The sequence below is a fragment of the Pseudomonas violetae genome, assembly GCF_023072615.1.
Taxonomy (GTDB): Bacteria; Pseudomonadota; Gammaproteobacteria; order Pseudomonadales; family Pseudomonadaceae; genus Aquipseudomonas; species Aquipseudomonas violetae.
Genome location: NZ_JAKNRW010000001.1, coordinates 172375 through 287717, shown reverse-complemented (window position 1 = coordinate 287717; position 115343 = coordinate 172375). Strand labels below are relative to the sequence as shown.

Below are 115343 nucleotides of genomic sequence, written 5' to 3'. Positions count from 1 at the left end.
AAGAGTACCGCCATTTAGACTTGAGGGTTGCAGGCTACGGAAATGTTACGGGCCTACGAGCCGGCGATGACTCAGCCATTGCCTGTGTCCATCATTGTTACCCTGCGCCCCCTTGATGGTAATCCAAACGTGAGAGCCGACGGCATTCGCGCATTGACCCAGACCAACTGGGTTCATACGTCGCTTACGGTACGCGCTCCGGTCAGGGTGTAGGCTGGCTCTAAGGAGAATCAGTGAAATGGCCGACCTTACTGGCCAGGTTCGCCACTGAACTCAACCGGGCGCGACACCGATCCAGACGCTTTCGATGCTATGGGGCGGGCTCTGAGTTGGAGCCGTCGCAGAACATAGGCTCTACCGCCAGCCAAGTCCCTAATACCGGCGGCAACGGTCCGTGCTTTTCGTCTAGCCGAGCCAGCTCTGCCCTCCGATGTTCCTCTAGCTTGCCGGCGAGCCAAATGTAATTGGGCGCGGGGTAGTGGCGCAGGAGACCTTCGGCTCGAAGACGCATCCTCTCAGGCAGGGTGACGTCTCTGACTATATCTCGCAAAAAAGCTTCTGTTTGGACAACGCTGCGGGTACGTTCAGCTCGCCGAACGGCAGCAGTGATGCGACGATAGCCGTATCGGCCTTTGTGCTCGTCGAAAACTGAGCGAATTCTGGTCTTCAGCACCGCGTATTTATCAACGGCTTGCTGCACCTTTTGTTGATAGTAAAAGGTGCTACGGGCCAGGCCCGCCAATTTCAGAAGGCCTCCCGGAGGGTGCTCCTGCCTCAGTTCAATCACGATTTGCGCTTTTTCCGCTGCGCAGCTCGTTCCTTCGCTTGAACCAAGGCATCGAGCTTTTTTAAATAAGCAATTTCCATCCGCAGCTGGCTCAATTCGGCCAGCAAATCATCACGCGAACGAGCTTCGTCATCCGAAGAATCAAGCTGAATGGACGGGATGGGGGTTGTCATTTTTTTGTGAAGTCCGCTTCCTGGCTGCCGGGACAAGGCCTCCAAACCGCCTTCATCATACCTGCGCTCCCATTCGCCAATGATGTCGGATTTCCGGATATCAAACAGGGCAGCGACTTGGCGATAGGACAGCTCTTCCTCTTGCATGCGCTGCAATACTTTCAGCTTGAACTCAGGGCTGTAGTTCTTCTTTCTCTTACTTTTGAGGCCTGCGGCACCAAGCGCCTGATATGCCGCAATCCACTTTCGCAGCGATGAAGCATTGACCCCGTGACGATGCGCGACCTCTCTGTGACCTGCGCTGCCCGAGCAGTAATCTTCAACAACCGACAATTTCGCCTGCTCTGTGTACTTTTTCATGACACCCCTCAATGTTGATGTCCAACATTTCGGGGTCAGATCATATTTAGGTGGACACCATCGCCTCAAGCGACGGTGTCAGGAAGGTGTGTTGCCCGGACGGTTACTTATCGCCAGCGCAGGATTGACCCGGTTACCGAATTTTCATTGACCCAGGCTCCTAACTTGTGAATCAATACCAGTCTTGGATTATTGCCGATTGGTATTGGGTCAGCGTGGCATCGGCCACTGGGTCAATTCGGTGTCAGCGCCAACAGAGTTAGTTCTCCAGTGGTGGTCGTGCCTGAGTTCAGGCCATTTGAAAATTCGACTGTTTTCCCCAGAATCGGCCACAAGCGGACACTCAAGCTGAAGTCCTGACGGTTCTATCCTTTCGTAACAACGAGTGTCCTTCACTAGCCGCACGAGCGTCGTTGAGCAGCCTAAGGGCCCCTCCGCGCACCCACTCGATGACTGTCTGCCAATTTAGTTAAAACGGTTTAGCTATTTGACCAAATCGACGTAATGAGACTCGCTACCTCCAGCCGCACCGGACAGATGGGCCCCGGCAGACTCACCACCGATCGAGAACCACGAAGTACCAAACTCATCCTGCGCGTGCTCAATCAACCAGCGTGCCGTTGCCAAGCAGTCATCGATCGCAGGCGGAACACGTGCTCCGAGGCCAGCCGGTAATTCACGCTGACGCACAAACGCCTTTTATTAATGGCCGTCAGATATTCGTCGCGCAAGCGCCTTCACCAATTCAACGTTTTTTTAGCCCACCGCCAGGTCTTTGAAGTCCACTTCTCCTTTCTTCCAAAACCCGGCCGCCTGTAAATTTTCAGCGTTGAATCCCCGCTCCCTAAGCAGATGTTGTCGAATCTTTTTGACTGCGCCAGACTCGCCAGCCACCCAAGCCGCTCCGGGCTGGTTGGGTAGCGGTGAGCATCGGATTGCTTCGTACAGAGTCGAGTAAACCTCAGGGTGTTCCGAATCGCGCAATACCCATCGGATCTCGGCGTTGGGCAGCTCCGGAATTTCAATAATGTCTCTCTCTGTGCTTACTTCAATGAAAACATGGAGTTCTTTTTCAGGAATGGTTTGGGCCATGATCGCCTGGATGGCGGCGAGTGCGGACTCGTCGCCTGCAAGCAGCAGCCAGCTTCTGGGGTTGTTTTCGGCGAGACCTCCTCGCGGTCCGGATAGGGAAAGGCGATCACCGATGCGGGCATTGGCGGCCCATTGGGACATCGGGCCACCGCAATGTATTGCTATGTCAAAGGTCATGCGGCGTCTTTGAGCATCCCACTCAAGAATGCTATACGCTCTGCCAACAGGGACACCGCCATTGCCAGCTTCAAGGAATAGCTTGACCCACTGGCCAGGCCTTCCTTCAGGGAAGTCGAAGAGGCTGACACCCGTAACGACTATCCGTCGCAGTCGGGGTGTGACTTCGAGTACTTCCACAACTTTCGCCGGGCGTAAACGGGGGTGGTAATGCAGTGGGCCAGCCGGCACTTCCATGCCTGGAAGCGACGTAGATACAGGACTAGGCCGTGATCTCATGATTACTCCGCCGATACGCAGAGCCATCCCACAGGAGCCAAATAACGTAGCTATCGCGTCTGGCGGCGCCGGGGCTATCTTGCCCTGCTTCTGATTTTTTTTTCGCGAAAATGCCCCCAGCGCGCCCAGTAACTCCAGTTCATTTCGCGATACATAAGGTGAGGCTGGGCCGAGGAGTTCAAAGTTGGGATTCAAATCCCGAATCGATTTCATCAATCGGGCGAAAGTAAAATGATGCTCTGGGTTTACCCCAAGTTCTTCGAGCAAGAATCCAGCCTGATTGGGGCAGGCGCCGTTCCAACTCAAGGATCTGAGCGCTCTGAGCAGTCTGACTTCTACGGGTGAACAGTGACGCCTGGCTAGTAAAAGTCGCCGTCTTTGGTTCTCCATCGGATCACGCCTCAAATCTTGATCAAGGTTGGGCTGGAAGACGAATGCAAACATGCATAAAAGTCGCCTGCCTCTAGGGTTACAACGTCTTCAAGGTATTGATGTTCGGTTGAGATGAATGGTCTCTAAACAGACCGGAATGGCCAGCGAATACTCGCCATGAGCTGATCGTCATAAGTTCTGGCTGTTGAGTTTTGCGCAGTAGTCGCGGGCAAATTGCGACGCAATGCGCCCCGATCGCGATCCCCGTTGAGTGGCCCAGCGGTTCGCTTGAATATGTGCGTCTTCAAAGGCTTCTTCCGGGACCCCATAGGTCATCAGCCATTGATTGACGGCATTGAGATATTCGTCTGGGGAGAAGCTGTAGAAGGAAATCCAGAGCCCGAAGCGTTCAGATAAGGAAATCTTCTCCTCTACTTCTTCCCCAGGGTGGAGCGCGCCGTCCTCTCCGCGGGTTCTGGAAAGGTTATCCGATGCTTTTTCCGCAATCAGGTGGCGGCGGTTGGATGTCGCGTAGATCAATGTATTAGCGGACTGCCCTGTGATTGATCCGTCGAGTACGGTTTTCAAACGTTTGTAGCCGATCTCACCCTCCTCAAAGGACAGGTCGTCACAGAAGAGAATGAATTTTCCAGACTGGCTACTGACCAGGTCGATCACCTCGGGAAGGTCGCCGATGTTTTCCTTATCAATCTCGATAAGGCGCAAGCCCTGGCCATGGAATTCGTTCAGGCAGGCTTTGACCAATGAGGACTTACCCGTGCCACGGGAACCGGTCAGCAAGACGTTGTTCGCAGGCTTGCCGGAAATGAAATTTTGCGTGTTATCTCTTATGAGCTGAGTCTGACGATCCACGTTTTTCAACTGGCGGAAATCTATGAGGCCCGGATATTTGACGGGCAACAATACTGCGTGGCTAACGCCTCGGTGTGCTCGGTATTGCCATTGATACGCGATGATGTCGGGTTGCAGTGAGAATTCTGCGCGGACTGGGTAAGCACGTTCGAGCGAGTCGGCAATGCGCTTAAGCTGGACTAGTATTTCCAGCGAGATCTGGTTCTGAGAGTCGACGGAAGTGTTCACTATGATTAGCACGCAGGTAGACAATGTGGCCTTCCATCATGCTAAGTTGGTAATAATCCGTCTAACGCATAAGGGGCACGTACCGTCGAGTTATGGACATTTCCATCTCTGAGATCGCTCGGCAGCATCCGGACCAGAGCATCTATACGCTTGCTCTTGATCTCTCCGGTGGCAAGGGCATCAGCATCCACCAACATACTGAGGGGCAGCTCCTTTTTGCGCCTACTGGAGTCTTGGCTGTGACGACAAACGCCGGGTGCTGGGTGGTACCGAGTGGGCAAGGCCTTTGGATTCCTGCTAACGAACCCCATTGGACACGCACCATCGGCACTTCCAGAATAAGCGTCGTCTATCTCAGTGACGAGCGGTCAGCGGGCTTGCCCGTTGCCTGTACGCTGCTCGGGATATCAACCTTACTTCAGGCGCTTATTTCTGCCGTCCTGCGCGTGACAATGGACGGCGCGCAAAAGAGTCGTGACTATCATTTGATGGCGCTTTTGGTCGAGGAGCTTGAGGCCGCGCCCACGAGCTCCAAGCTGTTGCCGATTCCTGGTAGCAACAGGCTGAAGGACCTGTGCCGTGCAATTTCAGCTAACGCTACCTTGGACTGGGGCTTGGCGGAGTGCGCACAGTTTCTGGGTATCAATATGAAAACCGTACAGCGCTGGTTTCAGACGGACATGGGCATCAGCTTCGGCGAGTGGCGCAAGCAAGTCAGGTTGTTCGTTGCGCTTGAAAACCTCGCGCTAGGCAAGAGCGTATTAGAGGTGTCTCTCGACGCCGGCTATTTAAGCCCCAGCGCCTTTTCGGCGATGTTCCGACGCGAGTTCGGTATTTCGCCCAGTGCCTTTCAGAAAATCTGAAACACATGGTGTGCTGAGTGACGCGACGTCTCGCAGCTGTCGCTGCTAAGCAATAAAATGACTGAAGTGGCTCGGTGATGTCCGCTTTTGGCCGATTCTGTTGAAAAAGTCGGCCATGGATCCCACTACAGCAAAGTACACGCTTGAGATTGAAATCTATACATTGAGCAGTGGATTCCAGGTTCAGATTTTGCGTAGTGGCGCGCAAAAAAGGCGTTTTCAGCCGTCAGTATGTGGGCAGTCTGGAAGAACCGATTTTTTCAACTGAATCGGCCGGAAGCGGCCGGTCAGCCTCGTCGAGGTGTTCTCTGAGCATTCGAGTCAACCGTCCACGTTCACAATCAGTCGGCCGCGGACCTCACCTTTAAGAAGATCGCTCGACGCAGCAATGCTTTCTTGCAGACCGATTTCCCGAATGATGAGTGCCAGGTTGCTCAAGTCAAACTCTGCTGCAATTCGCTCCCAAGCCTCGACGCGCCTTGCGAATGCCTGGGTAACGCTATTGATGCCCAACAAGCTGACGCCGCGCAGAATGATGGGCGCAACGCTCTAGGGGAAGTCCATGCCTTGTGCCAGGCCGCAGGCAGCCACTAGCCCTTCGGCTTGGGTGGCTGCGCAGACATTTGCCAGTGTATGGCTACCGACCGAGTTGATGGCCGCCAGCGCTCCTTGGCCCATGGTTTGCCAGGTTCGGAGAGTTCGGCGCGATCGATAACGGTTTCTGCGCCTAGAGAGCGTAGGTAAATCGCCCAAAAATTACTGAAGCAAGCCTATTTGCATTGCTTCGGGCATGCCTGCTAAATTAACAATGTTACCGATAACATTCGGTTTGCAGGTTCTACCTTCCGTGCGGATTCATCAGATCAGCCTGTGAGACTGAAGGTCGCAAGCCAAAACAAAAATAATTGGCATGACTACATGCCTTGAGGTCAACAAATGGAATCAGTATCTCAACGTTCTCTCGTAGGAGAGCGCTCGGCGGAGCTTACCTTCGAGGATCGTACCTACCGCAAGGTCATCCTGCGTATTCTGCCAATCCTTCTGTTTTGCTATATGGCGGCCTACCTGGATCGGGTCAATATCGGTTTTGCCAAGCTTGATATGCTCAACGATCTGCAGTTTAGCAATACCGTCTATGCCCTTGGTGCGAGTATTTTCTTCTGGGGTTATTTCCTCTTCGAAGTGCCGAGCAACCTGTTCCTCCACCGCTTTGGGGCACGCCTCTGGATCGCTCGCATCATGATCACCTGGAGCATCGTGTCCATGGCCGTGGCGTTTACCGTGCCGCTCGCAAAGCTCTTTCACATAGAATCGGAGACCATGTTTTATGTGCTGCGCTTCCTATTGGGAATATGCGAAGCCGGTTTCTTTCCGGGCGTAATTCTCTACCTCAATTACTGGTTTCCGACTCACCGCCAGACCCGCGTTATGGCGGGCTTTCTGATGGCAATGCCGATCAGTCTGACGTTGGGCGGGATTCTGTCTGGTTGGTTGATGGGAGCGATGCAGGGTGTGAAGGGCATGGCTGGCTGGCAATGGATGTTGATCATTGAGGGTATTCCATCGCTGATCATGGCGGTGGTGGTGGCGACGTTGCTGGTCGATAACATCGACAAAGCCAAATGGCTGACCACCGCTGAAAAAAGCATGCTCAAGAACAACCTCAATCGAGATAACTCGAAAAAGGCGTCCAGCTTTCGGGATGTGATCTTTAATGGTCGCGTCTGGTTATTGGTGGCGATCTTACTGACTTTCAACACCGGTTTTTACGGTCTGGCGTTCTGGATGCCAACGATCATCAAGTCCACGGGTATTTCCAATACCCTGCACATCGGTTTGCTGACAGCGATTCCTTACGCCACCGCTATTGTGGCCATGACACTCAATGCCTGGCACTCCAACAAAACCGGCGAGCGTCGATTGCACGCAGCCATTCCTGCTTTTATTGGCGGTGTGGGGTTGATTGGCAGCGCCATCTTTGCCAATAACCTGCTGGTGTCGATTTTCTTCCTCTGCGTGTCTGCTTCAGGTTTGCTGAGCCTGATGCCGATTTTTTGGACGCTGCCGGGGACTGTGTTATCTGGGGTGGCAGCAGCAGCGGGCATTGGCATGATCAACGCAATCGGCAACCTATCGGGGTTCACTGGTGCCATGATTACAGCCACCGCGGAGACGCTGACGGGCGACATGAACAATGGCACCTATGTGCTGGGTGGCTGTTTGCTGGTCAGCTGTCTGCTGATTCTGCTGATCCCGAAGGCGATGCTCACCAAAGACATCGAACCGTAGGGTAAAGGCCAACGCTGGAGCGACATCAGGATCCCGATAGCGCTCATGGACGAGCGGTTTCGGGCATGCGACGGTCGTGGATGCTTGTAACTTCCGTAATCGCTTTGCGATCAACGAACGAAGAACTGGATTTCCATCTCGTGACAGTACGTTTCGCCTGGCTCAAGACGCGTCGTCGGAAAGTGGGCGAAGTTCGGTGAGTCGGGGAATTTCTGAGTTTCCAATGCGATGCCTGCGAAGACGCAATAAGGCGTGTTACCTTTGCCAAGGACTGCTGGGCTCAGGTGTCCGCCCGTGTAAATCTGTACGCCGGGTTCCGTGGATTTAAGCGTTAAGCCTCGCCCGCTGACCGTATCCCACAAACTGGCGACCGGGTGAAGGGCCGGGCTGGCCCCGCGTAGCACCCAGTTATGGTCGTAGCCCCCTTTGTACTCCGTTTCTTGCCCGATGCGTTTGGCCTCGCGGAAGTCGAAAGGCGTTCCGGCGACGGCCAGCACCTCACCGGTGGTCAGCAACTGCACGTCGACCGGGGTGTAGAAGTCCGCTTCCACACTTAGCATCTGCCCGACGACGCTGCCCGAGTCGTGACCCGCCATGTTCCAGTAGGAGTGGTGGACCATGTTTAAAACAGTGGTTTCGTCCGTGTTGCCCTGCAGGGTAATAAGCAGCCGATTGTCGTCGGTAAGGGTATATTTTGCTTCGAGCAACAACTCGCCAGGGAAGCCGGCATCGCCCTTTTTCGAGACGTGGCTAAAGGTGACGGAGTTATCACCTTCGTTGATTGTCGCGTTCCATACCTGTTTGTCCAGGCCCTGCTCCCCACCGTGGAGATGGTTCGGTGGTTCATTGCAGTCTACCTCGACGCGCTTGCCGTCCAGGAAAAACCGACCGTTCCTGATGCGGTTTCCGTAGCGGCCGCAGGTCGCGCCGAAATAGGTGTCGCTTGTCTCGTAGGACGTCAGGCTATCGAAGCCCAGCACGATATCGCGAATCTTGCCGTGTTTGTCCGGGACATGCATTTCCACCAGCCGGGCCCCGAAAGTGATGAGCCGGGCTTGGTAATGGTCACGGTTGGTCAGGGTATAGGCCGTGATTTCTTGTCCATCATGAAAACCAAAGGATGCTTGGGTAATTGCCACGTAAAGAGTTCCCGGTTATTGGCTTGAGCAATTTATGTTACCGCTAACGTCAGTGTTGTAAAGGCGCTTGTCCGGTCGTCGTAAGACACCGCGCACGTCTGGCAGGTAGACCTACTCATGCGTATGTATAATCCAGCGCTATTAGCGTACGCAGCGGGGGGGTGACCGGCTGTCTCGACCTTTATTTCAGGGAAAATAGGACGTCAATGAGTCTCGATGAATTAGACAAATTGCCATCGCCGCCTCGTATGGCTGACGTCGCCAAGCTGGCTGGCGTTTCCAAGATGACCGTGTCTCGCGTCCTGGCTGGGCGCGATGTTTCTGAACGCACTCAGGCGCTGGTCCACGCGGCGATCGATCGGCTCGGTTACTTGCCCGATGCTTCGGCCGGCACCCTGTCTACCGGGCGTTCGGAGTTTATCGTAGCGCTGGTACCGTCCTTGGCCAGTTCGAACTTTGCCGATACCGTGCGAGGTCTCAACGACATCGTTAGGGAGCATGGTTTGTGTTTGTTGCTGGGGGATACCGATTACCATCTGGACCAAGAGGCGGTGTTGGTGCGTACGTTGTTGCGCCATCGCCCCGTAGGGGTGATGTTGACCGGCAGTTCGCATTTGGACGACACCCGCAAGTTGTTGCGACAAGCCCAAGTCCCAGTAGTCGAGACCTGGGATATTCCTGAGGACCCGATTGAACAATCAGTCGGATTCAGCAACATTGCCGCCGCCGCGGCGCTGTTCGAGCATCTGTATGACCGTGGTTATCGCCGCATCGGTTACATCGGCGGTGCTTCGGGTCTCGACCACCGGGGTCAACAACGTCAGCAAGGTTATCTTCAGGCTATCGCGGCGTTGGGGAGCGGAGAGCCACGACTGGTGGAGTATGGCGAGTCGCCGATTACCATGAGTCATGGCGGTGAATCCGTGAAGCGGCTGCTGGAAAAATGGCCAGACACCGATGCGGTCTTGTGTGTCAGTGACCTTTCGGCGTTCGGCGCCATCATGGAGTGTCATCGGATGGGCCTGAGTGTGCCCGGCGATATTGCGGTGGCCGGTTTTGGTGACTTTGAGGTGTCGCGTTATTGCACGCCAACCATCACCACGGTCTCGGTTGATCCCTATGGAATTGGTCGACGTGCAGGTCAGTTGCTGCTGACCAGCGCGGCGGCTCAACGCCACGGATTACCTCGCCCGCGAGAACGCGATGTGGTGGAGTTCAAAGTACTGGCGCGTGAAAGCACCTGAAAACTCTTGAAACGGGCCTGATTCCGAGCGTCGATGGCGAAGCAAAAAAGAGCCCCGGGTTTAAGGAAACCCAGGGCTCTTCTTTGTGTCTGCCCTATGGCGGGTTGGTCAGGCCAGCGCCTCCTTACTGTTCTGACCGTCTACCAAGCGCCAGATGCCCAGTGGATTGGTGTTGCGCAGCGCCTCTGGAAGCAGTTCATCCGGGTAGTTCTGGTAGCAGACCGGCCGCAAGAAACGGTCGATGGCCAAGGTGCCAACCGATGTCCCGCGAGCATCCGAGGTGGCCGGATATGGACCGCCGTGGACCATCGCATCGCAGACTTCGACGCCGGTAGGGTAACCGTTGAGCAGCAGGCGCCCGGCGATCTGTTCCAGTTGCGCGACCAGGTCGCTGGCACCTTTCAAGTCCTCGGGGTCGGCGATCAGGGTGGCGGTGAGCTGGCCTTGCAGGGCTGATAACGCCTGTTGCAGGTGTTCGCGGCTGGCAACCTCGATAATGATACTGGTCGGGCCGAAGACTTCTTCTTGCAGCAATTCCTCCCCGTCCAGCAGCAACTGCGGGTCGGCCTGGAACAATTGCGCGAAGGCCTGTTTGCCCTGTTGCGGCTGTCCCGCCAGGTGGCGTATGCCAGAGTGTGCCAGTAAACGCTCGATGCCTGCAGCGTAGCTTTTTAGGGTGCCGCTGTTGAGCATGGTTTGCGCAGGTTGATCGGCGAGGATGCCCGCGAGTCGATCGCGGAAAGCGCTGAATTCAGGCGAACTGATGCCAATGATCAGCCCGGGGTTGGTGCAGAATTGCCCGCAGCCCTGGACTACCGAGGCGGCCAGATCAGTAGCAATCTGCGCACCTCGCTGTTTTAGCGCTTGAGGCAGCACCACCACCGGGTTGATGCTGGACATCTCCGCGAACACTGGGATGGGTTGCTTGCGCGCGGCGGCCATGTCGTATAGCGCGCGACCGCCTTTGAGCGAACCGGTGAAACCGACCGCCTGAATCGCCGCATGCTTCACCAACTGCTCACCGACGCGATTGCCATAGATCATGTTGAACACGCCGGTGGGCATGCCGGTCTTGACGGCCGCGCGAAGGATTGCGTCGGCGACCAGCTCGGCAGTGGCCATGTGGCCGCTGTGCGCTTTGACCACTACCGGGCAGCCGGCGGCTAGCGCGGCGGCGGTATCGCCACCCGCCGTCGAAAATGCCAAGGGGAAGTTGCTCGCACCGAACACGGCTACCGGACCAATGCCCATGCGGCACTGGCGCAGGTCGGCGCGTGGTAGCGGTTGGCGCAGCGGTAGGGCGCGGTCGATGCGGGCGCCGTGGAAGTCTCCGCGACGTAGCACTTGGGCGAATAGGCGCATCTGTCCGCTGATACGGGCACGTTCGCCCTGAATACGCCCGGTCGGAAGGGCGGTTTCACGGCAGACCGTGGCGATGAAATCGTCGCGCAAGGCATCCAGTTCGGTGGCGATGGCTTCGAGGAATTCGGCGCGGCGCGGCGCGGGCAGCACTCGGTATGCTGGATAAGCACTGGCGGCGGCCTGGGCCGCGGCGTCCACTTCGGCCTCGGTTGCTTGTAGAAAGATTGCAGGCAGTGGTTCGCCGCTCTCGGCGTCGATGCTTTGCAGATGGATATCGCCAGCGCCGCTGCGGGCACCGGCGATGTAATTGTGGCCAAGGATTGCAGTCATAAGTTCTCCGACAGCGAGTAGGGATTAGCGGGGTGTAATGGCGGCCTCTAACAGACCACGTTCATGGAGGTTTTCGATGAGAGAGCGATAGCCCATCTGCCATGCTGGTGCGCGGTCGCTGGTCGTCACCCGATTGACCAACGTGCCTAATTTGGCGCTGCTGATGGCAACGAGGTCACCCTCCTTATGGGTAAATCCTCCGCCCGGTTGGTCACGGTCTTGCTTGGGAGCGAACAGGGTGCCGAGAAACAGGACAAAGCCGTCCGGGTACTGATGATTCTCGTTAAGCGTTTGAGCGACCAGATCCAGCGGGTCGCGGCTGATCTGGTTCATCGAGCTGCTACCATCCATGATGAAACCGTCCTGACCGACGACCCGCAAAGCCACCTCGGCGGAACGTACATCGTCAATGTCGAAGCGTTCATCGAACAGCCGCAGGAATGGACCCAGCGAAGTCGACGCATTGTTGTCTTTGGCTTTCGACAGCAGCAGGGCGCTGCGGCCTTCGAAGTCGCGCAGGTTGACGTCATTGCCCAGGGTGGCGCCCTGCACTTTGCCGCGGCTGGAGACGATCAGCACCACTTCGGGTTCCGGATTGTTCCAGCTGGATTTCGGGTGAATGCCGATGTCCGCGCCGTAACCCACCGCCGACAGGGGCTGAGCCTTGGTGAATATTTCGGCGTCGGGGCCAATCCCGACTTCGAGGTACTGTGACCACATTCCCTGAGCGATCAGCACTTCCTTGAGGGCCATCGCCTGAGGGGAGCCGGGCACAATTTGTCCGAAGTCAGTTCCGATACTCTCTACCAGACTGGCGCGAATGCTATTCGCCTTGGCGGGATCGCCCTTGGCTTGTTCTTCGACGACTCGCTCCAGCATACTCGTGGCAAAAGTAACGCCGGCAGCCTTCACGGCTTGCAGGTCGATGGGCGCCAGCAGCCACGGTCGGGTTTCGTCGCGCACGGCGGCGTCGCTGTTGCGCAGAAGATCATCAACGCTGATCAGCGACTGATCCAAAGGTAAATTGCGCAAATAGCTGACGGGATCATCAAGCTCAAGCAGCGCTGAAACAGTCGCCACCCGAGTGCTGATGTCATAGACCAGGCTGTCGCGGACCAAAACGACGGCGGGGCCTGCAGCATGACCTGGGATCCAGACACGACTGATCCATGTGCCTTCGCATAGGTCCTGAGCCAGGACATTCAAATCCGCCAAAGTAGTTGCTGTGGATGTTTGGGACATTTACGAAACCCTCTTGCGACAGCGGCTGAGTTAATGGGAGTGACGCGGATCGCCGCTCCGGGCGATTACCCGCAAATGCAACGTGGCAGGCTCCAGGCAACCCCCCGTCGAGAGCTGGCCAACCAGTTGCCGGTAAAGCTCTTGCCATGGTGTTTGCGATGCAGGGAATGAAGGTTTCAGCTCGGACTGGCGACGCACCATTTCATTGTCATCGATCAGCAGATCGACGCGGCGGGTATTGAGGTCAACGCGAAGGCGATCATTGGTTTTCAGTAACCCCAACCCGCCGCCCACGGCGGCTTCCGGCGACATGTTGAGGATCGACGGACTGGCTGATGTGCCGCTTTGGCGTCCGTCTCCCAGGCACGGTAACGAATCAATACCCCGTTTTAGCAGTGCGGCCGGTGGTGCCATGTTGACCACTTCGGCGCTGCCTGGATAACCCACGGTGCCGCAGCCACGAATCACCAGGATGCAGCGCTCGTCGATGTCCAGGGATGGGTCATTGATCCGAGCGTGATAGTCCTCTGGGCCTTCAAAAACGATGGCCCTGGCTTCGAAGCTGTTTTCGGCGCCGGGTTCGGACAGGTAGGTCTTGCGGAAGGCTTCGCCCACCACCGACATTTTCATTATCGCGCTGTCGAAGAAGTTGCCGCTCAGGACGATGAACCCGGCTCGCTGAATCAACGGGTCTGCATAGGAATGGATCACGTCGGTGTTGCTGGCCGCCGCGTTGCCGACAATCTCGCCAATAGTCTTGCCTGAGACCGTGCCGCAATTTTCATGCAGTCGACCAGCTTTCTGCAGTTCGTGCATGACCGCGGGGACACCGCCCGCACGGTGGAAGCCTTCGCCGAGGTATTTGCCGGCCGGCATGCAGTTCACCAGCAATGGCACGTCCTCGCCGATGCGTTGCCAGTCTTCCAGCCCCAGATCGATGCCGGTGTGACGGGCGATGGCGATGAGGTGCGGTGGGCAATTGGTCGATGCACCCAGGGCCGACGCCACGGCAATCGCGTTCTCGAACGCTTCGCGGGTCATGATCTGTGACGGACGAATATCTTCTCGGACCATTTCGACGATGCGCTTACCGGTGGCATAGGCCATTTGTCCGCGCTCACGATAGGCCGCTGGAATACTTGCGCAACCGGGCAGGGACATGCCCAGCGCTTCGGCGAGGGCATTCATCGACAACGCCGTGCCCATGGTGTTGCAGTGACCAATCGACGGTGAGGCCGCCGTGGTCATTTCCATGAAGCCTTCATAGTCTATTTCGCCGCTGGCCAGCAGATTGCGCGCGTGCCAGAGCACGGTGCCGGAACCGATCAACTGGCCTTTGTGGTGACCGTCGAGCATCGGTCCGCCGGACAGCACGATGGCGGGCAGGTCCGTGGTGGCGGCGGCCATCAGGCAGGCGGGGGTGGTTTTGTCACAACCGGTGGTCAAGACCACGCCATCCAGTGGATAACCATGCAGGACTTCCACGAGCCCCAGATAGGCCAGGTTGCGATCCAGCGCGGCGGTGGGGCGCCGAGTCTGTTCGGCCATCGGGTGAACCGGGAATTCCATGGGGATGCCGCCGGCATCACGGATGCCGGCCTTGGTCCGTTGCGACAGTTCCAGGTGATGACGGTTGCAGGGTGCAAGGTCGCTGCCGGTCTGGGCGATGCCGATGATCGGTCGGCCCGACTGCAACTCGTTGCGCGTCATGCCGTAGTTCATGAAACGCTCAACGTAGAGGGCGGTCATGTCGGCATGATCGGGATCATCAAACCATTGTTGGCTGCGTAGCGGGCGTTTAACTGTGTTCATATGGTTTCTCTCGATCAGGCGCTGGCGCCGGATTAGGGGGATCTTCAAAGGATTGGGAGAAGACCTGGCCTGAAAAAAATAGAACTGGTACCGGTAACGTTTTTGACCGCCAAAGCGTTCTGCAAAAAATCTTTCAGTCGCTCAGTACAGGTTCGGCCAGCCCCGGTACGTCGACCTGGCAGGCGAACAGACTGCCCGCGTACGGCCAGTGGGCGATTTGCTCCGGTGACAGATGCTGGCGTGCCGTGGTGACATACAGCGTGCGTAAGTCAGTGCCGCCGAACGCCAGCATGGTCGGGTGGGGGCAGGGCAGGTCGATGCTGAACAGGTGGTGTCCCGAGGTGTCGAAGCAGGCGACTTGAGCACCGCCGTAGAGCGCACACCAATAGCGTCCCAGACTGTCCACCGCGGCCCCGTCGGGAACACCTGGGAGGCCAAGGGTATCGAGATCGATCCATGGCTCGCCCCGGCCCGGCCGGCCATTTTGCATTTCAAAGGGATAGCGCCAGACTTGCCGGCGCGGTGAGTCGGTGTGGTACAACCAGGCCCCGTCCGGACTGAACGCCAGCCCGTTGGAGATCGCCAGTCCGGAAAGGTGACAGTCAAGATTGTCACCTTTCCAGCAGTAGAGCGCCGCACTGGGCGCAGTCTCGTCGCGGTCGAGGGTGCCTACCCAAAAACGTCCCTGGGCATCGCAGCGGCCATCGTTAAAGCGATTGCCGGTGCCTTCGAGCCACTCCGGGTTGGCGGCCACCTGACGGTTATGGCCGTTGCGGTCGAGTCTCCAGAGGCCACTTGCGGTGGCGGCGAGCAGACCGTCGGCAGTGAGCGCCAGACTGCCGACGGGTTCGCCCACTTCGGTGAAGTGCGGTTCGGCGTTATCGCCAGGAGACCAGCTGTAGATCCGTCCGGCATGGATGTCGATCCAGTGCAGCCGATCATGACGGTGATCCCACAGCGGGCACTCCCCCAGGCTCATGGTCAGAGGAATGGCGATCTTCAGTTGGTCGCTCATGGTCAACCCCAGCCACCGTCCACCGGGAATTCATGGGCCGTCAGCTGGGCACTGTCGTCAGATGCCAGGAACATCACGATCGGAGCCACATGCTCGGGTAACAGGCGCAACTTGAGGCACTGGTGTTCCTGGATACGTGCCTCGTCGGCGGGGGTAATCCATTTCTCCAGTTGCCGCTCTGTCATGATGCATCCGGGTACTACGGTGTTCACGCGGATGCCTTCAGCACCCAGGTCGCGTGCCAGGCTGCGTGTCAGGCCATGCACCGCTGCCTTGGCGGAGACGTAACTGGACAGGCCGCCGAGCGCCAGTTGTACGCTGATGGAGCCGAAGTTAATAATGGAGCCGCCACCCGCGGTGATCATTTGCGGTGCTGCCGCCTGGATAGCGAAGAATAGCGGCCGCAGGTTGATCGCCATCCCATTGTCCCAATAGGTGGTATCAACCTCGCGCCAGTCGTGGCGATCGTCGCGGGCAGCATTGTTGACCAGCACGCGGATCGGTCCCAGCGCCTCGCCGGCTTCATGAATCGCAGCTTGAAGCGACGGCACGTTGCGGATATCGCAGAGGCGGAACCACGGGGTACGGCCGGTTTGCGCTTCGAGTTCGGCGACCAGTTGAAGGCTTGCCTCCTCGGCAATATCGATGAAAGCCACGCGAGCACCTTGCAGGTGAAACGCGCGGGTCAGTGCTGCACCTATGCCGCTGCCACCCCCGGTAATGAACACGGTGCGGTCGAAAAGGCTCGGGTATTGGGCATTTGCCTGGATCATTGCATAAGTCCTCAAAAACAAAAAGTGCAACCCCGCAGCGCAGGGCCTAAGTTCAGACGACGTGGGCGCTCAGCTTGGCGTCAACGACGTACCCGGTTTTCCAGGTGGCGCTCATTTCTTCCAGCGTTTTGTTTTTGGTTTCCGGAACCCAGCGCCAGACGAAACCGGCTGCCAGTAGACCCATGACGCCATACATCCAGTAAACGAAGCCATGGTTGAACAACTCGTTCAGCCAGGCGTTGTCGTTCATGATCGGGAAGCTCCAGGAGACCAGCAAGTTGGCCAGCCATTGTACGGCGACGGCGATGGACAGGGCGCCACGGATGCTGTTCGGGAAAATTTCCGAGAGCAGGACCCAGACCACCGGTCCCCAGGACATCGCGAAGGCCGCGACATAGGTCAGCATCAAGAGCATCGCGGTCATCCCCAGGTTTTGCATGTAGAACGAGGTCCCCAGTCCCAGCATGCTGATGCCCATCACAAGCGCACCGATGATCATCAGCGGTTTACGCCCGACGCGGTCGACCAGCACGATGGCCGCAATGGTGAAGATCAGGTTAACCGCACCGACAATGATGGTCAGTTGCAGCGAGGCATCGCCCTGGCTGCCCATGTTCTTGAAGATTTCCGGCGCGTAATACAGCACCACGTTGATACCGACGAACTGCTGGAAAATCGACAGCAGCAGGGAAATGGCAATCAGCAGACCACCAAAGGACATCCACGGCGCGTCGGCCGCGCTCTCTGCAAACGAGGCCCGAATCTCCTGAAGGATGGCAGGCGCCTTGTCCTTGCCGTTGATCGCTTCCAGCACGCGCGAGGCCTGTTCGTGTTTACCGCGCATCACCAGATAACGAGGGGTTTCCGGAATACGGATCAGTAGCAGGAGGAAGACCAGGGCGGGCAGCACCTCGGAGCCGAGCATCCAGCGCCAGCCTTGCTGCACCAACCATTCCTGGGGCTCGCCGTGGGCGATGAAGTAGTTGATGAAATACACCACCAGCATGCCGAGGATGATGCAGAACTGGTTGCACGAGACCAGGCGGCCACGGATCTGGCTGGGGGCGATTTCCGCCAGGTACATCGGCGACAACATCGATGCGATGCCAACACCGATGCCGCCGATAATGCGGTACAGGTTGAAAACGGTGATGTCCTGCAAGGGCAGCGGATTGCAGATTTCCGGGAGGGCCGAGCCGATGCTGGCGATGATGAAGAGTACTGCGGACATCATCAATCCGTTGCGCCGGCCGAGACGTTCACTGACCGAGCCGGCACAGAAGCCGCCGATCACGCAGCCCAACAGAGCCGAGGAAATCGTGAATCCGGTGAGCGAGCTCGCCAGGTTCGGGGTGATCTGATCAGGCAGTGACATGACTTGGTCGTACATCAGCCAGCTACCGAAAAAAGCCACCAGGCCTCCCGCGATCAGGCCGCGAGTAAGACCATAGAGTCGGATGAGATAGTACAGGCTGAGGCAGAAGATCAATGTAGCGCCGAGCAGCAATGAGGTCTTGAACTCGCCGACGACGTGACGGGCCAGTTCCGCATTCTGGAATAGTGGCTCGACGAAGAAGCTGCGTAGTGGTTGAACAGCACCTGAAATCACAGCGGTGTCGTAACCAAACAGAAGGCCACCGAATGCAGCCGCGATAGTGATGAAGACCAAGTATCCGGAGGTTGAGACTCTGCTCATGGATATCTCCCGCGACCATTTTTCTGGCCGGTTTGTAATTGTTGTAGTGGGGCGACACAGCTCAGAGGATGTAGTTCGCCGCGGCAATGTTACCGATAACATTTTCATTGTCAATTACTGATATTTGTTGCAGTCTGCTCGTGATGGGGGAGGGGGGGCCGGTTACACCCGCAAGCGCTTGGGCATTATTTGGTCGCGAGCCGCAGAGGGTACTTAACCCATCTCTCGCATCTTTTTGAGCCCCGGCGGGGGCGATCCTAATTGATGATCAAGGCCTCAGCGGCGTTAACCGAAAAGCCGCGAGTTCCCCATGGTTTTCAGATCGATACGCCGTATTGGAAAGCCTTGATCCGCTGAGTGAAATGGCAACGTGACAAAGATTAATAGCGGCCTCTGAGGCGGCTTAAAGCGCTGCGGGTTGGTCGGTCTTACATATTAGTTGATCAGCCGGCAACACGATGTAAAAGAAGACCACGTACTAGCACACATATAAAAATAAAATGAGGATGTAGGGATGAAGAAGAACAATAACGGTCAGCTTATCTGTCAGTTGTCAGCCATTGCGGCAATGATGCTGGCCAGTAGCGTGCACGCGGCTGATGCGTTCAGCGCCGATTCTGAATGGATGACCGGTGATTGGGGTGGCGAGCGGACCAAGCTGATCGAGCAGGGTATCGACATCAAGATGGACTACGTCGGTGAAGTGGGTGGCAACCTCCACGGCGGCTACAACAACGACAAGACTGCGCGTTACGCCGATCAGTTTGGTCTCGGCGTGGCACTGGACCTGCAAAAACTGTGGGGCTGGGATAACACCCAGGCCAAGGTCCAGCTCACCAACCGTAATGGTCAGAGCATTTCCAATGACCGTGTGGGTGACCCGCGTGCCGGCACCTTGAGTTCGTCCCAGGAAGTCTACGGCCGTGGCCATATGGTCCGCCTGACCCAGTTGTGGATCAAGCACCAGTTCCTCGACGGAAAACTGGACGTCAAAGCCGGTTACTTCGGCGAAGGCGAGGATTTCAACACCTTCCCTTGCGAGTTCCAGAACCTGGCGTTCTGTGGTTCTCAGGCGGGTAACTGGGCCACCAACATCTGGTACAACTGGCCGATCAGCCAGGCCGCCATCCGCGTGAAGTACAACATCTCGCCTGAGTGGTATGCACAGATCGGCGCGTACAACCAGAACCCGTCGCAACTGGAGCACGGTAACGGCTTTAAGCTCAGTGGCAGTGGTACGGCGGGCACCGTCTTGCCGGTCGAGTTGGTCTGGTTGCCTAAACCTAACAACCTGCCGGGCGAATACCGTGTCGGTTATTACAAAAGCACGGCCGATGCCAATGACGTGTCGAAAGATAACAACGGCAATGATGCGGCCACCAGCGGTAACGCCTATCGCAGCCACGATAGCAAGCACGGCTACTGGTTCGTGGCGCAGCAACAACTCACGAGCCACAACGGTGACGCGTCCCGCGGTCTGAACATTGCCGCCAACGCCACTTTCCACGACAAGGACACCAACGTCGTCGACAACTACCAGTCGCTGATGTTTGTTTACAAAGGCCCGTTCGATGCACGTCCAAAAGATGACCTGGGGATCGGTTTTGCCCGTATCCATGTCAATGATGACGTGAAGAAAAACGCTGAGCTGATCAACTCCTCCAATGGTGTCAGCGACTACGAAGATCCGCTGTTCGCGCCCCTGCGTAGCACCGAGTACAACTATGAGATCAACTACGGTTTCCACGTTACCAACTGGCTGACTGTGCGTCCTAACCTGCAATACATCACTCACCCAGGCGGTTTTGATGAAGTCGACAACGCGCTGGTCGCCGGCCTGAAAATTCAGTCGGTGTTCTAACACCGGTGCCATAAACTCCTTTCTATGTGCGCATTTGCGGACAGCCATGGCTGTCCGCTTTTTTTGGTGCGCCAGGCAGGGCGCTTTGCGCGAAGCACAACCAGTTTGGCTGTGGTGGCCTCGCTGGCTACCTCAAACTGAGTCAGAGCAAACGGCTACTTGATGAACTGGACGGCTGGGTACGTCACAAGTTTCGTTGTGTCATCTGGCGTCAATGGAAGCGAGCCTCTACGAGGGCGTGCGACTTGATACGTTTGGGGCTCGATGAGGCGCGGACATGGAAATCGGCGGTCAATGACCGAGGCCCATGGTGGCGTTCGGGAGCTTCGCATATGAATCAGGCGCTGCCGAAAAAGCTGTGGGCTCGGCTCGGGATGATATCGATACGGGACACGATAAACCGGCTTAGCCGCATGACCTGAACCGCCGTATACGGAACCGTAGGTACGGTGAGAGGGCGGCGGATGTAAGCCCGCCTCCTACTCGATGTACGCCAGGGATGGCGAATCGCGTGCAAGCGCAACCAGCTTGGCTGTGCTGGCCACTCAGGTGACTGGGAGGCGACTAGGCTTTCCAGTATCGCGAGTGCCATTGGCGTTCGCACTCTGTGAGGTCATTCCGTTCGGCTGAAGTGACGACGGCCTGCTGATCGACGGCCTATTTCGACGCATTCAGATTTCCTGCATGAAGCTGTGCGTACCCCAGCCAAGGCCATGAGCTGTTGTTCGATGCTCATGCCCTGTGGTTTGGAGCGCTGGGTGTGATGCCGCGGTAGCTACGACAAAATGAAGACGCCGACCGGCAAGGCCAATAAGGCGAAGTTACGGACGGTCAATGCCCGGTTTGCAGAGATGCCCGCGCACTACTTGTTTGATCCTGACTGCTTCAACGTGACTTCCGTCTGGGAAAAAGCATAGATGAAAACAAAGCCCATGACAGCCGACCGGTGATCCAGCGGTTGTGCACCTGCGTGAACAGTACTGCACAAATAGGGATGACCACAGAAGTGGGAGCCGTTAGCGCCGTCCTGCTCGCGTACTGACATCCACCCAAACCGCTAGCACCAAAATGCTGCCCTTGACGATCATCTGCCAGTAGCTGTCGACATCCAGCATCGACATCCCGTTATCCAGGCTGCTAATCACCAGTGCTCCCATCAGCGCACCATATACGGTGCCCGAGCCACCGCGCATGGACGTCCCACCTATGAAGCATGCCGCGATGGCATCCAGTTCGCTCATGTTGCCAGCGGAGGGTGAGCCGGCGGCGAGGCGAGCGGTGTTGACCAGACCGGCGAGGGCGCACATAACACCCATAATGCCGAAGATCCACAGCTTGACCGCCTGCACATTGATGCCGGACAGGCGCGTGGCCTCCATGTTGCTACCCACCGAATAGATACGGCGGCCGAACACGGTCTGGTTAGTGACGTAACTGAACATTCCCAGCAGAACTAGCAAGAGTAGCACTGGCACCGGAATACCATCATAGCTGTTGAGGGTGTAGACGAACCCGGCCAACACTACGCCGATCAGTATCACACGCACGCTGTCACGCAGTAGCGAGTGCATGGACAAACCATGCAGGGCGCGGTTGAGGCGCTGACGCCAGGTAAGGAACAGGGTCAGGCCAAAAAGCAGGACGCCGAGCACTACCCCCGCCATTTGTGGCAGGTAACCCTGGCCTATGTAGACCAGATCAGGCGAAACCGGGGCAATGGTAGTGCCGCCGGTAATGCCCAGCAGCACCCCGCGAAACGCCAGCATACCGCCCAGGCCGACGATGAAGGAGGGGACGCGCAGGTAGGCGGTCATGTAGCCGTTGCCCAGGCCGATCAACAAACCGCAGAGGGCGACGATTGCAAGGTTGAGCGGCAGCGGCACGTGATAAACCACATCGAGAATCGCCGCGATCCCGCCCAGCAGGCCGAGCATCGAACCCACCGACAGGTCGATTTCGCCACTGATGATCACCAGCACCATGCCGCAGGCGAGAATCCCGGTGATCGACATCTGCCGCAAGAGGTTCGACAGGTTGCGCGGGGTCAGGAAGCCACCTTCCGTTTGCCAACTGAAAAACAGCCAGATAATCATCACGGCAATCAGCAAGGCGAGCATTTTGTAGCGGGTGAACAGCTGTTTAACCTGATTCATTTACGCAGATTTCCGATCATTGATGTCATGCCCATTAAGCTGGCTGAGCGCCGCAGCGAGCACTTGCTCCTGGGTCAATTGGTGGTTGATAAAGTCACCGCGCAGATGGCCTTCACCAATCACCAGCACACGGTCGGAAACGCCCAGCACTTCGGCCAGTTCCGATGACACCATGATGATCGATACGCCTTCGGCCGCCAGCGCACCCATCAATTTGTAGATTTCATATTTGGCGCCGACATCGACGCCGCGAGTGGGCTCATCAAGAATCAACACCCGGGGCTTGGTCAGTAGCATCTTTGCCAGCACGGCCTTCTGCTGGTTCCCGCCGGAGAGGCTGGTGATCGGCAAAAAGGGTGTTGCGGTTTTCAGCTGCATCCGCGCGATTTCCTGCTGGATGCTGCCGAGCTCGGCTTCTGCATCGATGCGGCTCATACGTGAAAAACTATCGAGTACCGCAAGGGTTATGTTCTGTCCGACCCCAAGGTCCGGGATGATGCCCTGACGTTTGCGATCTTCCGGAACCATGCACAAACCGGCTCGGATAGATTTAAGTGGGGTGCGGGTGTCGATGAGTTTGCCGTCCAGCCAGACTTCGCCTTCATAACGACCGGGATAGGAGCCGAACAGCGCCGACACCAGCTCTGTGCGCCCTGCGCCCACCAGTCCTGCGATGCCGAGGATTTCGCCGCGCTTCAATACAAAAGAAATGTCGTCCACGCGCTTGCGGTTGGGGTTGTCGACGTCGTAGCAGGTGATGTGGCGCGCTTCGAACAGCACTTTGCCTATCTCGCGCGGTTCGCTGGGGTAAAGGTTGCTCATTTCGCGGCCAACCATCTGAGTGATGATCTGCGCGATGTCCATATCGGCCATGGCGGTGGTAGCGATGTGTTTGCCGTCGCGGATTACCGAGATGGTGTCGCAGACCGCCGCCACTTCGTCGAGCTTGTGCGAGATGTAGACGCAGGCAACACCCTTGGTCTTTAGGTTGCGAATGATGTCCAGCAACACCTCAATTTCCGAGCGGGTCAACGCCGAGGAGGGCTCGTCGAGGATCAGCAGTCGCGTCTTTTTGTTCAGTGCCTTGGCGATTTCCACCAACTGCTGATAACCGCCACCGTACTGCGACACGGGAAGGGAGACGTTCATGTCCGGAACCTTCAGCTCACGCATCAGTGCTTCGGCACGATGGATCATCGCCGGGTAGTTCATGCGTCCACCTGGCAGTGTCAATTCGTGACCCATGAAGATGTTTTCGGCGACAGAAAGATCCGGGACGAGGGTCAGCTCCTGATGAATGATGACGATACCGGCGGCTTCGGTTTCTCTGATCGAATAGGCCTTGAGTGGCTGGCCTTGCCAAAGAATTTCGCCCTCCCAGGTGTCGCAGGGATAGACCGCGGACAATACCTTCATCAGGGTCGATTTTCCGGCGCCGTTCTCTCCGCACAAACCCACACACTCGCCCGATTTGACCTTGATGTCGATGCCATTCAGCGCACGAACCCCACCGAAGGCTTTGACGATTCCTTTCATTTCCAGCAAATAATCAGACATTGAAAACTCTCGAACGAAAGCAAAGATTGAAAATCCCCTCGACTGACGCTTGCCAGCGACGACTGACTGTCAGTCACCCAATATTTGCCAGGCAAGCATCGAAAACCAGGCGACTACTGCCCGGCAATCTGTGCTTTCGTATAGAACCCGTCTTCCTCCAGCACGTTGATGTTGTCTTTGGTCAACGGCGTTGGTTTGAGAAGGATGCTGTCGACCTTTTTTGCGCCGTTGTCGTATTTCGAGTTGTATGCAGGCGTCTCGTCGCGCGCCAACTGTACAGACAGTTTGGCGGCCTCCGAGGCCAACAGTTTCAGTGGTTTGTAGACGGTCATGGTCTGGGTGCCAGCGACCACCCGTTTGATCGCCGCAAGGTCGGCATCCTGACCGGAGATCGGTACCTTGCCGTCCAGTTTCTGGGCAGAGAGAGCCTGGATCGCACCCCCTGCGGTGGCGTCGTTGGACGCGACGATACCGTCAATTTTGTTGTCATTGGCGGTCAAGGCGTTCTCGACAATGCTCAGCGCCTCGGTCGGATTCCACTCTTTCACCCACTGCTGACCCACCACCTTGATGTCGCCTTTGTCGATCAAGGGTTGAAGCACCTCCATCTGGCCTTCGCGCAAGATCTTGGCGTTGTTGTCGGTCGGCGCACCGCCCAGCAAGAAGTAATTGCCCTTGGGTTGCACCTTAACCACGCCTTCAGCCTGCATTTCGCCGACCTTCTTGTTATCAAAGGAAATATAGGCGTCGATGTCGGCATTGAGGATCAGACGGTCATAGGACACTACCTTGACCCCGGCTTTCTTGGCTTCGGCGACCGCGTTGTTCAGCACTGTGGCGTTCAACGGCACGATGACAATCACGTCGACGCCGCGCGAGATCAGGTTTTCGATCTGAGAAATCTGCCGCTGCTCGTTGGCGTCGGCTGACTGCACGTAAACCTTGGCGCCCAATTGCTCGGCTGCGGCGGTGAAGTAGTCCCGGTCGCGTGACCAGCGTTCAAGGCGCAGATCGTCGATCGAGAAGCCGATTTTCGGGTGTTTCGCGTCAGCAATAGCCGAGTTACCGATCATGACCAGGACGCTGGCGAGCAGGGCGGTTTTCAGGTTCTTCATAATGCTGTGTCCTTTTATTGTTGTTTTGAGAGCGTCATCGATTGGTTTCGATACTAACGCCGCGCCGACACTGGCGGATTGCGAAAATCACCAAGTGCTGGTGCGATTTTGAGTATTGAGATTCCGCCACCTCACGCCTAGTCTGTGCCGACCGGTCCGGAGAAAAACAATGAAAACAGTCCCCCGCAGCCACCGCATAGCCCTGCTGTTCAATGGGAACAAGATCTACGACCGCGGCATCATCAGCGGGATCGGCAATTACCTGAGCAGCACCCGGGCGTCCTGGGACTTGTTTCTCGAGGAGGACTTTCTCTGCCGGCTGAAGGGCATCGAGCGCTGGCAGGGCGACGGCATCATTGCCGACTTCGACGACCCGGTCATTGGTCAGGCGCTGGCGGGGATCAAGCTGCCAGTGGTGGCGGTGGGTGGATCCTATGAGGATGAGCGCGCCTACCCGCGGAACATTCCTTATGTGTCCACCGATAATTTCGCTTTGATCCAGTTGGCCTACAAACACCTGATCGAAGCGGGATTGACCCGTTTTGCCTGCTTCAGCCTGCCAGAAGCACAGGCAAATCGCTGGGCCCAGGAGCGGGAAAGTGCTTTCCGCCGACTGCTGCAGCGAGATGGCTTACCGGCCGACATCTATCGTGGCCTGGAGACCAGCGCACCGCTCTGGGACAGCGCCGTCGCGCAGCTGATCGCCTGGTTGCACAGCCTGCCTAAACCCATTGGCATCATAGCGGTCAATGACGCGCGGGCCCGGCAACTGTTGCAAGCCTGCATGACGGCGGGGATCGCAGTACCGGAACAAGTGGCGTTGATTGGTATCGATAACGACCCGCTGACCCGCAGCCTGACCCGGGTGCCGCTCAGCTCGGTGATTCAGGGGGCCGACAGCATGGGGCGTACCGCCGCACGTTTGCTGCACCAGATGCTGCATGGAATGCCATCGATCGGCACGCAGATTCTGGTGCCGCCGGAAGGGATCAATGTGCAGGCTTCCAGCTTGCACCAACCCCTCGATGACCCCTATGTCATGCAGGCGCTGCACTTTATTCGGCAATACGCTTGTCAGGGCATCAAGACCGAGCAGGTGGCGAATTATGTGGGTGTATCGCGGTCATCTCTTGAGTCGCATTTTCGTCGAAAGTTGGGGCGCAGCGTTCATGATGAAGTGCTGCGTTTTAAACTGGCCGCAGCAGCTGCGGGGTTGGAAAACACCTCGGCCGGGATTGCCGAGATTGCTCATGACTGCGGCTTTAAGTCGGCGCAATACCTGCACACGGTGTTTAAGCGTGAGTTCGGCTGCACGCCACGTGAGTATCAGCAAGGTCGTGTCGCGGGTTAAATTCATGTAGATTTTGTGAGTGAGCACAGTGATGACAATTGCGTACTCTTAGCCTCTTTTAACATGTCTGAAAAGTTTCGGTGTACGAGCGCTTTGGTAATAACTATTGACGGATTGAATGATCGTGCGACGTTAACGAATGGTAGATTTGCTTTCGAAGAGCAGTGTGGCCTGTCAAGCTCCCAGCGCACTGGAACCCCTGATAGGTTCCATCTTCGACCCTTTGGTAAGGTCTCTTTGCCACCTGGACCCCAGCCAGGTGGCTTTTTTTTGTCTGCGATCAGGAAGTTCGTCGCGTTTACCCACTGAAGTACCAGATTACGCTTGTTGGTTGGCGTCAGTCAGAGGTCAACTCCTTTAACGTACGTCTGAGCCAGCGATGCGCCTCATCATGCTCTAGGCGAGGATGCCAAGCCTGAACAATCATCAGATCCAAAATTGGGATAGGCAAAGTGAAAGATCTTAACCTTAGTCCTAGGTGTTCTGTGCTTTTGAGCATGGCAACGGGCATCACTGGCAGCACCAGGTCCGAGTCGCTGATAGCGAACAATGCTGAATGAAAGGTAGGCGTGATGTAGGTTACCCGGCGCTTGAGGGACAGCTCGGTCAGTGCGGTATCAATCGGGCCTTCGGTACGACCTCGTCGCGATACGCTGATGTGGTCGTATGCAACGAAGCGCTCGGGAGTGATCTCGTCATTGAAAATCGGGTGGTCCACTCGTGCAATGCCCACAAAAGAGCAACTGAACAGGTTCTGAACTTTAATATCGGCACCAAACGTTCTTGATGAGCTAATCGCCAGATCGATGCTGCCAGCATTGAGTGGGTCGATATCCAGATCGCTCTCTGGAACAAATCGCAGCACCGAATTGGGAGAGTGGTCTTTGAGAATTGCGGCAAGCTTGACGCCATAAGCACCCACGAAGAGATCGTTGGCCCTGATGCTGAAAGTTCTGCTGGCCGTGCTCAGATCAAAACCTTGTGTCTGGACAAGGAAGCCTTGCGCCAACTCAACGATTCCGCGGACTTGCTCGCGGATGAGCAATGCCTTGGGTGTCGGTATCATTCCCCGTTGTGAACGTACCAGTATGGGGTCGTCCATCGCCAGCCGGACTCGTGCCAACGTCCGACTCATCGCCGGGGGACTCAGATGCATTCTGCGTGCGGCTCCAGCAACAGAGCCTTCTTCGATCAAAACATGCAGTGCTACAAGGAGGTTGAGATCAGGTGGTTTCATCGCCGCAGCATAGCTAATTCGACGTTAGTTTCAAGGCCTTCCGGTCATCTCTGCTAAGCTGCTGCGATATTATTACCGTCACTCAGGACCGCGTAATCTTATCGCGACGTTGATCGAGGAACTCACTCGGCGAGCCCCCCAGCGCACTGCGAAACATTGCACTGAATGCGCTGTGATTCGAGTATCCAGTTGCCAGTGCAACATCGAGAACGCTCTTACCTGTCGCCAGTTGCTCCAGTGCCAATAGAACTCTGACTTGACGGCGCCATTTGCCAAAGCTCATGCCCAGATAATCGACAAACCAGCGCCGTATTGTTTTGGGATTGACGCCAACCTCAGAGACGCACTCATTCAGGTCAAGATCCGGGGCATCGATCAGCCTTCGGCAGATTCTCGCCAGTCGCGGGTTGCTCGGCGTCGGCAAGTGCATGGATTGCAGGGGCTTTTGCGTTAATTCATCTAGCAGTAACCCCATCAGGCGACCATTTCGACTGTTTTGAGCAAACGGCTCTCGGATCCTGACTGCCGCAAGGATGAGCTCCTTCAACAGCGCAGAAACTTCGACCACGCAGCACTCATGCGGCATGTGCAGCGCCTGTCCCGGTTCCAGGTAAAGGCTGCGCATCTGCACGTCGCCTACCATGCGCGTCCAGTGCTCGGTATTTGGCGGTATCCATAAGGCACGATTGATTGGAAGCACCCACCGCCCAGAGGCCATCCCGATCACAAGGAAGCCCTGTACTGCATAAAGGAGTTGGGCGCTGTCGTGTTGGTGATTGGCTACCCAATGACCATCTTCAAACTCAACGGCAATGCTTTGAGGTGCAGGTTGGGGGCCTCTTGGAACCTGACATGGGGCAGTACTGGTAGATTTATCCATATTTTGGTAGTCGAAATCCATCTGTCGTCAAACGCTCAACCGAGTGAGATTTTATAGTAGTTCAGTCTTGAGTATGCCTGTGTATCCGGCGTTCATTGGGTCGCCCCATCAAATCATCGAACTGCTGGCGAACTGACCGGAGAACTTCATCATTGTGTGAGGTGACTTGTCGTTCGAGGAGGGGATGCTGGCCATAGGCGTCTGAAGATTACCTTGCACGGTACCATTGCAACGCAAAGTGCCAATGTGCTGATCTACGCCACTTCCAGTCGACGTCACCTGATGGCCGCGAAAGTCTCGGATAATTTACAGATGATGCGTGGCGATAACGGCTCGTTGAGCCCCGGCGAGGAGGTGGAAGAGAACGTCTCCCTTGCCAAGCACTTTGGTCTGTGGATTTCGTTCTATGCTTTCTCTTCGGATGAGTAGCGGGTGGTCGTCAATCAATGGTTGGCTGCCTACCATGTGCCGGAATCACGCGATGAAGTGGCCCACATTCGTGCAATTTGTTGGACGACCCAACGCGGCTCGACGTCGGGCCGTACTGCCGCGCACTTCGCCAAGAGCTTTACTAATAGCTCAGCGTCTAGACTGGAGGTGGCCGATGCCTGAAGTGATTTTTTACGCCGTAGCAGGGCGTTTCAGCGAGTAGAAGAAAAAGTTGCTCAAAGCGATTACCCAAGCTGTCAGCGATAGTTTTGAAATCGAGCCTGCGCATGTCGTTGTGCAGATTGTAGAGTCTGAACTGGACTGCAAATCCAAAGGTTGGGTGCCGTTTGATAAGCGCTAGTGTTCGGTGTCCATGAGGTAACTCAGCCGACTTCGATCAGGATAGGGCAGGGCGAACTCTCCAATACGCTATAGGCGACCGAGTTGCCAGTCACTCGTTCGAAGGTCGACAGATGGTGATGCCCCATCACGATCAAGTCACAGTCGAGATCGCGCGCATGGGCGGCGATTGCCTGCTCGGGAACGCCCTCAATCACTGTCGTGATGTTCTCGATGCTCTGTGTTGTGAGCAAATAGCGAGCGTTCGCGATGATGTCCTCAGCCCGCAGTTGTTCACTGCGGGCCGCTGGTGACGCATCCTGTGAAGCCACGTCCGGGGCACAGTACTCAGCGGAAATTACGCAGACTACATGAATTCGCGAGCCTGACTGAGCAACCTTCATCGCTAGTTGCAATACCTTGTCACACTGAGCGGTACCGTTTATCGCTACTAGAATTCTATTGAACATGTGAGTTGACTCGTCCTGCAGGCAATGGGAGGTAAAGGGTTGGGGTGGCTTTAATCGCTGTCTCGGCACTCGCCTCCTCCATGTGGCTGACGACTCTTTCTCGCAGCCACTGCTCGCCAGCATCGTTATCGTTGTTACTCAGCCATGAGAGTGAGAGAGAGCCACCAGGAATCATAAAGGGCGGTGGCTTATGTTTGAGCGCAAACACTTGGGTGATCGACTCTGCAGCAAAGTCAGGAATAGTGGCAATGAGATTGCTGTTTTCGATAATGGCGGGTAACGAGCTGTAACGTGGAACCGAGAGTACGACTTGTCGCTTACGGCCTTGCTCGGCAAGGAACTTGTCGAGGTAGCTCACGGTATTGGCCGATTGGGAAACCACCACGTGCGGTCGCGCGCAGTACTCGTCGAGATCCAGCGCTGTCGCGTCGTGTTGGTCGCACAGCACTCGATACTGAAAGTGCCGTAATGTCTTGCGCTTTGCGTTGGCTGGCAGCTCACGGGTTTGACAGACGCCAATCGAGATATCGCCGCTGATGAGCTGAGCCGGGAGTCGACGATAATCGGCATGCTGGATGATCAGGGTCACTTCCGGTGCCTCTGCACGTAGTTGTTTGATCAGCCTTGGCAACAAACTGAACTCCACATCGTCGGTTAACCCCAGACGGAAAACCCGGTCACTGGTCTGCGGTTGGAAAGCTTCCGCCAGCCGTAGGGCCTTAGACATTGCGTCCAGACCAGGCGTCAGAAATTTCGCGAGTTCATAAGCCCTGGCGGTAGGCTCCATGGCATGACCTACGCGAATGAAAAGAGGGTCATTGAAAATGGAGCGTAATCGGTTCAGGGAACTGCTGATGGTGGACTGACCAACGCAAAACTTTTTCGCCACCCGCGTTACGTTGCGGTCCAGCATCATCGATTCAAAACAAACAAGCAGGGCAAGATCGACCTTGCGTAACTCTCTTCGGTTCATTGGCTATTCCCTGGCGGTGGTCTGGTTGCCGACCATTTTTGTGAGTGAGTTTTCAAAGTCACTCAGTGCGCTGGCTTGTAGCGCTCGCTGGCTATCGAGCTGCGCGACGATTTCGGGTGTTCGCTGGGTGTGCGTCCACAGGGCTGGCATGTGCGCCGCGCGGTGACCCTCGGCGCAACCGAGATAACCGAAGTTCGGGCTGAAGAACTCGGCGCTAAAGGTCGCCTCTATATCCGAGCTGCGCGGCGTCACGAGCACGTGATGGGTATAAACGACGACGATAAAGTCCGGTTTAGCCTTAGTCATTGCGGCTGTGCTGCTATAGAAAGTGACGTTGGGCAGGACCGTATCCAAGGCCTGTTTTACCCTGTCGATGGCCACGTTTGGAGGCGAACTTTCTATATATGCTTGCCGTATGGGGCTTACTAGCCAGCGGCCCTCAAGACTATGCAGCGCATGGTCGTGATATCTATTTAGGTAGTCGAGATCCTTCAGGGTCTGGGGGCTGTAGACCACACCGAACGTGCTCGTGCGGTTGAACGTCAGCGTGGACGTAGCACCATGACGATTTACGGATCCGGGGGGGGGGCGCACTTCGGGCGCAGTAGGAAAACTGCATCCCGCCAGCAGTGCTAAGGTCAACGGAATCCAGATTTTCACGGTGTACATGGCAGACCTCCGAGAGAGGGGGGTGTCCACCGAAGGCCGTTGCCGACCTCGGTGGACTGTAAGTTGTTATGGATTGTTAGAAACTGCTGCCAGAGTGGGGGGGCTTTCCCAGCCACCACCCAGGGCCTGGTAAAGGCTTACCAGTGTCAAGGAGACATCGGCGGTGCTTTGCACCAGCGCCGCCTGGTTAGCGAGTAAGGCGTTTTGCACCGTCAATACATTAAGGAAGTTGACCGAGCCTGCTACGTATTGCTGCTGTGCGCTGACCAGAGCTTTTTGGCTGGCAGTAACGGCGCGTTCCAGGCTTTCATGGCGACGCTGGTTCGCGTGGTAGCCACTGAGCGCGTTGTCCACTTCATGCCAGGCGGCCAGTACCGTTCGCTGGTAGGTAATGCCCGCTTCCTTCTGTCGACTTTCTCGCAGTTCAAGCACACCTTGCGGTCGACCGCCCTCAAAGAGCGGCAAGCTCAACGCTGGGCCAAAAGCGAAATTGTGTGTGGCCCAGCTACCCAGATGCGACAGTTGGGTAGCTTGAAAGCCGACGGTGCCCGACAAGGTAATGCGTGGATAGAAGTCCGCTTTAGCGACTCCGATTGCGGCTGTTGCGGCATGGAGGTCAGCCTCTGCGCGACGGATGTCAGGTCGACGTTGAGCCAGTTCGCTGGGCAGGCCGACAGGTACATCTGCCGGCCCCGCCGGAATGTCTTTCACTGTACTTAGCTCGATCGTCAGCGCGCCGGGTTCACGGCCCACCAGAAAACTCAAGGCATTGATCAGAATGCTTTGCTGCTGTTCAAGCGGAGGGATGCGCGCGTCGATCGAGGCCACCAGTGCAGTGGCCTCGGACACCTCAAGATCCGTTGCCACGCCCTGGTTCAGGCGCATCTGCGTGAGGCTCAGGCTGTGCTGGGCAATCTCCTGGTTTTGTCGCGTCACCTTCAGAATGTTCTGTGTGCTGCGCAGCTGGATATAGTCATGTGCGGTCTGGCCCATGATCGATATCAGCGCGTTGCGTTGGTCTTCCTCGGTCACTTGAATATTGGCGTCCGCCATTTCTACTGAACGGCGAACGCGGCCCCACAAATCGGCTTCCCAGTTCAGGTTAAATCCGGTGTCCCAAAGGTTGTAATTGCGCTTGCCATTCAAACCGGAAATGTCGGCAAGCCCACGCGAGGAGCTTCGTGCGCGGCTGTAATCTGCATGGGCCCCAACGCTCGGCAGCTTGTCGGCTGCGACAGTCTTTCTGGCGGCCATGCTCTGTTCGACGTGTTGAGCCGCAATGCCCAAGTCCAGATTGTTCGCCTGCGCTCGGCGGAGCAGAGACGACATCAGCGGGTCACCGAAGGTGTTCCACCACTGAGTTTCCACTGCGCCGGCGTTGGTCTGGCTGTAGGGTGTTGTCGTCGGTGCGGCGATCGTAGGTTGCGCCCAATGTGCCGAAAGCGGATTGGCAGGGACCTTGAAATCAGGTCCCAAGGTGCATCCCGTCAGGCCGAAGGTGCTACACGCACCAACCAACGCTGCGATGAGTGAGCGTTTCATCGAGTGCCCACCTTCGCGTTAGGGGCCTCGGTGTTCACGCTGGCTTCTACCGACATGCCGACACGAAGTTGCTCTGTCGTGCTCTGGTTGGCATCGAGGACAATCTTCACAGGAATACGTTGCACGACTTTTGTGAAGTTGCCAGTGGCATTGTCCGGAGCAACCGCGGCGAAGGTGACGCCTGTGGCCGGGGCGATACTTTGCACGGTGCCTTTCAGTTGCTCGCCGGGGAAGGTATCTACGGTTACGGTTGCAGACTGGCCGGGGACGATATGAGTCAACTGGCTTTCCTGGAAATTGGCAATGATGTAAGCCTGGCTGACCGGGACCACGGCCATCAACAGATCTCCCGGTTTGACATAGGCGCCTACGCGCAAGCTGCGCCGTCCGATAACGCCGTCAAAAGGCGCCAACAGCGTTGTGTTGGAAAGATTCAGCGTGGCGCGCTGCTGCATGGCTTCAGCACGCATTACATCCGCCCGCGTCGCGTTGTGTTGAGCGTCGAGCACGTCGATTTGTTTGGTCACTGCATTAATGGCAGCCCGGTGCTCGGCTTCTTGGGCCTTGGCCGTTTGCAGGCGGTTCTTGGCTTGCTGGAAGTTCTGTAAGGTCCCTGCGCCTTGGCGGGCCAGGTTCTGATAACGCTCCAATTCGTGCTGGGCGAACTCGACCTGGGACACGTCACCGTCAACTACAGCTTTAGCTTGGGCGATCAACGCCTGCTGCCTTACGAGTGCAGCACTGGCATTTTCTTCGTTGGCATGGGCGGTCGCAATAGCGGCATTGGCAGCAGCCAGGTCGGCTTGATAATCCTTGGGGTCGATTCGTGCGAGGACTTCGCCAGCCTTGACCTGTTGGTTATCTTCCACAAGTACCTGGTCAATAAAACCGGATACTTTGGGCGCTACCAAGGTGAAGTCTGCACTGACGAAGGCATCGTTGGTCGATTGCAGCGGGCTTTCGACCAATACGAATCGCCAGAAGATCACCCCTAGGGCGAGGACCAAAAGCACGATTGCTACGCCCCAGAACGGTTTTTTTGAAACTTCTGTTTGACTCATTTTCTTTACTTTCCAAGTTGATCAGGAGACGGCACGCGGCGGGAAGATACGTGTCGGCATAATGGGAATCAGTACGATGAGCAGCAGCGCTAGCCCAGCCATATAGAGGTAGAGGTCCGAGGAGGTCAGTACGATGGCCTGCTCGTGAAGCCTGTGCGCCATTTCAGTAGTGGATGCGCCACCGGTCACAGGCGGGTTGTTGCCATAGCGATCAACCAGCATCGTTGAGTGAAAGTGCATCCGATGCATGCTGAGTGTTTCCAGCGTGCTACTGGCTGCGACCGCTGCGAACCCTTTGATGGTATTGAACCAGGCAGAGGCAAACGGTCCATCAGTAGGCTGAAGCCCGCCCGTGGCCAGCATCAGCAATGGAATGACCGCCATGGGTTGCGCGATGATCTGAATCATCTGCATCAGGTAAAATTCTTCCCGATGCCACGCCTGTGTGAGGTGAGATCCGATCCCACAGGCAACGGCCAGGAGTGCTAGACCAATCGCCAATACCCACCGGCAGTCGACGATGCGGTTGTTAAGCAGTGCAACAACGAGCGGTAGCGCGATCAACTGGGGAACCGCTACCCATAGCAGCACCGGAGCAGTTTGCAGAGGACGATAACCCTGAACGTCCGCCAGAAAGTTTGAGGGAATGATAATCACGCCTAGCAGTACGAACAGTACGCCGCCCAAAGTAATCAACGCATGGGAAAGGTTGCGTATTCGCAGCATTTGAATCTTGAAAAATGGTAGGGGCTGAGACCACTCATTGATGAAGAACAGGATCAACAGTGACAGACCTCCGCCGATGAGTAACCGGATCAGTTGACTATTGAACCAGTCCAGACGATGGCCTTGTTCAAGCCCCAACACGATCATGACGAGCGCCGGAGCTCCCAGCAGTAAACCGCGCCAGTTAAATTGCTTGATGCGCTCGAGCTTCATCGGATCTTGCGGCAAACCCCAGGCAACGAAACCCATTGCCAGCAGACACATCGGAATGATCTGCCAGAATGCGTACTGCCATCCCAGGTACTCAACGCTCCATGCTGCAAGGGGCAAACCGAAGCTGGGGCCGAAGGTCGCCGTCAGCGCATAGCTGCCAAGACCGTACAGTTTTACGCCCGGGGGCAGGAAGCGCAGGGCCACCGACATCAGCATTGGTGGCAACGCACCCCCGGCCAAACCTTGCAGAATCCTCAGGATCAGCATTGATTCGTAGTTTGGGGCGAACGGGCTCAGCACACCCAAGAGCATGAAGCTACCGATCGCTGCGAGGGTAAATCGACGTAGGGTAAACGTAGCGGAACACCATGGCGCAAAAGCCATGGCGGTCACGGAAAACGCGGCATAGACAGACAACAGCCAAGTGCCTTGGTCATAGCTGTACCCCAGCGCACCGCGAATGTCGGGCATCGCGAACTTGGTGACGTTTTCGTTGAAACCAGAAACCAGCACGGCCAATAGGACACCCACCAAACCTGTCGCGATGCGTACACCGAAGGCCGCGGGAGCGGCAACAGGAGGTCTGGTTGGGGTCTCGATACTCGTGTGGGCGGAAGGCAGCGGAAAGGCGCCGGACAAGGCGCCGGACAAGGCGTTCACAGCGGCCTCCTGCACGAGCAGGTTCTTACGGCAAGGAGCAATAGCATTGTCCGAGCACTCCATATCTTTAAAAGAGGCGCGCAGATTAGGGGGGGGGACAGCTGTTAAAAAGTGATAATTAGGTATGTCTGAGTTGCGATTTATGCAATCCGGGATCGCGTCAGGGCTTTAGTTGCGCACTCCACGCACGTACTCGCCTACTGACGGCGTCATCGGTTGAAGAGTTGATCAAAAAGCTACCGGTCCTGAGACAGTTGAAAAACTGGCTGGAGAAAACGCAGTCTCAGGTGACGCCGCAGGAGGCAGCTAGAGCGTTACGTGGAGGCTGTTTTTTTACCGATCGACAACAACATCCCGTATTCAGGACTGGCTAATAGGCATGCTTGCCAGAGAAGGCAAACACTGTTCTGTTATCGCCAGCGCAGGATTGACCCGGTTACCGAATTTTCACTGACCCAGGCTCCTATCTTGTGAGTCAATACCGGTTCTGGATTATTGCCGATTGGTGTTGGGTCAGCGTGGCATCGGCCACTGGGTCAATTCGGCGTCAGCGCCAACACCCCAAACGCCTTGTGACAATCTTTATTGTTTGCAATGGAGCCGTTTTTTTGGAGATTTTGAGGTTTGTGACAAACTTTATTTTTATGGAGCTAGCGTTGTAATGACCTACAGGCCCCGGAATACGCGGGGCACTGTGACAATCTTTATTGTTTCATTACAGCTCTAGAACGCCGCTTTGCGCGGTGCCTTAACCCACCCCATAGGCTTTGGCCAAATTCAATCAATACTGAAAATTTTTCCAAAAATACTGAAACACTACGTACCCACCATCCTGTCCAACCGCTGTTCCTTTCGGTTTTTCTTTTCTTTTCTCCCCATCTTTTCCTAGGCGGCGTGCACCTCCATCCCGGCGGGGTAGGGCTGCTTTTTTAAAGGAGGTTTGAACAGTGGAGATGTGTCGGGAGGAAAATTTTAGGGTGTCAGTAGCCCTTGTAGTTATGTTGTTATGAGTGGAAGGGGTGGTTTTGGGTGGCGGTGCGTTTAGGGGGAGGGCGAAAGCTCGGGGGCTCTTTTGAAAGGGCTTCGCGGTGGGTCAGGAAGGTCACCAAAAGACGGTTTTCGCGGGCCAGGCTATGTTGTTATGAGGCGGAGGACATGGGCCGGGGTATGTGTTCCGGGGTCCTATGGCCACAAACAATAAAGTCCGTCTCAGTAGAACAAAGTCTGTCCCGCTGCTGAATCTAGATTAGGCCTTGCAGGCCGAGCAGTTAGCGCTGCCGGCGAAACGCGGCAACCTCTTTGCGCCAGCTGAGAAGGCCGGGATCGGATCATCGGTAGCTGTCGGTTCCGAACAAATGAGATGAGTAAGTACACAGGGTTGGCTTGCATCGGAAATGTCTAATGTGGGAGGCTTCTTGGCGCTATCGGGCAACTCGAATCGCCAGAGCACAGACAGCGGGCACGATATGAAAATGAGCAAACAGCAAGTGCGTATGGAAATGAGATTGTCAGCCAAAGCTGCGTTCGGCGCCGTGAGGCTGTATTTCAGTGGCACGGGAGCAAAGGGTCGTACAGCCACATTCTTGAAAAGAGTCGGTGCCTCCTTTGTCTATCTAGTCGCTGGATTCATTGCAATAACTTCCTGGGCCGTCGTTGGCGGGTTACTCATTGGCCCTGGGCATGAGGATGTTCTACGCAGTTTTCACGCTTGGATGATCGGCACGCCTGTTGACCAAGTTGTCGCAAGAGGGAATGCGTTAGTGAGTGAAAATGCGGCACAGTTCCTTGCGTCGGCGCTGCTGATCGCGGTCATGTGGAGACTGGGTGATGTGACGCGACCGGCAATAGCAGAGGCGAAGCTACGCTACCGGGCAAAAGTAGCTGAGCAAAGTGGGGATGCCCCCCCAGGAGCTTCGGGCTCGGTGAAACGCCGCTCCGCTACGTAAGTATCCTGCCCTCGTGCGCAGGCGGTAAATCCGCGAGAGGTTGTGTGGGAGCTGCTCTAGGTCTAATTACAAGCATGTCGTACGAGGTAGGCCCAAACGCCGGTCAATCCTTTCTTACTCCTCATCGTCCTCGTCCTCGTCCTCGTCCAATATGATTCGCTGCATCGCCCATCCAGTGTCCACGTTCAAGGCAGATACTAGATCGAGTTTACTTCCAATGAGCATGTCAGCTATCCCAACCCCCGAGAGGCACAAGGTAGCGAATTTTGAGAACTCTCCATCAACATCCTCTAAGGCGGGCGAGCCTAGTTGCAGATCTGTCACCTGTTCATTAAGTGCCAGCAACACACCTACGCTCGCACAGTCACGGCTGAATAAAAGATCGTGCCACGAGTTGAGTTCGCGGTCGTAGACCGAGCCGAGATGGCAGTACGAGCGCCCGTCACGTTTCAGAATCCAGGGCCAGCGAGACAGCAGTAGGGCTACCCGACTGGTGACCTTCCATTCAGTGATGAAATCTCCCACGCAAGCCTGGCGCTGGAGTATCTGAGCCCGATCCTCGGAATTTTGAGGATCGTTTCGTGGCTCGGGAGCTGTCGGCGTTAGGTATACAGGTATTTCTCCAAGATCAGCGTCGTGGATTACGAACGATGCCTCGCCGAGGTTGGTTTGATATTCGCTGAACGCTCTAAAGTCCCACCCAAGCTCGCTAAAGATGGCGATCCAAGGTTCCTCTTCAACGAACCCGCACAGTTGCAGCGCGACGCTTACCTTCTCAGGATCTGGAGGAACCCAAAATTCGGAGGCAATTTCCTCGTCTGTCTCCTCCCCTAAATCACTTTCTGCAACGTCATGCGCAAAATCCTCAAACGCTCTTAGTTGGTCGCTGTGTAGCGTGATGGCGTCTCCATGTTGGAATGCCTCGTAGCGGCGATTAGATGATGGGGGAAGTGCGCCTAACAGATACAGCGCTTCCCCTGGGTCCAGTCCACAACGCGATACCAGTATCTTCGCGTAGTTTCTGGTCCGTTCATTTGCTAGCTTCTCGTCGACGTCCTCATCGACCCGGGACGGTGGTAACGATTCCATCGCAAAAATCATCAGATCCCAGCTTCCGAACCCGCACAAGTTGGCCAACATTGAGGCTGCCTCGTCACGCGCGATCTCCATTCCCTTCGAGCACAGGTCAACCCACTGCTGAGCGCGCTGAACGGATTTGAGGATGAACGGTTCTATAGCCATAGAATGACCCTCGAAGGTGTAGCTCACGCTAGATACGAGCCAGGCAGGACACTCCTGCGGGTATGCCCTAGGGCATTGAGAATAGCCGCTGTTCACGTCATTTGCAGTGGCCAGAGTGTCCTCACTCCACCGGCCGGTCGTGTCAGCTGGTGGGACTTGGCGTAGTTTCTACTCTCATTCGATCGACAACCCTCTGAGGGAGTTGTGTTGTGCTTCGTAGCGATGCGGTTGGGATACCGGAACCACGTAGGCTTCGTTTACGACTGGAATCATCATCCAATCTCAATCGGTTCTTGTTCTTAACAAATAAGCCCCCCACTGCGCGCAGCCTGACCTGTTCGGCAGTGAGAGGGTGTATCCGGATCGTGGTCTCTAGGAAGGGTTCCGGGAGGCTCTGAACGGCAAGCTAACACGCGTGAATTCGGACGACCCGTTTTGGTTTGCCCTGCACAGTAGGTAGTGGAACTATGAGGGAGTTTTTCTACCATGGGCCGGATTCCTGTATGAGATACGAAATGCACATCAATGGCCGAGCACTGAATAGTCGGCGCACGCTCGTTTCGCGAATTAAAGATCTGCTCAACCTCGAGGAGATGTTCCGCGGCGAACCGAGCGATGGCCAACATGACGCCTCGGCCGCCGCGGACGCTGGAAAGATGCACAGCCTGGTCAGGCTGAAACGCTTTGTGGCACCGATCGTATCCCTTCTTGCGGCCCCGATCCTGTTGGCGTTCGTACCGACTGCGAACGCTGGCTGGCAGCCAATTCGGACGTCGTCGAACGCGTCCGGATGGCAAAAGGTGGTATGTGATAATGCAAACGCTGGTTGGCGTTCCTGTGAAATGGGGCTGACCGTTGTTTTGACCGCAGCTCCTGCAGCCCTCGCAGCTACAGGGGAAACCACTACGATCACCGCCACGGTAACCGACTATTACGGGGGCAACGTCGGCTCCGGCACCACTCTAAATTGGAGCACAACAGACGGAGCCCTGGGCGCTCCGCAATCCGCCACCGACGTCAATGGACAAGCGTTCGTAACGCTGACCTCATCGAGCACGATTGGCGGAGCCTCAGTGACGGGTGCCACTTCTGAGGGCTCTGGCTCCTTGTACGTCCCGTTCACTGATAAATGGCTGGCCATCGGGCCGACCTACACAGCATGGGCTAACACCGGCGCCCCCTATAGCTGCACTGGATGGTCGCCAGCTGCCTCAACGGTCGCCCAGGGGGCATTTTTTACACAGTACCAAAACTGTAATCAGAACCAAATCGCCTACCAGCAGAATCGGCAACAGAGCGCGGTCACTGGCCAGATTGTAAACGTCGGCGGTCCTATTCCCCTCTATCAGACGATTGTGATAACTCAAAGTCAGGGTGCCGTTGGTACGCTTCCTCCGCCTCAACCGCCTAAACCACCGGCTCCTGTCTGTATGGTCACTCAAGGATCGACGGTCAGCTCTCCTATCATTGGCTGGTCGCAGAACAATAACAACGGGAGTTGGTCGCTGTACGACCAAGGCGCCACAGGGATTGCCACACAAGGTAGTGCCGCCAAATACGAAAAGTGGGGCGGAAGTGTGCAGTACAACGGCTACACATACACGGTCGGCGAATTTGTGGTGTATGGAATGTCTGGTAAAAACCAAGAGAGGAGCGTCTGGCAGATTTGTAAAGCACCCTTATAGCCTTAGCTGAGGGTTCTAGCTCAACTGACGAAAGTGGCCGCCACATGCGGCCACTTTTTTTTGCTGCAGATTTACCAAGGGAAGCTCCCACCCTAGCGCGTTATAGTCGGTCACTTTTGGTAGCGCTATCGGAGGGTAAGTGGCTTATCTAATGCGGCATTTGCGCGGTGAGCGATGGCTGAAGTCACGCGTTTTCGCGTATGACTAATCCGTGTTGCCGTCAGTCAAACGAACAACCCGCCCAAGCAAAATGTCCGTTTGATTATTCTTTGAATCGCGCACCAATCCTGACTACGTGTGGGCGTCGTCGATCGTTGAACGTGTTTGGCGCGTCGGGCGCAGAGCTCGATACCTGGAGGTCGTTTTGTGATGCGATGTGGCGTCCAATCGAATGGCTACGGGAGGCCAGGCCAGGGCTTTTAACCGGCGATACGTTAGAGAGTTCCTTGCATCGTTGCCCACTGGGCCTCGTGCTAAAATTAGCTATAGTTTTAGCAGAGTTGCGCCAAATTCTGCAGCAGGGCCGCTGCGAAACCGAGGGTGGCATTTTGGAATCCTGCTCCCTCCGAGCGCCGACCTAAATCTCAAAAATCACTCCCACTGAAAATCCAAACTCTCGTTTTTTTGAGTTTTCACTGAATTTCAGACCGATAGCGTGTCTAAGTGCAGCTTCACACTATTATGCCATCACTTTCATTGTAAACTGGTGCAATAGCGTTCAGTGGACGTCTACTATGACCGATCCTTTTAGATAATCGCGACCAGGATGGCCGCATGACGAATCAGAACATGGATCGACCGTTTATACCTGAGTACGACCGCTCCACCAACGAGCAGGATAGGTTCCTGGACTACTGTCAGCGAAACGAATCACTCATCACCATCTACCTAGATTCTGGGCTCACGCTTCAGGGGAAAGTCCTGGAGCACGACCGGAAGGTATTGGTTTTGGGTCCGATGCGGATGGCCAAAGAACCTCGCCTGATCTATAAAAATTACATCGCGTTGGTGCGAGCCCAAGAGGTGCTGCCTCTCTTCCTTGAATACAAAGGAAGAGGGAACCACATCACCCGTAAGAAAGCTAAACAGGCCAAACGTAGATCCGACTTAGCAGCACGCAGTGAGGCTAAGCGATCGCCATCACACGTCCGTGAAAAACCATCTATGACCGCCAAAGCGCCAAGCAGGAGGAGCGAGAAGAGGGGTACCTCACATCGATCGATAGAGGTAGCGGTGAAGAAGGCGTCCCGCAGAGCTCCAGCAGTCCCAACGACGAAGCCGTCGCCACTATCCAAACGCAATGGAGACGACGGCCGTCCTTCAGAGGATTGCTAGTTGCTGGACCAGACCTCTAGATGTGGACCGGCGTATGCAATCACTACCTTGCCATCGATGATGTCAAAATGCACACGCATCCCTTCAAGGCCAGAACCGTTACCTACCTTTAAGTGGCGTTCGAAGTAGTGCGGACGGCCGAGGTAATGGAACTCGCGCAGCGCACGTAACTTACCGTTGGAGCTGGTGTTCTCAGACTCGTTCGCAGAGTAGCTCTTGCCCAGTAGGGCGCGCGCGGTCGCATCAGGATTACCACTCATGATGGAGTCGTAGTATCCAAAGACCATTGCGCTGATGACTTCAAGCATACGAGCCGAGCTTTGAAACGTCGCTGCTTCTTTCGCCGACTTCCACGCCGAGTCCAGGACAACTACGCGGCCCTCCGATGTTGCCTCAACGAACAGCAGAACGTCGGTCGGGGTAATGGCTTCACGGATAGCAATACGGCGCATCAAGTCCATGCTCACCGCGAGGCACTCAGGCCGGCGATTCGCTAAAGTAAGAGTCTCATTGACGCTGCGCAGGTTGAAGTTCTCAGTCCGCAGCTCCATAAGCGCCGTTGCGTTCTGCTCAATCGTCGCGTGAGCCGACTCCAATTCGGCCTGTATGTGTTGGACGTCCTGCGGTACAACAGCGGTCGCATGGCGCTGGACCGGTAGCTTCTCAACCACGGATAGAGACGCAGGCGATTTGGCCGCAACACCTGGTACCTTCCGGTGTAGTCGGTCCCACTCAGCGTAGAAACTCTGCCATGCCCGGACCACCGGGAGTAGGTTTTCTAGCTCATCTTTGAACCAGCCCCGATTCGCTTTAATTTCCGCACCACCCGCCTCGGCGAGCGCCCCGATCTTAGCCATTGCGGTAACAGTGAGGTTCGCACCCAGAGTGGCGATCTGAAGCTCAAGTTCGCGCACCTTGGCAAGCTGCTTGTCCGCGCGCTGTAGGAAAGCTGCAGGGTCCAACCTAGAGTAGGTGGCCGTGATCAGCGAGCGGAGCAGCTGAATGGCGTCTTCTGTTTGTCCTTTCGGCTGAACGATGGCGCGTCCTATCAAGTCGCGCTGAAAGGTTTTGTGATCAAATGGTAGCTCCATGGCACTCGCGTGTTGGACCATTGCATCAATTGCAATCGCCCATTGAGGCAGCGCGAATTCAGAGCAGAATTGGCTGTATACGATTCCAACTAGATTCTCTCCTGAGCGCAGCGCCAAGGCGTGAGATTCCGCCATATCCAGCAGACGGGGCACGCGTTTGGCCTGCGACACGGAATTGTGACCGAAGAGATGAACCTCCCGAATTATGTCGGCGAAGCTGTCCATGTCCATCTGCTCACTGAGCGGCTGGAGGGCGTCAAGATCACGACCCACCTTTGCTACTACCGCTGCCCTTTGCATCGCACGCTCTGGCAACATGTTCACCAGCTGTTCGCTGGTTCCGAGTAGAACTGAGCTGAACGGATCAGGCAGTTCCATAACCAATACGGTGATGGCCATCTCGATTCGAAGTCGGTCGGGCTGCGATAGCTTTACCGCGGTGTCGCTCAGCCGTTCCTGCAACGAGCCCATATACAGGAGAGGCAGCGCGAACTCACGATAGAACGCGCCGGCCTGGAACAGCGAAGTCAGGATCGGAAAATGCTGAACAATTGTTTTTACTAACTCAGCAGCGGGGGAGCCCAGGGCCATCGCTCGAAGCTTGTCACGGGCGTCGTTCCCGAGTACGTGACCCAGATTGAAGTCCAGCCGGCTGCCTATATCAACTCGCTGAAAATCGTCGCCCATCACTCGTTCTACAATTTCGCGATGTTCCAAGACACCGAGAAATGCGACAAGGACGTGAGCCGGAGGCGCGCTCGTACGCTTTGGTAAGCCGCACGAGGCCATGCCTCGCACTCCATTAAGTTCTGAGCTACGGAGCCGCATGAGTTTATCGGCGACGTCCGTAACAGCTTTGGTAGACCCATACCAGAGGGACCATGCGGCCTGGCAGTTCGTCGCGTTTCGGTAAGCCGGTGGAACGATGTAGTGAATTCGTCCCGGTTTTCCGCCTTTGGGTACCACGCCACTCCCAGCTGAGGGCTCCTCGAGCAACCGGTCTGGGATATCGCCTACGTTATTGTCTCTTACAACTCCAGCAGCTACATCCATGATGATTCCTCCGTTTTGGCATGGAGGAGCTCAACCTAACGGCACGCTCCCCAATTCCAAGGAAATTGCCAAACAATCAGAACGACGTGTATGAGGTGCCGTAGGCCGGCGCCTGACGTTCGAAATAGGGTTTGGTTACTGGAGGTTTAGTGAAGAGACGGGAATCGATATCGTCTGTGTCATCGTCATCAAGACTGGTGGCATCAAGAAGATAGGGCTGTTCGTCAAAACTATCTGCATCCAACTGCGAGGAAGTGGAGTCTTCGCCAAAAAACGGGATTCCCCAGTGCTTGACGTACGTGAGAAGGAAACGAGATGTGACGTTCAGAACCTTAGCTGCTTCGATGATCGGCTGTACCTCTGCGACCTCGACTGCACGGCGGTGGAACTCGTTCTGTACGTCAAGCGATGGTTCGCCAACAAACACAATCTGCTCGTTGTAGGCGAAGGTTTTAAGAAACCGGTGCGTAACCTTCAGGATTTTTGATGCTTCGACAAGGGTAAACACCTCGGCGAGTTCACACGCGCGCTCGTAGAACACGTTCTGACCTTGCCAGAGTGCCTTGCGGCCATCGGCTTCAAGCTTGGGGGTTATTTTTAAGTCGCCAGGCTGGACCGGACGGGCAGGGGCCTGCACCTGGCGCAACTCGTAATGGATCATGTAGTGATCCCAGAGCTTCTTGGCTTGGCGCGTTTCAAGCTGCGTACGCTTGGTACGGTCAAAGAAGGTCACGCCGTGCTTTTCAGCATGAATACGGAGCCCGCCAGTGCTGATGCGCAGGAGCCGCGCTGCCTCTTTTATGGAGAACGTCTTCGCTAGGTCGAGGACCTTGCCATGAAAGTCATTCAGAGCTGCGTCATCAGCGGCTTTCGCCCGCTCGGACAGCTTCGGATTAAGATCCAGTACCTGGTTGCTCATTGCTCACCCCCTACATATGTTAGCGAGGGGGTTGTCCTAAACCGGACTCTGGCCATGTAGCAGGCATGGTAGGGATGGGAGGCCGAATCCTCAAATCGGATTCGAACCCACCCCTAGCGCATAGCAAGGGGAATCCCCCGGCCGTCAGTGCCTTATCTACTGGCAGAGAGACCAAGTCTCCCCCTCTACACGTGTGTCTGACGGCGAGATAATTCCCAGCACGTCAAACTTTATGAGCCAATTTATTGGCTTCGGGTGAGATAGTACCGTGCCACTAGTGTCTGTGAACAGCGTCACGTATCCAATCTTTGGGAATGAACGCTAAAAAGTTCCTCGCTGTGCATGTTTACTGACGAACGGTAGTGTGGTAAATGGCTGCGGGCCTTTGTTTTATAACAAAAATCGATGTCCCCTACGTTTGCGAGAAAATTCGTTTTGGAAACACCATTTTGGCTGGTCGTTTCGATTTTGGTCGTTATGCTCTTTCTCGCCATCGGTACCTGAAGCCATGAGATATCCCATCAGGTCGCCGAATCCCCCAAAAATTGCAAGGATTCAAACTTGATGAAACACACCCTGAGCAAAACCATTCTGGCCGTTGCCGTAACAGCAGCCACCGCTAGCGCATTCGCTGTCCCGGCACTAAACCTGAGCCAGGACGTAAGTGGCCTCAACGAGGTTTCGTTCACTCGTCTACAAGTCGGGAACGTAACGCTGGTGGGAGATGCCAACCGGGCTCCGGGCCAGGACGGAACCGGATTTGAAGGTGTGTTCATCAGCGGCGACCTGACCAACAACGCGAATGTAACTGCTCAGGGTAATTTCGTTGATGGCCTGGATCTGGACTCCACCGAAGGTGGTGACCCACTCAAAACCACCGTTGGCGGTACCCTCACCAACAACGGTGCTTTTACCCTGAGCGGCATCGCTCCAGTCGGCATCATTACCGACGGCGCAAACATTGCCGGCAGCGTCGTGAACAACGGCAACATGACCATCAACGGCCTCGACAACACAATCGACGCTGACACTCCTCGTGCAATCGAACTGGGCAATACACAGCTGGGCGGTGACGTCGTCAACACCGGCAAGCTGTCCGTGACTGGCCGCGGCGCGAAGGGTATCTACGCATTTTCCTCCCCCGACGCAGCCATTCGCGGCAGCATCGCGAAGGACGTCATCAACAAGGGCGTAATCAGTGTGACCGGCGACGAATCCGCTGCGATCAGCCTGAATGGCATCGAGTTCAGCCGTGACGTGGTCAACCAAGGCCGACTAGAAGCAAGTGGCGCCAACGCATCCGGCGTGCTGATCAAAGACATGATGTACAACGCCGTCAATAACACCGGCACCATTGCGGTCACGGGCGAAGATTCTGTTGCTGTTCGCTTTCAGGACTCGACCAACCCGACTTCCCACGTAGCCACCAACGGCGTAGTAAACACTGGTGAAATCTCCGCCACCGGAACCGCTATCAAAGTCGAAAGCCTGACCCAAAATACGGCCAAAGGCGGTGACGACAACCCAAGTAACCTTTTCGTTATCCACCAGAACGGCGGCAGCATCATCGGTGGCGACAAGTCCATCGACGGTAACTTCCAAACCAAACTGGAATGGACCGCTGGCACCATCACTGGCGACATCGAGGGTCTAACCCTGATGCAGGTTGCTGGTAACGGCACCTTCAATGGCAACGAGATCGAAGCTCTCCTGGTTGATGTAAAAAGCGGGACCTTGTACACAGCCTCCTCGTCGACCAATTTGACGGGCGATCTGTCGGTCGCTGCGGCCGGTAGTTTGCAGGTCCGCGTTAGCGATTTGACCAGCACTACAACTCCGCTGGTGAACGTTGATGGCGTCGCGTCCTTCGAAAAAGGCAGCAAGATTGGCGTAACTGCGACTCCAGACGACTTCAAGGGTACTCGTGAAGGCAAAACCTACACGCTGGTGAAGGCTGGCTTCATCGATGACGGCGGTCTGACGGTAGTGAGCAACTCTGCGCTGCTCAACATCACTGGCTTCAAGGTCGATGAAGAAACCGTGACTGCCACCGTGACGGGCCAGGCGGGTCCAACCGTATCCGAGATTATTCGCGGCCTCGGTGCGACCGGCAACGCCGGCCGCGCGATTGTTCCTTTCGCGGACTCTGTCATTGGTCAGCTTGACGCCAATGACCCGGTCTTCATCGCTTTCGCAAACGCTGATGCAAAGGAATTGGCTCGATTGGCCGAACAGCTGTCCCCAGATGTAAGCGGCGGTGCAACTCAGGCTGCTCTGGGCGGCCAGACTTTGGTTTCCAAGGCACTGAATGAGCGCAACTCCGAAGTCCGAGGCAAATCGTCGGGCGACGTCCTGCAGGAGACCGGTGTTTGGGTCAAAGGCCTCTACTCCGATGCCGACCAGGGTACTCGTGATGGCATCTCTGGCTACAACGCGTACAGCAGCGGTATCGTGGTCGGTGCCGACGGCAAGCTGACAACTGACCTGACATTGGGTGTCGCGTACAGCTACATCAAGTCGGATGTGAACAGCCAGTTCAACCAGACCGAAGTTGATATGCACGCTCTGACCGCATACGGCAGCTGGACCAATGGCCCGGCTTTCGTCGACGCCAGCGTTACTGCAGGCAAGAACGACAACAGCAGTAAGCGTGACGTTGCCGGCACCCAAGCCAAGGGCGATTACGACAGCGACCTGTTCGGTGCCAATGTCCTGGCTGGCTACGGTTTCGGCTTCGAAAACGGCTTTGTTGTCGAGCCTCGCGCCGCTCTTCGTTACGCAAACGTGAAGATCGATGGCTACACCGAGAAGAACTCGAGCGCTGCTCTTAACGTTGGTGGCCAGCGCATTGAAGTCGGTGAATTCGGCGCCGGTGTTCGTGTGGCGAAGGACTTCGCCTTCATGAACGGCACCTTCAAGCCTGAAGCTACCGCAATGGCATACCACGACTTCATCGGTGACAAAGCGAACACCACGAGTACCTTCCTTCTGGGCGGCTCCCCGTTCGTCACCTCCGGTGCTTCCACTGCTCGTGACAGCTACGAGTTTGGCTTGGGCGCGAAGTACAGCATTGGTGCGGTTACCGTTGGTGCAAACTACAGCTATCTCACCAAGACCGACTTCAACTCCGATACATTCAGCGTTGCAGCAAGATATGACTTTTAATTGACTGACAGATCAATCGGTTAGACAAAACGGCCAGTCTTTCTGGCCGTTTTTCTGCTTGCGGTTGCATCTGCCGATAGGCGCCTTGAAGGCCCTTATCGAGAGCTGCACTGAGGAAGGGAAGGTAGTGCTCAAATTAATCGCTGTTGCCGGTTTTATTTCTAGTCTTTTGAGCGGATGTGCATCTGGCGTGCGGCTTGAAAACTACTCGGCCGGCCCGCTGCATCCACTGGTGCTACCGACTAATTCTTTTCCAATTCAGGCAATGGTTCCAGCGGCAGGGACTTACAAGCACCTTCGTGTCTACATCGAGGGTGATGGCCACGCATGGGCTACCTCATCTCAGCCCAGCACAGACCCGACTCCACACTCGTCTCTCATGCTTCGGCTCGCGGTAAAGGACGCCGGCCCGGCCGCCTACCTGGCAAGACCATGCCAGTTCGTTACCTCCAGCAGTTGCAACCCTGGTGTTTGGACAGCATCAAGGTTTTCCAAGACCGAAATAGACTCCATGAACTCAGCGCTATCAGGATTGAAAAGTCGGTTCATGGTCGAGTCAATCGAGCTAGTTGGGCACTCTGGGGGCGGTGAGATCGCGTTGGTTCTTGCCGCCATGCGTGATGATGTCGAACAAGTGCAGACACTCGCAGGTAACGTCGACCCAGTCTATTGGACGAACCTGCACAAGCTAACCCCGCTCCAGAGCCCGATAACGCCCCTGCAATTCAGGAACAAGCTTCGCAGCGTGCCGCAGCGCCACATCGTCGGACTGAACGATTTGATCGTCCCTCCGGCCGTAGTGCAGGCCTACAGCGCTCAGCTGGATGGTGCGTGCCTTGAGGTGGTCGAGGTGAATGCCACCCACACAGAAGGCTATGACGCCGTCTGGCAGCGTCTATCCAACACTCCCATGCTCTGTAAGGGGCGATAACACTCATTGGAATTAGTAGCATGGAATGCTTGTATGACTGAATCACCTAAAGGGCAGCCTCAAGACCATCTCACAGTGCAACGACAGGCCTTGCTGGAAACTCTGGCGTCTGAGCAGCACTATCACGAAACGCCCACTCTTGTTTACGGCCCTCACAACCCTTTGGAGGTCGCATTGGCGGCCTGCGACACGTGCTTTGCCGGCGGCAACCTCGAGCGGATATTTAAAGGAAAATCTGCTCCCCGATGGCAAGTGATATGCAAGGGGTGCGGAAGGAAGGGCAGTGACCTTGTACGCGATCGTCACACGGCGTCGCTGCTGTGGAATGGGGTAAACCTCCAAACCCAATGCTATGCAGATCTTCCTCTCTTTGGCTTGGCCGGGCTTACCCCCCGGGATGCTCACAACCGGATACGGCATATTCGCGCTAACCTGGTACTGCGTATCGCCTTGTGCGACATCGAAAGCCAAATGCACAACGCAGGCATTTCCGGGAAAAAGCCAGGGGCGGACTATCGCGTAAGGCTCGATGCTTACCTCAAGTGGTGCATGCTGGCCCACAGGCTTATCAAGGTGGCGAGGGGCAAGAGTTGTCCTAGCGTTAAGGCAGCCGAACTCTCAGCCACCGAATGATTCCGTGACATGGTTTTGGTTTGGCGTGCCCGACTACAGCCCCTAGGATAGGTTCGCAATGAACCTTCCTGTACAACCGCGAAACTGTTCGAGTGCGATCAACGATGCTGAAAGCCGGATTGGCCCTATTAACGACAGCTGCCTTTTGCATCGCAGTGTCGATGGTCGTTGAGCACAACAGGAGGGAAGCAAGGGCAGAGGGTTTCATTTCACGCATGAAGCCATTTTTAGAGCTCGCAGCTACAAATCCCCACAATCCCGAAACAATCGCTATGGCCAAATCACCTGGCAATACGGATGGTCCAGTCAGTCGACGGTGCCATGCACCTGATTTTCTATACCGAAGACTCCGAGGTCTGCATCACCGGCTTAGCCGCTCTGGGCCCGGGTTTTGAGCTTGTGATTGTTAACGGAGAGGTGGCCCGCACCAGGCAAAGCCTCACTACGGCGTGCCGCGCAGCCGTGAAGCCTCGGATTGTTGCTCGCATAAAGTCTCACTCCGCCCTGACAGCGAGCCCACAGGTTAGTGGGTTGCAGTAATTTCATTCCCCAGCCAAGGCTGGGAATACTGGAGAACACCATGCTCATCGCTTCGAAGTGCGGAACCATCTCCGCAGGCACACTTATCCGTGAAAGCGGCACGCATTGGGTCCTTTCGGTTGAAAAAAGCGAGGTACTGGTGAGTAAGACTAAAGGTGCCGATCGCGCATTCAATAACATGGTTGACGCATTAAAGTGGGCCGAAGCCGACCAGGAGCTGGTAGATCATTTCACTTCTCTAATGGCTGCCAGGGCGAGCGGGGGAAAATGAGCTCACGGTTGAGACCTGGTGAAATCCTGTTAAAAAATCCACCAGCCCGGTCTGCGCTTGGGGTGGCCGGCGTCTTCACCGCGCTGATCCTCGTTGCGCTGCCAGCAATATCGTGGGCCCCGGCAGGACTGATAGCCATTGGGCTGTGTGCTGCTGCTTCAGGTTTTTTGCTGCTGAGTGGTATAGGCGCAAGCCGAATTCAGAAGCCTCAGGCGGTGGCTGGGATCTTCATGGTTGTCTACGGGGTTAGCTGCCTCGGTGGCGGATTCAGCGGGCACTCCGACCCACTCATGCCACTACTGCACGAGCAGGCGCCCCAAGATGCCGGCGGCGAGCTCTGGACGAGGGCCACCTCGGCGGACCAGGCGCAGGCATTTCTAGGCGCGGCCGAAGCTGCAACGCAGAAGGCTTTGATCTTTTGGGGAGACGTTGAGTGCGAACTTTGTAACAGGGCAATGGCATTGGGTGTGCTGAGCCCCTCAATTAACCCCAAGCTGGCTGGATATCGGTTGATTCATGTGAAGGGTAGGGGGCCAGCCATTGAGGCCCTTAGAGCGCGCTACGGCGCCTCTGGCCAGCCTGCACTGACACTGCTACGGGGTGATGGCAATGTGCCGGACTACGGACGCATCAACAGTACGGCTGATGCGGTGGCAGTGATGCGGCTTCTGGAATTCGATGAGCAAGCAGAAGCCGCGATGAGATGAGCCTAAGACTCATCAATGTTCTCTGGGATGCCCATGAAAGTCTGACCAATTCCTAGGGCCTCAGCCTCACTGCGATGGATTCGGGTGCTCTGCCCTTTCTGAGCGAGACTAAGTGCGCCGAAGTCAAACTTCGCTCGCACATAGCCGGACGCGTTTTTATGGCTTTTCCAACCGACAAATTTCATCAGGGAGTCAAGATCCCACCCTTCGTCAACAGCCCAGTTCGCAAACCCATGCCGCATGGAATGGGTAGAAATACTGGCGGCCGAAAGCCCCGCATTGACGCACATTTCAGTCAGCAGTGGCCCGATACTCTTGGAGGCAATGCCGAGTTCGTCCAAATCACCCCAATGGTGGATCTTACGGAACACCGGTCCCTGGGTGATGCCGGCCGATTCGATCCAATCAACATACGCAGATACCGGGCACAACTCGCGCAACGCTTCCATTCTGTAGGTCTGACCACTAGCGCTTCGATCTGTTTTTGAGAACGGCAGATAGATTTCTATTTGTTCGCCCTTGATCGCGTGAGTATTTTCAACGGTTAGGCGCGACAGTTCATCGCTACGGAACGCTCGCCAGAAGCCCAGCAGCACCAATGCCTTGTCTCGAAGAGCCCTCAATAGCTGTTTGCGCAGCTTTTTGCGGCCGGCAAGATCGGATACGGGGCCACCCTGGGAGGAGGCAGACTGTTGCATCCCGTGCACAGCGCTGACAATTTGTGCATCGAGGCTCGCTACGATCTTGCGGACCAGATCAAGGGAGAGGGGACGCGCCTTCTTGGGGGGCTTCATGTGAAGCTTTCGGATGCCCTTCATCGTCAGCTTTACCTCATGGGCCTTCGTAGGGTCGGTAAACTCATGATGCTTGTGCCAAGCCGAGATTCCCGCGAGACGAACTTCCAGAGTTCTGACCGAAAGTTTTTTTGCATAGGCAGCGAGGTAATCGCATACCACGTCGCTTGTAGTCGGCAAAACCTTACCCCAGTCGTACTGAAAATGCCGTACAGCTGACGTGTAGGCGGCAGCTGTGTTCCCCGACACCGCCGCGGCCTGGTACGCAGCGGCGCTGTTAGCCGCAGCAATCAATGACTCACGGGTAGGCTCAGTAATCAGCGTTGTGCGCAGGATGCGATTCTCAGTCATTGGCGCGCTTCCAGTGGCATTCGTTTCCAGATGTCATGGGCAAAATGAACAATACCCCCCCGACTCGTCTTCAACGCGCCGCTGGATAGTCTCTTCATATCCACTTGAACCGTCGATCGAGTGCTCAAGAGGCGCAGGAACTCGGTGCCTGCAGCGCTATTTCGCAGGCCGTTATAGTTCTCAACCAGTCCGCGATTCGAGGCACAAGCCATTCGACACTCGTAGAAGGTAACTGCCATGGGGATTCCTCGACGGCTCAAAACATGAAGGCACAGGTGCGTTTGCACATTAGCAACCAGGAGGTGCAGTGTAACGCGCACATGTTCATCTAGCAGACGAACCCGATAGGCAGACCAAAGAAGGAAGTGACTGCAGTCGCGCCCCTGGGGCCCGTCTCGGGACGCTCTGAATGCTGGATTGGTGACCGCCCGCGTAGGGAAAAGGCTTTCTACAGGCCTCTAAACGAACACCGCATCCGAGGTGGTGACGCGCACAAAAAAGCCGGCTGATGGGCCGGCTGGTTTGATTATCCCGCAAGATCCTCGGGGCTGAACTTCACTCTGCGCTCCCGATAAAGTCGATTGTAGGCCTCATCAGACACCCGAGACATCTCTCTGATCGGCTTCACCGCTTTTATTGCGGTGGTTGCAGATCTATCAAAACCCTTATCACCGCTCGATGACACGACTTGAGCTGAGCGCACGGCCCCGTCTCTAGACATTTTGATAACGATTTCTACTGCCATGCCGCTACGCGCGCTCGGGGGGCGTTTCCAGTTCGCCACAATGTGCTGGACCAGAATTCCATCCACGTTTTCCAGAGGCTTGGATGAGGGCGACTCAACTAATGCTGGTTGTTTGATTTGCTCAAGGACCGGGTGAGACTTCAGCCCCGTGACGGGAGTTTGAAGTGCAGCGAGGATAGTGTCGCCCTGCGCTGCAATGTTGGCCTGCGGTGCGCCGCTCTCCGCCGCTTCTGGTACAGGGGCGACAAAACTGTTGCCACCAGCTGGGAACACCCTTACGCCAACAGGCACGGGCGCTGCAGGGCCCATTTGAAGGAGTGATTTTACCGGAGCAGTGCTTCCCAGGCTCCCACGGGGCATATCAGCCTGCGTGTTCGCCGCCACTGGTGGATGTTTCTCAGGTGTCGCCGCGGGTTCGGTTACAACAGGATCAAGTGTCGTGCCGGCGCCTTCCTGAGGGTTCACCGGGGGGGAGCCGTCGGCAATTTCCTCAGTAAGGGGGGTACCACTGAGCAAAGGCAGCATCGCCAGTTGATTCTCCTTCAACTGTGCAACTATCGCCTGGAGCTGCTTAACTTGTTGGTCTTGGGCCTGGATCAGTTCCGCCTGCTGGGTCGACGTCTTGGCATACGAACTCATATCCGTGCGGACGGATGCAACCATGATCAGGGATACCGCTGACATAGAAATGAGTACCAAGCCAACGGCGGACCCCAACAGCGCTAGATTCTTTTCACTCACACCACGTACCTCTCAGGTTGTGAGCATAGGGTAACGGCTTCTATCGAATCTCAAAGCCAAAACGGGGGTTCGAAATGTTCCCCGTGACAGCGCGGGATGTACGTTGCGGAAGCCGCTCCGATCGTTATATTTATCTGAACACTCACCGGACCAGGAAAACAGAATGGTCAAAATATATGTGGACGCGCGCGAGGCGCCGTCAGGAATTCCCGAAGCACTACGTGAGTTAGGTGCCGAGGTTGAGATGGCCAATCTGGAGGTCGGAGATTATGTACTCTCTGCAGATTTATGTCTGGAGAGGAAGACAGCGGTGGATTTGGTACAAAGCATAGTCGATGGAAGATTTATCAACCAAACCAACAAGATGGCGCTCAGCTTCAAGCGAAATATCTGGCTAATCGAGGGAGACATTTTCGCGGTTCGATCGAAAATCCATCCTGACGCGCTGGACGGCGCCTTAAGCTATCTCGCCGTCGTGATGGGGCAAACGGTGCTCTGGTACAAAACGCCGAAGCGAGCCGCTGGGATAATTTTTCGTATGTTGTCCCATGAAACAAAGGGCTTAGGCTATATACCACCCATGCGGAAAGGGAAGGTACCCGCCGGCACAGGTCAAGCTGTGTTCAGTGTCGAGGGTTTTGATGGGTGTGGCCCCGTCGCAGCGAGGAAATTGCTTGAGCATTTTCGCTCGGTCTACGCAGTGGTTAACGCCAGCGTCGAAGACTTGCTAGCCGTTAAGGGGATCGGCCCGAAGAAGGCGCAGGCTCTCTATGATGGATGGCACTATCAGATCCCGGAAGGCGAGCGGATCGCTGACCAATTAACATTGCTAGCCGACCCACCTGCTGCTCAGCCGCTCGTGTGACTGGTGCCCCTGAGCATTGCGCCAGGGGCCACCTTATCGTGATCTCTAGGTGACCAGCCCATAAGCCGAATCACATTAAAAATTTCACTTCACGCTGCTGAAGATACTTCATATAGATACCACGGTTGACCGTAGTCATTTCTGGAATCTTCGCGAGGTCAGCTGCTGCCTTAATCACGGAATCGTCAACCTCCTTCACTCCACTCGGTCTCGGGACCATGGCATTGGTAATCGTACCGTCTGGTGCGAAATGCACAACCAGGTCAACCGTACTTCCTGCTGCTGCACCTTCTGGGCGCACCCAACGCTCCTGCAGCCTGGCGAGCAAAAGGCGGTCGAAGTTCTCTACTCCTTTCTGTTCCGCGGCTACCATCAGCTTCTGAGCATCGGCCTTTTCGGCATCAGCTTTGGCCAGCACCGCGGCTCGGTCGGCATCCATAGCGTCTTTGGTAGACCGGTACGAAACCGACTGCTGAACAGTCTGCTGCAGCCAGGAAAGCCGGTTATTCGTTTCAACCAATTCTTTCTGAATGTTGGATTGGTTAACCTTCACATCGTTTGAGTCAGTGCTCGCCTGAACAGAGCGGGCCTCAATATCGAGAATCCGAACTCGCTGTGTTTGCCACGCATCGTCGATGGCACTCGCGGCACTAAGGGCCTTGAAGGAAGCGTAGAACGCTAGAACACACATGGATGCCATCACAACAACGACGATAAGGCCGACGGTGATGAGCGTCGTGCGCTTAACGTTTACCGTCGAATCGTCAGCTTCCGTACCCTGACTGAGGTTTTTTAAAAAGGCTCGCATCGCGCTCCATAACCTACTCAGATTCACGCCTTCCCGGCGACTAGGCAGGATGCCTAGCCTTGGCATTCTCCACCGGATTTCGTATCGACTCCATCCAAAATGGTGGTTCGGAATTTAAGCACCGCATAGCCGGCCGCAGGGGCGCTTCGCTAATCGGCGATGCGGATGCGGGTGCCGGCTAATAAACGAAAATCCCGGCACTGGGCCGGGACTCTAATCGCTATCGAACGCGACTTAGTGTTTCGCTGCAACATACAGGGGCATCACTTTCGACATAGCGGCTGCAAGCATCGTCATGCGGTCAGCATCACTAGGGTGAGTGCTCAGAAAGGATGGCCTCGACGGGCCCTTATTCACAGCGCTCATCTTCTTCCAGAGGGTCAATGCCGCGCGCGGGTCAAACCCTGCTCGAGCTGCCAATTCCAGCCCGATGAGGTCCGCTTCCTCTTCATCCGTTCTGCTGAACGGTAGACCCACCCCGGTATTGAGCGCCTTGGTGATCACTGATTTCCCGAGGGTGCCGGCACCCAACACGTTCGCGCCAACACCACCCGCAAGCTCGAATACCGCTCTGGACGATGCCTGTTCGCGGCCATGCTCCCGAAGTGCGTGTGCCACTTCGTGCGCTAGGACAATAGCCAACTCGTCGTCGGTAAGCTTGAGCTTATCTATGAGCCCGCTGTAGACCACAATCTTGCCTCCCGGTCCGCAGAACGCGTTAACCTCATCGGACTGTATGACGTTTACGAACCACGGCCACTGCTCAGCATCAGGTCGAAATACATGAGTCTGCATTACCAGTCTTACTGTGACGCTTTGGACGTGCCTGCCCAACGTTGTGTCCGTTATAAGCAATCCTGCGGCTTCAGCCCTCTTCACACCGTCACGGTAGGTGAGGGCGAATGAACGGTTAACGTCGTTCTGCGAATACCCGTTCCACATGTACTGGGTTCGGTCGACGCCCACGACGCCAGGGCTCGTTGTCTGAATGCCTGTGCAACCACTTAAAAGGCCTAAATGCGCGGCTAGGCCAACCATGAAAAATCTTTTCACACCACACTCCCTTGATGGACCGTGCTGATTCATTTTGACCCCGAACCAACAAGTTAGGCATTGAGCTCCTGAAACCCAGTCTCAGAACTCAGGCACGAGCGACGTCTCGTACAGTAGCAACTTAACTGGAGTATCCAATGCGACTACCTTCCGGCCTGGGAGCTATCTAGAGCACTGTTTTACATCGACCGACCCGATAGCCTCTGCGGTAACTCTGCGACGTTTCCAATCCCATGGCGCCATCAACCTCAGGCTCCTCTGCTAACGACGCGATTTACTTAGCAGGGCTAAATGGCCAGTATACGGAATCCTGCCACTCTCAGAGACTTACTAAATGGACAATCGCCACGTACCCAACCCAAGCGAGCCTCACTACAACGTGTGGTTCCTTGTGGAGGCAGCCCTGCGGATGAACGCTCGCCGCCTGCCTTTCGGCGAGGAAACCCATGTGCGCAAGCTGGTGGGCGAAGAGCTATGGGACCAACTAGGCGGCGAAGGTGGAAATGGCAATTTATTCGGCAAACACGTTGCGAAGAATCTTGAGTACTTTTCGCTTGAGTACGCAAGAAAGCAGGGAACACGCACGATGTACCGTCGCCGGGAAGAAGCTGAGATTTAGTACCGGCCCCAGGCCTTGCGCTTGAGTTTCGGGTCTCTACGGCTAGATCCCCTTCAAACGATCTATGGAAAGAGTATTCATATGTCTACCAGCCGTCTCGCCTTGGTCCTGATGTTATGTCTCGCAACACCCTCCTTTGTTTCTGCAGCCGCGAAGAAGGACACCAAGAGTTCGGCGCTACCAGACTGTGAAAACCTGCAACTCGACGGATCTAACCTGTCCGCGGAACAAAGCGAGTTCCTCTTCTCCATCCAGAAGGTCCTGATGACTGCCGAGACGCTTGGGTTCGCTCGTGGTCAGGACACGCTCCTCAAACGCTTCTACGCGCAGCGCAAGGGCAAAGAATTTAATAATGACGTGATGAAGCTCAAGGAGTATCGGAAGCAGCAAGCCATGAGCCGCCTGATGGATCATGACTTTGATGAAGCCGATGTTGCAGTGGGTGAGGCTCTTGAGGGACACAAGCTTGATAAGGATGGCTTCGACATCCTCATCTGTCGCGTAGGCGCCATTGGTAGCACGGCCACCAATGCCTACAATGTGTATGCAACAGACTACCTCAAAGGGCTTCAAGAAAAGCGGGAAAGCATGAGTGCCCAAGTTGGGTATTTCGATGTGACAATCAACGATTGCACCCTCAGCAAATCTATAAATACCGGGAACCAGTTCACAACGGTGAAGGCAGATCCTGACGCCCGTTTCCTGACGGTGAATGCGACTTTTAAGAATACTGACAACGAGGGCCGGCTACCACTCGCAGGAAGCCTTTTTATCTCGAAAAACGGAAAAGACTACACATTCGATACTACTGAAACCGTCATGAGTGAAGGCTATGGCATACGTTTACGGTCACTCAATCCTCTGATCAAGCTAACTACAAAAATTGTGTACAAGGTGCCAAACGAGCTTAGTGGTGAAGTCTATTGGAGGCCAGGTAGGAACCCCGAGGACAAAAAGCTTTGGTGCACCTATCTACCGGAAGCCTAGCCTTGATAGGTCTAAATGCTGAGTTACTCGGCAGAAGATGGCGAGGTTCGGCGTTTGTTAGGACAACCGAAATTGGAAAGGATCTCAGATGAAGTTAAGAGTGCTTGCCGTAGTCGTTTTTTCTTGTGCTGTGCTCAATGGCGCCTACGCGGCGGCGGACAAAAACAGAGTAATGAGTGAAGCCAGATGGTACACAGAGGCATATGTAAAAGAGTACCTCTCCAAAATTAAATCAAGTTTTTTGGGGCCGATTTTTCACAAGAACGTAGCCTATTCATTCTCTGGGGATGCGCATGGATATAAGCAAGCCAGTAGAAATCTGTTAGAGGAGCCCGTTTCGATTCGGAAGGGGGCATTTTTGCGGTGGCCCCCCAAGGAAAGTGGCAAGAACCTGGCTATGGAGTTGGATGACCAGTGCGTGCGTCTGATTGCCCAAGGACTCAGAGGCTTGGAACAACTGACAAGGCAAAGGTTATCTGGAGCGCCGTCAAAAGGAATTATTATTTCCGGGATTCAGACGGGAGAGTTGGCTTCTGCGCCGTTGGACCTGAACCAGAATAGAAGCAGAAAAATCTTGGTAACTCCTCCTTTGGGGGACGGGCAGATGCGCTGCAATGTTTACAAAACACTGAGAGGGGGCTATGTGACGTACGACGTTTCCGTGGTGTTTATTGCAACAGCTGCTTACTGGATGGGCCGCTAGATCAAATCACAAACGCCTCGGAAAACCGTAGTGTTTTCCATCGAGGCGTTCACCACAACTCTGGCGTCAGCCTTGCAATTCAAAAGCCGTCATGGTCCATACCGAAGTGAGGGCTGACCTCCTCAACTCCCATCGTCAGTCCATTTCCGATTAGACCCGAACCGGCGGCATCTTTGCCGCAACTGCGGGTTGAACTGACTCTCGCTGCTGCTCGTAGAAGAATGGAAGCTGCTCAGGTGACATGGGCTCCTTGGTGCCCACCAGATAGGCCCGAACTTCATAACCCTCACCATCCGGCCAGTCTAGAGTGATGATATTCAGCGAGGGCGCGTGGCCAAGGATGGGCCAGGCGGGCAGGGTGCGGGCGTAGTGAAGAATCATCATCTCCAAGGGTACTAAGTCCCTTAGATGGGCGCTTGGTGCTCGATCCATCGCCCGGAACGCGAATGCAAGGCGTAGCTTTGGGTCCTCCTGCTTCGTGAGTTGGGCAAGCTGATCGCTGTCCGCCTTGAATCGAGCTCCCCGCTCATCTACCTCGGAAATGGTCGTCATCGTGGTACCGGACGCACGCCGAACGCCGGCCAAGGGGCTGAATGCAAGAATAGAGATGGTCGAATAGTTAGGAACAGGCATGGGCGAGTCGTCCGGAGAGGTTCTTCATTATCAGGACAGGATAACAGCCGCGACTCTTGGCCATCGTCATCCTCCTACGTATGACTTCGAATACTCGACTTTGCAATTAAGGCAGATGCATCGCGATGGCTACCGTGAAGGGCAACCCCCGACGGGTTGACGCAGAGCTTGGTCACCGGCAGAAAACCTCCCCGCGTTCACTCACAGATTCCGAGACCCTGTTTTGGGTTGAGCTTTCGTCCGTCGGTTGAAATGATGGTGCGATCGAATGTCAATCTGACAGCCAGCAAGAGTCCGAACATGCGCCCAAATAGCCAATCAGGTTTTTCCCTTCTTGAGTTGGCCGTAGCCATTGCGATCATGGCTATGGTCACCGCGGCCACCGTTCCTTCCTATATGGAGGACATCAACGAGAAGAGGGCCAACCTGACAGCTCAGGACACCCAGTCCATCCTCGACGCGGCGCGGGTATTTAGAACCAGCACGGGCAACTGGCCGGGCAACCCTTCCTGTGCCAACGCGATCGCCATTTTGCAGGGTTCCACCCCGCCATACCTGGGCGGCATTGGGGCGATGAACAAATACAACTCGCCGGTTTCCACGTCTTGCACTGCTGCCACGTTCAGCGTTGATCAAAACATCATTCAAGATTGGGACGGGGTTGTAGCGAACAATCTCCCAGGGACGACCGTGATCAACGCCGCGTCGCACCTCATCCGAAGCACCATTGGTATTCCGGGTACCGAAGCCGGGCTGGATGACAAACTGTCGCGGAAATTGCAGGCCAACGCCCAGCTAAACCGAATGGAAACCACCCTATTGCTGGGTTACAACAACATTAATGAGGTCTGGAACCTCGACACGGTGTCGGTAACCGCCAGCGGCAACATCGCATCCGCCACCTTGAACACAACGGGGCGGGCGACTGTTGCAGATCTCGCTATCTCTGGCTCCAACGTTGAAACCGCGTCGTGTTCTCCGAACGGGTTGGTGAGCAAATCTGCGTCTGGATCCCCCCTGTATTGCACCAGCGGTCGCTGGGTTAAGCAGGTGTCCTATAACCCTGGCTCTGTCGCTTCGGGGCAGGTATGCGGCGATTTCGCCAAAGGTTCGATCGCATTCGACTCCTCAGGAAAGATGTACGTCTGTAAATGACGAGTTCTGTTGACCCTATTGCTTGATCAATTCCTCAGATCGGGGCCTAACCATGCTCAAGAAGATTATCTCCAAGTTTCGCGCAGAGCCGCTAGCAGAAGCGCCCTCCCTGCGATTAATCCCATCACATGTGCCGGCCTACAAGACCACGTCCGTGCGGTTGGGCAGCTCCATGGCTTCAGCCAGGGATTGCGAAGTGGTCTACGCAGAGGTTGGGCGGGAGAAGGTGCCCAGTACAAGCTGGATTGCATATGCCTATCCATTGCAGCAGATCACGGTATTCATCCAGGGCAACCCGGAGAGCAGTCGTGAGTCGATGCTAAATCAACTTCAGACTGTTTTGACTCGGCTAAAAGATGGAGACGACTGGGGATCGGTCATGGATGAACAGGTCCGCTATGCCTTCACGTACAAGCGCAAAGCACCTGGGCTCTCGCTGTTCCAAGAGTCTTCGGGCACTGGGGAGACTGCTGGAATGAATGCGGCCGGCGCCGTTCAGCGGCGGCCAGACGATGCGCCGCCGCTGCAGCAGCTAACCGTCCTACTGCAGGGCACGCGCCACAGTGAGCGCGACACAATTGTTGGCCAGCTAGAAGGAATACTTAAAATCCTAAGGGCCGGGGGCAACTCCCGCGAAGATCATGACGACGACTTTGGCTACTCGTTTACCTACACGTCGGCATTATCAGGTTAGATGCTTGACGAAGATCGCAACGGCGCCGACGACTTCTCTTTGTAGGGCTTTGGAAAACGGATCCCTGTTTTGAACGAGTGGGGTCCAATCCATGAAGCACCACTGGTGCACCTCCTAAGCGTACCCGCCCTAATGATCCGACGTTTTCTTCTGCCTCTGCTCACCTGCTTACTCGCTCTGCTCAGCACCCAGGCCGCAGCAGCTCCTCCTACCGAACAGCGATCTTTAGTTCACCCCCTGGATGGCGCCAATAGCTTTTTGCCGGTCCACGAGGCCTTCAAATTCACAGCCACCGAAACGCCCGACTCCGTGTTGGTCAGAATCGAGTCCGCGCCAGGCTATTACCTCTACAAATCCAAACTCAGCTTTGCAATGTCTGCTGGCGAGAACATCGTCGCTGGCGAACCTGTACTGCCAGCTGGCGAAGATAAGTCCGACCCTTACTTTGGAGACGTGGTGATCTACCACAGTACCGTCGACGTGAGGCTGCCAGTCCAGAACAGGGGAAATGAAAGCTTCACTGTGCACGTCGGATTCCAGGGCTGCGCTGAGAAGGGCTTGTGCTATCCGCCGGACGGACAAACGATGTTAATCGGCAGGGGGGCAGGGACAGCTGCAGCGGCGCCCTGGAGTCTGTTCCACCTGGTGCTCGCGTTTGCTGCAGGTCTCGCCCTGATTACTAGCCCGTATGTCATAGCTCTTGTGCCGATATTCTGCGCAGTTTGTAGGCTCAGCAGAACAGGTGGACGCCGCGGTGTGGGTATTGCGATCGCCTTCATTCTCCCAATGGCGGCAAGCTACGCACTTCTAGGAGCATCGATCGCCCAGTTCGGCTCCTCGCTCAACCTGCAGGGCAGCATTCAATCAACATGGGTACTGGTTCCGCTCACGCTGCTGTTTTTGTGTGTCGCTGTATTCACGGCAGGAGGAGTAGCCCCAAGGCTGACTACGGAGGTGCGCCGTCGAGTTTCCGAATCGTATCTGAAAAGCCCTGTTTGTCACGCCGTAGCGGCAGCTTGCTTGGGCTTGCTGACGACCATCGCGATTGCCCCAAGCATCTACGGCCCCGGGGCTAAGTTCCTAACGTACATCAGCGCCACTGGTGACATCGTGGGGGGAGGATTTAAGCTTTTTGCCCTGTGTCTCGGCATGTGCATGTCACCGCTGGTGCTATGCCTACTCGGGACAAAGTTCCTTTCCCAGAAAGGGGAATGGGCCAAGGCATTTAGCTTGCTGACGGCAGTAGCATTAGCCGGTGTAGCCATCTGGTTATTGGATCGCATAGTGCCTTCGCCGGTCACCCTCGGGCTGTGGGGGCTCCTCGCTGTCGGCGCCGGCGTTTCGCTGGTGGCTTACCGCGCCTCTAAACCGGGCAAAACCGTGTTTATGCGGGGCAGCGCGATACTCCTGCTGCTCTACGGGGTTATGGCTTGGTGTGGGATGCTCAAGGGCGAGGGAGATCCAACGCGTCCAGTTGGTCACGAACTTTTCTCAACCTCGGCGCCCCCATCAAGATGGCTGGTAGTGAACACTCCTGGACAGCTTGCGTACGCGCTGGCCGAGGCGAAGACCGCGGGCAGGCCTGCGCTGGTCGATTGGACAGCAAAATGGTGTGTGAGCTGCAAGAACACGGCCCTTGAATCCTTCGCAGCGCCAGACGTGAAGCGGCTTCTGCGTGACTTTCATCTGATCCGGGTCGACGTCACTGCCGGCAGTGCATCTGACCGTAAGCTACTCGAGTTGAATGGCCTGCTCGGCCCAGCAGCAATTCAAGTAATCCAAACGAACGGCACGGAGCTCGCAAGCCAGCGCCTGGTCGGTGACGTGGCTGAGCAAAGGCTACTTTCGGTTATACGTGGCGCCGGCTCTGTTCCCGCCCTTTAAAGTTCGAGGCCGCCCCATGAAAGAACGTGGATTATTGAGGCAAATGAAACATTACCGGTAAGCCAAACAAATTGCAGAATAGTTTCCCTAGTCGCAAAGATGACTGCCAGTAGGTAATTGCACAGACTTGCCCACCCATTTGCATTTGACCTGACCAATCATTTGCATCGGATTTGACCATCATGCTGCGTGGGCATGACCGGCAGATAGCGACCTATAGCAGCCCTTGGCCAAGGGCCGCTAACGACAATTGGAGGTCTAGATTACCAATAGCTACTTCCAGTGGTAGGAGCTATACACTTACGGTTTCTCTACAGATGCAAGAGTGATTTTATGACCTATTTCCAGCGCGGCCTTTTATCCGCTGTACTGATAGTCATTGGTTTTTTCTTCTGGCCGTTGCTCGGGGTAGGCTGCCTAATTGCCTGGTCGGTCTACAGCGACATTCGAGATGAGCCGGAACGCAAGAGGCAGGCGGCCAAGGTCGCCGCCCGCATCAATGAGTCGGTTACCGTTGAGGACATGCGCTTTACCTGCGATTCTCCCGCGGAAGAGGCCTTCTTCGACACCATGGTCTCCGCGTACAAGATGACGACGGGACCAGGTTGCATCGCGGGTGAAGGCATCAAGCTACGTACCCAGGTCGGGCTCGGCAGACTGCACATCGGGCGCAGCTATGCATGGAGCCAATTCCGGGGAGACTTTCTAATCGACGAGAAACTCGTGGTCGAAATCGACGGAGAGACGTGGCACGGCAGTCGCGATGCCAAGGCCAGAGACGCCGCGCGCGACGAGGTCATTAGCGCAGAGGGTTACACGGTCTTGCGCATTCCAGCGACCGTTGTCTTTAACTCGCCTACTGAGGCAGTGAGACGGGTCGAGGAGGCTCGGCGCCGACTGCACGCCGCGGCCTGATACGAGAAATGAATGCGCTTGAAATTAACAACACCGAAAATTCGTTGTCCACTTTTGGCCGTTCTCTGCCGATCATGGCCACAAAGCGTGCTGGTCAAATCCGATGCAGACTGGTCAGGTCGAATGCAAACGGGTGGTCAAGTGGACTGCAATTTCAAATGCCAGGGCTTAGCTTTCAAGACCGATGTCGGCTGCCGGTATGTCGTCACGGAGTCCTTTAAAAACGGGGTGGCGCACTTTGCCATTTGGTGTGATTTCGGCGTACTTCACTTCACATACGACCTGCGGCTTTACCCAGACTATGGTGGTTTTTGAAGATTTAGGAGGGTATGGCAGAGGGCAGGCAGGAACCACCAATAGGCTTAGCCGGGCGAGAAGGGTAGACAATGTCCGGTTATCGAATCCAGATCGAACGCGGCCTGCATACAGCAGGGCGCCGTCCTCGTCGTGCAGTGCGAGTAGTAAGGAGCCACTTCCAGCGAACCCTCGCGTGTATCCGATAATTATAAACTCGCGGGAGTTGTGGCATTTGACCTTTATCCAGTCACCGTTGCGATCGGAAATGTATGGGCTGCCGGCTTTTTTACAGACGATGCCTTCCATGCCCATCACGCAGATATTGTGAAGCAAATCACGAGGGTCCGCGTCCAGGATCTCGGAAACCCGAACATGCTCCAGATCAACTTCGCTCATCAAATCGCAAAGCTGCGAGCGTCGTTCCTTCAATGGCAGGCCGCGTAGGTCAACCCCATTGATGAAGAGCAAATCAAAAATCCAGATCCGTAGATCCGCGGTGTTGCCGCTGTTAAATGCCGACTGTAGACGGTGAAACACCGGGATGCCCTCAGCGTTTTGCACAACCACCTCCCCATCCAACCATGCTGTGCGCACCGGCAACGTTTGCAATTCCTTCGCAAGCGTCGGCATACGCTTTGTCCAGTCATAGCCGTTTTTTGTGAACAGGGTGACGCCCTGGTCTATACGCACCATTAGCCGAAATCCGTCCAGCTTTATTTCCGTCAGCCAATCGTCCCCTTTTGGCGGGATGCTGGCCGCCGTCAAAAGCTTGGGGCGGATAATTGATGGGCAAGGTAATGCTCGTGGGCGAGCCATCGTAACCCCTCCGGAAGGAAGCGTGGACCAATAGACTATTGATCCACAATCGTTCCAAAAGGTGCCGGTAGCGTTTCGAGGTATCCGTCGGCCGGAAGAAGCGGCCTTCTCATGCTCAAATCATCGATGACCTACAATGCTATTTAACTAGCTGCTTGTAAAAGTCTGCAGACTGGGGCGCCTATTTACGTACGCGGTTGGCTGGAGTCGGCAATTGCCAACAATTCAACGCTAGGGGCTGTTTTCTTGCTGCTTTTAGTCGCCGTCGGCTGTCCAGCCATCGCGCGGCGTATTACACCGATAGATGCAAGGATGATCGGTAACCAGATAAAAGGGCTCACGAGGAAAATCTGGGTCGTCCGAATCCCGAACCCACCAAACATGAGGCTAGTGGTACCGGTGAACACCCCGACCACGCTACCGCCAATCACCAACTTCCATAAACCAAGACCAAACCCAATACCGCCGCCGGCTACAACACCAATTCCGCCAAGCATCAAAAATACCAACCCACCCACCAAGGCGCCGGCCAGACCGCCCGCGAATAGCCCGGTCATCCCCGGCAGCACTATCTCGGTGGCGGTGCCCACCATGCAGGCAAGCACAATTCCAATCGAAAGCGTCGCAACGCCCAGGGCGAACTGGCAGTGTCTTTTCATCCGTTTCGATACGGCGGAGAGCAGGGCAATCAGCACCAATATGGTTACAGCTTTCAGAAGCAGGGGCATGGATGTTGACCGCTGGGGTTGGATGTCTGCCCATCATATGTGTGGCATCGGCAATTGAAAAATCCGCTGAATACGCAGTTGCAGCAGTTCATTGGGCGCTCGCGGTGAGTTAAGAATTCCAAACCTGACCGTCGAAAATACTGGCCGCGTATAAGTCCGCGACAGGCGCAGCGGAGTTCAGGATTGTACGCATTTCGAGGTCGGAACGGCCTCCGGTCAGTGCCGCCGCGCCTTCCATAGCCCAGCACTACTACAGCTCTGATTGCATGCTATGGAGGATTCTGGTGTGGGGATGGAAGTTTCAGGCGCAGGTCGTTCATGGATGCAGGTACCCGCTCCCGCCTCCAACTCCCTGATGTACTCTTGCCAATGTTCTGCAGAGTTGTTTTCGTGAGGCAGCTCGTGTCCATGAGGCTTGAGGCCCCGTTTTACCCGGTCCCGGCTGGCAGCATCTAACGCGTAAGTGGGAATGCTATAGCCCTCCCGCAGCTTGTCTTGAACCTGTTGCTCCAGCAGCTTGCTCAACTCTGCTTTGTCCATCCCCAGACTCCGTCGATCCGGCCAGAATCGCCTTTATGTAGACACCTCAGCATAGGACGCCGACGACTACAGCATCAGCGGTGGCGACAAACGGCATTGAGATAAAGGCAGACGATCAGTTTAAAGGCAGCAGCTAATTAAAGGGGAGTGTCGCGACCATGCGCCCGGCGGGCCCCGAGTCAGAAACCGTTATACCAATTGTGCCTGAAGCTGCTCGAGCAGCTGTGCCTGGAGCGATGCCTGGTGCTGTAGGGAAAGGTCCAACTCAGCGTTCATGTGCTCCATCAGCTTTGCGCGGTTAACGCCAAACATGTCTGCTTTGTCGACCATATACACCGCCATGGTGGAGATGAGGGCTGTTGCTGCACCAACGATCACTGCGGTGGCCAAGTCTGCGAACGGCAGAATTACTGGTATCGCCTTTAGCTGAAGGCTTATCGCCTCCTCAAGCACAACCCCGCCAACAATGATCGCCCCACCCATGAGCACCTTGGAGGCTTCGTGAAACCCTTCCGCGAGTGTCATCCCTTCAGGCCGGGCGATCACAGTTTTGCAGGCAGTAATCAAAGATGACGCACCTTCGCGGATCATTCGAGCTGTCCGCTTGGCTGTCGTGATAAAGGCATTTATCAGGACAGTGAGAAGGTTAGCCAGGAACCCAGAGATGAAGCCCCCGGCGCCAGCGCCGAGAACGCCTCTCCATTGCTTAGCGACTCGCAATCCTACGCGCTTGATTCGGCGACTGAGCTCGGTGGCAACGCTGTCTTCCGTGGCGCCATTCTCATACCAGTCCTGCACCTCGTCCCAGATACCAGCGAACGCTTCAACGAGGACCGCTCCCACAGCGGCTTTGAACGCCTCGCGACTGCCCGCTTTGACACTGGTTGCAACACAGTCAGCAGCGAACTTGGGGCTCCGGTAGTAACTGTTTATCTCTTTCTCGTAATCGGCCCTGGCCTTACGATCTGCCGCTAGTAGTGGTTCAGGGTTATTAGCTATTGCTTCCTGCTCAGTCAGCTTGGCGAGTTCCTGGGCATGATCCTTCCTCATCGGCTCGCCGGTCGCCTCCATAGCGCGCAATTCAGCCAACCTCGCGTCGCGCGCAGGTTTTGTATCCTCGAGCCAAGCAACGTAGTCCGTCGCCGACTTCTGCCCCATCGCCGAATTAGTAGTCTTGGTCGTGGGATTTAGGTTGCTTTCCTCATTGGCTAGAGTCGCGCCGTTGAGCCCTGCCAATATCCGACCCGGGTCATTATGGATTTCCTCGGCCGCGATAGTGTGATCAAGACTTTGGCTTTCATTTAAGCCGAGCACACTCCCGGTGTAGGCGTCCTGAAGGGTTCCTGCCAGCCGCTCTTCAGTCGCTTTAGCGTTCGTTTCTCTGTAGCGCCGGTCTTTCTGGTGATAATCGTATTTGTCGCACTTACCACGATCCTCATATGCCTGCTGGGCCTCGTCTGTCGCATAGACTCCAGCACGGGCATTGTGGATTGTGTCCACGCTCCCTCCGGTCCTGTCAGCTGCGCTCAATAACTTTCCTAGCCCAAAAGGCACAGCCACGGCCTGGACCATTGACCGGCGCGTCTCGGCGAACACCCTCGATATCGTTTGGGCGTGAAACGCTGCTTCCAAACCCAAAAGGCGGGCATCAATCGCGGCGCTATCGTCGAGAATCGGAGGGCTGATCAGTGGTGCCGTAAGCGCAAGCTCCTCGAGGTATAAATGATTAACTGGCGCCGAATTGAGTCTTTGGGCATCGGCCGAAGAGGGCATCAAGATTAGCTGCGGACTAGTACTACGCTGTGCGCGAATGGCCAGGCGGAGTGCATAACGTTCGACGCTACTACTCATTTTTTCGTCTCACGCCGTTTCCCGTAAATAGAACCATTCGGAGCGAAAGGTCATCAGTCCCGCATTTGCTCCGCCCTGGATATCGAACAAAAAGCCCACGAGTTCATCAAAGAACGCCCAGGTTTCCTTTTTCGCTATGCTGGCCGCGTGACTAAATGCTGTTTTAACGTCTGGTGGGGCTAGAGCCACCTGATCCATCTTCGTCCGTATGTGTTGCGGCATCGCGATCTTTGACACCCCAACGATGTATTCTTCGATGTGGGCCTTGTGCTCGTCCGTTACAGAACCACTGCTAGCCGCGCACGCAAACCCGACTGAATACAGAGCGAGGGTCATTTTGAACATCCGGCGTGTGGCTTCAGCCTCGGCGTTCAGCTTCTTGAGGGTTTCGTTCATAGCAGCCCGCTGCCGTTCCTGCCTCGCTTTCTCCCTCGCTTCACCCTCGCGCTTTCCGGTTGCTTTCGCGGTCTGGACACCGTGTCGGTTAAAATAATGCATGGTAGGGATAATTGCGCACGCGCTCATCGCAGCACCGGCGAGTACAAAAACGAGCTTCCCTGCGTTGGCGCCACTCATCAACCAAAACCCCATCTCATAATTCAGCGGGGGATGATCCCACCAAACAGTTATTGTTCATAGCCATCACTATAGTGGCTAAAGCAAATCTACCCGACCTCATATCAAAAAAGGGAGCGGCGGATTCACCGGCGCTCCCTTTTCTGAGAGATCTCGACGGGGTTAATCCTGACGACGCTTCGCCATTGCTGTCACTACCGACTGGTGGGGGAGCTTGTACCGTTTACCTGCAGCGGTCACAACTCCCCACGGGTACTTGGGACTGCGTGGGTAATACTCCACGAGCTTGTAGCTTCCCAGATCAATAGCGCTCAATGACGCATCAGGGTCGAATCCGTACGCGCGGCACATTTTTTCGAGTAGAACCCGCGTAGGATCTGCTGCCCCCGGGATCCGCATCTTGATCTGCACGGTAACTTCGTCATGGGAAAAGCTACCTTTCCCCGGTTCAATTTTGAAACCGATATCGATCCCGCCGAGAGCCGCTTTCAGCGCATCAATTGCAGCTTGCGCGGTAGGGCGGTCAAAAAATGTTGGCGCTGTGGTGGTGTGGGTATTCATGGTGTGGCTCCTCTGTAAGTGGAACCATTGAATCGCTGGACCGATCGTGCCGGAACCAACCCGGCACTCCATTTATCTGCTGACCTTTCCAGTGGCCACGTCTAAATACAGTCGGTTGCTTGTTTTCATTCCACCGCAGTACGTGAAATAGACACCAACGCCTTTATTTGGCGAGGCCATCCAACCACCCATTTCTTCGAAGTCGGCCGCTGTGCAGGTACCCTCATCAATCATCTGCCGTGCGGCTTTACTGAACTGAGAGCGATACCGGCCGTAGTCATCAGATTGGCTGACGAGAGCATCATCTCCTGAAGCTCCTTCCCCAGGGTCAGAGGGTCTCGCCTTACGGAGTGACGCTGTCGAGACCCACTCCGCGAATAGTCCGTTCTTAATACCGTTGGCATGGTCACAAGTATCCTTGCCGCTCTTCACATATTCGCTAATGCCGTTGGCGCAGGACGCCGAGTAGGGCTTTGTGATACGGACCCAGGAACCCTTGGCCTCAAAAACCTCAACACCCTCACGGAACATGAGATTACCAACAACTCCACACTTGTCTGACGGGCACGTGTGCCGCTCCACTCGATCAGCTGACACCCAAAGGCTGGGGCCAGCGATGGCCGAGGTCACTGCGACGCTTGAACCGATGGCAACTAAAAGAGGGATAAACAGTAGTTTTTTGCAGGCCATGATGAATCCTTTAGTTAGCAGCGCGAACGGCACCATGTGGGCACCCCGGTTTACATAGCGATCGTTACTGACAGGCATCAATTGGTAGGGCCATAGCCCCGACTTGGCGACTGCGCAGAGTCGGACCTAATCGTCCAAGACCGGCCTTGAGTAACGCGCTTTTCTGGGAAATTTGAAACTCCTGCGTCACTATTTCCGCAAATATGAAACTCCCACGGGCTGTTTCTGCAAATGTGAAACTCAACGCCTTAGGAACTGCGCCTGGACCGACTACCTAGCACCAGAGGCACTTCATCTGACTGGTGGGCACTGCGCCTGGCCCGCGGCGGTCCCATGCCGGCGCGCAAGAGAATGGCTCCCCGCGACGCGGCCGAACCTAGCTTCCCTGGAGTTTGCGTGGTGCCGGTGGCTAGCGGTCGATATTCAGGGCTCCAGCTCAGAGGGCATGCCTGCCTTTCGTCGCCAATATAGGTGTAACGGGCGCACCGGTACTACCCTAAATATAGCGGCTCACCGTAGCGCTCTAATCTCAATATTGTCAGCAACACACCTCTCAAGCCCCTTCGTACTCAAAGTGACCGCCGAATCGCTCAAATAGCGAAATTGGGCCCCTCACGCACCCCCAGACCTTACAGACGAATTAATATTCCCTTATTTCGTCTGTAAAACCACGCCCTCAATTCTATTAATTTCGAAATGATACGGTTGTTACGGTGCGGTATGCTACGCTACAAACAGAATTTTGGAATTTTTCCTTAAATTGACCTTTCTCCATTTGTCAAGCCCTTATTTTGAGGTGTCACCATGTCCCGCAGCGTAACTAGCAAAGAAGCCGTGCGAGCCGCCCGCCAGGAGCTGCTGGACCGCGGCGACCCAATAACGCTGCGCGCCGTGGTAAAGATCACCGGTGGGTCGAACACCACCGTCCTGAAGTTCATGAATGAGATTGAGCAGGAAGAGAAGGATCTGCTTGGCGACGACGTTCGTGTGCAATGCGCGCTGACCGACTTGGTGTTCAAGCTCCACCGTCAACTGCAGGAGTCAGCGGAAGCGAGGGTTGCGGAGGGACAGGAAGCCGCTCAGAAAGTCCTAGACGCGGGAAAGGCGGACCTCGATGAACTTCAGCGGGAGAACGAGGCGACGAACGCGCTGCTTTCTGAGACGACACGTCTGCTTGAGGAAAAGTCAGCCGCTCTAGAAGACATGGCGAAACAGAACGCCCAGGCAAACATCGATATGGCGCTGCAGGCGAAAAGCCTCAGAGATCTCCAAACAGCCAACGATGAGTTGCGAAGCCAGCTTACGGCGGTCACGGACGAGGCCGCTAAAGACAAGATGCACTACGACGCTTACATAAAGAGTGCCGCCGAAGATCGAAGGATGGATAAAGCGGCAAATAAGGATGCCCTCGACCAATTGCGAGGCGATCTGGAGAAGGTGCGGAACCAACTAACGGCTGAGAGCTCAGATAAAGCCAAAACGCTATCAGAGAATTTGACACTGAACCGCGACAACGAGAGGCTGCTGGGCGAAGTCACGCGCAGCGCTGCTCTGGTCCGAGAGTTGAACAGCAAACTTCGTGATCTGGAGCTGAAGCTCGACCAAGCTGGAAGCCGCGAGCACACCCTAGACCTTGCAAGAGCTGGCGTGGAAGCTCAAATTGACCTACTTACCCGACAGCTGGGCGATTCGACCTCTGCACGGAGCACGGCCGAAGCTAGAATTTATGCACTTGAGACCCAAAACCTCATCCTCGAAACGGAAAACCTGGCCTTAATTAGCCAAAGCAACTCGCCTGACAACGCCCACCCCGGAGATGGCAAAGCATGACACCAAAATGGTCTTCCACAGATTTGAAGATGTTGACTCAGTACGTTCCTCAGCAAGGAATTCAAAGTGCTGCGCTTCATTTGAGGCATACGCTGAGGGAGACCTACGAGAAGGCAGTGGCGATGGGGGCTTACATTCCACCAAATGGCACAGGTCCTTGGCCGCGCCGAAGCAACAAAGTCAGTACATGGCCTGCAAGTGATGAGCACATTTTGCGGCAGGAGTACCAGGGATCGAGATCTTCCTTGCTGATCGCAGAAATTCTTGAGAGAACGCCAGCTGATGTGGCGGCGATGAGCATTACGTTGGGACTGGCTGAGGCTCTAGCAGACAAGAAGCCTAAATCTGCCTCAGTGCACGATCTCAGCAGAGCAGTGAAGCACTTTAACGCCGAGGCAGCGACCCTTCAGTTACCCAAACTAGAAGCCAAAATGGGCGAGCCCACCCAGAGGAGCGGTCTCTGGACAAAAGAGATGGACGCCTATCTCAAGGACCGCTACCACAAGGATCTTGGAAAAAACATCGCGGCTAAACTAGGGGTGAGCTATTACCAGACAACTCGTCGAGCCCGGGAGTTAGGGATTTCAATCCCAACGGCAAGTTGGTCGCGGGAAGAAACGATCTTTCTCCTCGAGCATCTACAGACCGAGCCTCTAACATGGGTCGCTGAGCAGCTCGGACGTACGATGGCAGCAGTGAGCCTTAGGCCCAAACAGCTGGGCATCTTCCCAGGCTGGACTAGGCGCGACGACAAAATTCTACTGAAGGAAATCAAATTAGGCCGTGAGTTTGTCGGGAAGCTGATCAATCGCCCTGCGTACGCTGTAGAGAAACGCGAGCGATTCCTCACTAACCACACTGGTGAGTTTTCCAAAGCAGGGATAGAGCAACTGTTCGAGGCCAAGGGCAAGAAATGGATTGACGGGTTGATCTACCTACCAGTTCGGCCCACCGAAGTCGGCAAGGAGCGCTGGACCGACGACGATCTGGCGTTCCTAAGAAAAAACTACCCGATTCACGGTTCAACCTGGTGTGCCGAAAAGCTAAAGGTCACAGGGAAGCGCGTGCGTCACAAAGCGATAAGCCTCGGATTAACGCTAATCAAAGGTCCGACCCCTTGGTCGGCCGAGGACGACCAGTGGTTGTTTGACAACGTCCTTCAACTCAGTCGCGAGGAATGCGCTAAACATCTCAACCGGTCGTATGGCGCAGTATCGGTCCGGGCGTCGATCATTGGGGCGTTCAAAAAGCGTCCCTAACCAGCCGAGTGACACCCAGATACTCGTACACCATATTCTCCTCGTTGCGCACCGGCCAACCCTGTCCATAGGGTTGGCCAATTTCCTAACGTCGGATGCCGCCCCGGTTGCTCGATGCACGCTCCTCGTTAATTGAGTTGTAGTAAATGTCCTGGGTCGTGGCCAAACTCTCATGACCTAGATCCATTTGCATGTGCTTTGCGTCCCGATTTGGGGCGTCGAAGGTAGCGCCGGTGTGCCGAAGCCAATGAAGCGTAGCCTCCATCAATTCCTGGGCCTCTTCCTCGGTGTGCCCACCCTCAATCATCTTGGCCCTCGCACCATCGAAGACAGGCTGCACGATGTTACGAATTTGCCGAGCCTTTAGGCCCTCTCGTCCTCCCTTGGTCACCAGAAGCGGTTCCTCTTCGTCCTTGAATGGTAGGGGTGATAGGTTACGGCTTTGACGGTATCTCTTGAGGTATGGGAGGAAGGCGTCTTTAACCGAAATGTCCCGTTCTTTGTTACCTTTCCCGACGACTTCAAACCACCACGAGTCGCCGCGCTTAACAAAGGAACCCATGGTAGGGGACCAATCCTTATTCCCTGCTAGATCGCTAACGCGCAGGTACATCGCGAACAGCGCAACAACAATGAACAGGGTGCGCTCATGCTTAGGGTCCGCATTGGCCATTGCCTCAGCCTGGTCAATTAGGAAGTCCCATTGCATCTTCGTCAGAGATTTTCCCTGACGTTTAATTCTGGTCTGTGAAACGAACGCTGATTTCTGTTTGATTGATTTGATGGGATTCGCGATATCTATCCCTTCTTGGGCAAGGAAGTCGTAGAAGGAACTGCAAACGGAGAACATCAGTACCTTACTTGCCCTGGCAGGCTGGCACTTGGCGCCCGCTAGGCTGATGTCCTGCTCCGCCGCGTGCTTACGCATTGCCTTCGCTATTTTGATCCCATACGGCCGCCACATCTTGTTGAACACCAACTGACCTTTGTTTTTCATAAACCGGCGAACCACGGTGCCCCCAACCCAAGCCGCCGGCGGTGTGTTATTAAAGGCCATGAACTGTTCGGCATCGCTACGGATTAGATCGGTCACCGATTTCTTCTGGACAATCCAGCTCCAGAGGATCAGCCGTTCGATGTAACTTCGGTATCCCTTAAAGGTGGACGGCGAGCCGCTATAGGACAAGAGGAAGCGGCGTGCGAGCTCGAGATCTGACTCCACGTCAATGGTGGACGGGAACTGCGCTAGATATTCTGAAAGCTGCGGTCTCGCGGTGCGATATTCAATCAGCGGCCCCTGCAGCGACTCGACAGAATCAAAGAGCGGCCGAGGCTGAATACCTTGATTGGATTTAGTCAAAGAATTTTGCTCCGATTGCGACGCCGGTACTATGGCTGCACATAGCGTATATCTCATGCCCGTAGAACATGGCCAAAAACCCGGCAACGATGATAAAGGGACCAAAAGGGTAGGGCTCTCCGCCCCTACGCACGGTGATAAGACCGATAATAGCCCCTGAAACTGCTGAAAGTAGAACGATTATGGGAAGGGCCTGCCAGCCCAGCCACGCTCCGAACAACGCGAGCAACTTAAAGTCGCCAGCCCCCATTCCTGAACGGCCGGTGATCAAAGAAAACACGCAGGCGGGTATCGCGAACGCAAGGTACCCCACACAGGCCCCAATCAGCGCATTGTCCAACGAGGAGAAGATGCTGAAGTAGGCACTTACCATCCCCAGCCATATGCCTGGCAAAACTATGCAGTCCGGCAACAGCATCGTATCGATATCGATCATAAACAGAGCTATGCCGCCCCAGACCATGACCAACGCAAACAAACACTGCGGGCCATACCCAAAATGCCACGCTGTGATGAATGATAGGAGCCCCGTAGCTAGTTCGATCAGTGGGTAGCGCACCGAGATCTTGGCTTGACAACCAGAGCATCTACCACGCAGCGCCAACCAGCTGAGTACCGGAAGGTTCTCCCAGGGTCGAATAGCGCGGTCGCAGCACGGGCAGCGAGAGTTTGGAACTGCGAGATTGAACCGAGGTTGGATTTCCAGTTCCAAATCCAGAACATCGCGCGCATCGCGCCTTAGTTCACGCTGGACCATGACCGGCAGCCGGTAAATCACAACGTTTAAGAAGCTCCCAAACAAAAGCCCGACTATGCCCATCATTACGGCGAACGCACCGGGGTGGATCCTTAGCAGGTCGAGAGTCATCACTGAAATAATACCGCGCGCAGGGTGGTGATAGGGAGGCCAGGGCCAAATACATAACCCATATTTTAACCCACAGATGTCTGCAGCTTTCCAAAACGGGGTCTTCGTTTTCTCGCAGGATGCGCCCAGCAGACGATCTCAGACCGCGAAACCTCACCAGTGCACAATCCCGCGCCGGCAAGTTCTTTGAACTGCAGGCCACTAACAAAAGCCACCTGGCTGAACAGGCTCTGCGTACATCCAGGCGCTCCACGAAATAGAGCGCGAGGTTCGCGACCGAGAGCCGGATTTGCGCCGTCGAATACGGCAAGAAAGGTCCGTACCGGTGATGGATGCGTTGCATACCTGGTGGATGATGATTCAGCGCGAGCGCGTGCACGACTGCTTGGCTATCGCCAAGGCGCTTTCGATTACAGCCTGAACGCTAGACGGCATTGTCACGCTATCTCGATGACGGTGTCGTCCCTATCGATCCCAACCACGCCGAGCAACAGATCCGGTTGTCAGCTCTTGGATGCAAAAACTGGCTCGTCGCAGGGTCGCGACGCAGCGGCAAGCGGGGGTATGGACCGTATGCCTAATTGAACGACGTACTAACGCGGCTGCCGACGCACGTGAGCGAGATTGCAGAGCTGGTGCGACCTCTGATGGGCACATGTTCAGTTGCGGTGCGCGCTCATCGACTTTCTTTCGGATCTACTCCGGGAAGCCAGGCAAGCGGCCAGTGAGTCGTTATTTGCAGCGGCAACGAAAGAGCGTTGAATTGTGTCTCAATCCGCACGCGTTCCTGTGAGTCGGTGCGCTCCCCTAAAATCACCGGCAGCCTCCTGCAACGCTCGAGAGCATCAGCCACACTTATGTGCAGCAATTTAGCGATGACGCGCGCAGCATCTCGGATGCGATCACCCGGACATGTACCCATTTGAAGATCGTATTCGGGAAACAAATCGCGTGAAATGCCTGGCAACGGCTGTTGATCCACGCACCGACCACTGTAGAACTCGCCCCGATCTAGAAAAGCGTCTCGCTCGGCGTAGTGATCAAGTGCAGCGGCATAGTCCTCAAGTTGTGAGAGCGGCTGCTGACGCTTCTGCACGCTCAGCACATCTACAAAGTCGGCAGCTTCAAGGCAATACGAAAGGCCATGCGCTACGGCAAAGGCCGGCATTTCCTCACCGTTCTCGCCGGGTACGCTATTCGACTCTTCGTCGGGCGAAGAAAGGTAAAAGCGAGCTTCGATCAGCGGTGCCCCGTCCTTTACATAGACCCATGAATAGCGGTTCCAGACATCGTTATTGCTACCACAGGCCGCGAGGGCTTCAATAACGTCGCGAAGACTTAGAAGTAAAAGCATGTTAAAAAATTTCCTCCACCCAATGCGCCATGTTACAGAGCTAATTGAGGTGTGTCCCACAGCTCTCTGGAGGCTCATGCCTTGACGACGCCATCAGGATGGGACGGCCAGACGCACGCGCAGATAATGCCCTCAAGTTGCAGTGAACAATTGCGTAGGTCACAACGAAGTCGGCGCAGCTGCGCCAACTCCGCATCGACTCAAGAATGGGTACTGGTATGAAATCGCCCTAGGGCATTTCAAACTACGGAATCAGTTTGCTGACGGCTGCCGCAAGTGACTCCACGGAAATTGGTTTAACGATGTAATCCGATGCGCCGGCGTTCATGGCGTTTTGCTTGTCAGCGGGCATGCGCCGACTGGATACGACCACGATTGGGACGGCGCTACTCTGCCCATCGCCGTCGCGGATCTCCCCGATGATGGAAATGCCATTCCGCGGCTCGTCGAGATGCCAATCAAGCAGGACAACCGACGGCTCGAAATCGCGCAGCTCCTTGAATAGCCCCTCAGCGGTGCTGACCGCCCGCACTTCAGAAAACAGCGTCTCAGCACATTTCTTGGCTAAGTAGGTGTCGGTTGGGGAGTCATCAAGGATGAGAATTTTGCTCATCTGGTTCACCTGGTTGCATATGGCTATTGGGCGCTCGATGTATCGGGCGCTTTGGCTAGAGGCCGAGTATTGTTCGTTACCACCCTCGCCACTCGCACGGTCCTTGCGATGCGGGGCCGTGCACTCGCAGACGTGCATAGGTGGTATCCGGCCGGGGCACATGTCGGAGTATGTCCCGTACACCCCTGAAGGTGCCGAGGATAGCCTAAGGTGACAGCAAGTCGTTAACCAAAACGGTGATTCGCTTTTCTGAGCCGGTGAGCATGAGCGGTGGTGCGTCCAAGGCCACGTACACTGAATTTGCTCAGATATTGATGGGGCGATTGCCAGGTGCGCAACACTCCCTCTGCGCCTTTAAACAAGCCGGCGACCGATACACAATCGATCAAGGCGCCAATCTGGAGCAAGCATCTCATTAGCATCTGGCATTGCAGCGGCTCTCTTCTCCAAACCCTCGCATGTGTGGGTGGCTATTCAACTTGAATGCGACCAATTTCCTGGAGGCCTGTAATTTTTCCTCCTGAATCCGTAGGCGGAAAGGCTACACATTTGCTTAACAAGTAAAGAAGCACTAGCAAGCCTAAATAATCACCCGATCGGCGGAAATCAGGCAGAATTCAACAATCTTAAACGGAGTGCTCCAATGAAGTGGTTAAAGGGCGTGATTCTAGGTGCGACCATCCTCATCGTCGCCGGCAGCGCGGTGGGTCTTTATTACATCCTGCCTCAGTCCGATGTCGTGCTAATCACGGGCGTTGAAGTCAAACGGGTCGACGATGACGGCGTTATTAATGCCGAGAATCCAGCCGACGGCCCAACCCGAGATGTCTACTTCATAAACACTGAAAATCCCGACACCAAAAAGGTTATGGTCTATCGAAACGAAGATACTGGCTGGAGTTTCCCATGGTATTTTAAATTCGATTCAGCAGACATTCAGGCGAAGGCGCAAGGCTATTCACGCGATGCTCAGCAGCTTGCTTTGATCCGCCACTACGGCTGGCGCATTCAAATACTGTCTGTATTCCCTAATATTACGAGCATTGAGGCCACTAGCAGCCGCCAGGAACCGTATCCTTGGTTCAACACAATATTCTTCAGTGTGGTAGCTACGGCATTGCTGGCCTTGGGCATTGCTATAAAACGTCGTAAGCGCAATCACTTCAAGACGACGGCAGAATAGAGCCAGACTGATAGTGCCTACGCAGGCACAGAGCGCCATAGCGCCAGTACCCTTTACGGCGTTATCAGGACGGCTGAGGTAGTTCCAGCAGCCGAGGAGGTGGGCGCCGTCAGATCTGATGCGGAGCCTGCCTCTGGCCTTTGAGGGACAATAGCGCGCGTGTCGTTACCCTGTAATTGCCGGGACCAAGCGCCCCACGTAGATCAATGGGAACCCCCCGAACAACCCGCGCCACCGGCTGACGTGCGTAACCGGCCAGCAAACACACCTTTCTGACCCCACCGCCAAAGGCGATGGTGTCCACCTATTTAAGTGGACACCACTTCTAGCCTTTTAAGAGGGTCTTTCATGCAGCCACAACGCCGTTCCTATTCCAGCTCGTTCAAGGCCCAAGTCATTCAAGAGTGCGCCCAACCTGGGGCCTCGATTGCCAACGTTGCGCTGAGCCACAGCCTCAACGCGAACCTCGTCCACAAGTGGATTCGGCTGCAAACGCAGAAAGGCATGGCGCTGCACCCCGCTTTTGTTTCACTGCCCATGCCACTCGCCAGCACTGAGTCGCAATCGGCATCATCGACTATCAGCGTTGAGATCCAGCATCCGCGCGGCACCGTTAAAGTGAACTGGCCAACTGAAAGTGCTGCTGCCTGTGCAACCTTTCTTCGAGACCTGTTGCGATGATTCGCATCGACGCCATCTGGCTCGCCACTGAGCCCATGGACATGCGCGCCGGCACTGACACAGCGCTGGCGCGGGTGGTGGCCGTGTTCGGTGCGGCGCAGCCGCACTGTGCTTATCTGTTTGCCAACCGCCGCGCCAATCGCATGAAAGTGCTGGTGCACGATGGGTTGGGCATCTGGCTGGCGGCGCGCCGACTGCATCAAGGCAAATTTTTCTGGCCGGGATCTCGGCACGGCTCGCAGATGGAATTGGGTGCCGAACAACTGCATGCCCTGGTGCTGGGTTTACCTTGGCAAAGAGTTGGGCAAAACAGTGCGATTACCCTGATGTAATCACTGCCATGGCCAGCGTCGCCGTGCAATTGTCCGATGAGCCTATCGTCAGTGTTGGCCTGTTCTGACAAAATCGGCGGCATGACTTTGCTTCCTGATTTCGACCAATTAAACCCTGAACAACTGCGCGCTATCGCCGCGCAGCTGATGCAGCGTGTCGAGACTCTCGATCAAAAAGTCGAGTCCATGGACAAGCAGATCCATCACTACAAAACGGTCAACGACAAGCTGACCCACGAGATCGCACAGCTCAAGCGTTTCAAGTTTGCCAAGCGCAGCGAGCAGCTAAACCCGTATCAAACCAGCCTGCTCGATGACGTGCTCGATGCCGATATCGCGGCCATCGAAGCCGAGCTTGAGGCGTTGCAACCCGCTCCAGCCCCGACCGTGGCTCGGCAAAAACCTAAACGCACCGCCTTGCCGCCCGAGTTTCCACGCACGCCAATCCATCACGAACCGGACAACACTCACTGCCAATGCGGCTGCGCCCTCAAGCGTATCGGCGAGGATGTCAGCGAGAAACTCGACTACACGCCCGGCGTGTTCACGGTTGAACAACACATCCGTGGCAAGTGGGTCTGTGAGGACTGCGAGACCCTGATCCAGGCACCTGTTCCTGCGCAGGTCATCGATAAAGGCATCCCCACAGCAGGTTTGCTGGCTCAAGTGATGATCGCCAAATACGGTGATCATTTGCCACTGTACCGTCAGGAAAAGATCTTTGGCCGGGCCGGCCTCGCCATCCCGCGCTCGACCTTGGCGCAGTGGGTCGGCACTTGCGGTGTGCAACTGCAACCACTGGTTGATGCTCTGCGCGAAGTGGTGCTTGGACACAACGTGGTGCACGCCGATGAAACGCCGGTACAGGTGCTCATGCCTGGCTCGAAGAAAACCCATCGGGCCTACGTCTGGGCCTATGCAACCACCGCGTCTGCCGATATCCGCGCAGTGGTGTACGACTTCAGCCCCAGCCGCTCAGGCGAACATGCACGCAACTTCCTGCAAGACTGGAAAGGCAAGCTGGTCTGCGACGATTTTGGTGGTTGCAAAGCCAGTTTCGCACTCGGCGTGACCGAAATCGGCTGCATGGCCCATGCGCGGCGTAAGTTCTTCGACCTGCACGCCACGAACAAAAGCACGCTCGCCGAGCAAGCTCTGCGCTATATCCAGTTGCTGTACGAAATCGAAAGTGAAATCCGCGATTTGGAGCCCGATGTCCGACGCCGAATACGGCAAGAAAAAGCCGTCCCCGTGATGAACATGCTGCACACTTGGATGATCGCCCAGCGCGAGCTGGTACACGAGGGTGTGGCCATAGCCAAGGCCCTGGATTACAGCCTGAAACGCTGGACGGCGTTGTCACGTTATCTGGATGACGGCGCGGTGCCTATTGATAACAACCACATCGAGCAGCAAATCCGGCCATGGGCGCTCGGACGCAAGAACTGGCTCTTTGCAGGGTCGTTACGCAGCGGACAACGCGCGGCTGCGCTGATGAGTTTGATCCAATTGGCCAAGCTTAACGGGCATGATCCGCATGCTTATCTCAAGGATGTGCTGATGCGGCTGCCGACGCAGCGCGCCAGTGAGATCGCCGAGTTGTTGCCGCATAACTGGCTGCCGTTACGCAACCTGTAATGCCCGTTCGCTTACATTGAAAATCCGTATCGGCTGGCTCTCTTTTGACATTCAATAGCCGGAGAGAATGTTCACGACCACGCCAGTGGGGACGGCGACCAGTACGTAATCGCCGTTGACGCGCAACCAGCGATGGTTATTCGGTGGAGCAGGCAAGCGGCGCTGCCGCCAGTCCGTTACCCAGTAACGATCAACACGATAAACTTGCTCGACGACGTAGCCACGTCTCCACTGGGAATGAGGCACCGGCATGCCGGGCTTTGGACGAAAGCTAGGATCACGATAGGCCTGGTGCTGGTGGTGGGGCGCTCCGGGGTGAGCAAAGCTGGCCACGGGAGCGCTGAACATAAGCGCGGCGCAGATCATTGAAAGTGTCTTTTTCATCGATGGTGTTCCTGTTCCTGGGAGTGACCGGCAAAACCGTTGTCGATGCCGGGTGCGAATGGAGTTATGAAATCACAGTTTCAAAGGTGTAAACCGCAGGTAAAGGTAAAGGTCTCGTAAAGGTATCTACGAACGACCTTCACAATTTCAGTCTCTTCAACCCAGATTAGTCGCATAAATACTAGGGAAGCATCTAGCCCGCAGCTGCCAGCTGAGATGCCTCAATCTAGCAGAGCGCTCATCTCTTTCCGGGTATGCGTCCGGCCATCACGCCTTGCGTAACTAAAGTATGCGTCCGGGCATCACGCCTTGCGTGATTAGACCTGCTGCCACCTATGCGGCAGCAACTGATCAATTTCACTCGCCCGCTGCGTCGGCACCATCGTCCTTAATGCTGGAGTTCGGAAGGTGTGTTCGCCGGCCCCTTACTGACGTGCGAAATCGCTCTTTCCCAGACCACTGGTTAGATTCTCAGTCTGGTAGTCAGAGTCGCCAGCTACTTGCGCCCTTCGGTAAATTGAATGAGTAGATCTGTTTCTTGCAACTCGTAGTGCGCCATCAAGGCGTAATAGTTTGTCACCGCTCGACTAAGCAAATCTTCCGCCTCAGTCTTCGGATCAAAATCGACGACTGAGTCAGCGTCACCATCCATGTGTTTTGACGAATTCTTCGCATTGTTCATCAGAAAAGCGATGGCCTTCGCTTGAGCCGGTTCGCCATGTTCATTCAGGAATCTTGAAATGCGAACGGCACCGCTTTGCAAGCTGGTAAATGACGACTCGCCGCCTTTAGCCTCTAAATGTCTACCCAGTAATTCTTCCGCAGCCCCGGCGAGGCATATTGTTGCGAAATACTCTGGTGGCTCTTTGAAATAATGGCTCAATGCGGTATGGAACAATTCACATGCAACATCAATTTTTTGCGTAGGGGCCGGCATGTTGAGTCACCTAATGGGCGTAGAAGGTACAGACTAGTTCATACCCGCGATGAAGGCCTTGCCCTCACTCTGGTCCTTAAATTCTCATGGCCATGACCAGGCGCTTTATAGAATAGCGATATGGTCAGTGGGGCACCTTGGCCAAGCACAACCGCTGGGTGTCCCGGTCCTTGATGCTATAACACGTGGACCGCTGCCCCCTGGTCTCGGCCAGGCATAACCGCTCTTCGTCACGGTTCTTGATCGAGTAACACCGCGATGGCTCGCCTTTTATAGATGCAAGGCAATAGCGCTGTTTATCCTTGTCGGCGATCGCGTAGCAGTTGCTACTAGCGTCGGCGAGCGCCGCCCCAGCAAATAGGGTGAGGCTCAGGAGGGTCAAGCGCATAGCTTCTCTTCCTAGCATGGAATTACCGTTGATCAATTGTATGTACGTTTCCTTCACGGCTAGTGACCTAGGCTCTCCTCGTCTTCGCTTGTCGAAGCAAAGCGGGGAAGGACATAGAGCGCCGAACAGATTGATCCATTGAATGGAGCTAACGCACTCCACCTGTGATTTTTATGGAGCTTACAGACTCCATGCTTTTGTTTTTAGATCTTCCAATACGGAAGCAAGGACCTATAGTGGCACAACACTAGCCGGCATGTCGGAACCCCTATGACAGACCTCACCCGTAGTAATTTCGGATACTCCATTACGCAATTCGCAAAGGCCCAAAACCTTGCTGAAATCAAGGTCGCGAAGGTTATCGGATGCAGTGCCAAGACCATCGACCGATTGACCGGTGGCAGGTCGTTCCCCTCGGACGAAATGTTGAGACAGGGCGGTACCTTGATTTATTTGGGATTCGAAAAATACTCCAAACTCACTAAAGCCGACCGCGAGAAAATTTCAGAAAGTATCGGCGCCATTGGCGGGGGTGTCTTGGGCCTTGGTTCTGTAACAGCTGTGGTCAGTTCCCTGGGTTACGCAGGCCTTTCCGCTGCCGGTATCGCTAGTGGCCTAGCCGCTCTCGGCGCCGTGGTTGGCGGCGGTATGGTCGCTGGCCTGACCGTTGCTGCAGGTATTCCAATCGTAGCGGGCGCAGTTGGCTATGGCTTGATCAAAGTGTTTAAGGCGGCGACCGATAGTCACCAACTGGGCAAGGAGGAACTCGATCCCATCTGGGAGCTGCCATTGACCCATCGTTAAGGGGAATGCTGAAACGCGTTAGAAAGAAGGCGATCCCAAAGGGCGCCTTCATCGTTTAAATGCTGCTTCGCTAATCAAGATTTGCTTTTGGCCATACTGGCGTTGGTTACGACTGTGACATTTCTGCTGAAACGTTTTGGTTGGCTCGTCATTGAGCGTATTCGAATGCCACTGCTCGCCTGGCGAATTGAAAGGATTGAGATCCCTCTTTGATCACCGTGACCGTGACCGGGCCCCCGGCCCAAGCGGCAGTCAGTAACAGTGGGTAAGTGTGACAACGAGGCGGTCGAGAGTTCTCTTGACCATTCCTGGCATGAACCTACTCAGCACTTCATCTTGTCCCGGGACCCGAAGGCGAACGCCCGTCAGCGTTCGGCAACTCTTCAAGCTGTTGCCAGGTGGGGCGCGACCCTGGTAGAGCGTTTAAGTACGGCTCGTCCAGGCTGCGGAAATACCTTCTCGAATGCGGTCGCAGTGCATGCACGACGCCACCGCAATGAGGACATAGGTCCTTTCCGTGGCCGCTGACGAAGGCTGTCTGGCTATCCCGAAGGCACCTCCATCACAAACTACTGCAGAGTCAAAGCTCTCAGAAGCCGCCTAGTATTTGCCCTTGGGCGCTGTGGCAAGCACACGACCGCTGTAATATGTCTCGGGCTGTAATTGCATACAATATTATTCGTTCCTGTACGCAAATCGTTGTTATATTGTAAACATTAACAACGAACGCAGAGGCGTGTGTTCAGTGGGCGGCCTTTCCATGGCTGTTCACACCATGCGCCCATGGAGAGGGAGAGTTCTGATGAAAATAGTAATCGCGCCGGATTCGTTCAAAGACAGCCTTAGTGCCAAAGCGGTAGCCGATGCAATTGCTCTCGGTCTTGAAGAAGTATGGCCCGATGCCGAACTAATCAAATGTCCGATGGCTGACGGCGGTGAGGGTACCGTGGAGTCGATCCTCTCCGCGTGCGATGGCGTACTCCGCCGTACGGAAGTCAGGGGTCCACTTGGGGCGCCGGTCAACGCGGCGTGGGGCTGGTTGCCGCAGAGTGGTACCGCGATCATCGAGATGGCAGAAGCCAGTGGATTGCAGTTGGTGCCTGTGGACCAACGTGATGCATGCACTAGCAGCACATTCGGGACAGGTGAGTTGATTCGCGCGGCATTAGATGCAGGAGCGAAGCGGGTGATTCTGGCTATTGGTGGAAGCGCCACCAACGACGCGGGTGCCGGTGCTATGCAAGCCCTGGGTTTGAACCTGCTCGATGAAAAGGGCCAGATTCTGGCACCGGGAGGCTTGGCACTTGCGCAGCTAGCTCATGTCGATTTGAGTGGCATAGATCCTCGCCTTTCAGACGTGAGCTTCGACATCGCTGCAGACGTAAACAATCCGTTGTGTGGTCCGCACGGCGCCTCCTCTATTTTTGGCCCTCAGAAAGGCGCTTCGCCACTGCAGGTTGCACAACTGGATAGCGCCTTATCTCACTTTGCGGAGCTCTGCGGCAAGGCGCTTGGCAACGATGTTCGCGACGAGCCCGGCAGCGGCGCCGCAGGCGGGCTTGGTTTCGCGGCAAAAGCATTTTTGGGCGCGCGTTTCAAGGCGGGCGTCGAGGTAGTCGCCGAGTTGGTAGGGTTGGCCGATGCGGTCGAAGGCGCTGACCTGGTCATTACGGGGGAGGGCCGTTTCGATGCGCAAACCTTACGAGGCAAAACCCCTTTTGGTGTCGCAAAAATCGCTCGGCATCACGGGGTACCGGTGATCGTTCTGGCAGGCACCTTGGGTGATGGCTACCAAGAGTTGTATGAACATGGCATTGACGCGGCGTTTGCTCTCGTAAGCGGGCCAATGACCTTGGAACAGGCGTGTACCGAAGCACCCCGGTTACTGCGTGAGCGTGTGATCGATATCGGACGGGTGTGGCGCTTGCGTCCATGCGGCGGGAACGCCTGAGCAATCTGACGGCATATTGCTCCCGGCCGCGTGTTGAGATGGGCCCCGTTGGTACGGATACATTGATGGTGATCTCCATAGGCTCGCCCTGGCCCAAACAATCGGGTACAGGGCAAGTGCTGGGGTTAAGGGCGACGGATTTAACCAGCTGACATTGGCAACGTGGAACCGGTCGCCGCTGCACCGTGAGACTCATGTGTAACTGCACTCCAGCTGGCCACCCATTTGCATCGGATTTGACCAGCACACTGGGTGGCCCTGACTGGCAGAAGTCTTCTCGTAGCTGCTGATTAGCAAAGGCACAGTACGACCCAAAGCGGACCATCGCTAACGCCTAAAATAACCGGTGGCAAAAGTCTGAGCGAGGAACGAGCGACGCTTTTTCCTGCCTGAGTGAATATGAATGTCAAGGCTTGCATAACTTTTCTGTTTCCCACGTTGCTTGAAAAGATATAGTGCCTTCTCCACCTATAATAAAACCAACTGATGCAGCGAGACTCGCGGTAACTGCGATTTTCTTAGGTGTTATCTTTGATTTGCAAGCGAGTAAAATTGCCTGTTGAAGCATAGATTCTCTCAGGGATTCAATGAAATCATCTTTAGGTACTGGGATGTTACTTTCTGATGACTGCATTGTTTTTGAAGGCGCGCTAACTCTCGATGAGGACCAGTCGGTGGGTATAATGCTTCCAAGCGCAGATACCCCGCGACCTTCACCGGTAGGCAACCACGCGCCCCCTATTTCGCCTTTTGGGTTTGTAAATTTGTACACTTGGTTGAACGATTCTGGTAATGAGTCGTAAGGCACTAACTTCGCTGTATAGCCTTTGTTTATCGCCATTGTAACTGGCTCAGTTCTCTCGGATGACGCAGGCGATACGTAATATCCCGCCAACTCATTTTCGGCGCCGAAAATCTCAAAGACTTTTGGAGAGCTTTTATCTTTGCCTATTAGCTGGTTAAGTGTTGGTTTGCTTATGGCTGCGGTGGTGCCTTTATTTATTGTTCCAGGCGCAACCTTTAAGTAGTAACTGATGCTCCCGTCGGGATTAATTACTGCATGTATATCACCGCCAATGGTTTCTTGTGACCATATGAGGGGCGGGTATAGGAAGAGCAGAAATAATAGTGCTGGCGTACGCATGTTTTCTCCCTGTAGTCCTTCTGCTTGAGCTCGTCGGCGTGCAAAGGCGGCTCGCCAGTTTTGTACATCCGCGAGGAGAGATTAGCAGCCCCACCAGATTCGCCTTCCAAATGTGCGTACCCATGACATTGCTGCTTCTATCGCCCAATGCGTTTGTGCAAGGGATAGTTCGGCATTGGTTGAAAACCGAGACCGTAACCGACTGGATTACGAACCTTTCGAAATGAGATTAGCTCTGGGGACGCAGGGAAACAATCGAGGGTAGGTCAGCTTCTGGCCGCTTTTTGCCTGTCAAGGCCCACCTAGTCTGCTGGTCAAATCCGATGCAAGCGACTGGTCAAGTCGAATACAAATGGGTGGTCAAATCCATGGAATTACCCACCTCAATCGGCGTGCTAGGTAGAACTACTCTGATGCTGGAGCGGGCGGCCTGGTAATCAGCTTTGTGCGAGGGCTTAGAGGAGGGTAGCCAGGTCGATTGGGCGCTCGCTCTCGGAGACGCTACTGCGCACGTCGTTATTAGTGTGTTTCGCTAGGCAATCCTCACATTTCACTTCAGTCTGCAGCTCTCCTATGCGCAAACAAAAAAAGGAGTAGATCGTTTGAATTGAGTTGATCATCGTTAGAGTAATAATGAAGCGGACTATCATCCCTCTCGACACCTGACATGAGCTGGCCAGATTAGTCACCGCAGCGATTGTCCGAATCCATCACCATAGGAAGCAACATGCAGATCACTCAAGGCCAGCGTCTACCTTTGTCGAGCATTCTCCAGGGGACATCTCTCACCCTTGCTGTAGACATTCAGACTTCATTCGCCATGGACTTCGTGTGCTTCGGCGTTGACTCGCAGGGCACGCTATCTGATGACCGATACATGGTGTTCTTCAACCAGCCTAGTACCCCCTGCGGCAGCGTGAAGATGGCTGGCAGCGGTAAGTTCGAGATCAACCTGGACCTCCTTCCAGCCTCCATTGATCGAATGGTCTTCACCGCCTCGATCGACGGGGTAGGTGCCATGAACGGCATTCAGGCGAGCAGCTTTTCGATCAGCAACCCTCAAGGTGAGCTCCAAGCAACTGGCCACTTTTCAGGGGCCACTTTCACCAGCGAAAAAGCGATCATGGTTGTTGAGCTATACCGAAAGAGCGGTGAGTGGCGTTTCGCATCGAATCTACAAGGCTACGCAGAAGGCCTTGATGCCCTCGTGAAGCACTTTGGCGGAGAAGTTGTTGAAGAAGCACCTGTAAGAGTTTCACTCGAGAAGAAGATTGCAGCTGCCCCCGAACTTATCAGCTTAGCCAAGAAGGCTCAGGTCAGCCTGGAAAAAGCCAATCTTATCGATATGGTCGCCCGCGTTGTGCTCGTGCTCGATGCCTCAGGGTCCATGAATGGTCAGTACTCTCGTGGGCGAGTCCAAGAGATATTGATTCGGACCGTACCGCTCGCCGTTGCATTCGACTCCGACGCGTCACTTGAATGCTGGGCGTTTGCCGCAAAACCACTGCAGCTCTCTCAGGTCACCCTCACAAATTATAAAGATTTTATCAACACTGATAGCTTGGGATGGCGAAAATGGGAAGTCGGAAGTCGGATCAACGATGAGCCCCGGGCAATAGAGAAGATCATCGAATCGTTCCACAATTCGGGCGATCAAACTCCAATGTACGTGCTGTTCGTTAGCGACGGAGGAGTGTCTCAAGATCGGGCGATTACACGCCTCATGATTGATGCAGCGAAGCTACCTATATATTTTCAGTTCGTCGGCGTCGGTGGACGAAATTATGGGGTCTTGGAAAAATTGGACACCATGTCAGGCAGGGTTGTCGACAACTGCGGCTTCTTCGCTGTGGACGACTTACACGACCTAAGTGAAGAAGCGCTTTACGACAGATTGATGTCTGAATTCCCGGCCTGGATTAAGGAAGCCACGGCGAAAGGGATTATCCGTTAATACCTGCTCACCCGAAAGGTCGTGACTGCGTAGACCAGATGCTGGAGCAGCTATCGGTTTGTACGCTGGTTAGCCACTTTTATCGACAGGGGACAGGCCCAATTGGGATTAGGCCCCCTGTCGTTGGCATCAAACGCGCTGATTGAATAAAGCTGCAGAGCATGAGCTTCTCGCTGTGAGAGCATGGAATAGCCCCCACAGCACTCGCCTTAGTTCAACACGGACATGTCCATCGGAGTCACCTCAACAAATCGCGCCGAACGGTCGAGTTTCACCAGCGCGCCACACGAATTGAGCGTCGCGGCTGGATCAATTGCAGCTACGCGACTGAAGTCCAGCGCATCCCACTGCGAGCGTGTCACCAGGGCAGAGATTACGTACTGATCCTCGATCATCCCAGTCGCGGGGTTGTTCCGCTGGATGTAGCCCGACACCAGAACCTTCTGGATCCCGGGCAGCAGTGCAAGTACTTCGCCCACCACACGGAATAGTGAGCCATAACAGAGCGCAACAAAGTCCCGGCGGAGTTGTGCATCCGTTCGGTTTTTGAACGTCAGCTTTCCATTTCCTCTCGCCTCCGCTATCCGCCGCGGCACATCACCTTCGTCAGGGAGATCAACATCAAGCGCAACTCCCGTGACGTCCTGGGAGAACTCGTAATCGACCTGGGTTTCTTTGGGCCACGCAATGCCGCTAAGCACGTAATCGAGCGCTTTTTCCATTTGAGCACTAAAGCCTCGGGCGGCGAGCCGAAACGCTTTTTCGATCTCTGTCCGCTCGAGCTCGTAAGAATCCTTGGTCGCCTGCCAAACGCTCAAGTCCTCGCGATATTGCGCTTCTGCAGACTCAGCATCCCGCTCCATTTTGGCGCTGCGCAGTAGCATCCGATCCATCAGTCCCGGCGCCTGCTGATAAGGCAACTGGGGCGCAGCTACGGAGAATGCCGCCGGAATGACAGGCTGTGTTCCCGGGGCTGGCGTCGGGAGGTGCACACCAAGACAGTCCTCCAGATCCTGATTAATTTTCTCAGCAGCCTTTTCCAAAAGCTCCTGAATTGAGTCCGCTTTCTCGGACTTTACCCGTTTAACGATCGCCGGCGGCAGTTCGTTGTCCTCTAAGTCGGTAATCAGCAAGGTGCCGTCTTCAGCGACCTTCACCTTTACCTGGCCAGAGTACTCGAGCCCTCCAGGAGACGGCAGGGCGTTGGAAGCCCGGGACGGTCTATCGATCCGCTCTCGGTAGGACAACCCCGTTCCGGGTAGTCCGGCATTCAGAAACGTCCCATTTCGCCCCATTGTCATGCTGAGCCCTCTGGGCCCCACAGATGTGCTTAAACCCGACTTGCTGATATTGATACGAACACCAGGCATGATCGTAATGCGCTTACTAAAGCGAAATCCCATGAGATTCTCCTTGTCCCTGATCATGAAATGCCAGAGCTGCGCCCCGGCTCATGCTCGAATTAAGTTCTTCCTGCAATGTAGTCATCGATCGAACTGAACTGGCGATGCCGGCACATCCACCCAGACAGCAATACAAGTGTTGTCGTCGCAAGTACCGCCAAGCCCCGCTGACGTCGAGCTTCACGCTTATTGCGTGCGCCGCTCAATAGCAGCAGAGCCATGGTCAGGAGGTAGAAGGTTAGGAGTGCGAATTTGGCAAAAAGGGAAAGCAGGAAAAATACAGATAAGCCGTTGCTACGATAGGTCTGAATCAGCACTTGGACTGACATGATGCCAATAACCAACAACGCGCCAATGAACGAATAGTTCTTGGGTATTTCCAGCCAAGAATTACCTACCCAAAAGACCCCGATGCCGAGGATTGGAGTCAAACTCGTGAACAAAGCGTCTGTGTAGTCATGGTAAATGGTCATCGAGCCGCGGTGGTGCAACCAGACACAAATCAGCAAAAGCAGACCCGTTACAAGCGATACTATTTTCAGACTTAGAAAAGCCTGATGGCTGTCTTGAGGCGGCCTAATCGGCGTGGGTGCCTTCGATTCGGGATCGAGTCTGGAAGGCGTTTCTGCTACGGTTGGCCCCGGAACGGGAGATTGCGCGGCGCGTTTAGAGACTCCATCAGACGAGGAGCCTCCGGTCTGAGTAACCGCACCCGCCAGGACTGAGAGCCGCCCAGATAGCGATGTATTTAAGCATTTCGAAGTCCTGCAGTTATCCCGGAGACGTAGCCATTCGCGCTGCTCAAGTCGCACCTTGCCCTTATCCCGGGCACTATCGAGCGCTCGGATGTATTGCGAATTCAACGTCTCATCCAGGCTGCTGAGGGAGGCGTCTGCGCAAATGGTGTTTTCCGCGAAACTCACAGCCTTTGCACAATCAAAGCTGCTCGCCTGGGACCCAATCGAACAGAATGAGAGCAGCAAGATACAAATGCCAAGGCCACGTTTTTTGCGAGGCATGATCAATAATCCTTTTTTTGTATGGCTCCAGCGAACCTTCGGCGGCGGTACTGAACTGCACTCAGGCCCTACTACGTATAAACCACGGTGTAATTTCTCCAGACAAGAAAAAGCCCCCAGCAAATGGGGGCTTTTTCGAACCCTTACGGGTTAGCCAATGCTCACGCCGTGAGCTTCAGCCAGAGGCTTCAGGCCGCCAGCAAAACCCTGGCCGATCGCCTTGAACTTGAACTCTTCGCCAGCACGATACAGCTCACCGAAAATCATTGCAGTCTCGGTGGATGCATCTTCGCTCAGGTCGTAACGAGCCAACTCTTTACCGTCAGCTTTGTTCAGGACGCGGATGTAAGCGTTGGCAACCTGGCCAAAGCTCTGCTTGCGTGCGTCAGAGTCGTGGATGGTTACAGCGAACACCAGTTTTTTCACTGCTGGAGCCAGGCCGGTCAGCTTGACGGTAGCTTGTTCGTCGTCGCCTTCGCCTTCGCCAGATTGGTTGTCGCCCATATGCTCGACCGAACCGTCGGCGGATTTTTTGTTGTTGTAGAAAATGAAGCTGTTGTCATCGAGCACTTTGCCGTTTTCGCCCACGATGAAGATTGAAGCATCGAGGTCAAATTTAGCGCCGTCAGTTACTCGTGCATCCCAACCCAGACCAACCACCACTTCGGTGAGGCCAGGAGCTTCTTTAGACAGTGACACGTTGCCACCTTTTGCTAGCGAAACAGCCATAAATCCTTCCTTTTCAATTGGTTACGATGGGCCTAAAACTGCATGCCGAAATTATTTGCGAGAGCCTTCAGGCCCCCGGCATAGCCTTCACCGATGGCACGGAATTTCCATTCAGCACCGTGGCGATAGAGCTCGGCGAAAATCATTGCAGTCTGGGTTGACGCGTCTTCAGCCAAGTCGTAACGAACGACCTCGGCGCCACTCACTTCGTTGACCACACGGATAAACGAGCCGCCCACTTGGCCGAAGCTCTGCTTGCGAACTTCTGCATCATGGATGGTGACAATGAAAATTACTTTATCGACGTCAACAGGGACCCGACTGAGGTCGACCTTGATCACTTCATCGTCGCCATCACCTGCACCGGTACGGTTATCGCCAGTGTGCTCCACCGAACCGTCAACGCTTTTCAGCTGGTTGTAGAAAATGAAGTCAGCCTCGCCGCGCACTTTACCGTTGGCGCCCAGCAGGAGCGCGCTGGCATCCAGGTCAAACTCGGTACCGTCAGTAGCACGCGGGTCCCAGCCCAGACCTACCAAGATTTTGGTAAGGCTTGGGTCAGTTTTGGTCAGGGAAAGGTTGCCGCCTTTCTGTAGGGTCAAAGCCATGGGTATTTCTCCTTGTGGTTGATGCAGCTACTTAATTTTTTTCAGCTTCAGCTTCTTCCTTGCCGGGGAAGAGCAGGCTTGCAATTACGCCTATCACCAAGACAACCATAACGATCAGCAAGCTTGTGTTCGCGTCAATGGTATAGCCATGGTGGAACATGTGATCAGTCGCATTCAAACCAAGCTTAATCGCAATGAAGAAAAGAAGTGCGATTACCGACTTTTCCAAATGCACCAGGTAGCGCTTCAGCGCTTCAAGGACAAAGTACATAGTACGCAAGCCCAGAATCGCAAAAAGCATTGCCGAGTATACGATCAGGGGTTCACGGCTTACCGCGATCACCGCTGGCACGGAGTCAAATGCGAACAAAATATCGGACACCTCGGCGACTACGAGGCAGAGGAACAAAGGGGTGGCGAACAGTGTGCCCTTCGCCGCTAGGGTCATGCCTTTATTTTCAGGCTTCTGCAATTCACCCTGCAGCTCCTTGCGAGTAACAAAGAATCTGTTGCCGTGAAGCTTTGGCCATACCGGGAAAAGCTTTTGAGCGAAGCGGTATGCCATATGCTTGGAATAATCCTCTTCCTCCTCATCATCACCGCCGGCCCGTAGCATCATAATCGCAGTCCAAGCGACAATTACCGCAAACACCACTTCGACCCACGGTCCAAACGCCAGAAGCCCGGTTCCGATGGCAACGAACACGCCACGGAAAACGATAGCGCCGATGATGCCCCAGTACAGAACACGGTGGCGCAGGCCATCGGGCACTTTGAACCAGGCAAAAATCGCCATGAACACGAAAAGGTTGTCCACACTCAGGACTTTTTCCAGGGCGTAACCTGTCACGAACAAGCTTGCGACTTCAGGACCATGCTGCACATACAGGAAGCCGGCGAAGGCGAGCGATATTGCAATCCAGAATATCGACCAGATCGAGGCCTTTGTTAGTGAAACCGGTTTGTCGCCACGGTGGGTGACCATGTCGAGCAGAAGCGCGCCAACGGCAAGCGCAACAAAGACCGCCATGGTGAGCGGGGGGAATCCAATGTTAGTTTCCAAGGTACCGCTCCTTAAAGATCGAAATCAGCTGGGTTCAAGCCCAACTCAGCGCAAACTAGACGGCAAGCCGCTTTCTCTTCAGCATCGAAGTCTCCGTCCGACGCACCGATGGCACAACCGACACGAACGAGCAGCCGGCCGGCGCCAGGATCATTTTTGATTTTGCTCATCACCTTCAGCGCTTCTGCCTGACCGATCTGAAAGTCAAACTCAAATTTCTCGCAATGAGAGTTGAAGGACTTGATCACGTCCGTCATGTTAAAAACCTTCAACTCTGGCGATTGACTGATAAAGGCAGCCATTTTTTGCTTTTCTTCCGAAGAGACACCGCCAGACGCCGCTGCGATGAGAGCGCAGTTCGCCGTCATAGCATCCATGAATCGCTGGTTTTTGAATTTGGTCACTTCTGTTGTTAATTTGTCGCGGGCAGCAGCCACGTTATCTTTTAGCCATGAAAGCATTTCAGTTCCCCCAAAGGGCGGGGTCAATTGACCCCGCAAACAATTATTTCGATCCCGCGCTCCAGCGCATACCCCAGCCGTAGGCTTTATCCAGTTGCGAATGACCTCGGTGGAAATCGACTCGTCTGGATACCTTAACGGCGCCGTTCACGTTTTCAAGCATCGCAATGGCACACATGCCTTCACGACCTCCCTCTTCATTTAGACGGACTTCAATCTCAGGCTGACCTGGAACAAAGATCGTTACAACACCGTCGGTTTCTCTCCAGTTCGGTGCACCTTCGTAGATGAAAGCAAAGATTAGGATGCGTTTGACTTCGGACCATTTTTTACCGTTGATGTGCAGCCATTCCCCCCCATCAACCGAACCGGTCCGATCGTCACCCATCAATTGAACGAACGGTTCGCTGTCCAGGCTTCCGAAAGAATTACCCAAAGCTTGGACAACGCCTTTATACCCATCTTGAAGTTCAAACAGGCAGCCAACGTCTAGGTCGATGGACTTACCGGCCCCAAAGAAACCTTTCTTTCCTTTGTTCCAGTTCAAGTTCACCTTGATCTCACCAAACCCTGCCGCGGTTTTCTCAAGGCTGATCGAGGTGCGAGTCTTGTCGAGGGTAACTTTGCTCAAGCTGATCGTGGATTTGGCCGGAACGGGCGCTGCAGGAGCAGGAGCGGGAGCAGGAGCAGGCACAGGAGGCGCGACAAAAGGAGCAGGTGGAGGTGTTGGGGCGACGGTTGGAGCTGCAACATCGACTCCAAAGTGTTTTGCAAGCGGCTCAAGTCCGCCATTAAAACCTTGGCCAACACAACGAAATTTCCACTCCCCTTGACGGCGATAGAACTCACCGAGGATCAACGCAGTTTCTGTCATTCCGGCAGTCGGGATCTGAGCTTCAATGCCACCGATTATTACGACTGAGAGTTGCGAGACGCGCTCAAAGCTGGCTTTGTTCTCATAGATCGTCGCAGTCAAAGCGACCTTTTCAACGGCGGGGTCCAGACGGCTCAGATCAAGAGTAAAGACAGCGCATCCGGGGGACGCTACGGTCAGTTGCACCGCTCCACCAAGCACGCTGGTTTGTCCGTAGAAGCACATGTCCGTATCGCCACGGACTTTACCCGAGGCGCCAAGGATGAATGCCGAAACATCAATATCAGCCCCAGGAATTGGAGTGTAATTGACATCAACGCGAATTGGGCCGTTGGCGACCGGCGCATTTCCACCAGGGACAAGAGTCGGCATCAGCGGAGCGCCTGTATAGCCAGGGATACGAGATCATCGGCTGTACGACCGTTAGTGGTCATGCCGATTGCTTTGAAATCCCAACCCCCGTTTTGACGCGTCAAGCTTGCCATCACGATACCAGTGTGACGGCCGCGCTCGGATAAATTAAAGCGAGCCAATTCGGAGTTGTTACCGGCGTTGAGGATTCGGCAATAAGCGTTTTCTACCTTCTCAAAATTCTGACCGGTGAAACTATTGACCGTAAAAACCAAATGCTGGACAGATGAGGGCAGCCGTTGGAGGTCGACCCGGATCGACTCATCATCGCCATCGCCAGCACCAGTACGATTGTCGCCAGAATGCTTGATCGAACCATCGCGCGACTGCAACTGACGAAACCAGACCAGGTCGATTGGTTTCAGGTCTTTGTCTAAGAGAATGCAGGATGCGTCCAGATCAATTTCGGTGGTGGAACCCGTCAGTCTGCCCAGAAAACCAACTTTCGCTGCATCCCAACCCAGGCCCAGGCTTACACTAGTCAACGCGCTACCGGCCGTTTTTTCCAGAGAGATGGTTTGTTGTTTGCTCAGGGTAAGTGCCATCGTTACGCTCCTTGTTGATCGTCAGTATTCGCGTTGCGGTCAGAGTTGACCGCTACTTGCAGTGTGGTGTGAGCAACAGCGCTCACGCTCGGTTTACCGCCATTTGCTCCCCGCAGGCGTCCACGACGCCATGCGGGATGGAAATTTCGCCAGTTGGCCTCTTGCGCTGCCGCGAGCAATTCATGATCGCCCCGCGTGTCGCCCCATGCCTTTAGGCGGTATTGGCTTAATGGTCCATAGACCGCTTCAAGCCGTAGAACCTTGTTCTCGCATCTACAATTGTTGCCGGCGATTTGCCCGGTCAGTCGTCCGTCGACAACCTCCAGCTCAGTACCAATCAATTTGATGCCTAAGCGTTCTGCGAACGGTCGCAGCACCAATGCGGGGGAGGCTGAGCAGAGCGTCACTTCTGAGCCAGCCTCAATTTCATTCGCGACGGATGTTAACCCGGAAGGTCGCATAAGCTGGAGCCAAAACACCTCACAGAAAGTTTGGGCCTGCTCGCTGACCCAATCGGCATCGACTCCAGTTAGGAATGTGCTGACCAACCGCGCTTTGAGCTCGTCGCGAGTCAAACGCCGTGCAAGAAAACGTATGCTCGGAATGGCGAGCATCAAGACACGTCGATTGAACTCGCGCCGGCCAAAAGCAAACTTTAAGAATGGGACGAAGCTGTCATGCCTGGTGAGGGTGCCGTCGAAATCGAATACCGACAGCACCTGCTTACCGTGCATCTCAGGTTCGGGGATCTGTTTCATTGAGCAGCCTCAGCCAAGCGAATGGTTGTCTCCCCATTGGCGGCTTCGGGTACCCGTACGCCATGCCACTCTGCACGCTCAAGAATCTTGATCGCCCATTTGTAATGGGTTGCAGGTTCACACATCACGTCGTTGTGCTTAAACACAGCTGGAGCAACATCACTGACAATCAGCTTCGCGCTGTTGAGGTCCTCGAGACTCACCCGCAGCTTTTCCTGGATGAGGCTGATCTGGCTTGGATGAATTGCAGTCTTGCCGACCAGGCCGTGAGCGATATCGAGATCCAGCTCCTCACCCAGCAAATTGGGCGTTGCGAGCTGCTCGAATACCGGAGCGGTAAGGGCGAAGCCCTGCGACCCCATGACCCCAGCAAGCATCGGAATAACGTATCCCATCGGAGTGCTGTATAGCGTTGTCGCTGGGTTCCGACGAAGCCCCAAAGAGCCCATCAGATCGTTTCCCCCGATGCGCAGTGCAATGATACGGCTGGCCAGGTTGGCCCTGAGTGCCTGTCCCAATTCGACCATCGCAACAGGATTGAAGACGTCGGCGGTCTCAAGGGTAGGCATAAGAAACAGCTCAGGATTTGTTACCGCCTGCTCCCAGGAGCCGAGGTTCCGCATTGTGAGCTTGGGGACGACAAATCCATCAACGTGTTTTATTAATGGCCAGTCATTCAACACGGCCGCCATCACCGAATCTCGGGGACGGACGAACAACAACGGGCCGTCGCCTGAGCGGCCACCGCGGTCGTTGATCGCTGATAACAACACATGCAGATTACTAAGCGCCGTGTCGATATCGATATCCGCTACCGCGTCTTCCAGACATACCACCAGAGAGCGCAACTCCGGTAGCTTGGTCCGGAACACGACATCAAGCAGATCTGCTCGCGTGGCAGGCATGTACAGCGTGGCGCCGAGGGCATACGGAGAAAGGATTTTCATCAACTCACGCTCCGAATAATAGTCACAGCCCGGTATGGGCCCAATGCAGCGCCAACCTCTTCAACGGAAACACCAGCACCTTCGGTGAGGTGCAGCAACAACTGAACATCGCTGTCATGGCGATCGCGCACGAGAACATGGTCTGGTACACGGCGAAGGACGGCTCGAGTCGCTTCTGCGATGCCAGGCTTAACCCGGTTCAAATTCTTGATGCCAAACCGCTCGGCTAAAGACTTCACGACGTGTCCGGCTGCGTCCTGTAGCTCAACCCGCTGTGCGTCTGTCCACGGCGTAGCGCGATGCACCGAGCCCAAAGTCTTGCGCTGAGCATCGATGTGCTCAATAAAATCCTGAGTCACATCGTGCGCCTGTAAGTGGTCGTAAACGACGCAGCCATGAAGCCCACCGTCAACAGGCCAGATCGAACGCGATACCAGGCCCGACACGGTGGCCCCTAGGATTCCGGACGGGATGACCCAGTCCTCAGCCGAGGCGGAAAGCCATGAGTGACCACAAGGGTCTGCTAAAACGACCAGGCGGGGGTCCCGCGGGAAGCGCGAGTCACCATTGAGGCTTCGCTGGATCTCGCCAGAAATCGCTCCCTTTCCAGTCCAGCCGTCGACGAAGACGATATTCTCAGCGCCATGCGCCGTAATAATCGCTTCCAAAGCGACTGAATCAATTCCACGGTCGCGAACGATACTGATGCCGTAATGGTGTGATTCGCGACCCATGTCAATCAGCGCGCGCCGCAGCAAGACACCCAGAGGCAGCCCAGCCCGAACAAAAGAAACCAGGACAATTGAAGGGCCGGAGCATGCTTCATTCAAAGCCAGAGCCAGGGCTTGAACATCGGTGGCCATCCGGACACCATTCTGGCCGAGCGCTCGCTGATACAGTGCCTTGTGCACGTCAGTAGGGGCGCTCTCTAAGCTGATCATCTCGGAATAATGCTTCTGCTTCGATTGAATCAAGCGCTCTTTTTCCGCGACGTCCGTTACTTCCATTTGCACAGGCTGGAGCAGGAAGTGAACATCATTGGGGAGGTAGCTGCCGCTCCCTACTGTATTGAGATCCGAAACGGTGTTAGTCATTGAGCGTATCCCCCACTAGCTTGGCTAGCTGGCTTCGAGAAGGGGTCGCCCACATGTGGCACTCACTCATGAAGCCCAAGTCGGTAATGCTGTCGCCGAAGCCGAGCACCGGCCGAACACCATTGACTTCGCGATCACGTCGTAGGAGTTCCTGTACCGCCGCCTGCTTCGATAGGCCAACAGGTAGGAACGCCAGGTTGTTGCTATTGGCGTGGATGTGCATACCTTCCAGCAGGCCGCGGCGCTGGACCTCAGCAAGGACCGTTTTAAGCACCTCGTCGTTAGACTCGTTGTGCTTGGTCACCACGTAATTACGCAGCCCTTCTTCCTCAACCACCCACCCACGCAAAGAGATGCCAAGCTCTTTGCCGATGGCGAGGGTTTCTTCGCTCAAACCCGGTAGACGACTTTGGAAGTCAGCCAGAACGACGCGCATGTGCGACTGCCATGCTTCGTCAAGCTTACGATCCGGGCCGAGGATGACTCCGCCGTGTGAACAGACTGCGCCCTGGGTAAACGGTAGCTTTACCCGGCTGAATGCTTCCACGCTTCGGGCTGTGACCGGCACAACGTCGGTGGAAGAGAGCAACCACTCAAACAGTGATTTTTGAACGGCGCTCATGTATCCGTTGGGTTGGCCATCAACGTCGTAGGTTGCTGGATGCCGTAGAGTTCCCTCAGGCATTTTACGCGCGGTCTGAAACAGCGTGTCGTCGAGGTCGGCCAGGGCCATTGGGCGATTACTGAGCATCAACAATCACCTCGGCGTTCAAAGATTTAACAAGATCTGCAGGTATTGACTGCGCCGGCGTTTCCGAGCAAATCAACACGCGATCAAACTGCCCAGGGCGGACGTTGTAGAGGAAGTTCGGAATACCTAACCCGTAGTTGTCCGAGAATGAAAGCGCGTGACCGATCGCGTGACCTAACGCGATAGGCGAACGACTGGTCGAGCTGAAGTGCACATCAGCACCAGCGCGCTCCAACCGCTCTGCGAGCAGAAACGGACGCCAGACGAACTCACTGGTGCCGACAACAAGAACGCGCTCCCCAGCAACGACTTTCAGACCAAGTGCCAAGGTGTCCTCAACATCGCGAACGCCTAGACGCCCCCAATCTTTCTCTGGTGTGAGCGGCCAATCGCCGGCGGCCACAGAGCCAACCTGCGGCATTACAGGCAAAGGAGCGTCTACGTCCTCGTGAAAATCATATGTGCCTTGCAGAAGCGAAACTTGATGGGCGGATGAACCGATGGCCTTGCAAACCGCATTACGGGACCAATCGGTAAGAACGCAGGTCACTACATTCTCGACCTTGGTCAGGCCCGCATCAACCAATGCGCGGTGCAGATTAATGAAGGTCTTGCCGGTGGAGGCTTCGTCGTCGACAAGCACCAACGAACGCGCATTCAAAACCATTTCCCGGATGTCGGGCTCTACAGGCATGTGAATCAAATGAGCACTTGCGTGGCTGTGCTCCTCTTCAAAGCGAGTGAGAAGTTCCGTACCAGTCGGATGTCGCGTGCTGACCATATAGACGGTATCAGGGCGGGTCGCGCTAAATGCGCGATGCACACCAGCACCCAGACCAACCGCAGTCTCGGCCATGCCGATTACAAGCACTGGACCTGGAAGGTTTGCGGGTATTTCCTGGGCCAGGCTTTTGAAACTAGCTTCCATGACCGAAGGACGCACTGGAATATGGCGCCCCAGTACTTTTGAAACAAATAGAAACGCGCGCTTCGGATTATTACGCTCGGCAAAGCCGAACAGTGCGCCCGGGTCGATTAGTGAACCATCTACTTTGACATCGAGTCGCCCGCGCAACAATTGTGCGCTGAGCGCCTTGGAACCTGCGTTACTTTCCATTAACAACATCCTAGAAATGCGTAAGATCATTAACCTAACGGCTCTTGCGCATTTGACAAGTCAAAAGGGGGTCAGAAATTTTGGGCTTCAATTCGCCACAAAGAAGACTGGGCTTCACGGACCAACTCAGTCGTCGTGAATGTTTTGCTGACAGGCGATATCCTGGCCTCAACACGGCAAGCGTTAAGGAACGCAAGGAGTAATGAGGCCTTTACGGCAAAATTCATGTTCTGCGCAGATTCCACGGTTGATGTCACCAAACCGATAACTGCCCCTGAAGAGTCAAAAAGCGGACTACCGCTGGAACCAGGTTGTATTGGAGCAGTGAATTGGAGCAGGCCTGCATCATTGTGGAGACCGAATAAACCCGACACGCCTCCTTGGGTGACCTGTACACCTCCACCGGCAAAGCCGGATAGAGGGAAGCCTAAAGCGACAACGTGTTCACCGAGCTCGCATCCAAACCCTTCTTTAAAGACCACCGGATTTAAAGCTGGAGACTGCAAGACTCTAAGGAGCGCAATGTCATTACGTCGGTCGATTACAACGGGTTCGGCGCGGTAGCGGCCCTCAAAGGACGAAATGTGAATATCTTGCATACCCTCGATTACGTGAGCGCACGTTAGGACATGATTAGGCGATACCGCGAAGCAAGTACCAGTTGCACGTGAGGCACCAGTATCAGGCGGGCTAATGCGTCCCTTGGGGTGTGCGTCGTCAATCTCAATGCCTACGCGACGACCGAGCGCGGCCAATCCATACGCAGAGCCTTCTGCTAGTGCGCGAAACTTCCATTGCTGGTTTCGCGCGTAGAACTCGCCGATGATAATCGCCGATTCGCCGTTTTCGCGGAGGTCAAGGCAATGTTCAATCTGGCCGTCGACTTGTAGACGCAATGAATGAAGTTCGCTGACAGGGCCAGCTGCGGAGAAGGTGTAGACGATTAGCAGAACTCGATCACTACCAGCCGGAAGCGATTCCAAATTCAGTTTGCATGACGGTATGGCCTGGCTCCCACCCCATTCCATCCAATCACAGGACGTATGCAATAGCGCGAGCTCACCAGTAGGGCGCCGTTTGTCATCAACCGGCAACACGGCAACCCCTGCATAGTCTCCAAACGAGGAAGATTTAGGGGATTCCAGAGTCCACTCAGTCCGCGAGCTCAATATTGCCGTGTTTGCGCCTGGCGCCAGCACCATCATTCCTTGATTTCTCCATTCCGGCTGACCGCCAACTTGGCAGAACGCGTTCGCGTTAGGATATCAGTTTAATATCAGGCTGCAGCTTCAGCAGCAATAGTGACACCTTTGATACGGACATTGGGCCGCCAGACGGTCGCTGGCTCTGACAAACCCAGCCGGCGTGCGGCAAAAATACCAGGCAAGTTCACTCCTGCTAAACGGGTGTAGCCAATGCCCCCAGAGTAGCGAGGATTGATTTCCAGCAAGTGTGGCTTCCCAAAGGCATCGTCTTTGGTCTGCACATTGACCAGCCCATCACAACCGAAGTGTTTGGCGGCTTCTATTGCAAGTTCGACAGCAGGTCCTTCACGCTCAAAAGTCTGAAAAACACCGTCCTTCCGCCGGCCTACAAGCGCAACCGCGCGCCCGGCCTCGCAAACCATATCTACGGAACATTCGCTACCGGACATGTAAGGCATCATCAACATCGGCGCCGGCGTCTCACCCGCGCAGTAAGCGTCCATGTAAGTCTGAAAATTGGCTTCACGGGCATCGGGATTTGCAAAACAACGAAACGGATCAGCATCCGCCTTGAAGCGCCAGAAACCTTGGCCGTAGATCCCAACGGACGGTTTCACGCAAACCTCACCAAAAGACGAAAGGGTGCGGTAAGCAGCGAACATCTCTTCGGCGTTCGCGGCGGTAATCCCAGGCACACAGGCCAGGCCGACGCGTTCCGCCTCCGCGGTGAATCTGCTTTTGTTGTCCACCATGTCAAATGTAGACATAGAAGCGCCGCCGGTTACCAGGACAAGCCCTGCTTCTTCAAAACTGGATCGAGCGAGTTCGAAAATATGACCAACCCGGCCCGCAAGAATCACTTTTATTTGCTGCGCCTGAGCTGTAGCAATGACCCACTCTATGCGCTCGTCGTTTTCTTTCGGCTCGACGAAGGAGACGTCCGCAAGCGATGTGATCTCAGGACGCTCCTGACGATGGGAAGCGAAGATTTTCACGTCTGCTGGCAATGCTTCTCGGGCGCCGATAATCACGTCCCGCTGGCTAGATTGTCCTTCAAGAAACCAAATCATGACTTACCTCGCTGACTGTTGCGATCTGAGCGCTGCCGCAAACTTAAAAAGGGAGCTCTCAGGTTTTGAATGATGAAAATCAATTTAACGTCCCAGGGAGAATCAGCAAGGTAAGACACCATTGCATTCTACCTTGGACACCGTGCTCAGGGTGAGAACGGATCATGGCAGACACACCTCGAATTGATTCAACGGCCTAACCTTTCAATCGATAAGCTTCATTAGATTCAAAACACCTAACTCGAACCTGAAAAACCAAGCCGTGGCAGACCTAGATATTCCACAATACGGTGTTTGGCATTGGAGCCCTGTAACTGCCGCGCTGGAATGAAACTTAGAGTCTGTAAGCAACGGAACTGTCACCACAGCTATTGCTAAACCCGCAAGGGCGTAGGTCCTCACTTTTAGGAAATGGCCACCACCCAATCCTAATAGTTGTGAGACAAATATCATGGCGCTTAATAACAGACCTAACATTGTTGTCGCCAGCACAATGGGTTGAACGACTGCATTTGAAATGCGGCGCAAGTCATAATGGGGAGTCTGGTACTCTTTAAAAAACTGACTAAATTTCCACTGATACTTTGATGCAACCCAAGGCTCATTTCGGGCCTGCCGATCTACAGCATCTGCAAAGTATAGCTTCATCAAGTCCTGCCCCCGAACTTGGTTGCCAATTACTAACACTGGATCATCGACTAGATAAAACATATTGACTATGAATAATTCCGATTCTACAGATCGCGCATTGTCCCCTGCATAGGAGGGCACGAGTGCGTTTTTATAATTATTTCCCAGAGATGTTATCCGCTGCACATAGTACGTGGTAATTGCCTTCTCGGCTAAATCCGGATGCTTTGCCACAATCGAATGACCAATATTAGCAACGATCCTATTCTGAATCCCCCCTAAAATAGAGCCGCACAAAAGCCCTGAAACAATGATCAACACCAGCGTCACAGTAGTTGAGAGGTCTTTTCTGCGCGCAATAAAAGAGGCGCAAACACCTCCGATGAGGGCAAATGTTAGAAAGCTTCCAAAGTTTGCATTCAATTCGACTCCTTGGCTCCAGTCGAATAGTCTGAGAGGCAGCACTTCCTCAACTCCAGAAGCAGCCGATGTATCTGACAATCTATCAATGTATATAAAACTGTTCCACATGCCGAAAAGTGCGGCGACTGATAGGACAATTTTCGGAAGGTGCTTTAGCATGCGTCTCATTCCCTTGTGATCAAATATGCACTGTCGTGTCTGCCTCCGCGAAGGTTACAAGACATCTCTGAATTGTGACAATTCTTAATAGGCTGCTTCGTGGTACTCAACTCTAAGATTCGCATTTCTGGCCGCTGCGATGAAGATTAGGCGCCCGAGAGGGCGCCCAACTTTTAAAAGTGCAAACCTGATTCCCTAGCTTATGCCACTGCGGGATTGCGCTCAAATTCCAGACAGTCACCGATCGAGGTGAACTCTGGACTGCGACACAGCCACACGGTCAGTGTCGTATAGGCGACGGACAGAGTTGCGATATAGGCCATGTTTTGCTTGGCCTCACGCCTATGGCGTGCAGCTGTGCGTGCTTGCGATTCCCCTTTGCGCCGGCCGCTATTTGAAAACAGGGAGCCCACCAGCATGGCGATAATCGCGAAGAACACCGATATGATGGTGAGCTTAGTAATGATGACCAGCGCGATATTGAGCGCGCCTTGGTTGGTTCTGAGGGTCGCATAGACAGCGTAGCTAATACCCAGCAGAACCCCAGTGGTAAAGGCGATCGCTTGGACAAGGCTTGGCAGCTCCAACCAGCGCATGACGAGGGCGGCTATCACTCCGGCGGCCGGCAGCAGGTTAGTGATGGCTGCATCCGTGTAGTCGTTATAGATGGTGGCGGTCTCTTTATGGTGGAGCCAGACGGTCCAGCAAGAAATCAGGAACCCGATGAGCAGCGTGTATTTCCAGGCTGGGCCAGACCAGAATGCCTGCCACATCCTTTGGAAGAGTGGCTTCTCAGCCAATGGTTGAGTTGGAGCACTCCGCTGCGGCGCCGTTGCCAGATTAGCTGTAGCGGGATGAACTTGTGCTGCTGACGCGACCACAGTCTTCGATTGCTTAAAGTACTCCTGTTCTCGTTGCAGGCGAGCTTGTTCCTTCGCGAGATTGTAATCCGCAGTTCGCTTTGCTGATGCGATTTCTTCCGCTTGGCGTTCCGCGTTTCGTTGATCTTGTCGTGTTTGTTCCTCAGCCTTATCGGCCGCGTGTCTCTCAGCGTTGACGTAATTTTCAAGGAAGGTAACCCGCGAGCCCAGCGTCGTATCGAGACACTTCTGCGAGGTGCATTGGTCACGCTCAGTGATCCATTCACGCTGTAGCTGGCGGAGGCGGGCAGGATCGGCGGTCTTGGCCAGCGCTTTTTGGTATTCCCGACCCAGGCTACTGTCTACGGTACTCAAGTAGCCGTCCTGGCAGATGGATGTCTCTGCGAAGCTTGCAGCTTTTTTACAATCAAAACTTGCTGCCATAGCTCCGCCGGCCGCAAATACCAGCAACAGCGTCACGGCGCTGCTCATCATCCTGTGCATATCCCTAATCCCATTAATAGCGCCCATAGACGGACGTAACGTTTATCGGCGGGCATTCCTTAAACCTGAGGTCAGGTACCCAATAGGGCAGGAGCGACGCCTAAGCCCCAGCCAACAGCCTTCATCGTTTAGCAATTCGCAGTTCTAACACCGTCGTGGTGCGTCCCCGTACCGCCAACAATAGGAGTAGGGGGAATCGCTTAACCAGGTCAGGTCTTTGATAGAGCAGAGAGGAACAACATAACGGCGCCGGACCAAAAGAAAAGCACGGGGCGGGGCTCGCCGCTTTGCGTAAAACCCTACGATGAGTATCGTAGGGTCCCATCATGGAAGCGGGGGCTCTGGCAGAGGCTAAACAGAGCGCAGCAGGAGAGGGCGGCCGAAGACTCCACGGTCAGATCCAGACATGTCACCGCCGGCGTATGCATATAGGCAGATCGCCAAGGAGTCGACACGAATGCCAGTCAGCTCTCTAGCTCCAGTGGCGAACCAATGCTCAAAGGTGCCCACACACGGAGATTTGAAATTCTCGGCGATTCAAAAATGAACATCAGCGGAAAGGGGCGGCACACTGAAATCTTAGATTTCGCCGCCAATCGGTTTTGTCGGTAAATAAACGTTATATATCAATCGCTTACGCAGCACGCCCTGTCTGCTAGCACTCGTCATAGATGGGCTAAGGGTAGGGCATTGGGCCTTGAGCACGAATAACTTTCAGCTTCGCCCTGCGTTTGTACACCGAGCTCGCCGAGCAACCAATTTCCTTCGCAACCTCACTGACACGCCGTTCCCCCAGCAACGCATCCTCAGCCGCAGTCCAGGATCTAGCGCTTGCTCTGCTGCGAGGTTTCTCCACGCCAAGCTGTCGGCGCCGAACGCGTATCATGGCCATGGTCACGGAGAGCTTCCTAGCGATCTCAGCATCCGGAATCGCATCTATAAGTGCGTCCTCTTCTGAACTCCATTTCCGCCCTGGACGACCTCGGTTGTTCACCGCCTTAACGCCGAGTTTGAGCCGTTCATGCGTCACGTGGCTGCGGTCGAGACCAATACGTCTTGCAATGTCGTAGTCGTTGACCACTCCAAGCAACACAATGACGTCCGGTTGAAGCACCTTGCTACCCTTAGGGACTGGCTTTGGGCCACGGACTACTGAGATACCCAGCTTTCGCCTTTTTGCGCGCACAGCCGGCAGTGTGAGCTTTCCTTCAGATGCCTGAACAATCTCCAGGTCCGGGACTTTACCTAACAGATCGATCACTTCCGCTGTCCATTCCGAGAACACAGCGATTCCTAGCCTTATACGTTGGTCTCGCACTTGATGGTTTGTGAGCCCAAGTTGCTTCGCCAAGGCCACATCGTGCATCGTTCCAAGCAGACGGTTCTGCTCCTCGGACCAGGTCACCGGACTATACGGCAGAATACCCAACTCCCTGCGCAACCCAGCAATCGTAAGATTGGAGAGTCCTGTTAACCTTGAGAGTGCAACATCCGGCATGGTCCCAAGAAGCCTGGTTTGATCCTCGGAAAGAATCGCGGGCAATCGAGTGCTCGCACCGTCACTAGCTGCGATTCTATCGCGGTGATTAGGGCTGAAGCATGCAATCCCACGCGACAAACGCTCACTTCGGATTGTGTGCATCGAGATTGAAAACCTGCGCGCCAGTTCCCGATCACTAGCCGTACCAAGCAACCCTAGAAGCTGTGTTGGTAAATCGCGCTGGCGGGAGCTTGCAATCCCACGCGACAAACGCTCGCTTCGGATTCTGTGCAGAGGGATTGAATAACGGCGCGCCAGCTCCCGATCACTAGCGGTTCCGAGCAACCCTAGGAGCTCTGTTGGCAAAGGACTGTCTGCTTTCTTGGTGTACTTGCGAGTCATGGCGACAGATCTGATGGCGATCACAAGAGGTTAACCAGTCTCGCCAAAATGTCACGCCGAAGTGAGGTGCGGAATTCTGTGATCTAACGCTCAGGATCTGGACCGATGATCGACTAAGTTGCCGCGGCCGGTTTGGAGGTATAAAGTGATGTTTAGATAGCGAGAAGATGCAGCCTACAGCTGTTGTGTGCAAACACATTCCAAGAACTGCATCTAAACTCGCTGCTTGGGACATAACTTGGTAGAAGTGCCAAATTATGAGAAAAACCCAGGATGTCGCGCAAACCCTGAAAAAAATTCGAAAAAATAGGCGCAAAACGCCCTATGTCGATTTTGCCGACAATACGAGTTGTCGGCAATTCCCTAAGTCCTTGATTCCTAGGGTTTTCCCCAGAACAAAGCGGGCTTTTGTTTAACCTAACCCCCCTCCTTCGACTAGCTGTCGAAACCCATCTCGAGGCCGGCGGATCCTAACGTATTGACCGTCGAATGTGAAACCTTATCCTGCGTTGAGCTACCCAGTACTCTGGTACGTAGTGTAGATCAGCAATGACGGAATCTGAAACTCTACCTAAAGCCTCGTCGAGTTCTGACGACCATCCTCTTTGCACATACTGACAGCACGAGCTTGTTTCTGCTTCCTCTAAACCTTTCCTAAGCTCATGAACGGTACTCCGGCTCAGGCCAAATAGTTTGCCGACGATACGATCGGTTTCAGTGCCCACATTGAAATCGCGCAGTGCAACCGTAGAGCCTGTTTTCAGCGCGTCATGAGAATCTGCTGTGCGAGACCTAGCCGTGCGCTCCATTGAAATATCAAGACGCGTCCGTAACTTCGTTATAGTCGCCCGGGGAACGGAGAAAGACTCAGCGACAATGGAATCCGGATAGACTCCAAGAGTCTGGATCAGCTTCCTCGTTATTACTACGTTCCGCAATGGAGCAGGTCCGATGCCGAGACTTTCACGTCTGCTTGCCAGACACTCATATGACACGCGGTAAAGTTTGGCGATCTTGAACAGAGGAAGAACGCCTAGAAGTTTTACGGCATTTGCAGGATCTAACGGGTCGCGAATGCCATTTTTGGGTCCACTCATGGCCGCTGACCTCGCAACGCACCTAGTCCCTAAGAATAGCTCCCCTCCGCCGGCAGCCTCGCCCCATCTTACCAACGGTGGGCACTACCTCTCACCGAACAGACAATCCACGCATGGATCCATGCGGCGCAGCTTGAAGCATTACCCGCCAGGGGAGAATTTATGTCGCTCACCCGCTACACCAGGGGCGTGTACCTGTTCAAGATAATGCGAGTCAGCACGAAGGTAGTCGTGCACTCAAACGTCACTGCGGCGCTCTCTATCGATCACTGAATAGTGAGTCAACCGGACACAATCCCCCCCGATAGTGTCCGATTGGCTGTCTCCCCCTACCCGCCGCCCTGGCGCTGTTTCAATGGACTAGCTGCCTGGCACGTGAGCGGCAGATGCCGCGCGACCGATTAGAACGCGAGCCCTTTGCCGAAGGACTGCTAGGTATATTCCGCCTGCTCGTTACACTCAGTGATCGTATTGGTAACTGCTTATCAAGGCTTCCCTATAGATTGACCTGCAGGCGCCGATAACAAACCTGCCAGCCCGGGCTCTTCTGTTCACTGGTGCGCGCCCGCCGGCAGCCAATTGCACCCAACCCAAAAAAGGAGTTGAGGCCCGCATCTCGGGCCTCGAAGACGAATCTATGGATCAGACCACTATGTCTCCTCACGCCCCCCACACTCCAGCTTGGGCAGTTGAAAACCCATATCTGAGTATCCTGGCCCCTCGCTTTTTCGAGAACGTCGATGGCTGCGATTGGAATGACCTGGCTCATCGGGTTGTTCGCATGTTCTTAACGGTGGAAGCCCGATACACGACGCAGGCTGACGCGGATCGTTTAGGCGCGAAGCTTCAGGCACTTCTCAATGACGGCGCATTCCTACCAAATTCACCGGTGATGATGAACAGTGAGCATGGCGCCCCAGCCAACATGTTCGCCTGCCACGTGCTGGCACCACCGGTAGACGCCCAATCTATGGAAATCGCCAGCAAGATCCACGATGGTTGCGGCGGTATTGGTTATGACCTGAGCTCCGTGGGCGATCCTATCGCGATGACACAGTTCATTGAAGACCAGACTTCGGAACGGAATCCTGACAGGAAGCGTAAAGCTCATAGCGCCGTCACTCTCCATGTCGACCACCCGATGGTTGAAGGCTTCATCGGCATGTGCAGCTCGCTGGAAATCACACATACCAACGTTGAGCTCGATGCCCCATTCTTCAACTCCCTTGAGAATCGAGTTCCAGCTGCCTTGGCCATTTGGGAGCGCATCTGCGGGTCGATCTATAGCACCGGCAGGCCTGCTATCGCATTCGGTGAGCACAAGTCACTCAGATCCCCAAACGGGGAACGGCTGATCTTGAATGTGTGCGGTGAAAGTTTGCTGAGGGTAGGGGAGTCTTCCTTGATCGGCTCGCTCAATGCCTCCCGTTTCGTCCACAACGGTGTGTTCGATGACGGCGCTTTCGCCGAGGCGGTGCAGATCGCTGTCCGTTGCCTCGACAACTTGCACGACATTCAGGATCACGCTTCCCCTGAAGTGGCTCGGCGCTGCCGCGAGAGCCGCAAGATAGGTCTCAGTGTTATGGGTTACGCTGACGCTCTACTGCTCCTGGGCGTTCGATACGGCAGCCAGGAAGCGCTTGAGTTTGCCACCCGCGTCATGGGCCTGGTTAAAGCGGCGGCCCGGAACACCAGCGAAGACCTGGCACTGACTCGGGGTAGCTGTGAGGTGAGCCTATTGCGCGAGGGCGAGCCACTGCGCCGCAATGCATCGCTGATGGCTATCGCAGCGAACGGCACGCTGAGTCTGATCGCCAACGTGACTGGTGGCATTGAACCGATGTTCAGCTACGTGATCCGCCAGACCGTTGAGGATCGCGTCACCCACCAGATGCAGCCAACCCTGCGCCGCGTGCTTCGCGAACATGGTCTGAGTGAGACGGACATCGCTGACGTGACCGCGGCGCTGGCCCAGGGAGCCGAGCCATCCGAAGTTAGCCTGCTGCCGACCGCGGTCTGCAGGTCTATGGTGCGTGCACACGACCTGAACTATGAAGATCACATCGTGACTCAGTCGACGTTCCAGGCATTCATCGATGGCGGTATCTCCAAGACGATCAACCTCCCCTCGTCTAGCCGCGTCGAGGACATCGCAGCGGCGATCCTCAAAGCACGTGAGAGTGGTTGCGTGGGGATTTCGCTGTACCGGGACGGCAGCATCACCGGGCAACCATCTCAGATGGCCACGGGACCCGTTGCGTGCGAGACGGCAGCTTGAACAGTCCCTGCTTCATTTCCTTTGATGGCCCCAAGGCGACCGGTAAAACAACTGTCCTTGAGGCCGTCGGTGACGCCCTGCGCGCTGACGGGCGCTTTCCAGTTGTCGAGTTGTGTGAGAAGGATCTCGACCCGGACCGCGCCGCCACGCTTCATCTGATTAAGCAACTAACAGCAAATCCAACGGAGGAGCTCGAGTATCTTGTTTGTGAAAAGCTCGCCGCCGGCAGAGCCTGGATCACCGACCACGTTCTCTCGCAGGTCGATGCTACCAGCGTTGTCCTAATAGATCGCTGGTACCCGTCAGATGCAGCGTTCCGCCGCATCCTGCCTTTCACCGAAATCATGGCCATGAACCTCTCCCGAGGGGTACGCATACCGGATCTGCACGTCGGTGTAGTCACCACCCCGGAGGTATCTTGGGCCAGGGCGATGGCCAGGCCTCGCGGGTTAAGCAGTGTGGTCATCCAGAGCCTTGAGGAACACGCCGCCTGCAGCGCCGCGTTCAACCGCGCTATCGTCGCCAATGACTGGTTTTCATGTCGAAATGAGTCGTCTGTGGAACACGCGGCGTTACTTGTGCAGGAAGCGATCGACGGCCTCCCACGGCGCAATGCTTTAAATCAATAACCAACACTACCAGCTCTGTGTAAGGAGTCACCGTGAAGACCAGCACCGACATAATGTCCAGGAACCAATGGTACCTAATGACTTTCGGCAGAAACGCGACAAGGTGGCTGATGTTGAGTTTCATCAGTCTGGCCGCCGCCTGGTATCTGTCGGGGATCGCGCTGGTCGGTATTGCATTGGGGATTGGGCTCCCAGCTTTGCTGATCAAACGATCCGTGGACAAGCGTATTGCGGCTGCTAACCAGGTGTTGGAGGACGTCTATAACAAAACGCTGTCCTCCCTTCCCAAGGTCGATTACTACAACTATGGCGCAGATGGTTCAATCTCTGTGGATGCAGAAAGTGGTCAGATATCTGTTATTAAAATTCTGCCGACGATGGAAATCCTCGCGCCGTTCGTTTTCAACGCGACCGATATCATTGAGTTCCACTTCTACGATCCTGGTATGACGACCACAAAGTATTACGGAAGAGACATTGTCACGGCTCAGGCGACGCTTAATGACAACCTTGAAGCGATGGCCGATCGTCTCAAGGTGAGAGGCTTGCACATCCGTCTGAACGATATAGAAAACCCCAAAATCGTAGTCACCATGACAGCGAAAGAAGCTGACCATTGGATTCTCATTATTAGGAAGCTGATTAACAGGTCGCTTGCGCCTGTCGTCAACCCCAAGATGGTTCCGTAGGGGAAACGGAGCACGCTACTGGCAAGCAAATGACAATAGGAGCGCGATGGCGGGCGCCGTGACAGCTTTGCCGCCCCTCTTCGCCCTCCTCCACTACCGTCCAATCGCATCTTCAAGAAATCATCTTCACCTTCTTTGGGGGAATGATAATTTCCGCGGACCGGTGCGGTGCCCCGCGAACTATAGACAAGCAACACAACTCGTAGATCGCAGGCAACGCTCGACTTGAGCTCGCTCAGAGCGGACAGGAAATGTTTCAGCGATCGCTCATAGTCATTGGTTCAGCGGCTCAATAGCGGCTTGATAGGGTCGGAAGCCAGCAGTAGGTCGTAATTGGAATGAATTCCAACCCCTCAAAACGGTTTTGGAATATTTGTCATCGTTGTTACTCTACGAGCATCTAGACCGCCGAACCATTCGGCAGTCTCAAGTTCTGGGTTTGTAGTTGCCGAGCCGGCACGCGAATATCAGTTGAAATAGAGACACTATTGACCACATGGGGAACTACATGAGCATCGTTAACGAATATCGTTCGACTGAAGAATCCATCAAGCAGCTTCAGTCGCGCCTGGAAGCCCTGAAGGGTGACCCGAAGCTGCAGCAAGAGATCGAATTTGAAACCAAGCTGAAAGAGCTCCTGGCTACTTATGGCAAGTCTCTGCGTGACGTCATCGCACTCCTGGACCCACAACGCCTTTCGCAAAATCCAGGTAAGGCGTCGGCCAGTGCTAAAGCCCCTCGGGCAGAACGCAAGATCAAAACCTACAAGAACCCTCATACCGGTGCCATCATCGAGACTAAAGGGGGTAATCACAAAGAACTCAGGGCGTGGAAATCCGAGCACGGTTCGGACACGGTAGAAGGCTGGTTGGTGTAATTTTCCGATATGCCTGACATTTGAACGCCGTATAAAGCCAGCTTACGCTGGCTTTTTCTTGCCCCCTTTTTAATCAATTATGGTGATGACCGAATTCATTGCCGGGATTTCCCGGAACAACGAATTAGCCCATCACCATTCCTTCATCCGCATAGCATGCGCTCAAGATCCGCCGTTCGCATCCCACACTTAGACATGAAAAGCAGAAGGCGTGCGGCTCAAAATGCGTATGAGCGCCTGGGTAATTGCACAGACTTACCGACCTATTTGCATTCGACCTGACCAATCATTTGCGTCGGATTTGACCAACATGCTGCGTGGACATAACCGGCAGATAACGGCCGATTCTGTTGAAAAAGTCGGATTTTCAAATGGCCTGAACTCAGGCACGACCACCACCGGAGAACCTACTCACCACATTGAGTGGTTTTTCGGCCCTTCGGTGACCTTTGCTGCTCTGCTATTGGGTTAATTTGAGGTTTTTTGCTTGGTGCAGGCGCACCTATCCCGTGACTGGTGGCCCTTGAGATGAAAATTTGGCCAGCCGTCGCAGGTTCTGTACCGCAGCGGCCAGCGTGAACTCATCCGTCGCGCCACTCATGCCACGTAGCCGCAGGCGATCCAATTTCAGGATGCGCTTGAGGTGGGCAAACAACATTTCGACCTTTTTACGTTCGTGGCGAGAGCGCTGATATCCCGGCGTTGCTGCAATGCGCCGAGCCACATCGCGAGCGGCTTCATGGACGCTGCGAGCGATCTTGCGAATCGAAGTGTTCGGGCATCCATGATCACGCCGTGCTCGGTATCGATCAGATAATTCGTGGAGTAAGCGTAGAAAGCAGGGCCGCCTGGAGCAGCCGTCCAGCGGGCCTGAGGATCCGTCAGCGACAGGCGTTTCGGTAGCGTTTCGGCCAAAGCCTCCTCATCGAGGCCTTCAAGGTACTCACGCACGGCGCGAGTGCTCAGGGCCGGATCGCTCCAGTTGATCTGTTCATCACCCGGTACGCCGCGCTGCCGACTCGCATCCGCCTTGATGATGCTGGCGTCCACGGCAAAGCCTTCACCTTTGACCAAGCCTGCGTCCATGCAACGACGCAGCACTTCATTGAACAACCAGCGAAACAGATCGCTGTCCCGAAAACGGCCGTGTCTATTTTTGGAAAAGGTCGAGTGGTTGGGGACTTCATCTTCAAGGCTTAACCGGCAGAACCAGCGATACGCCAGGTTCAAATGGGCCTCTTCGCACAGCCGCCGCTCTGAGCGAATGCCGTAGCAATAGCCCACGATCAGCATGCGGATCATCAGTTCAGGATCAATCGACGGACGCCCGATAGGGCTATAGAAATCGGCGAGGTAATGGCGCAGGTCACTCAGATCGAGACACTGATCAATGCTGCGCAGAAGATGATTGGCTGGGATGTGATCTTCAAGGTTGAACGAGTAAAACAGCCGCTCCTGCCCACTCGATAACTGTCCCATCATGCTCTGTGATCCCCCGCCGGCCAATGAAGCAATTTTGCCGCAGGTCAAACAGGGGAGCTACTTTTTCAACAGAATCGGCCAATAGCGGACAGTCGCAGTGTCTAAAAAACTAAGGATAATTCAGTAGCTTTTTATCATTATTACTCATAGGGATATCTCAGGTTAGCATTGCAAGACAACACCTAATCTGATGGACACTTCGCCGCCGTAGCGAACACTTAAAATCAGACCGCATGAAACCTGCATGCAGACATTTAAGCCCGCAACATCTATGACTATTAAGAGAGCGCTGGCACGGGCGCGCGGTTTATCCGCACGCTCCGTACCTAGATCAGTCAGAGCAGACCGATTTCCTTGGCCGTTCTATCCACTGCACGCTTGGTCTTCTCTACCAACTCGTCCAGCTCGCTGCGGTTAGCGATGAGCGCCGGTGCCATGATCATCCGGCCCAGGGTTGAGCGGATAATTACACCTTCTTCGAAACCGATGGTGCGGCAGCGCCAGGCGATATCGTTCTCATTGGCGAAGCGCTTGCGGCTGATCTTATCTTCGGCGAACTGAAGCGCGGCAACCAGGCCGGTGCCTTGGATATCGCCGACTAGCGGATGGTCACCGAACACCTGACGCAGGCATTGCTGCAGGTACGGGCCGGTATCGTTCTTCACCTGACCGACAATGCCCTCGTCGCGCAGTGCCTTGATATTGGCCAGCGCCACGGCTGCGGCCACCGGGTGACCGGAATAGGTCAAACCGTGGGCAAACACCCCGCCCTGCTCAACCAATATCTGGGCAATGCGCTTGGACAGCACCAGACCGCCCATGGGAATGTAACCCGAGGTCAACCCCTTGGCGATCGACAGGGTGTCCGGTTCAAAGCCGAAGTACTCATGGGCGAACCACTCGCCGGTACGGCCGAAACCACCGATGACTTCGTCGGCGCACAGCAGCACGTCGTACTTGCGGCAGATGCGCTGAATTTCCGGCCAGTAGCTTTCTGGCGGAAAGATCATGCCTCCAGCACCCTGGAACGGCTCGGCGATAAAACCGGCGACCTTGTCGGCACCCAGTTCGAGAATCTTCTCCTCCAACTGACGGGCAGCACGCAGGCCGAATTCAGCAGGAGTTAAGTCGCCACCGTAGGCGAACCAGTACGGCTCATCAATGTGTTCGATGTCCGGGATCATGCCGCCCATTTCGTGCATGAACTTCATACCACCCAGCGCAGTACTGGC

Annotated in this window: 97 protein-coding genes and 7 pseudogenes (1 of these 104 running past the window's edge); 38 read left to right on the top strand and 66 right to left on the bottom strand. The window is 55.2% G+C overall.

Features of this window, described 5'->3' with window-relative positions; genetic code table 11:
- Positions 1–310 precede the first annotated feature (310 nt).
- From L9059_RS30595 to L9059_RS01325, 5 genes and pseudogenes are all read right to left on the bottom strand, one after another.
- Entirely contained in the window at positions 311–610 is a 300-nt protein-coding gene (locus L9059_RS30595) for a BPSL0761 family protein (protein ID WP_345894245.1), read from the bottom strand.
- Positions 587–1320, bottom strand: a pseudogene (locus tag L9059_RS01335) (transposase); the annotation flags it as partial. The gene L9059_RS30595 and the pseudogene L9059_RS01335, both read right to left, overlap by 24 nt.
- 483 nt (positions 1321–1803) lie before the next feature.
- Positions 1804–2010, bottom strand: a complete 207-nt coding sequence (locus L9059_RS30795; RefSeq protein ID WP_428480237.1) for an alpha/beta hydrolase fold domain-containing protein — start codon at positions 2008–2010, stop codon at positions 1804–1806.
- 66 nt (positions 2011–2076) lie between these two features.
- Positions 2077–3135, bottom strand: a complete 1059-nt coding sequence (locus tag L9059_RS01330) for a siderophore-interacting protein (protein WP_247286230.1) — start codon at positions 3133–3135, stop codon at positions 2077–2079.
- A 294-nt stretch (positions 3136–3429) separates the two neighbouring features.
- Entirely contained in the window at positions 3430–4353 is a 924-nt protein-coding gene (locus tag L9059_RS01325) for an ATP-binding protein (protein WP_428480240.1), read from the bottom strand.
- 80 nt (positions 4354–4433) lie between these two features.
- Here L9059_RS01325 and L9059_RS01320 point away from each other — a divergent pair, with 80 nt between their 5' ends.
- On the top strand, positions 4434–5204 hold the full coding sequence (locus L9059_RS01320; RefSeq protein ID WP_247286226.1) for an AraC family transcriptional regulator: 771 nt from the start codon (positions 4434–4436) through the stop codon (positions 5202–5204).
- Positions 5205–5525: 321 nt separating this feature from the next.
- Here the strand turns inward: L9059_RS01320 and L9059_RS01315 are convergent.
- Positions 5526–5947 (bottom strand): annotated as a pseudogene (locus L9059_RS01315) (MDR/zinc-dependent alcohol dehydrogenase-like family protein); the annotation flags it as partial.
- A gap of 193 nt (positions 5948–6140) precedes the next feature.
- Between L9059_RS01315 and L9059_RS01310 the strand changes: the two are divergent.
- Positions 6141–7493 (top strand): MFS transporter, encoded by a 1353-nt coding sequence (locus L9059_RS01310; protein ID WP_247286208.1) that lies wholly within the window; start codon positions 6141–6143, stop codon positions 7491–7493.
- A 110-nt stretch (positions 7494–7603) separates the two neighbouring features.
- Here the strand turns inward: L9059_RS01310 and L9059_RS01305 are convergent, their stop codons facing one another.
- Positions 7604–8632 (bottom strand): aldose epimerase family protein, encoded by a 1029-nt coding sequence (locus L9059_RS01305; RefSeq protein ID WP_247286206.1) that lies wholly within the window; start codon positions 8630–8632, stop codon positions 7604–7606.
- Positions 8633–8838: 206 nt separating this feature from the next.
- Here L9059_RS01305 and L9059_RS01300 point away from each other — a divergent pair, with 206 nt between their 5' ends.
- Positions 8839–9876, top strand: a complete 1038-nt coding sequence (locus tag L9059_RS01300) for a LacI family DNA-binding transcriptional regulator (RefSeq protein ID WP_247286204.1) — start codon at positions 8839–8841, stop codon at positions 9874–9876.
- A 108-nt stretch (positions 9877–9984) separates the two neighbouring features.
- Here the strand turns inward: L9059_RS01300 and L9059_RS01295 are convergent, their stop codons facing one another.
- The 6 genes from L9059_RS01295 to xylE form a co-directional block, all read right to left on the bottom strand.
- Positions 9985–11568: an aldehyde dehydrogenase (NADP(+)) gene (locus L9059_RS01295; protein ID WP_247286201.1), complete on the bottom strand. Its 1584-nt coding sequence runs from the start codon at positions 11566–11568 to the stop codon at positions 9985–9987.
- A 24-nt stretch (positions 11569–11592) separates the two neighbouring features.
- Complete coding sequence (locus tag L9059_RS01290; RefSeq protein ID WP_247286199.1) at positions 11593–12810, bottom strand: fumarylacetoacetate hydrolase family protein; 1218 nt, start codon at positions 12808–12810, stop codon at positions 11593–11595.
- A 30-nt stretch (positions 12811–12840) separates the two neighbouring features.
- Positions 12841–14622 (bottom strand): IlvD/Edd family dehydratase, encoded by a 1782-nt coding sequence (locus L9059_RS01285; protein WP_247286197.1) that lies wholly within the window; start codon positions 14620–14622, stop codon positions 12841–12843.
- A 133-nt stretch (positions 14623–14755) separates the two neighbouring features.
- Positions 14756–15637 (bottom strand): SMP-30/gluconolactonase/LRE family protein, encoded by an 882-nt coding sequence (locus L9059_RS01280; RefSeq protein ID WP_247286195.1) that lies wholly within the window; start codon positions 15635–15637, stop codon positions 14756–14758.
- A 2-nt stretch (positions 15638–15639) separates the two neighbouring features.
- A complete protein-coding gene (locus L9059_RS01275; RefSeq protein ID WP_247286193.1) occupies positions 15640–16410 on the bottom strand; it encodes an SDR family NAD(P)-dependent oxidoreductase in 771 nt (256 codons plus the stop codon).
- A gap of 52 nt (positions 16411–16462) precedes the next feature.
- Positions 16463–18106: a D-xylose transporter XylE gene (xylE, locus tag L9059_RS01270; RefSeq protein ID WP_247286191.1), complete on the bottom strand. Its 1644-nt coding sequence runs from the start codon at positions 18104–18106 to the stop codon at positions 16463–16465.
- Positions 18107–18620: 514 nt separating this feature from the next.
- On the opposite strand from xylE, the gene L9059_RS01265 reads away from it, so the two are divergent.
- The 3 genes and pseudogenes from L9059_RS01265 to L9059_RS01255 all read left to right on the top strand — a co-directional run.
- Entirely contained in the window at positions 18621–19967 is a 1347-nt protein-coding gene (locus L9059_RS01265) for a carbohydrate porin (protein WP_247286181.1), read from the top strand.
- Positions 19968–20083: 116 nt separating this feature from the next.
- A pseudogene (locus tag L9059_RS01260) lies at positions 20084–20389 on the top strand (group II intron maturase-specific domain-containing protein); the annotation flags it as partial.
- Between the two features lie 163 nt (positions 20390–20552).
- Positions 20553–20878: pseudogene (locus L9059_RS01255) on the top strand (IS21 family transposase); the annotation flags it as partial.
- A 105-nt stretch (positions 20879–20983) separates the two neighbouring features.
- Here L9059_RS01255 and L9059_RS01250 read toward each other — a convergent pair.
- The 3 genes from L9059_RS01250 to xylF all read right to left on the bottom strand — a co-directional run bounded on the left by L9059_RS01250 (position 20984) and on the right by xylF (position 24792).
- On the bottom strand, positions 20984–22120 hold the full coding sequence (locus L9059_RS01250; RefSeq protein WP_247286173.1) for a sugar ABC transporter permease: 1137 nt from the start codon (positions 22118–22120) through the stop codon (positions 20984–20986).
- Positions 22121–23677 carry a D-xylose ABC transporter ATP-binding protein gene (xylG, locus tag L9059_RS01245; protein WP_247286171.1) on the bottom strand — a complete coding sequence of 519 codons (1557 nt, stop codon included), beginning with the start codon at positions 23675–23677 and terminating at the stop codon, positions 22121–22123. It abuts the gene before it with no gap.
- Between the two features lie 113 nt (positions 23678–23790).
- A complete protein-coding gene (gene xylF / locus L9059_RS01240; protein ID WP_247286163.1) occupies positions 23791–24792 on the bottom strand; it encodes a D-xylose ABC transporter substrate-binding protein in 1002 nt (333 codons plus the stop codon).
- A gap of 169 nt (positions 24793–24961) precedes the next feature.
- On the opposite strand from xylF, the gene L9059_RS01235 reads away from it, so the two are divergent.
- Positions 24962–26143, top strand: coding sequence for a XylR family transcriptional regulator (locus tag L9059_RS01235; protein WP_247286152.1), 1182 nt, complete (start codon positions 24962–24964; stop codon positions 26141–26143).
- A gap of 337 nt (positions 26144–26480) precedes the next feature.
- Here the strand turns inward: L9059_RS01235 and L9059_RS01230 are convergent, their stop codons facing one another.
- Both L9059_RS01230 and L9059_RS01225 read right to left on the bottom strand, forming a co-directional pair.
- Complete coding sequence (locus tag L9059_RS01230) at positions 26481–27380, bottom strand: LysR family transcriptional regulator (RefSeq protein ID WP_247286149.1); 900 nt, start codon at positions 27378–27380, stop codon at positions 26481–26483.
- A gap of 82 nt (positions 27381–27462) precedes the next feature.
- Complete coding sequence (locus L9059_RS01225; protein ID WP_247286147.1) at positions 27463–28281, bottom strand: AraC family transcriptional regulator; 819 nt, start codon at positions 28279–28281, stop codon at positions 27463–27465.
- A gap of 192 nt (positions 28282–28473) precedes the next feature.
- On the opposite strand from L9059_RS01225, the pseudogene L9059_RS01220 reads away from it, so the two are divergent.
- Positions 28474–28872 (top strand): annotated as a pseudogene (locus L9059_RS01220) (DUF815 domain-containing protein).
- A 200-nt stretch (positions 28873–29072) separates the two neighbouring features.
- Here the strand turns inward: L9059_RS01220 and L9059_RS01215 are convergent.
- From L9059_RS01215 to L9059_RS01190, 6 genes are all read right to left on the bottom strand, one after another.
- Positions 29073–29498, bottom strand: a complete 426-nt coding sequence (locus L9059_RS01215; protein WP_247286138.1) for a universal stress protein — start codon at positions 29496–29498, stop codon at positions 29073–29075.
- A complete protein-coding gene (locus tag L9059_RS01210) occupies positions 29488–30471 on the bottom strand; it encodes a LysR family transcriptional regulator (protein WP_247286136.1) in 984 nt (327 codons plus the stop codon). Before L9059_RS01210 ends, L9059_RS01215 begins: the two co-directional genes overlap by 11 nt.
- A gap of 3 nt (positions 30472–30474) precedes the next feature.
- Positions 30475–31140 carry an ATPase gene (locus tag L9059_RS01205; protein ID WP_247286134.1) on the bottom strand — a complete coding sequence of 222 codons (666 nt, stop codon included), beginning with the start codon at positions 31138–31140 and terminating at the stop codon, positions 30475–30477.
- Positions 31141–31206: 66 nt separating this feature from the next.
- Positions 31207–32682: an efflux transporter outer membrane subunit gene (locus tag L9059_RS01200; protein WP_247286125.1), complete on the bottom strand. Its 1476-nt coding sequence runs from the start codon at positions 32680–32682 to the stop codon at positions 31207–31209.
- Positions 32679–33743, bottom strand: a complete 1065-nt coding sequence (locus L9059_RS01195) for an HlyD family secretion protein (RefSeq protein WP_247286123.1) — start codon at positions 33741–33743, stop codon at positions 32679–32681. Before L9059_RS01195 ends, L9059_RS01200 begins: the two co-directional genes overlap by 4 nt.
- A gap of 21 nt (positions 33744–33764) precedes the next feature.
- A complete protein-coding gene (locus tag L9059_RS01190; RefSeq protein WP_282615300.1) occupies positions 33765–35303 on the bottom strand; it encodes an MFS transporter in 1539 nt (512 codons plus the stop codon).
- A gap of 1511 nt (positions 35304–36814) precedes the next feature.
- Here L9059_RS01190 and L9059_RS01180 point away from each other — a divergent pair.
- Positions 36815–37288, top strand: a complete 474-nt coding sequence (locus L9059_RS01180) for a hypothetical protein (protein WP_247286122.1) — start codon at positions 36815–36817, stop codon at positions 37286–37288.
- Positions 37289–37402: 114 nt separating this feature from the next.
- On the opposite strand, the gene L9059_RS01175 is transcribed toward L9059_RS01180, so the two are convergent.
- Entirely contained in the window at positions 37403–38530 is a 1128-nt protein-coding gene (locus tag L9059_RS01175) for a hypothetical protein (protein ID WP_247286120.1), read from the bottom strand.
- Between the two features lie 515 nt (positions 38531–39045).
- Between L9059_RS01175 and L9059_RS01170 the strand changes: the two genes are divergently transcribed.
- Both L9059_RS01170 and L9059_RS01165 read left to right on the top strand, forming a co-directional pair.
- Positions 39046–40215, top strand: coding sequence for a hypothetical protein (locus L9059_RS01170; protein WP_247286118.1), 1170 nt, complete (start codon positions 39046–39048; stop codon positions 40213–40215).
- A gap of 774 nt (positions 40216–40989) precedes the next feature.
- The gene (locus L9059_RS01165) at positions 40990–41550 is read left to right on the top strand and encodes an RNA chaperone Hfq (RefSeq protein WP_247286116.1); all 561 of its coding nucleotides are present in this window, start codon (positions 40990–40992) and stop codon (positions 41548–41550) included.
- On the opposite strand, the gene L9059_RS01160 is transcribed toward L9059_RS01165, so the two are convergent.
- Positions 41547–43328 carry a hypothetical protein gene (locus tag L9059_RS01160; protein ID WP_247286115.1) on the bottom strand — a complete coding sequence of 594 codons (1782 nt, stop codon included), beginning with the start codon at positions 43326–43328 and terminating at the stop codon, positions 41547–41549. The two genes, L9059_RS01165 and L9059_RS01160, sit on opposite strands and share 4 nt — an antisense overlap.
- A gap of 442 nt (positions 43329–43770) precedes the next feature.
- The gene (locus L9059_RS01155; RefSeq protein WP_247286113.1) at positions 43771–44613 is read right to left on the bottom strand and encodes a hypothetical protein; all 843 of its coding nucleotides are present in this window, start codon (positions 44611–44613) and stop codon (positions 43771–43773) included.
- Between the two features lie 564 nt (positions 44614–45177).
- Between L9059_RS01155 and L9059_RS01150 the strand changes: the two genes are divergently transcribed.
- The 5 genes from L9059_RS01150 to L9059_RS01130 all read left to right on the top strand — a co-directional run bounded on the left by L9059_RS01150 (position 45178) and on the right by L9059_RS01130 (position 50860).
- Positions 45178–47778 (top strand): autotransporter family protein, encoded by a 2601-nt coding sequence (locus L9059_RS01150; protein ID WP_247286111.1) that lies wholly within the window; start codon positions 45178–45180, stop codon positions 47776–47778.
- Positions 47779–47905: 127 nt separating this feature from the next.
- Complete coding sequence (locus L9059_RS01145; protein WP_247286109.1) at positions 47906–48709, top strand: alpha/beta fold hydrolase; 804 nt, start codon at positions 47906–47908, stop codon at positions 48707–48709.
- Positions 48710–48742: 33 nt separating this feature from the next.
- Positions 48743–49342, top strand: coding sequence for a hypothetical protein (locus tag L9059_RS01140; RefSeq protein ID WP_247286107.1), 600 nt, complete (start codon positions 48743–48745; stop codon positions 49340–49342).
- Positions 49343–49922: 580 nt separating this feature from the next.
- A complete protein-coding gene (locus L9059_RS01135) occupies positions 49923–50153 on the top strand; it encodes a hypothetical protein (protein ID WP_247286089.1) in 231 nt (76 codons plus the stop codon).
- A complete protein-coding gene (locus tag L9059_RS01130; protein WP_247286086.1) occupies positions 50150–50860 on the top strand; it encodes a hypothetical protein in 711 nt (236 codons plus the stop codon). The genes L9059_RS01135 and L9059_RS01130 overlap by 4 nt, the downstream gene beginning before the upstream one ends.
- A 2-nt stretch (positions 50861–50862) precedes the next feature.
- Here L9059_RS01130 and L9059_RS01125 read toward each other — a convergent pair whose 3' ends face one another.
- Together L9059_RS01125 and L9059_RS30695 are read right to left on the bottom strand one after the other, a co-directional pair.
- A complete protein-coding gene (locus L9059_RS01125; RefSeq protein ID WP_247286077.1) occupies positions 50863–52005 on the bottom strand; it encodes a tyrosine-type recombinase/integrase in 1143 nt (380 codons plus the stop codon).
- Between the two features lie 526 nt (positions 52006–52531).
- A complete protein-coding gene (locus tag L9059_RS30695) occupies positions 52532–53491 on the bottom strand; it encodes a TonB family protein (protein ID WP_247286075.1) in 960 nt (319 codons plus the stop codon).
- Between the two features lie 163 nt (positions 53492–53654).
- Between L9059_RS30695 and L9059_RS01115 the strand changes: the two genes are divergently transcribed.
- The gene (locus tag L9059_RS01115; RefSeq protein WP_247286073.1) at positions 53655–54356 is read left to right on the top strand and encodes an ERCC4 domain-containing protein; all 702 of its coding nucleotides are present in this window, start codon (positions 53655–53657) and stop codon (positions 54354–54356) included.
- 70 nt (positions 54357–54426) lie between these two features.
- Here the strand turns inward: L9059_RS01115 and L9059_RS01110 are convergent, their stop codons facing one another.
- Together L9059_RS01110 and L9059_RS01105 are read right to left on the bottom strand one after the other, a co-directional pair.
- A complete protein-coding gene (locus L9059_RS01110) occupies positions 54427–55164 on the bottom strand; it encodes a TonB C-terminal domain-containing protein (RefSeq protein WP_247286071.1) in 738 nt (245 codons plus the stop codon).
- A 234-nt stretch (positions 55165–55398) separates the two neighbouring features.
- Positions 55399–56202: a M48 family metallopeptidase gene (locus L9059_RS01105; RefSeq protein ID WP_247286824.1), complete on the bottom strand. Its 804-nt coding sequence runs from the start codon at positions 56200–56202 to the stop codon at positions 55399–55401.
- Between the two features lie 349 nt (positions 56203–56551).
- Between L9059_RS01105 and L9059_RS01100 the strand changes: the two genes are divergently transcribed.
- The 3 genes from L9059_RS01100 (at position 56552) to L9059_RS01090 (ending at position 58526) form a co-directional block, all read left to right on the top strand.
- Entirely contained in the window at positions 56552–56836 is a 285-nt protein-coding gene (locus L9059_RS01100; RefSeq protein WP_247286063.1) for a hypothetical protein, read from the top strand.
- Between the two features lie 81 nt (positions 56837–56917).
- Positions 56918–57823 (top strand): DUF4352 domain-containing protein, encoded by a 906-nt coding sequence (locus tag L9059_RS01095; protein WP_247286061.1) that lies wholly within the window; start codon positions 56918–56920, stop codon positions 57821–57823.
- A gap of 88 nt (positions 57824–57911) precedes the next feature.
- Positions 57912–58526 (top strand): hypothetical protein, encoded by a 615-nt coding sequence (locus L9059_RS01090; RefSeq protein WP_247286059.1) that lies wholly within the window; start codon positions 57912–57914, stop codon positions 58524–58526.
- Positions 58527–58676: 150 nt separating this feature from the next.
- On the opposite strand, the gene L9059_RS01085 is transcribed toward L9059_RS01090, so the two are convergent.
- Positions 58677–59159 (bottom strand): hypothetical protein, encoded by a 483-nt coding sequence (locus L9059_RS01085; RefSeq protein WP_247286057.1) that lies wholly within the window; start codon positions 59157–59159, stop codon positions 58677–58679.
- A gap of 300 nt (positions 59160–59459) precedes the next feature.
- Here L9059_RS01085 and L9059_RS01080 point away from each other — a divergent pair, with 300 nt between their 5' ends.
- From L9059_RS01080 to L9059_RS01065, 4 genes are all read left to right on the top strand, one after another.
- A complete protein-coding gene (locus L9059_RS01080; protein WP_247286055.1) occupies positions 59460–60314 on the top strand; it encodes a prepilin-type N-terminal cleavage/methylation domain-containing protein in 855 nt (284 codons plus the stop codon).
- 52 nt (positions 60315–60366) lie between these two features.
- Positions 60367–61008: a hypothetical protein gene (locus L9059_RS01075; RefSeq protein WP_247286045.1), complete on the top strand. Its 642-nt coding sequence runs from the start codon at positions 60367–60369 to the stop codon at positions 61006–61008.
- Positions 61009–61140: 132 nt separating this feature from the next.
- A complete protein-coding gene (gene dsbD / locus L9059_RS01070; protein ID WP_247286043.1) occupies positions 61141–62892 on the top strand; it encodes a protein-disulfide reductase DsbD in 1752 nt (583 codons plus the stop codon).
- Between the two features lie 333 nt (positions 62893–63225).
- On the top strand, positions 63226–63807 hold the full coding sequence (locus tag L9059_RS01065; RefSeq protein WP_247286041.1) for an endonuclease domain-containing protein: 582 nt from the start codon (positions 63226–63228) through the stop codon (positions 63805–63807).
- A gap of 168 nt (positions 63808–63975) precedes the next feature.
- On the opposite strand, the gene ligD is transcribed toward L9059_RS01065, so the two are convergent.
- From ligD to L9059_RS01035, 6 genes are all read right to left on the bottom strand, one after another.
- On the bottom strand, positions 63976–64920 hold the full coding sequence (ligD, locus tag L9059_RS01060; protein ID WP_247286039.1) for a non-homologous end-joining DNA ligase: 945 nt from the start codon (positions 64918–64920) through the stop codon (positions 63976–63978).
- A gap of 185 nt (positions 64921–65105) precedes the next feature.
- A complete protein-coding gene (locus L9059_RS01055; protein WP_247286037.1) occupies positions 65106–65648 on the bottom strand; it encodes a hypothetical protein in 543 nt (180 codons plus the stop codon).
- Between the two features lie 729 nt (positions 65649–66377).
- Positions 66378–68039: a hypothetical protein gene (locus tag L9059_RS01050; protein WP_247286028.1), complete on the bottom strand. Its 1662-nt coding sequence runs from the start codon at positions 68037–68039 to the stop codon at positions 66378–66380.
- A gap of 9 nt (positions 68040–68048) precedes the next feature.
- A complete protein-coding gene (locus L9059_RS01045) occupies positions 68049–68615 on the bottom strand; it encodes a hypothetical protein (RefSeq protein WP_247286026.1) in 567 nt (188 codons plus the stop codon).
- A gap of 162 nt (positions 68616–68777) precedes the next feature.
- Positions 68778–69176 (bottom strand): hypothetical protein, encoded by a 399-nt coding sequence (locus L9059_RS01040; RefSeq protein WP_247286024.1) that lies wholly within the window; start codon positions 69174–69176, stop codon positions 68778–68780.
- A gap of 72 nt (positions 69177–69248) precedes the next feature.
- A complete protein-coding gene (locus L9059_RS01035) occupies positions 69249–69866 on the bottom strand; it encodes a hypothetical protein (protein ID WP_247286022.1) in 618 nt (205 codons plus the stop codon).
- A gap of 804 nt (positions 69867–70670) precedes the next feature.
- Here L9059_RS01035 and L9059_RS01030 point away from each other — a divergent pair.
- Both L9059_RS01030 and L9059_RS01025 read left to right on the top strand, forming a co-directional pair.
- Complete coding sequence (locus L9059_RS01030; RefSeq protein WP_247286020.1) at positions 70671–71696, top strand: DNA-binding protein; 1026 nt, start codon at positions 70671–70673, stop codon at positions 71694–71696.
- Positions 71693–72955, top strand: a complete 1263-nt coding sequence (locus L9059_RS01025) for a hypothetical protein (RefSeq protein ID WP_247286018.1) — start codon at positions 71693–71695, stop codon at positions 72953–72955. The genes L9059_RS01030 and L9059_RS01025 overlap by 4 nt, the downstream gene beginning before the upstream one ends.
- 85 nt (positions 72956–73040) lie before the next feature.
- Here L9059_RS01025 and L9059_RS01020 read toward each other — a convergent pair whose 3' ends face one another.
- Together L9059_RS01020 and L9059_RS01015 are read right to left on the bottom strand one after the other, a co-directional pair.
- Positions 73041–74315, bottom strand: coding sequence for a tyrosine-type recombinase/integrase (locus L9059_RS01020; protein WP_247286016.1), 1275 nt, complete (start codon positions 74313–74315; stop codon positions 73041–73043).
- Positions 74308–75183, bottom strand: a complete 876-nt coding sequence (locus L9059_RS01015) for a prepilin peptidase (RefSeq protein ID WP_282615283.1) — start codon at positions 75181–75183, stop codon at positions 74308–74310. The genes L9059_RS01020 and L9059_RS01015 overlap by 8 nt, the downstream gene beginning before the upstream one ends.
- Positions 75184–75362: 179 nt before the next feature.
- On the opposite strand from L9059_RS01015, the pseudogene L9059_RS01010 reads away from it, so the two are divergent.
- Positions 75363–75761, top strand: a pseudogene (locus L9059_RS01010) (IS66 family transposase); the annotation flags it as partial.
- 98 nt (positions 75762–75859) lie between these two features.
- Here L9059_RS01010 and L9059_RS01005 read toward each other — a convergent pair.
- Together L9059_RS01005 and L9059_RS01000 are read right to left on the bottom strand one after the other, a co-directional pair.
- Positions 75860–76537 (bottom strand): DUF7716 domain-containing protein, encoded by a 678-nt coding sequence (locus tag L9059_RS01005; protein WP_247286013.1) that lies wholly within the window; start codon positions 76535–76537, stop codon positions 75860–75862.
- A 244-nt stretch (positions 76538–76781) separates the two neighbouring features.
- Complete coding sequence (locus L9059_RS01000) at positions 76782–77150, bottom strand: response regulator (protein WP_247286011.1); 369 nt, start codon at positions 77148–77150, stop codon at positions 76782–76784.
- Positions 77151–77793: 643 nt separating this feature from the next.
- Between L9059_RS01000 and L9059_RS00995 the strand changes: the two genes are divergently transcribed.
- The 4 genes from L9059_RS00995 to tnpC all read left to right on the top strand — a co-directional run bounded on the left by L9059_RS00995 (position 77794) and on the right by tnpC (position 80984).
- Positions 77794–78333: a DUF1523 family protein gene (locus L9059_RS00995; protein ID WP_247286009.1), complete on the top strand. Its 540-nt coding sequence runs from the start codon at positions 77794–77796 to the stop codon at positions 78331–78333.
- A 348-nt stretch (positions 78334–78681) separates the two neighbouring features.
- On the top strand, positions 78682–79014 hold the full coding sequence (gene tnpA / locus L9059_RS00990; protein ID WP_247286007.1) for an IS66-like element accessory protein TnpA: 333 nt from the start codon (positions 78682–78684) through the stop codon (positions 79012–79014).
- Positions 79011–79346, top strand: coding sequence for an IS66 family insertion sequence element accessory protein TnpB (gene tnpB / locus L9059_RS00985; protein ID WP_019719038.1), 336 nt, complete (start codon positions 79011–79013; stop codon positions 79344–79346). Before tnpA ends, tnpB begins: the two co-directional genes overlap by 4 nt.
- Before the next feature lie 81 nt (positions 79347–79427).
- Positions 79428–80984: an IS66 family transposase gene (gene tnpC / locus L9059_RS00980; protein ID WP_247286005.1), complete on the top strand. Its 1557-nt coding sequence runs from the start codon at positions 79428–79430 to the stop codon at positions 80982–80984.
- A 51-nt stretch (positions 80985–81035) separates the two neighbouring features.
- Here the strand turns inward: tnpC and L9059_RS00975 are convergent, their stop codons facing one another.
- The 3 genes from L9059_RS00975 to L9059_RS00965 form a co-directional block, all read right to left on the bottom strand.
- Positions 81036–81368 (bottom strand): RcnB family protein, encoded by a 333-nt coding sequence (locus L9059_RS00975; protein WP_247285994.1) that lies wholly within the window; start codon positions 81366–81368, stop codon positions 81036–81038.
- 496 nt (positions 81369–81864) lie between these two features.
- Positions 81865–82305, bottom strand: a complete 441-nt coding sequence (locus L9059_RS00970) for a hypothetical protein (protein ID WP_247285983.1) — start codon at positions 82303–82305, stop codon at positions 81865–81867.
- 124 nt (positions 82306–82429) lie between these two features.
- A complete protein-coding gene (locus tag L9059_RS00965) occupies positions 82430–82693 on the bottom strand; it encodes a hypothetical protein (RefSeq protein ID WP_247285981.1) in 264 nt (87 codons plus the stop codon).
- A 270-nt stretch (positions 82694–82963) separates the two neighbouring features.
- On the opposite strand from L9059_RS00965, the gene L9059_RS00960 reads away from it, so the two are divergent.
- Positions 82964–83497: an MgtC/SapB family protein gene (locus L9059_RS00960; RefSeq protein WP_247285979.1), complete on the top strand. Its 534-nt coding sequence runs from the start codon at positions 82964–82966 to the stop codon at positions 83495–83497.
- A gap of 802 nt (positions 83498–84299) precedes the next feature.
- Entirely contained in the window at positions 84300–85448 is a 1149-nt protein-coding gene (locus L9059_RS00955; RefSeq protein ID WP_247285977.1) for a glycerate kinase, read from the top strand.
- A gap of 406 nt (positions 85449–85854) precedes the next feature.
- Here L9059_RS00955 and L9059_RS00950 read toward each other — a convergent pair whose 3' ends face one another.
- Complete coding sequence (locus tag L9059_RS00950; RefSeq protein WP_247285975.1) at positions 85855–86592, bottom strand: hypothetical protein; 738 nt, start codon at positions 86590–86592, stop codon at positions 85855–85857.
- Positions 86593–87319: 727 nt separating this feature from the next.
- Between L9059_RS00950 and L9059_RS00945 the strand changes: the two genes are divergently transcribed.
- A complete protein-coding gene (locus tag L9059_RS00945; protein WP_247285973.1) occupies positions 87320–88546 on the top strand; it encodes a VWA domain-containing protein in 1227 nt (408 codons plus the stop codon).
- 209 nt (positions 88547–88755) lie between these two features.
- Here the strand turns inward: L9059_RS00945 and L9059_RS00940 are convergent, their stop codons facing one another.
- The 18 genes from L9059_RS00940 to L9059_RS00855 all read right to left on the bottom strand — a co-directional run bounded on the left by L9059_RS00940 (position 88756) and on the right by L9059_RS00855 (position 106720).
- Positions 88756–89949: a DUF4236 domain-containing protein gene (locus tag L9059_RS00940; protein WP_247285962.1), complete on the bottom strand. Its 1194-nt coding sequence runs from the start codon at positions 89947–89949 to the stop codon at positions 88756–88758.
- A 59-nt stretch (positions 89950–90008) separates the two neighbouring features.
- Entirely contained in the window at positions 90009–90968 is a 960-nt protein-coding gene (locus tag L9059_RS00935; RefSeq protein ID WP_247285943.1) for a lysozyme inhibitor LprI family protein, read from the bottom strand.
- Positions 90969–91118: 150 nt separating this feature from the next.
- Positions 91119–91697 carry a TerD family protein gene (locus L9059_RS00930; RefSeq protein WP_247285941.1) on the bottom strand — a complete coding sequence of 193 codons (579 nt, stop codon included), beginning with the start codon at positions 91695–91697 and terminating at the stop codon, positions 91119–91121.
- 32 nt (positions 91698–91729) lie between these two features.
- On the bottom strand, positions 91730–92305 hold the full coding sequence (locus L9059_RS00925) for a TerD family protein (protein ID WP_247285931.1): 576 nt from the start codon (positions 92303–92305) through the stop codon (positions 91730–91732).
- 31 nt (positions 92306–92336) lie between these two features.
- Positions 92337–93335, bottom strand: coding sequence for a TerC/Alx family metal homeostasis membrane protein (locus tag L9059_RS00920; RefSeq protein WP_247286822.1), 999 nt, complete (start codon positions 93333–93335; stop codon positions 92337–92339).
- A 44-nt stretch (positions 93336–93379) separates the two neighbouring features.
- A complete protein-coding gene (locus L9059_RS00915; RefSeq protein ID WP_247285930.1) occupies positions 93380–93829 on the bottom strand; it encodes a tellurite resistance TerB family protein in 450 nt (149 codons plus the stop codon).
- A gap of 43 nt (positions 93830–93872) precedes the next feature.
- Complete coding sequence (locus tag L9059_RS00910) at positions 93873–95075, bottom strand: TerD family protein (protein ID WP_247285928.1); 1203 nt, start codon at positions 95073–95075, stop codon at positions 93873–93875.
- Complete coding sequence (locus L9059_RS00905; protein ID WP_247285926.1) at positions 95075–95659, bottom strand: TerD family protein; 585 nt, start codon at positions 95657–95659, stop codon at positions 95075–95077. The genes L9059_RS00910 and L9059_RS00905 overlap by 1 nt, the downstream gene beginning before the upstream one ends.
- Before the next feature lie 2 nt (positions 95660–95661).
- Positions 95662–96417 (bottom strand): HAD family hydrolase, encoded by a 756-nt coding sequence (locus L9059_RS00900; protein WP_247285924.1) that lies wholly within the window; start codon positions 96415–96417, stop codon positions 95662–95664.
- Positions 96414–97364, bottom strand: a complete 951-nt coding sequence (locus L9059_RS00895) for an HpcH/HpaI aldolase/citrate lyase family protein (protein WP_247285898.1) — start codon at positions 97362–97364, stop codon at positions 96414–96416. The genes L9059_RS00900 and L9059_RS00895 overlap by 4 nt, the downstream gene beginning before the upstream one ends.
- Positions 97364–98458 carry a cysteine protease StiP family protein gene (locus L9059_RS00890; protein WP_247285888.1) on the bottom strand — a complete coding sequence of 365 codons (1095 nt, stop codon included), beginning with the start codon at positions 98456–98458 and terminating at the stop codon, positions 97364–97366. The genes L9059_RS00895 and L9059_RS00890 overlap by 1 nt, the downstream gene beginning before the upstream one ends.
- Positions 98451–99209 carry an HAD family hydrolase gene (locus L9059_RS00885; protein ID WP_247285887.1) on the bottom strand — a complete coding sequence of 253 codons (759 nt, stop codon included), beginning with the start codon at positions 99207–99209 and terminating at the stop codon, positions 98451–98453. The genes L9059_RS00890 and L9059_RS00885 overlap by 8 nt, the downstream gene beginning before the upstream one ends.
- A complete protein-coding gene (locus L9059_RS00880; RefSeq protein ID WP_247285885.1) occupies positions 99199–100326 on the bottom strand; it encodes a phosphoribosyltransferase domain-containing protein in 1128 nt (375 codons plus the stop codon). The genes L9059_RS00885 and L9059_RS00880 overlap by 11 nt, the downstream gene beginning before the upstream one ends.
- A 71-nt stretch (positions 100327–100397) precedes the next feature.
- Complete coding sequence (locus tag L9059_RS00875; protein WP_247285883.1) at positions 100398–101531, bottom strand: trypsin-like peptidase domain-containing protein; 1134 nt, start codon at positions 101529–101531, stop codon at positions 100398–100400.
- A gap of 71 nt (positions 101532–101602) precedes the next feature.
- A complete protein-coding gene (locus tag L9059_RS00870) occupies positions 101603–102601 on the bottom strand; it encodes an ATP-grasp domain-containing protein (RefSeq protein WP_247285882.1) in 999 nt (332 codons plus the stop codon).
- Positions 102602–102805: 204 nt separating this feature from the next.
- Positions 102806–103813 (bottom strand): hypothetical protein, encoded by a 1008-nt coding sequence (locus L9059_RS00865; protein ID WP_247285880.1) that lies wholly within the window; start codon positions 103811–103813, stop codon positions 102806–102808.
- Between the two features lie 200 nt (positions 103814–104013).
- The gene (locus tag L9059_RS00860; protein ID WP_247285877.1) at positions 104014–105168 is read right to left on the bottom strand and encodes a lysozyme inhibitor LprI family protein; all 1155 of its coding nucleotides are present in this window, start codon (positions 105166–105168) and stop codon (positions 104014–104016) included.
- Positions 105169–105853: 685 nt separating this feature from the next.
- On the bottom strand, positions 105854–106720 hold the full coding sequence (locus L9059_RS00855) for a hypothetical protein (RefSeq protein WP_247285847.1): 867 nt from the start codon (positions 106718–106720) through the stop codon (positions 105854–105856).
- Between the two features lie 2073 nt (positions 106721–108793).
- Between L9059_RS00855 and L9059_RS00850 the strand changes: the two genes are divergently transcribed.
- The 4 genes from L9059_RS00850 (at position 108794) to L9059_RS00835 (ending at position 112629) form a co-directional block, all read left to right on the top strand.
- Positions 108794–110434 (top strand): hypothetical protein, encoded by a 1641-nt coding sequence (locus L9059_RS00850; RefSeq protein ID WP_247285836.1) that lies wholly within the window; start codon positions 108794–108796, stop codon positions 110432–110434.
- Positions 110431–111063 carry a dTMP kinase gene (locus L9059_RS00845; protein ID WP_247285834.1) on the top strand — a complete coding sequence of 211 codons (633 nt, stop codon included), beginning with the start codon at positions 110431–110433 and terminating at the stop codon, positions 111061–111063. Before L9059_RS00850 ends, L9059_RS00845 begins: the two co-directional genes overlap by 4 nt.
- Positions 111064–111095: 32 nt before the next feature.
- Positions 111096–111752 carry a hypothetical protein gene (locus L9059_RS00840; RefSeq protein WP_247285832.1) on the top strand — a complete coding sequence of 219 codons (657 nt, stop codon included), beginning with the start codon at positions 111096–111098 and terminating at the stop codon, positions 111750–111752.
- Positions 111753–112260: 508 nt separating this feature from the next.
- Positions 112261–112629 (top strand): histone-like nucleoid-structuring protein, MvaT/MvaU family, encoded by a 369-nt coding sequence (locus L9059_RS00835; protein ID WP_247285830.1) that lies wholly within the window; start codon positions 112261–112263, stop codon positions 112627–112629.
- Between the two features lie 502 nt (positions 112630–113131).
- On the opposite strand, the pseudogene L9059_RS00830 reads toward L9059_RS00835, so the two are convergent.
- Together L9059_RS00830 and L9059_RS00825 are read right to left on the bottom strand one after the other, a co-directional pair.
- A pseudogene (locus L9059_RS00830) lies at positions 113132–114111 on the bottom strand (transposase).
- A gap of 335 nt (positions 114112–114446) precedes the next feature.
- A protein-coding gene (locus L9059_RS00825) for an aspartate aminotransferase family protein (RefSeq protein WP_247285828.1) crosses the window boundary here: on the bottom strand, positions 114447–115343 show its 3' portion. It continues 486 nt past the right edge of the window; 897 of the gene's 1383 nt are visible here — the last part of the coding sequence; its start codon lies off the right edge, out of view; it ends in the stop codon at positions 114447–114449.

Bases quoted from the DNA above. Each gene is read 5' to 3' on its own strand.
- L9059_RS00930 (WP_247285941.1), bottom strand. From the start codon at position 91,697: ATGGCTGTTTCGCTAGCAAAAGGTGGCAACGTGTCACTGTCTAAAGAA.
- L9059_RS01195 (WP_247286123.1), bottom strand. From the start codon at position 33,743: ATGAGTCAAACAGAAGTTTCAAAAAAACCGTTCTGGGGCGTAGCAATC.
- L9059_RS00905 (WP_247285926.1), bottom strand. From the start codon at position 95,659: ATGGCACTTACCCTGAGCAAACAACAAACCATCTCTCTGGAAAAAACG.
- L9059_RS01285 (WP_247286197.1), bottom strand. From the start codon at position 14,622: ATGAACACAGTTAAACGCCCGCTACGCAGCCAACAATGGTTTGATGAT.
- L9059_RS00860 (WP_247285877.1), bottom strand. From the start codon at position 105,168: ATGATGAGCAGCGCCGTGACGCTGTTGCTGGTATTTGCGGCCGGCGGA.
- L9059_RS01300 (WP_247286204.1), top strand. From the start codon at position 8,839: ATGAGTCTCGATGAATTAGACAAATTGCCATCGCCGCCTCGTATGGCT.
- L9059_RS01280 (WP_247286195.1), bottom strand. From the start codon at position 15,637: ATGAGCGACCAACTGAAGATCGCCATTCCTCTGACCATGAGCCTGGGG.
- L9059_RS01230 (WP_247286149.1), bottom strand. From the start codon at position 27,380: ATGAAACCACCTGATCTCAACCTCCTTGTAGCACTGCATGTTTTGATC.
- xylE (WP_247286191.1), bottom strand. From the start codon at position 18,106: ATGAGCAGAGTCTCAACCTCCGGATACTTGGTCTTCATCACTATCGCG.
- L9059_RS00915 (WP_247285930.1), bottom strand. From the start codon at position 93,829: ATGCTTTCATGGCTAAAAGATAACGTGGCTGCTGCCCGCGACAAATTA.
- L9059_RS00890 (WP_247285888.1), bottom strand. From the start codon at position 98,458: ATGACTAACACCGTTTCGGATCTCAATACAGTAGGGAGCGGCAGCTAC.
- L9059_RS01055 (WP_247286037.1), bottom strand. From the start codon at position 65,648: ATGCCCCTGCTTCTGAAAGCTGTAACCATATTGGTGCTGATTGCCCTG.
- L9059_RS01155 (WP_247286113.1), bottom strand. From the start codon at position 44,613: ATGAGCAACCAGGTACTGGATCTTAATCCGAAGCTGTCCGAGCGGGCG.
- L9059_RS01005 (WP_247286013.1), bottom strand. From the start codon at position 76,537: ATGCTTTTACTTCTAAGTCTTCGCGACGTTATTGAAGCCCTCGCGGCC.
- xylG (WP_247286171.1), bottom strand. From the start codon at position 23,677: ATGTCTGATTATTTGCTGGAAATGAAAGGAATCGTCAAAGCCTTCGGT.
- L9059_RS01215 (WP_247286138.1), bottom strand. From the start codon at position 29,498: ATGTTCAATAGAATTCTAGTAGCGATAAACGGTACCGCTCAGTGTGAC.
- L9059_RS01075 (WP_247286045.1), top strand. From the start codon at position 60,367: ATGCTCAAGAAGATTATCTCCAAGTTTCGCGCAGAGCCGCTAGCAGAA.
- L9059_RS00870 (WP_247285882.1), bottom strand. From the start codon at position 102,601: ATGATTTGGTTTCTTGAAGGACAATCTAGCCAGCGGGACGTGATTATC.
- L9059_RS01275 (WP_247286193.1), bottom strand. From the start codon at position 16,410: ATGATCCAGGCAAATGCCCAATACCCGAGCCTTTTCGACCGCACCGTG.
- L9059_RS00875 (WP_247285883.1), bottom strand. From the start codon at position 101,531: ATGATGGTGCTGGCGCCAGGCGCAAACACGGCAATATTGAGCTCGCGG.
- L9059_RS01105 (WP_247286824.1), bottom strand. From the start codon at position 56,202: ATGGTTGGCCTAGCCGCGCATTTAGGCCTTTTAAGTGGTTGCACAGGC.
- L9059_RS01035 (WP_247286022.1), bottom strand. From the start codon at position 69,866: ATGGCCTGCAAAAAACTACTGTTTATCCCTCTTTTAGTTGCCATCGGT.
- L9059_RS00940 (WP_247285962.1), bottom strand. From the start codon at position 89,949: ATGGGATTTCGCTTTAGTAAGCGCATTACGATCATGCCTGGTGTTCGT.
- L9059_RS01320 (WP_247286226.1), top strand. From the start codon at position 4,434: ATGGACATTTCCATCTCTGAGATCGCTCGGCAGCATCCGGACCAGAGC.
- L9059_RS00950 (WP_247285975.1), bottom strand. From the start codon at position 86,592: ATGCGTACGCCAGCACTATTATTTCTGCTCTTCCTATACCCGCCCCTC.
- L9059_RS00925 (WP_247285931.1), bottom strand. From the start codon at position 92,305: ATGGCTTTGACCCTACAGAAAGGCGGCAACCTTTCCCTGACCAAAACT.
- L9059_RS01225 (WP_247286147.1), bottom strand. From the start codon at position 28,281: ATGGATTTCGACTACCAAAATATGGATAAATCTACCAGTACTGCCCCA.
- L9059_RS01115 (WP_247286073.1), top strand. From the start codon at position 53,655: ATGGTCAAAATATATGTGGACGCGCGCGAGGCGCCGTCAGGAATTCCC.
- L9059_RS01160 (WP_247286115.1), bottom strand. From the start codon at position 43,328: ATGGGCGACGATTTTCAGCGAGTTGATATAGGCAGCCGGCTGGACTTC.
- L9059_RS01180 (WP_247286122.1), top strand. From the start codon at position 36,815: ATGAGCAAACAGCAAGTGCGTATGGAAATGAGATTGTCAGCCAAAGCT.
- L9059_RS01295 (WP_247286201.1), bottom strand. From the start codon at position 11,568: ATGACTGCAATCCTTGGCCACAATTACATCGCCGGTGCCCGCAGCGGC.
- L9059_RS01100 (WP_247286063.1), top strand. From the start codon at position 56,552: ATGGACAATCGCCACGTACCCAACCCAAGCGAGCCTCACTACAACGTG.
- L9059_RS01200 (WP_247286125.1), bottom strand. From the start codon at position 32,682: ATGAAACGCTCACTCATCGCAGCGTTGGTTGGTGCGTGTAGCACCTTC.
- L9059_RS01250 (WP_247286173.1), bottom strand. From the start codon at position 22,120: ATGAATCAGGTTAAACAGCTGTTCACCCGCTACAAAATGCTCGCCTTG.
- L9059_RS01040 (WP_247286024.1), bottom strand. From the start codon at position 69,176: ATGAATACCCACACCACCACAGCGCCAACATTTTTTGACCGCCCTACC.
- L9059_RS01150 (WP_247286111.1), top strand. From the start codon at position 45,178: ATGAAACACACCCTGAGCAAAACCATTCTGGCCGTTGCCGTAACAGCA.
- L9059_RS00900 (WP_247285924.1), bottom strand. From the start codon at position 96,417: ATGAAACAGATCCCCGAACCTGAGATGCACGGTAAGCAGGTGCTGTCG.
- L9059_RS00920 (WP_247286822.1), bottom strand. From the start codon at position 93,335: ATGGCGGTCTTTGTTGCGCTTGCCGTTGGCGCGCTTCTGCTCGACATG.
- L9059_RS00970 (WP_247285983.1), bottom strand. From the start codon at position 82,305: ATGCCGGCCCCTACGCAAAAAATTGATGTTGCATGTGAATTGTTCCAT.
- tnpC (WP_247286005.1), top strand. From the start codon at position 79,428: ATGACTTTGCTTCCTGATTTCGACCAATTAAACCCTGAACAACTGCGC.
- L9059_RS00995 (WP_247286009.1), top strand. From the start codon at position 77,794: ATGAAGTGGTTAAAGGGCGTGATTCTAGGTGCGACCATCCTCATCGTC.
- L9059_RS01310 (WP_247286208.1), top strand. From the start codon at position 6,141: ATGGAATCAGTATCTCAACGTTCTCTCGTAGGAGAGCGCTCGGCGGAG.
- L9059_RS01050 (WP_247286028.1), bottom strand. From the start codon at position 68,039: ATGAGTAGTAGCGTCGAACGTTATGCACTCCGCCTGGCCATTCGCGCA.
- L9059_RS01000 (WP_247286011.1), bottom strand. From the start codon at position 77,150: ATGAGCAAAATTCTCATCCTTGATGACTCCCCAACCGACACCTACTTA.
- L9059_RS01170 (WP_247286118.1), top strand. From the start codon at position 39,046: ATGCACATCAATGGCCGAGCACTGAATAGTCGGCGCACGCTCGTTTCG.
- L9059_RS00965 (WP_247285981.1), bottom strand. From the start codon at position 82,693: ATGCGCTTGACCCTCCTGAGCCTCACCCTATTTGCTGGGGCGGCGCTC.
- L9059_RS01065 (WP_247286041.1), top strand. From the start codon at position 63,226: ATGACCTATTTCCAGCGCGGCCTTTTATCCGCTGTACTGATAGTCATT.
- L9059_RS01015 (WP_282615283.1), bottom strand. From the start codon at position 75,183: ATGACTCTCGACCTGCTAAGGATCCACCCCGGTGCGTTCGCCGTAATG.
- L9059_RS00835 (WP_247285830.1), top strand. From the start codon at position 112,261: ATGAGCATCGTTAACGAATATCGTTCGACTGAAGAATCCATCAAGCAG.
- L9059_RS01165 (WP_247286116.1), top strand. From the start codon at position 40,990: ATGACGAATCAGAACATGGATCGACCGTTTATACCTGAGTACGACCGC.
- L9059_RS01265 (WP_247286181.1), top strand. From the start codon at position 18,621: ATGAAGAAGAACAATAACGGTCAGCTTATCTGTCAGTTGTCAGCCATT.
- L9059_RS01130 (WP_247286086.1), top strand. From the start codon at position 50,150: ATGAGCTCACGGTTGAGACCTGGTGAAATCCTGTTAAAAAATCCACCA.
- L9059_RS01175 (WP_247286120.1), bottom strand. From the start codon at position 38,530: ATGGCTATAGAACCGTTCATCCTCAAATCCGTTCAGCGCGCTCAGCAG.
- L9059_RS01030 (WP_247286020.1), top strand. From the start codon at position 70,671: ATGTCCCGCAGCGTAACTAGCAAAGAAGCCGTGCGAGCCGCCCGCCAG.
- L9059_RS00865 (WP_247285880.1), bottom strand. From the start codon at position 103,813: ATGCTAAAGCACCTTCCGAAAATTGTCCTATCAGTCGCCGCACTTTTC.
- L9059_RS01210 (WP_247286136.1), bottom strand. From the start codon at position 30,471: ATGAACCGAAGAGAGTTACGCAAGGTCGATCTTGCCCTGCTTGTTTGT.
- L9059_RS00945 (WP_247285973.1), top strand. From the start codon at position 87,320: ATGCAGATCACTCAAGGCCAGCGTCTACCTTTGTCGAGCATTCTCCAG.
- L9059_RS01095 (WP_247286061.1), top strand. From the start codon at position 56,918: ATGTCTACCAGCCGTCTCGCCTTGGTCCTGATGTTATGTCTCGCAACA.
- L9059_RS00895 (WP_247285898.1), bottom strand. From the start codon at position 97,364: ATGAAAATCCTTTCTCCGTATGCCCTCGGCGCCACGCTGTACATGCCT.
- L9059_RS00850 (WP_247285836.1), top strand. From the start codon at position 108,794: ATGGATCAGACCACTATGTCTCCTCACGCCCCCCACACTCCAGCTTGG.
- L9059_RS01085 (WP_247286057.1), bottom strand. From the start codon at position 59,159: ATGCCTGTTCCTAACTATTCGACCATCTCTATTCTTGCATTCAGCCCC.
- L9059_RS00910 (WP_247285928.1), bottom strand. From the start codon at position 95,075: ATGCCGACTCTTGTCCCTGGTGGAAATGCGCCGGTCGCCAACGGCCCA.
- L9059_RS01235 (WP_247286152.1), top strand. From the start codon at position 24,962: ATGAAAACAGTCCCCCGCAGCCACCGCATAGCCCTGCTGTTCAATGGG.
- L9059_RS01045 (WP_247286026.1), bottom strand. From the start codon at position 68,615: ATGAGTGGCGCCAACGCAGGGAAGCTCGTTTTTGTACTCGCCGGTGCT.
- L9059_RS01110 (WP_247286071.1), bottom strand. From the start codon at position 55,164: ATGCGAGCCTTTTTAAAAAACCTCAGTCAGGGTACGGAAGCTGACGAT.
- tnpB (WP_019719038.1), top strand. From the start codon at position 79,011: ATGATTCGCATCGACGCCATCTGGCTCGCCACTGAGCCCATGGACATG.
- L9059_RS01025 (WP_247286018.1), top strand. From the start codon at position 71,693: ATGACACCAAAATGGTCTTCCACAGATTTGAAGATGTTGACTCAGTAC.
- tnpA (WP_247286007.1), top strand. From the start codon at position 78,682: ATGCAGCCACAACGCCGTTCCTATTCCAGCTCGTTCAAGGCCCAAGTC.
- L9059_RS01090 (WP_247286059.1), top strand. From the start codon at position 57,912: ATGAAGTTAAGAGTGCTTGCCGTAGTCGTTTTTTCTTGTGCTGTGCTC.
- dsbD (WP_247286043.1), top strand. From the start codon at position 61,141: ATGATCCGACGTTTTCTTCTGCCTCTGCTCACCTGCTTACTCGCTCTG.
- L9059_RS00955 (WP_247285977.1), top strand. From the start codon at position 84,300: ATGAAAATAGTAATCGCGCCGGATTCGTTCAAAGACAGCCTTAGTGCC.
- ligD (WP_247286039.1), bottom strand. From the start codon at position 64,920: ATGGCTCGCCCACGAGCATTACCTTGCCCATCAATTATCCGCCCCAAG.
- L9059_RS00975 (WP_247285994.1), bottom strand. From the start codon at position 81,368: ATGAAAAAGACACTTTCAATGATCTGCGCCGCGCTTATGTTCAGCGCT.
- L9059_RS01205 (WP_247286134.1), bottom strand. From the start codon at position 31,140: ATGTACACCGTGAAAATCTGGATTCCGTTGACCTTAGCACTGCTGGCG.
- xylF (WP_247286163.1), bottom strand. From the start codon at position 24,792: ATGAAGAACCTGAAAACCGCCCTGCTCGCCAGCGTCCTGGTCATGATC.
- L9059_RS00885 (WP_247285887.1), bottom strand. From the start codon at position 99,209: ATGCTCAGTAATCGCCCAATGGCCCTGGCCGACCTCGACGACACGCTG.
- L9059_RS00960 (WP_247285979.1), top strand. From the start codon at position 82,964: ATGACAGACCTCACCCGTAGTAATTTCGGATACTCCATTACGCAATTC.
- L9059_RS00880 (WP_247285885.1), bottom strand. From the start codon at position 100,326: ATGGAAAGTAACGCAGGTTCCAAGGCGCTCAGCGCACAATTGTTGCGC.
- L9059_RS01140 (WP_247286107.1), top strand. From the start codon at position 48,743: ATGACTGAATCACCTAAAGGGCAGCCTCAAGACCATCTCACAGTGCAA.
- L9059_RS01135 (WP_247286089.1), top strand. From the start codon at position 49,923: ATGCTCATCGCTTCGAAGTGCGGAACCATCTCCGCAGGCACACTTATC.
- L9059_RS01290 (WP_247286199.1), bottom strand. From the start codon at position 12,810: ATGTCCCAAACATCCACAGCAACTACTTTGGCGGATTTGAATGTCCTG.
- L9059_RS00935 (WP_247285943.1), bottom strand. From the start codon at position 90,968: ATGCCTCGCAAAAAACGTGGCCTTGGCATTTGTATCTTGCTGCTCTCA.
- L9059_RS01125 (WP_247286077.1), bottom strand. From the start codon at position 52,005: ATGACTGAGAATCGCATCCTGCGCACAACGCTGATTACTGAGCCTACC.
- L9059_RS01080 (WP_247286055.1), top strand. From the start codon at position 59,460: ATGCGCCCAAATAGCCAATCAGGTTTTTCCCTTCTTGAGTTGGCCGTA.